Source organism: Bacteroides sp. 3_2_5 (assembly GCF_000159855.2).
In the GTDB taxonomy this organism is placed as follows: domain Bacteria; phylum Bacteroidota; class Bacteroidia; order Bacteroidales; family Bacteroidaceae; genus Bacteroides; species Bacteroides fragilis.
Map to the genome: position 1 here is coordinate 1,295,763 of NZ_JH636044.1, position 115,343 is coordinate 1,411,105.

The 115,343-nt window shown below is 41.9% G+C and carries 86 protein-coding genes and 1 other RNA gene (2 of these 87 cut by a window edge); 62 read left to right on the forward strand and 25 right to left on the reverse strand.

Features of this window, described 5'->3' with window-relative positions:
* Together BSHG_RS12725 and BSHG_RS12720 are read left to right on the forward strand one after the other, a co-directional pair.
* Positions 1-1,379 carry the 3' portion of a valine--tRNA ligase gene (locus BSHG_RS12725; RefSeq protein ID WP_008658853.1) on the forward strand. It extends 1,252 nt beyond the left edge of the window, so the window shows 1,379 of its 2,631 coding nt (coding positions 1,253-2,631); its start codon lies off the left edge, out of view; the stop codon is at positions 1,377-1,379.
* Between the two features lie 118 nt (positions 1,380-1,497).
* Positions 1,498-3,399: an ATP-binding protein gene (locus BSHG_RS12720; protein ID WP_008658855.1), complete on the forward strand. Its 1,902-nt coding sequence runs from the start codon at positions 1,498-1,500 to the stop codon at positions 3,397-3,399.
* On the opposite strand, the gene BSHG_RS12715 is transcribed toward BSHG_RS12720, so the two are convergent.
* Complete coding sequence (locus BSHG_RS12715; protein ID WP_005795912.1) at positions 3,365-3,793, reverse strand: HU family DNA-binding protein; 429 nt, start codon at positions 3,791-3,793, stop codon at positions 3,365-3,367. The genes BSHG_RS12720 and BSHG_RS12715 overlap by 35 nt on opposite strands.
* A gap of 209 nt (positions 3,794-4,002) precedes the next feature.
* Positions 4,003-4,584 carry an RNA polymerase sigma-70 factor gene (locus BSHG_RS12710; protein ID WP_008768015.1) on the reverse strand — a complete coding sequence of 194 codons (582 nt, stop codon included), beginning with the start codon at positions 4,582-4,584 and terminating at the stop codon, positions 4,003-4,005.
* A gap of 104 nt (positions 4,585-4,688) precedes the next feature.
* Between BSHG_RS12710 and BSHG_RS12705 the strand changes: the two genes are divergently transcribed.
* The 5 genes from BSHG_RS12705 (at position 4,689) to BSHG_RS12685 (ending at position 13,073) form a co-directional block, all read left to right on the forward strand.
* Entirely contained in the window at positions 4,689-5,714 is a 1,026-nt protein-coding gene (locus tag BSHG_RS12705) for a FecR family protein (RefSeq protein ID WP_005785419.1), read from the forward strand.
* Between the two features lie 257 nt (positions 5,715-5,971).
* Complete coding sequence (locus BSHG_RS12700) at positions 5,972-9,274, forward strand: SusC/RagA family TonB-linked outer membrane protein (RefSeq protein WP_008658858.1); 3,303 nt, start codon at positions 5,972-5,974, stop codon at positions 9,272-9,274.
* Between the two features lie 13 nt (positions 9,275-9,287).
* Positions 9,288-10,808: a SusD/RagB family nutrient-binding outer membrane lipoprotein gene (locus BSHG_RS12695; RefSeq protein ID WP_005785422.1), complete on the forward strand. Its 1,521-nt coding sequence runs from the start codon at positions 9,288-9,290 to the stop codon at positions 10,806-10,808.
* 78 nt (positions 10,809-10,886) lie between these two features.
* The gene (locus BSHG_RS12690; RefSeq protein ID WP_005785424.1) at positions 10,887-11,915 is read left to right on the forward strand and encodes an endonuclease/exonuclease/phosphatase family protein; all 1,029 of its coding nucleotides are present in this window, start codon (positions 10,887-10,889) and stop codon (positions 11,913-11,915) included.
* 84 nt (positions 11,916-11,999) lie between these two features.
* Positions 12,000-13,073, forward strand: coding sequence for a metallophosphoesterase (locus BSHG_RS12685; RefSeq protein WP_005785425.1), 1,074 nt, complete (start codon positions 12,000-12,002; stop codon positions 13,071-13,073).
* Positions 13,074-13,274: 201 nt separating this feature from the next.
* Here the strand turns inward: BSHG_RS12685 and BSHG_RS12680 are convergent, their stop codons facing one another.
* Positions 13,275-13,850 (reverse strand): RNA polymerase sigma-70 factor, encoded by a 576-nt coding sequence (locus BSHG_RS12680; RefSeq protein WP_005785427.1) that lies wholly within the window; start codon positions 13,848-13,850, stop codon positions 13,275-13,277.
* Positions 13,851-13,985: 135 nt separating this feature from the next.
* Between BSHG_RS12680 and BSHG_RS12675 the strand changes: the two genes are divergently transcribed.
* From BSHG_RS12675 to BSHG_RS12655, 5 genes are all read left to right on the forward strand, one after another.
* Complete coding sequence (locus BSHG_RS12675; protein ID WP_008658861.1) at positions 13,986-14,993, forward strand: FecR family protein; 1,008 nt, start codon at positions 13,986-13,988, stop codon at positions 14,991-14,993.
* A 168-nt stretch (positions 14,994-15,161) separates the two neighbouring features.
* On the forward strand, positions 15,162-18,542 hold the full coding sequence (locus BSHG_RS12670) for a TonB-dependent receptor (RefSeq protein WP_005785431.1): 3,381 nt from the start codon (positions 15,162-15,164) through the stop codon (positions 18,540-18,542).
* A 6-nt stretch (positions 18,543-18,548) separates the two neighbouring features.
* The gene (locus BSHG_RS12665; RefSeq protein ID WP_005785433.1) at positions 18,549-20,189 is read left to right on the forward strand and encodes a RagB/SusD family nutrient uptake outer membrane protein; all 1,641 of its coding nucleotides are present in this window, start codon (positions 18,549-18,551) and stop codon (positions 20,187-20,189) included.
* 16 nt (positions 20,190-20,205) lie between these two features.
* Positions 20,206-21,771, forward strand: a complete 1,566-nt coding sequence (locus tag BSHG_RS12660) for a sulfatase family protein (RefSeq protein ID WP_005795907.1) — start codon at positions 20,206-20,208, stop codon at positions 21,769-21,771.
* A 175-nt stretch (positions 21,772-21,946) separates the two neighbouring features.
* Positions 21,947-23,503 carry a sulfatase-like hydrolase/transferase gene (locus BSHG_RS12655; protein WP_008658864.1) on the forward strand — a complete coding sequence of 519 codons (1,557 nt, stop codon included), beginning with the start codon at positions 21,947-21,949 and terminating at the stop codon, positions 23,501-23,503.
* A 79-nt stretch (positions 23,504-23,582) separates the two neighbouring features.
* Here the strand turns inward: BSHG_RS12655 and BSHG_RS12650 are convergent, their stop codons facing one another.
* From BSHG_RS12650 to BSHG_RS12630, 5 genes are all read right to left on the reverse strand, one after another.
* Positions 23,583-24,029, reverse strand: coding sequence for a hypothetical protein (locus BSHG_RS12650; protein ID WP_005785439.1), 447 nt, complete (start codon positions 24,027-24,029; stop codon positions 23,583-23,585).
* A gap of 64 nt (positions 24,030-24,093) precedes the next feature.
* On the reverse strand, positions 24,094-25,194 hold the full coding sequence (locus tag BSHG_RS12645) for a DUF6340 family protein (protein WP_005785441.1): 1,101 nt from the start codon (positions 25,192-25,194) through the stop codon (positions 24,094-24,096).
* Positions 25,195-25,313: 119 nt separating this feature from the next.
* Positions 25,314-28,643: a preprotein translocase subunit SecA gene (secA, locus tag BSHG_RS12640; protein WP_005785443.1), complete on the reverse strand. Its 3,330-nt coding sequence runs from the start codon at positions 28,641-28,643 to the stop codon at positions 25,314-25,316.
* 107 nt (positions 28,644-28,750) lie between these two features.
* Complete coding sequence (locus BSHG_RS12635; protein ID WP_008658865.1) at positions 28,751-30,325, reverse strand: alkaline phosphatase family protein; 1,575 nt, start codon at positions 30,323-30,325, stop codon at positions 28,751-28,753.
* Positions 30,322-31,548, reverse strand: coding sequence for a DUF4105 domain-containing protein (locus BSHG_RS12630; RefSeq protein ID WP_008658866.1), 1,227 nt, complete (start codon positions 31,546-31,548; stop codon positions 30,322-30,324). The genes BSHG_RS12635 and BSHG_RS12630 overlap by 4 nt, the downstream gene beginning before the upstream one ends.
* 573 nt (positions 31,549-32,121) lie before the next feature.
* Here BSHG_RS12630 and BSHG_RS12625 point away from each other — a divergent pair.
* The 15 genes from BSHG_RS12625 to BSHG_RS12555 all read left to right on the forward strand — a co-directional run bounded on the left by BSHG_RS12625 (position 32,122) and on the right by BSHG_RS12555 (position 47,883).
* A complete protein-coding gene (locus BSHG_RS12625; protein WP_005785449.1) occupies positions 32,122-32,853 on the forward strand; it encodes a type III pantothenate kinase in 732 nt (243 codons plus the stop codon).
* Positions 32,840-34,114: a membrane protein gene (locus BSHG_RS12620; protein ID WP_005785451.1), complete on the forward strand. Its 1,275-nt coding sequence runs from the start codon at positions 32,840-32,842 to the stop codon at positions 34,112-34,114. Before BSHG_RS12625 ends, BSHG_RS12620 begins: the two co-directional genes overlap by 14 nt.
* A 45-nt stretch (positions 34,115-34,159) precedes the next feature.
* On the forward strand, positions 34,160-35,485 hold the full coding sequence (locus BSHG_RS12615) for a hypothetical protein (RefSeq protein ID WP_005785453.1): 1,326 nt from the start codon (positions 34,160-34,162) through the stop codon (positions 35,483-35,485).
* A gap of 4 nt (positions 35,486-35,489) precedes the next feature.
* Entirely contained in the window at positions 35,490-36,107 is a 618-nt protein-coding gene (gene lptC, locus BSHG_RS12610) for an LPS export ABC transporter periplasmic protein LptC (protein ID WP_005813036.1), read from the forward strand.
* Between the two features lie 2 nt (positions 36,108-36,109).
* Positions 36,110-37,366, forward strand: a complete 1,257-nt coding sequence (locus tag BSHG_RS12605; protein WP_005795896.1) for a hemolysin family protein — start codon at positions 36,110-36,112, stop codon at positions 37,364-37,366.
* A gap of 120 nt (positions 37,367-37,486) precedes the next feature.
* A complete protein-coding gene (locus tag BSHG_RS12600; RefSeq protein ID WP_008658876.1) occupies positions 37,487-39,625 on the forward strand; it encodes a peptidylprolyl isomerase in 2,139 nt (712 codons plus the stop codon).
* A gap of 176 nt (positions 39,626-39,801) precedes the next feature.
* A complete protein-coding gene (rlmN, locus tag BSHG_RS12595; protein ID WP_005785461.1) occupies positions 39,802-40,836 on the forward strand; it encodes a 23S rRNA (adenine(2503)-C(2))-methyltransferase RlmN in 1,035 nt (344 codons plus the stop codon).
* 74 nt (positions 40,837-40,910) lie between these two features.
* Positions 40,911-41,957 (forward strand): DUF4837 family protein, encoded by a 1,047-nt coding sequence (locus BSHG_RS12590; RefSeq protein ID WP_005785463.1) that lies wholly within the window; start codon positions 40,911-40,913, stop codon positions 41,955-41,957.
* A 4-nt stretch (positions 41,958-41,961) separates the two neighbouring features.
* Positions 41,962-43,059, forward strand: coding sequence for a 4-hydroxythreonine-4-phosphate dehydrogenase PdxA (pdxA, locus tag BSHG_RS12585; protein ID WP_005785465.1), 1,098 nt, complete (start codon positions 41,962-41,964; stop codon positions 43,057-43,059).
* A gap of 24 nt (positions 43,060-43,083) precedes the next feature.
* Positions 43,084-44,310 (forward strand): sigma-54 interaction domain-containing protein, encoded by a 1,227-nt coding sequence (locus BSHG_RS12580; RefSeq protein WP_005813030.1) that lies wholly within the window; start codon positions 43,084-43,086, stop codon positions 44,308-44,310.
* Complete coding sequence (gene lptE / locus BSHG_RS12575; RefSeq protein WP_008658877.1) at positions 44,297-44,818, forward strand: LptE family protein; 522 nt, start codon at positions 44,297-44,299, stop codon at positions 44,816-44,818. Before BSHG_RS12580 ends, lptE begins: the two co-directional genes overlap by 14 nt.
* 5 nt (positions 44,819-44,823) lie before the next feature.
* Positions 44,824-45,579: a hypothetical protein gene (locus BSHG_RS12570; protein WP_008658878.1), complete on the forward strand. Its 756-nt coding sequence runs from the start codon at positions 44,824-44,826 to the stop codon at positions 45,577-45,579.
* A gap of 4 nt (positions 45,580-45,583) precedes the next feature.
* The gene (secG, locus tag BSHG_RS12565; protein WP_005785472.1) at positions 45,584-45,964 is read left to right on the forward strand and encodes a preprotein translocase subunit SecG; all 381 of its coding nucleotides are present in this window, start codon (positions 45,584-45,586) and stop codon (positions 45,962-45,964) included.
* 170 nt (positions 45,965-46,134) lie between these two features.
* Positions 46,135-47,523 (forward strand): MFS transporter, encoded by a 1,389-nt coding sequence (locus BSHG_RS12560; protein ID WP_005785475.1) that lies wholly within the window; start codon positions 46,135-46,137, stop codon positions 47,521-47,523.
* A gap of 6 nt (positions 47,524-47,529) precedes the next feature.
* A complete protein-coding gene (locus tag BSHG_RS12555) occupies positions 47,530-47,883 on the forward strand; it encodes a PqqD family protein (protein ID WP_005795891.1) in 354 nt (117 codons plus the stop codon).
* 133 nt (positions 47,884-48,016) lie between these two features.
* On the opposite strand, the gene BSHG_RS12550 is transcribed toward BSHG_RS12555, so the two are convergent.
* The 3 genes from BSHG_RS12550 to BSHG_RS12540 all read right to left on the reverse strand — a co-directional run bounded on the left by BSHG_RS12550 (position 48,017) and on the right by BSHG_RS12540 (position 52,040).
* Complete coding sequence (locus tag BSHG_RS12550; RefSeq protein WP_005801184.1) at positions 48,017-49,072, reverse strand: DUF4831 family protein; 1,056 nt, start codon at positions 49,070-49,072, stop codon at positions 48,017-48,019.
* Between the two features lie 72 nt (positions 49,073-49,144).
* The gene (locus tag BSHG_RS12545) at positions 49,145-50,656 is read right to left on the reverse strand and encodes a bifunctional ADP-dependent NAD(P)H-hydrate dehydratase/NAD(P)H-hydrate epimerase (RefSeq protein WP_008658897.1); all 1,512 of its coding nucleotides are present in this window, start codon (positions 50,654-50,656) and stop codon (positions 49,145-49,147) included.
* A 43-nt stretch (positions 50,657-50,699) separates the two neighbouring features.
* Positions 50,700-52,040, reverse strand: a complete 1,341-nt coding sequence (locus BSHG_RS12540) for a DUF5690 family protein (RefSeq protein WP_008658899.1) — start codon at positions 52,038-52,040, stop codon at positions 50,700-50,702.
* A gap of 305 nt (positions 52,041-52,345) precedes the next feature.
* Here BSHG_RS12540 and BSHG_RS12535 point away from each other — a divergent pair, with 305 nt between their 5' ends.
* The 19 genes from BSHG_RS12535 (at position 52,346) to BSHG_RS12445 (ending at position 70,179) form a co-directional block, all read left to right on the forward strand.
* A complete protein-coding gene (locus tag BSHG_RS12535; protein WP_008658900.1) occupies positions 52,346-52,981 on the forward strand; it encodes a class I SAM-dependent methyltransferase in 636 nt (211 codons plus the stop codon).
* A gap of 713 nt (positions 52,982-53,694) precedes the next feature.
* Positions 53,695-54,213, forward strand: coding sequence for a capsular polysaccharide transcription antiterminator UpcY (gene upcY / locus BSHG_RS12530; RefSeq protein ID WP_008658901.1), 519 nt, complete (start codon positions 53,695-53,697; stop codon positions 54,211-54,213).
* Between the two features lie 182 nt (positions 54,214-54,395).
* A complete protein-coding gene (locus BSHG_RS12525) occupies positions 54,396-54,788 on the forward strand; it encodes a UpxZ family transcription anti-terminator antagonist (RefSeq protein ID WP_005785489.1) in 393 nt (130 codons plus the stop codon).
* Between the two features lie 2 nt (positions 54,789-54,790).
* Positions 54,791-55,678 (forward strand): glucose-1-phosphate thymidylyltransferase RfbA, encoded by an 888-nt coding sequence (gene rfbA / locus BSHG_RS12520; protein ID WP_008658902.1) that lies wholly within the window; start codon positions 54,791-54,793, stop codon positions 55,676-55,678.
* A 15-nt stretch (positions 55,679-55,693) separates the two neighbouring features.
* The gene (gene rfbC / locus BSHG_RS12515) at positions 55,694-56,242 is read left to right on the forward strand and encodes a dTDP-4-dehydrorhamnose 3,5-epimerase (RefSeq protein WP_008658903.1); all 549 of its coding nucleotides are present in this window, start codon (positions 55,694-55,696) and stop codon (positions 56,240-56,242) included.
* 18 nt (positions 56,243-56,260) lie between these two features.
* Entirely contained in the window at positions 56,261-56,782 is a 522-nt protein-coding gene (locus tag BSHG_RS12510) for an acyltransferase (protein WP_005813015.1), read from the forward strand.
* Positions 56,775-58,310 carry a lipopolysaccharide biosynthesis protein gene (locus BSHG_RS12505; RefSeq protein WP_005813013.1) on the forward strand — a complete coding sequence of 512 codons (1,536 nt, stop codon included), beginning with the start codon at positions 56,775-56,777 and terminating at the stop codon, positions 58,308-58,310. The genes BSHG_RS12510 and BSHG_RS12505 overlap by 8 nt, the downstream gene beginning before the upstream one ends.
* Before the next feature lie 162 nt (positions 58,311-58,472).
* Complete coding sequence (locus tag BSHG_RS12500; protein ID WP_224223180.1) at positions 58,473-59,177, forward strand: alpha-1,2-fucosyltransferase; 705 nt, start codon at positions 58,473-58,475, stop codon at positions 59,175-59,177.
* The gene (locus tag BSHG_RS12495; protein WP_005813008.1) at positions 59,153-60,313 is read left to right on the forward strand and encodes a glycosyltransferase; all 1,161 of its coding nucleotides are present in this window, start codon (positions 59,153-59,155) and stop codon (positions 60,311-60,313) included. Before BSHG_RS12500 ends, BSHG_RS12495 begins: the two co-directional genes overlap by 25 nt.
* Before the next feature lie 59 nt (positions 60,314-60,372).
* Positions 60,373-60,987: an acyltransferase gene (locus BSHG_RS12490; RefSeq protein ID WP_225550691.1), complete on the forward strand. Its 615-nt coding sequence runs from the start codon at positions 60,373-60,375 to the stop codon at positions 60,985-60,987.
* On the forward strand, positions 60,988-62,094 hold the full coding sequence (locus BSHG_RS12485; RefSeq protein ID WP_008658911.1) for an EpsG family protein: 1,107 nt from the start codon (positions 60,988-60,990) through the stop codon (positions 62,092-62,094). It abuts the gene before it with no gap.
* Positions 62,091-62,966, forward strand: coding sequence for a glycosyltransferase (locus BSHG_RS12480; protein WP_008658912.1), 876 nt, complete (start codon positions 62,091-62,093; stop codon positions 62,964-62,966). The genes BSHG_RS12485 and BSHG_RS12480 overlap by 4 nt, the downstream gene beginning before the upstream one ends.
* Before the next feature lie 8 nt (positions 62,967-62,974).
* Positions 62,975-64,252: a nucleotide sugar dehydrogenase gene (locus BSHG_RS12475; RefSeq protein ID WP_005813001.1), complete on the forward strand. Its 1,278-nt coding sequence runs from the start codon at positions 62,975-62,977 to the stop codon at positions 64,250-64,252.
* The gene (locus tag BSHG_RS12470; protein WP_008658913.1) at positions 64,239-65,372 is read left to right on the forward strand and encodes a glycosyltransferase; all 1,134 of its coding nucleotides are present in this window, start codon (positions 64,239-64,241) and stop codon (positions 65,370-65,372) included. The genes BSHG_RS12475 and BSHG_RS12470 overlap by 14 nt, the downstream gene beginning before the upstream one ends.
* Entirely contained in the window at positions 65,365-66,144 is a 780-nt protein-coding gene (locus BSHG_RS12465; protein WP_008658914.1) for a polysaccharide deacetylase family protein, read from the forward strand. The genes BSHG_RS12470 and BSHG_RS12465 overlap by 8 nt, the downstream gene beginning before the upstream one ends.
* Positions 66,145-66,198: 54 nt before the next feature.
* Positions 66,199-67,422 carry a glycosyltransferase family 4 protein gene (locus BSHG_RS12460; RefSeq protein ID WP_008658915.1) on the forward strand — a complete coding sequence of 408 codons (1,224 nt, stop codon included), beginning with the start codon at positions 66,199-66,201 and terminating at the stop codon, positions 67,420-67,422.
* Positions 67,423-67,438: 16 nt separating this feature from the next.
* Positions 67,439-68,203 carry a glycosyltransferase family 2 protein gene (locus BSHG_RS12455; RefSeq protein WP_005785513.1) on the forward strand — a complete coding sequence of 255 codons (765 nt, stop codon included), beginning with the start codon at positions 67,439-67,441 and terminating at the stop codon, positions 68,201-68,203.
* A complete protein-coding gene (locus BSHG_RS12450; RefSeq protein ID WP_008658916.1) occupies positions 68,200-69,219 on the forward strand; it encodes an NAD-dependent epimerase/dehydratase family protein in 1,020 nt (339 codons plus the stop codon). Before BSHG_RS12455 ends, BSHG_RS12450 begins: the two co-directional genes overlap by 4 nt.
* Before the next feature lie 3 nt (positions 69,220-69,222).
* Positions 69,223-70,179, forward strand: a complete 957-nt coding sequence (locus BSHG_RS12445; protein ID WP_005801155.1) for an MraY family glycosyltransferase — start codon at positions 69,223-69,225, stop codon at positions 70,177-70,179.
* Between the two features lie 100 nt (positions 70,180-70,279).
* Here the strand turns inward: BSHG_RS12445 and BSHG_RS12440 are convergent, their stop codons facing one another.
* Genes BSHG_RS12440 through BSHG_RS12430 form a run of 3 tightly spaced genes read right to left on the reverse strand, consistent with a single transcriptional unit; the run spans position 70,280 to position 74,532 of the window.
* Positions 70,280-71,794, reverse strand: a complete 1,515-nt coding sequence (locus tag BSHG_RS12440; RefSeq protein WP_005795828.1) for a PepSY-associated TM helix domain-containing protein — start codon at positions 71,792-71,794, stop codon at positions 70,280-70,282.
* A 13-nt stretch (positions 71,795-71,807) separates the two neighbouring features.
* The gene (locus tag BSHG_RS12435) at positions 71,808-72,452 is read right to left on the reverse strand and encodes an HmuY family protein (RefSeq protein WP_005785524.1); all 645 of its coding nucleotides are present in this window, start codon (positions 72,450-72,452) and stop codon (positions 71,808-71,810) included.
* Positions 72,453-72,468: 16 nt separating this feature from the next.
* On the reverse strand, positions 72,469-74,532 hold the full coding sequence (locus BSHG_RS12430) for a TonB-dependent receptor plug domain-containing protein (RefSeq protein WP_005793172.1): 2,064 nt from the start codon (positions 74,530-74,532) through the stop codon (positions 72,469-72,471).
* 247 nt (positions 74,533-74,779) lie between these two features.
* On the opposite strand from BSHG_RS12430, the gene hpt reads away from it, so the two are divergent.
* From hpt to BSHG_RS12400, 6 genes are all read left to right on the forward strand, one after another.
* Positions 74,780-75,316 (forward strand): hypoxanthine phosphoribosyltransferase, encoded by a 537-nt coding sequence (gene hpt, locus BSHG_RS12425; RefSeq protein WP_005785529.1) that lies wholly within the window; start codon positions 74,780-74,782, stop codon positions 75,314-75,316.
* A 55-nt stretch (positions 75,317-75,371) separates the two neighbouring features.
* A complete protein-coding gene (locus BSHG_RS12420; RefSeq protein WP_005785533.1) occupies positions 75,372-75,941 on the forward strand; it encodes an adenylate kinase in 570 nt (189 codons plus the stop codon).
* Positions 75,942-76,030: 89 nt separating this feature from the next.
* Positions 76,031-77,191 carry a GTPase ObgE gene (gene obgE, locus BSHG_RS12415; protein WP_005785536.1) on the forward strand — a complete coding sequence of 387 codons (1,161 nt, stop codon included), beginning with the start codon at positions 76,031-76,033 and terminating at the stop codon, positions 77,189-77,191.
* Positions 77,188-78,000, forward strand: coding sequence for a peptidoglycan editing factor PgeF (gene pgeF, locus BSHG_RS12410; protein WP_008658924.1), 813 nt, complete (start codon positions 77,188-77,190; stop codon positions 77,998-78,000). The genes obgE and pgeF overlap by 4 nt, the downstream gene beginning before the upstream one ends.
* A 21-nt stretch (positions 78,001-78,021) precedes the next feature.
* Positions 78,022-78,687, forward strand: a complete 666-nt coding sequence (locus BSHG_RS12405) for a B3/4 domain-containing protein (protein WP_005785542.1) — start codon at positions 78,022-78,024, stop codon at positions 78,685-78,687.
* An 11-nt stretch (positions 78,688-78,698) separates the two neighbouring features.
* Positions 78,699-79,430 carry a M23 family metallopeptidase gene (locus tag BSHG_RS12400; RefSeq protein ID WP_005785544.1) on the forward strand — a complete coding sequence of 244 codons (732 nt, stop codon included), beginning with the start codon at positions 78,699-78,701 and terminating at the stop codon, positions 79,428-79,430.
* Here the strand turns inward: BSHG_RS12400 and BSHG_RS12395 are convergent.
* Both BSHG_RS12395 and BSHG_RS12390 read right to left on the reverse strand, forming a co-directional pair.
* Entirely contained in the window at positions 79,369-80,553 is a 1,185-nt protein-coding gene (locus BSHG_RS12395; protein ID WP_005785545.1) for an OprO/OprP family phosphate-selective porin, read from the reverse strand. The two genes, BSHG_RS12400 and BSHG_RS12395, sit on opposite strands and share 62 nt — an antisense overlap.
* Positions 80,554-80,671: 118 nt before the next feature.
* The gene (locus BSHG_RS12390) at positions 80,672-81,826 is read right to left on the reverse strand and encodes a lactonase family protein (protein ID WP_005785546.1); all 1,155 of its coding nucleotides are present in this window, start codon (positions 81,824-81,826) and stop codon (positions 80,672-80,674) included.
* A 193-nt stretch (positions 81,827-82,019) separates the two neighbouring features.
* Here BSHG_RS12390 and ssrA point away from each other — a divergent pair.
* From ssrA to BSHG_RS12365, 5 genes are all read left to right on the forward strand, one after another.
* Positions 82,020-82,417: a transfer-messenger RNA gene (gene ssrA / locus BSHG_RS21675) on the forward strand.
* Positions 82,418-83,058: 641 nt separating this feature from the next.
* Positions 83,059-85,743, forward strand: coding sequence for a two-component regulator propeller domain-containing protein (locus tag BSHG_RS12380; RefSeq protein ID WP_008658928.1), 2,685 nt, complete (start codon positions 83,059-83,061; stop codon positions 85,741-85,743).
* A gap of 38 nt (positions 85,744-85,781) precedes the next feature.
* Positions 85,782-86,798, forward strand: coding sequence for a DNA-binding response regulator (locus tag BSHG_RS12375; RefSeq protein ID WP_008658929.1), 1,017 nt, complete (start codon positions 85,782-85,784; stop codon positions 86,796-86,798).
* Positions 86,799-86,931: 133 nt separating this feature from the next.
* Positions 86,932-88,026, forward strand: a complete 1,095-nt coding sequence (gene dinB, locus BSHG_RS12370) for a DNA polymerase IV (protein WP_008768057.1) — start codon at positions 86,932-86,934, stop codon at positions 88,024-88,026.
* 111 nt (positions 88,027-88,137) lie between these two features.
* The gene (locus tag BSHG_RS12365; protein ID WP_005785554.1) at positions 88,138-88,566 is read left to right on the forward strand and encodes a hypothetical protein; all 429 of its coding nucleotides are present in this window, start codon (positions 88,138-88,140) and stop codon (positions 88,564-88,566) included.
* A gap of 122 nt (positions 88,567-88,688) precedes the next feature.
* Here the strand turns inward: BSHG_RS12365 and BSHG_RS12360 are convergent, their stop codons facing one another.
* Both BSHG_RS12360 and BSHG_RS12355 read right to left on the reverse strand, forming a co-directional pair.
* Entirely contained in the window at positions 88,689-91,367 is a 2,679-nt protein-coding gene (locus BSHG_RS12360; protein ID WP_032497451.1) for a transglutaminase domain-containing protein, read from the reverse strand.
* Positions 91,368-91,606: 239 nt separating this feature from the next.
* Positions 91,607-93,202: a YfcC family protein gene (locus BSHG_RS12355; protein WP_008658934.1), complete on the reverse strand. Its 1,596-nt coding sequence runs from the start codon at positions 93,200-93,202 to the stop codon at positions 91,607-91,609.
* Positions 93,203-93,421: 219 nt separating this feature from the next.
* Between BSHG_RS12355 and BSHG_RS23635 the strand changes: the two genes are divergently transcribed.
* The 4 genes from BSHG_RS23635 to BSHG_RS12340 all read left to right on the forward strand — a co-directional run bounded on the left by BSHG_RS23635 (position 93,422) and on the right by BSHG_RS12340 (position 95,911).
* The gene (locus tag BSHG_RS23635; RefSeq protein WP_005775876.1) at positions 93,422-93,556 is read left to right on the forward strand and encodes a hypothetical protein; all 135 of its coding nucleotides are present in this window, start codon (positions 93,422-93,424) and stop codon (positions 93,554-93,556) included.
* Between the two features lie 164 nt (positions 93,557-93,720).
* Complete coding sequence (locus BSHG_RS12350) at positions 93,721-94,104, forward strand: hypothetical protein (protein WP_005795790.1); 384 nt, start codon at positions 93,721-93,723, stop codon at positions 94,102-94,104.
* 143 nt (positions 94,105-94,247) lie between these two features.
* Positions 94,248-94,685, forward strand: a complete 438-nt coding sequence (locus BSHG_RS12345) for a LapA family protein (RefSeq protein WP_005785562.1) — start codon at positions 94,248-94,250, stop codon at positions 94,683-94,685.
* Between the two features lie 11 nt (positions 94,686-94,696).
* Positions 94,697-95,911, forward strand: coding sequence for a sodium ion-translocating decarboxylase subunit beta (locus BSHG_RS12340; RefSeq protein WP_008658937.1), 1,215 nt, complete (start codon positions 94,697-94,699; stop codon positions 95,909-95,911).
* Positions 95,912-96,345: 434 nt separating this feature from the next.
* On the opposite strand, the gene BSHG_RS12335 is transcribed toward BSHG_RS12340, so the two are convergent.
* Genes BSHG_RS12335 through BSHG_RS12315 form a run of 5 tightly spaced genes read right to left on the reverse strand, consistent with a single transcriptional unit; the run spans position 96,346 to position 106,856 of the window.
* Positions 96,346-99,204: a TolB family protein gene (locus BSHG_RS12335; RefSeq protein ID WP_008658938.1), complete on the reverse strand. Its 2,859-nt coding sequence runs from the start codon at positions 99,202-99,204 to the stop codon at positions 96,346-96,348.
* A gap of 58 nt (positions 99,205-99,262) precedes the next feature.
* Positions 99,263-100,162, reverse strand: a complete 900-nt coding sequence (locus BSHG_RS21680; RefSeq protein ID WP_008658939.1) for a GNAT family N-acetyltransferase — start codon at positions 100,160-100,162, stop codon at positions 99,263-99,265.
* A 10-nt stretch (positions 100,163-100,172) separates the two neighbouring features.
* The gene (locus BSHG_RS12325) at positions 100,173-101,792 is read right to left on the reverse strand and encodes an RluA family pseudouridine synthase (RefSeq protein WP_005785571.1); all 1,620 of its coding nucleotides are present in this window, start codon (positions 101,790-101,792) and stop codon (positions 100,173-100,175) included.
* 15 nt (positions 101,793-101,807) lie between these two features.
* The gene (locus BSHG_RS12320; protein ID WP_008658941.1) at positions 101,808-104,840 is read right to left on the reverse strand and encodes a type III restriction-modification system endonuclease; all 3,033 of its coding nucleotides are present in this window, start codon (positions 104,838-104,840) and stop codon (positions 101,808-101,810) included.
* 21 nt (positions 104,841-104,861) lie between these two features.
* Positions 104,862-106,856: a site-specific DNA-methyltransferase gene (locus BSHG_RS12315; protein WP_008658943.1), complete on the reverse strand. Its 1,995-nt coding sequence runs from the start codon at positions 106,854-106,856 to the stop codon at positions 104,862-104,864.
* 456 nt (positions 106,857-107,312) lie between these two features.
* On the opposite strand from BSHG_RS12315, the gene BSHG_RS12310 reads away from it, so the two are divergent.
* A complete protein-coding gene (locus tag BSHG_RS12310; protein WP_005785577.1) occupies positions 107,313-111,179 on the forward strand; it encodes a TIM-barrel domain-containing protein in 3,867 nt (1,288 codons plus the stop codon).
* Positions 111,180-111,388: 209 nt separating this feature from the next.
* On the opposite strand, the gene BSHG_RS12305 is transcribed toward BSHG_RS12310, so the two are convergent.
* Both BSHG_RS12305 and BSHG_RS12295 read right to left on the reverse strand, forming a co-directional pair.
* Positions 111,389-112,273, reverse strand: coding sequence for an SDR family NAD(P)-dependent oxidoreductase (locus BSHG_RS12305; RefSeq protein WP_032497369.1), 885 nt, complete (start codon positions 112,271-112,273; stop codon positions 111,389-111,391).
* Between the two features lie 734 nt (positions 112,274-113,007).
* Positions 113,008-115,343, reverse strand: the 3' portion of a protein-coding gene (locus BSHG_RS12295; protein WP_005795771.1) for an SIR2 family protein. It continues 118 nt past the right edge of the window; only the last 2,336 of its 2,454 coding nucleotides appear in the window; its start codon lies beyond the right edge, outside the window — the gene reads right to left on this strand; it ends in the stop codon at positions 113,008-113,010.

A 115,343-nucleotide genomic window follows, 5' to 3' on the forward strand; every position in this document is an offset into this window, starting at 1 on the left:
AAGGCGGATATGTGGTAGCTGTGACGGATGAGGAAGCCTTGAAGCTGGCTCGGGAAAAGACTGGCAATCCTAACTTGAAGATGACCGATCTTCGTCAGGATGAAGACTGCCTGGACACTTGGTTCTCTTCCTGGTTATGGCCTATCTCTCTGTTTGACGGCATCAATAATCCGGGTAATGAAGAAATCAATTATTACTATCCGACAAGCGATCTGGTGACCGGACCGGATATCATCTTCTTCTGGGTAGCCCGTATGATTATGGCCGGTTACGAATATGAAGGAAAAATGCCGTTCAAGAATGTATATTTCACGGGTATCGTTCGCGATAAACTGGGACGTAAAATGTCTAAGTCACTCGGTAACTCGCCCGATCCGTTGGAATTGATTGAAAAGTACGGAGCAGATGGTGTACGTATGGGCATGATGCTCTCGGCTCCTGCCGGAAATGACATTCTCTTTGATGACGCGCTTTGCGAGCAGGGACGAAATTTCTGCAATAAGATATGGAATGCTTTCCGATTGGTGAAAGGTTGGGAGAACGGAATGGGAACAATCGATATTCCGGCAGATGCTCACCTGGCTGTACAGTGGTTTGACCAGAGACTGGATGCCGCTGCTGTCGAAGTTGCCGATTTGTTTAGCAAATATCGTCTGAGCGAAGCATTGATGTTGATTTATAAACTCTTCTGGGACGAATTCTCTTCATGGTTGCTCGAGATTGTGAAGCCGGCTTACGGACAGCCCGTTAACGGATTCATTTACTCGATGACGTTAAGTGCTTTCGAACGTCTGCTGGCTATGCTCCATCCTTTCATGCCGTTTATTACGGAAGAGTTGTGGCAGCAGTTGCGCGAGCGTGAACCGGGTGCAAGCCTGATGGTACAGCCTTTGGGAGAACCGGGAGAGGTAAACGAAGAATTTCTCCAGCAGTTCGAAACAGCCAAAGAAATCATCAGCAGTGTACGTACCATTCGTTTGCAGAAGAATATCGCATTGAAAGAACCGCTTGAATTGCAGGTAGTCGGAGCCAATCCGGTAGAAAAGATGAATCCTGTCATTCGTAAAATGTGTAATCTGTCTGCCATCGAGGTAGTGGACGCAAAGGCCGACGGAGCTTCTTCGTTCATGATAGGAACCACTGAATTTGCGGTGCCCTTGGGCAATATGATCGATGTCGATGCCGAGATAGCACGCATGGAAGCCGAGCTGAAACACAAAGAAGGTTTCTTGCAGGGAGTTTTAAAGAAATTGAGCAATGAAAAGTTTGTAAATAACGCTCCGGCAGCCGTTATCGAGATGGAGCGCAAGAAACAGGCGGATGCCGAAAGCATCATCCAGTCGCTCAAGGAAAGTATTGCTTCCCTGAAAAATGTATAAGATCCACTTCTTACGAAGATAAAAACAGAAAGGTACTCTAAAAATAACAGAGTACCTTTTTTCGTATACGGAGAAATAGTCATACCTTTGTTTCCGCTCAAAAGAAACGAACATACAAATGAAACAGACACCATTCAGATGCCTTTGCCTCCTTCTTATATTGTTGGGAGCTGTTCATTCCCGGCTATCTGCCCATGCAGATAAAACAAGGGAAGACGTATTGTTTCTAAATTCTATCAATTTCAACCTTCCATGGGCAAAGGATGTGTTCTGGTATACGCACCAAGCCCTGCAAAAGAAGAATATCTCCGTAAAGGCCGAGTCCCTTTCGGTGCCCGCTTTGTGTAACCGTAAAGAAGCAGCAGCCGTAGTAGAGCAGTTACGGCGGAAATACGATGTGCCTCCCCGACTGATCGTCTTTATCGGCGATCCGGGATGGATTGTTTGCCGTGAACTTTTTGATGATGTCTGGAAAGATGTACCGGTCATCATTACCAACACCCGCGACCGTCTGCCGGCTACACTCGACATCTTACTTTCACACGAAGAGCTGACCGAATCGAATACTGTCCCCGCTTATGAATGGCGGAAAGGATATAACGTGACTACTCTGGGGCAAGTATATTATGTGAAAGAAACCATCGGACTGATGCGGCAGCTGATGCCGGATATGAAGCGTCTGGCTTTCATCTCAGACGACAGATACATCAGTGAGGCAGTTCGCGGAGATGTAGAGCAGGCAATGACCGGATCTTTTCCGGAGTTGGCCTTTGAACAGCTGTCCACCAGGAATATTTCTACCGAGATGTTACTCGATACCTTGAAGAGTTATGATAAAACCACGGGACTCATTTATTATTCCTGGTTCGAGACTCATAACCAGGATGATAACAATTATCTGTTCGATCATATTCAGGAGATTATTACTCGCTTCGTACATTCCCCTCTGTTTTTGTTGGCTCCCGAGGATCTGTCCAACAATACTTTCGCCGGAGGATATTATGTTTCAGTGGAGTCCTTCGGCGATTCATTGTTACAGCTGATTCATCGTGTCCTGGAAGGTGAGTTTCCGCGAGACATTCCTCCCGCTCTCGGAGGAAAACCTGCTGCTTACCTCTGTTATCCGGCTTTGCAGTCGTATGACATACCGGTTTCCCTTTATCCGAAAGAGGCTGTGTACATCAATCTGCCTGTCAGCTTCTTCGAGCAGTATAAGAAGGAGATTCTGATGACTGTTGTCTTGCTGCTGGTGGTGGTCAGTGCCGTAGGCTATTATATTCATATTCTTAAAAGAGCCCATCAGCGAATGAAAGAAGCGCAGCTGAAAGCCGAGGAAGCCAATCAGCTTAAATCGGCCTTTCTGGCTAATATGAGTCATGAGATACGTACTCCTCTCAATGCCATTGTCGGTTTCTCGAATCTGCTTTCTATGGTAGAAGATAAAGAAGAAATGCTGGAGTATGCCGGTATTATCGAAACCAATACCGAACTTTTGCTTCAACTGATTAACGATATTCTGGATATGTCGAAGATAGAATCCGGAATGTATGACTTTCATGTGACTCAGGTGGATGCCAATCAGTTGATGTCGGAAGTCGAACAGGTAGCCCGTTTGCGTATCAGGACAGACGAAGTCTCCCTCTCGTTTGCCGAACGTTTACCCCAATGTGTTTTCCATACTGATAAGAACCGCTTGATACAGGTTCTTACCAATTTGGTTGTCAATGCCATAAAGTTCACTTCGCAGGGAGAGATTCAGATCGGGTATCGGTTGCAAGATGCCCATACGTTATACTTCTATGTATCCGATACCGGTTGTGGTATGTCCGTCGAGCAATGCGAACATGTTTTTGAGCGCTTTGTCAAATACAACACTTTTATACAAGGCACCGGATTGGGACTGTCTATCTGCAAAATGATTATTGAGAAGTTGGGGGGCGAGATCGGGGTTCAGTCCGAGTCCGGAAAAGGTTCTGTCTTTTGGTTCACTCTTCCTTACCGGGCTTCGGCCTCTTTGTAAATCGCAGTTGCATGCTTTCGAATTCGCAATGTTTCACGTCGTAGGTGAACGCAGTATCGGCCCGGAAGCAAATGCGTGTCAATCTGACTTTGTTGGGCGTACATTCTTCGGGAGTTTCGCAGCCCTCGCTGCTTAAGGCCGGGTAGAAAGTTCCCAATCCGCGGATAGTGACGGTTCTTCCTTCTTTCATATGTCGTGCGATGGCTTTCGGGAGTTGTTCGAGTACAGACAGTACGTCGCCTGCCGAGAGTGAACTGTTGTCGTGCAGGTCCTCCGCTAATTGTTTTTCACTGACTCCTTTGTTCTGAATGGCACTGGGCACGGCATAGTAGAGCTCTTTAACTTCATTACCGCTCTGATCTTTTTTCTTCCTGACTACATAGTTTATAGGCATATACTTTTATCTTTAAGGTTAGTTATCGTTTTCTCTGTACTCTCTGTACGGGAAGCATAGACTTTAGGAGTGCTGACATGGGGGTGTCGCAGTGTGTGACACCCCCATGTCAGACTATTCGACACCCGGGTGTCAGATATCGTATGCTACTGCCAAATGTACGTAAAGATAAGGAGATCTGCAACGAAACTAAGAACTGTTTCGTCCTTTCAATGCAGGAGGAAAGGAAGTAATAAGGGGAGATACTCCTTCAGGTCGATGCGCAACTGTTTTAAGGCCTGTTGAATCCGGTAATCGATTGTTTTGGGAGACACTCCCAGTCGTTCGGCTATTTCATTGTATGTCAGATTCTGAAAGCGGTTGAGTTCGAATGCTTCGCGTACATTCTCGGGAAGTCGTGCCAGAGCTTCTTCTATTTTTTCGGTTAACTCCTGTATAGCGTAGAAGTCGGGATCATCATACTGCGATTGGAGATTATCGAATATCATTTTTTCGATCCGTTGTTTCACTTCGTTCCGGTTGATGAGAGTCAGGCAGCGGTTTTTAACAGCCTTGAACAAATAACTTTTTAAGGAACTCTCGAATGCCTGCATTTCTTTATTTTCCCAAAGCCAGACCATGACGTCCGATACGATCTCCTGGCCGTCATCCGGTTCGACAAAGAGCCGGGCATAGGCACAAAGAGCCGGGTAATGCCTGAGAAACAATGCTTCGAATGCGCCTTCGTTTCCCTGCTGAACCTGGAAGAACAGAGTTTCATCGCTTACTGTGCGCGAGGTGTCGTTATACATGTAGACCTTCGTTTTGGGCAAAAATAATATTATTTTCAAAAAAAATACGTTTTTTGGTTAGGAGATTTCTATTTTGGTTCGTCTTATCTATAAAAGCACGAATTATGGATGAATCCTGTTACATTAATGAGTCGGTTCTTTTAAATTATTTTGCGGGGGAGCTCCCAGCCGATCGCCGGAAAGAGGTGGAGGAATGGATAGCGGCTTCGGAAGATAACGAGAAGATGGCACGAGATATTTTCCGGCTCTACCGCGCGGCAGACACACTGGACTATATGAATCGGGTGGATGCTTCCGCAGCCTTACAGCAGGTGAAGGGCAGAATACACAAACATCGACATAGAATCTCCTGGATGGTTTGGGGGCAGCGTATTGCTGCTTGTATGGCGTTACCGCTGCTTGCCACCACCCTTTATTTAATTCTGAAAAATCCGCCGCAAGAATATGTGGAGATACGGACCAATCCCGGTATGGTGGCTGAGGCAAATTTACCGGACGGTACCAAAGTCTGGCTTAACTCCGGATCTTCACTGAAACATCCTGTTAAGTTTACAGGGGATACGCGTACGGTGGAACTTGACGGGGAGGCTTACTTCTCTGTCCGTAAAGACAGGAGTAAACGGTTTGTGGTCAATACTCCTTTCAATATACAGACCGAAGTATTGGGTACGGAGTTCAATATGGAAGCATACCGGACGGATAGTGTAGTCAGGACAACGTTGGTATCGGGATCGGTCAGGTTGTCATTTTTGGGGAAAGGCGATACAAAAGAAACATTCGTCATGAAGCCCGATGAAGAATTTGTATATAATACGGCGACACACGAGGCACGGGCCGAAAAATCGTATGTGGAGATCTATACAGCCTGGAAGAACGGTCAGGTAGTGCTTAAAAACACATCATTGGCCGAAACGCTGAAGATACTCAGCAAGAGGTTTAATGTAGAGTTTATCGTGAAAGATTCCACACTATATGCCAATTCTTTCACCGGTGTGTTCAGCAGGCAGTATTTGCCGTTGATCCTTGAACACTTCAGATATGCATCCGGAATACAGTATAAATACCTTGATCTGGAGTATGATGCCACACACAAGGCAATACAGGAAAAAACAAAGATAGAATTATATTAACCGTTTGAGTATGAAACTTTAAAATCATTTTTATTACTACTATGACAGCACGCTCTCCCTAAAACAAAAAAACATACAGGAAGATATTGGCGTATCTACCTGTATGAAAGTCCACCGTCAGTTTGTTTGGCGACAAACTGTGCGGCAAATAGAATTTTTTAAATCAAAATCACTACAAATCTATGACAATTTACTTAAACTTCCAATTTTTCGGGAGGCAGAATACATTTTCGCTCTTGAAAAAAATACCTTTGTGTATGAAACTATCAGCAATAATGTTGTTTGTCTTTGCCAGCATGGCATTTGCGGCTAAAGGTTATAGCCAGTCAGTACGTGTGACTTTAAATGTCAACAACAGTAGTCTTCAGAAAGTGCTGGATGAAATAGAAAAGCAGTCGGAGTTTCACTTCTTCTATAACAACAAGCAAGTGGATATCTCCCGGAATGTGACAATCAAAAGTAACCAGAAAGAGATCAGTCAGGTTCTGAACCAATTGTTTGCCGGAACGAATATCGGGTATAAGATATTGGAGAACAGCATAATCCTGTCTCCAAAACAGATTTTGGAAACAACCGCTGCACAACAGCAGACCACTAAAAAGATAAAGGGGCTGGTGACTGATGAAACCGGGTCGCCCGTTATCGGAGCCAATATTAAGGAGAAAGAAACCGGAAACGGAACGATTACCGACATCAACGGTAATTTCAGCCTTTCTGTAGGAACTAAGAGTACGATTATCATTTCATATATCGGATATATCACTAAAGAAGTTCCGGTAGGTAATAATACCTCACTTACTGTTCAGTTGGCCGAAAATACGAAACAACTCGACGAAGTTGTGGTGACGGCCTTGGGTATCAAGCGCGAGGAAAAAGCTCTGGGCTATGCCGTGCAAAAGGTAGACGGTGACAAACTGGCTGCTGTCAAGACCGTAAATGTAGCTACATCGCTGACCGGTAAGATTGCCGGATTGAATGTAAAAAACAGTACGGAGTTCAATACTTCACCTTCACTTTCGTTGCGTGCATCTGCTCCTTTGCTGGTTATCGACGGAGTGCCTTATGGTAACGTAGGATTAAATGATATAGCTGCTGATGATATCGAGTCGGTCGATGTCTTGAAAGGAGCTACGGCTTCGGCCCTATATGGTGCACGTGGAGGAGCCGGTGCGGTGATGATTACTACCAAAAAAGGAAAAGAAGAGGGACTGAATGTGACTGTGAATAGCAGTACGATGTTTGCGGCCGGATATCTGAGAAAGCCGGAAGTGCAAACGTCATACAGTTCCGGATCACAGGGTACCTATTCTACCGGAGGATATGTATGGGGAGATAAGCTGGACATCGGGCGTACGGCATTGCAGTATGATCCGTATACGCACGAATGGGTAGACATGCCTTTGGTATCGAAAGGCAAAAACAATCTGAAGAACTTCCAGGAGTTGAGTATGGTGACAAACAACAACGTAAGTGTCTCTCAGAAAGGTAAATATGGAAGTGTACGCACTTCATTGACCCATGTGTATAATAAAGGACAGTATCCGAACCAGAAACTGAATAAGATCACTTATTCGGTGTCGGGTGATATGAAGTGGAAGAAATTCTCTTTTGACGGAGGATTGACTTATAATAAGCGCTTTTATCCCAATGACATGGGAGCCGGATACGGTGGTAGCGGATTCCTTTATAACCTGTTGGTGTGGTCGGGTGCCGAATATGATATACGCGACTATAAGAACTACTGGATCAAGCAGGACGAACAGCAGAACTGGATGGATACCAAGTGGTATGACAACCCTTATTTCATAGCAAATGAAATTGTCCGTTCGAGTGATTACGATTTGATTAACGGATATCTTTCTGCCAACTATGATTTTACTCCCTGGTTGAACCTGTCGCTGCGTTCGGGTCTGGATTCATACTCGCAGAAGAAAGAGTGGCGGAATGCCGTCAGTGCCGTAGGTGGCTGGCATAAACAAGGTTATTACGGGCTGCAACGTTTAGGAGGATACAGCTTAAACAATGACCTGATCTTGTCTGCCGATCACAAATTCGGTGATTTTAATGTCGATGGTTTTATTGGTGGAAACGTTTATTATTGGAAGAGTGACAATATCCTGGGCGAAACGCAGAATGGGTTGAAAATTCCGGGGTATTATTCATTGAAGTCATCGATTGATCCGGTGAAGACAACCAGCGGTATTACCAAAAAACTGGTGACCAGTGTATATGCCAAAGCCTCTGTTTCCTGGAAAAGTACACTGTTTCTGGATGTGACAGGACGTAATGACTGGTCTTCTTCATTGCCGTCGGAGACACGTTCTTATTTCTATCCTTCTGTAGCTGGTAGTGTGGTTCTTTCACAGTTCATCCCAATGCCCGAAGTGATTGACTTCTGGAAAGTGAGGGGGGCATGGACGCAGACCAAGAGTGACTTGGGAGTATACGATACCAACAATACTTACAGTGTTTCTACCGATTTGTGGAACGGTGAGAGCGCCGCATATTATCCGACATCTATCCGTGGTGTAGCGGTGAAACCCTCGGCCACGCGTTCTTATGAAATCGGTACGGCAATTCACATGTTTAAGAATCGCCTGAAACTGGATTTTACATATTATAATAAACTCTATTACAACTTGACCCGCAGTGCAGGTATCAGTAACTCTTCCGGATTTACGTCTACATTGATCAATATCGATGAAGAATATGTGGGACGGGGAGTAGAGTTGACTTTATCGGGCGATATTATCAGGACGAGAGACCTGAAATGGGAGTCGTCCTTCAACTGGTCGCGTGACCGTTGGTATTATACCAAAATAGACCCGGTGTATTCTACACAAAAACCTTGGGTAGCCGTCGGGAAACGTTGGGACTGGTACGGTATTTACGATTGGGAGCGTGATTCACAGGGAAATTTAGTTAATTATAATGGTTATCCCAAACAGAGCGACTACCAGTCGGTTATCGGCTATGAATATCCCGATTGGATATGGGGCTGGACCAATACGGTAACCTATAAGAACTTTACTCTTTCTTTTACACTTGACGGACGAGTAGGAGGTATGGCACATTCGAAGACCAATCAGGCCATGTGGAATTCGGGAGCACATATCGACTCGGACAACCAGTGGCGGTATGACGAGGTAGTGAACAAGAAGACCAACTTTGTGGGCAGTGGAGTAAAAGTAGTTTCGGGAAGTGTAGATTATGACTCGAATGGAAAAATCATCCATGACAACCGTGTGTTTGCTCCGAATGATGTACAGGTATCCTACGAATCGTATATGAAGAGTACCAATCCATATATAGGCACCGTCACCCGTCAGAATGTATTTGATGAAACTTTCTTTAAATTGCGTGACCTCTCACTGAGCTATCAAATGCCTAAATCGGTTTGTGACAAGCTTCGTATGAAAGGGCTGACACTGGCTTTTGTCGGACAAAACCTGTTTGTCTGGACCAAAGAGTTCCGTTTTACCGATCCCGACAGTGACTCGGATAACCTGAGCTCTCCTTCCACCCGTTATTTAGGTTTTAATGTAAAATTGGATTTTTAAAAGATAGAATAATATGAAACGAATTAATAAATACATATCGCTGTTGCTGGCAACCGCTTTGTTGGCGTCTTGTGATAAGTTCGATGAAATCAATACAGATCCCGATGCAACCACTAAGGTGACCTCTTCATTGCTGGCAACCGGATTACTGCTGGACATTACCTCTTCCAGTGCCAGTAAATCCTTTATATACGACGAATTGCTTGCCAAGCAGATGGCATGGGGTGAAAGTATGGAAGATTACCAGTATAATGTCTTCGGGCGTTCCGGTTTTGGCGGGTATACTACCCTGATCAATGCCCAGAAGATGGTCGAATCCGTTTCGGACGATAACGTAAATGCATACGACGGACTGGCACATTTCATCAAGGCCTATAAGATATTTTATATGTCGATGGAGATGGGAGATCTTCCTTATGAAGAAGCTTTGCAAGGCGAATTAGGGTTGGTACGTCCTAAGTACAATACCCAGAAGGAAGTGATGAACTTTATTCTGAGCGATCTGGAAACAGCTTATGAACTGTTTTCGACAGCTAAAGATTTTGATGGCGATCCGATCCTGGGAGGAAGTATCAGCAAGTGGAAGAAAGCGACTACGGCTTTTCAACTGAAAGTGCTGATGCACCTCTCGAAGAAAGAGAGCGATGCCGACCTGAAGGTGAAGGAACGTTTTGCACGGATCGTAGCATCGGGCAGCCTGATGGAATCGAATGAAGATAATCTGCAGATGAAATATGCGGATAAAGCGAATACAGTGTATCCTTTCCATAACACGAATACCAAGCATGCGGGTTATGCCATGCTGTCTACCATGCTGATTGATAAATTCAAGGCGACAGGAGATATTCGCATGTTCTATTATGCAAAGCCGGCAAAGGCCAAACTTAATGAAGGGGTGACAGCCGACAGTTGGGATGCTTATATCGGTACAGACCCTTCACTGCCTTTCGAGCAGATAGAAAAAGCTTATGCAACTGAACAATACTCCGGATTTAATGCACGTTATACCGATTATCCTTCCGGAGAACCGGTCGTTCGATTAGGATATGCCGAGCAGAATTTTATTCTGGCCGAAGCAGCCGTGCGGGGATGGATTTCGGGAGATGCGTCTGCTTACTATAAAAAGGCGATCAGAGCCCATATGGAGTTTATAGCTTCCAATACTCCGGATGAAGAGGTATATCATCATGGACATCCGATTACAGAGGAAGCGATTGCAGCTTTCCTTGAAACACCCGCTATCCAATTGAGTGGTGAGAAAGAAGCGGATATTGAGAAGATATTGACGCAACGTTATCTGGCTTCGTTCATGCAGCATCCATATGATGTTTATTATGATTATCGACGTACAGGTTATCCGGTGTTGCCGATTAATCCTGCAACCAACCGTAATACGATGAATGACAGGTTGCCGATGCGCTGGATGTATCCCAAATCAGAGTCCGATTATAACCTGGAACATCAGAACGAGGCTCTTGAACGTCAGTTCGGAGGAGTGGACGATGTAAATAAACTGATGTGGATTTTGCAATAAAATAAAAATAGGAGAGGTGAGTGCAGAATGGAGAGAAACGCTCCCTGTTCTCACCTCTGTTGATTAGAATATATTGATATGTTAAGATATAGTTTATTAAATATAACTTTATGGCTGTTTGCCGTAATGGCCTATGGCAAAGGGAGCGAACTCAAAGTGCTCCAAATGAATATCTGGCAGGAGGGCACCATGGTGAAAGGGGGCTTTGAAGCCATAGCGGATGAAGTGGCCCGCCTGGAACCGGATATTGTGTTGTTCAGTGAGGTGAGAAATTATCATGGGAAACAATTCATTTCGCGTATATTGCAGGCTTTGGAAGAGCGTGGAAAGAAGTATTATGGTGAAAACAGTAAGTTGGATGTAGGTATTTTATCAAAATATAAAATTGAAGAACAAGCCCCTAATTGCCCTTTGGAAGATGATGCCGGTTCGGTGCTGAAAGCCCGTATTCGTATTAATGGAAGAGATGTGGTTGTTTATTCTGCCCATCTGGATTATACGCATTATGCTTGTTATTTGCCGAGAGGCTATAGCGGGGTTACCTGGAAAAAACTGGATGCTCCGGTGCTGGATGCGGTAGCCATTGAAAAGGCTAATAATGAATCTATGCGTGATGAAGCTATTTGCCATGTCATAGAAGATGCCCGAAAGGAAAAAGGAAATATCATTTTGCTGGGAGGTGATTTCAACGAACCTTCACATCTGGATTGGAAAGAAAATACAAAGAATTTGTGGGATCATAATGGGACGGTAGTTCGGTGGGATTGCTCCGTATTACTTGAAAATGCCGGATTTAAAGATGCTTACCGGACGAAATACCCTAATCCGGTTACACATCCGGGCTTTACATTCCCGTCTGATAATGAAGGAGTGCCGGTGCAGAAACTGTCGTGGGCACCCGATGCTGACGAACGGGATCGTATCGACTTTATTTATTTCATGCCGGACAGGAAATTGAAATTAAAAGATGTATCGGTGGTAGGTCCTTCAAAATCGATCGTCCGTAGTGAACGTGTGGAGGAGAGTGGTAAAGATTCGTTTATAACTCCGCTAGGCGTATGGCCGACAGACCATAAAGCCGTAATGGCTACTTTTTCCCTGAAATAATTCGGAGAATACAGGGGCTGTTGCCGACAAGTATTTATATCTTTGCTACTTAATTTTTATTTGAGATATTTAAATGTAATACTTATGAACAGGAAAAACTACTTATTAGCTTTCATTCTTTGTGTGCAGACGCTGTTTGTTTCTGCGCAAGTCTATCCGGTCCGCGCAAAGTTGACCGATGAAAAGTCTTTTTCAATGATTCTTTTACCCGATCCGCAGAGTTATACAAAGTTCGATGCCAATCAGCCACTTTTTGAGTTACAGACAGCATGGGTAGCCAATAGCATTGAATCTCTGAATATAAAAGGTGTGCTTTGTACCGGTGATTTGGTGGAGCAAAATGAAATTCGCATTCCGGATGGAGTGAACGGCAACCAGACAAGTGAGGAGCAATGGCGTGCTGCTTCGCGTGCGTTTGAGCGACTGGATGGAAAATTGCCTTATGTGATTTGTACCGGTAATCATGATTATGGATATCAGAAAGCGGAAAATCGTTTGTGTCATTTCCCTGATTACTTTCCTGCGGAGAGAAACTCCTGTTGGCGCAAGAGCCTGGTTGCCGTAGGCAACAATTATCAGGGTATACCGACACTGGAAAATGCTGCCTATGAATTTATAACCGATACCTGGGGTAAAATTCTGGTTGTTTCTCTGGAATTTGCTCCACGTGATGAGGCTTTGGCGTGGGCTAAGAAAGTGGTCGATGCTCCCCGCTATAAAGACCATAAAGTGATATTGCTGACACATTCATATCTGGCATGGACAGGAAAAGTCATTGAAAGCGAGAACTACAAAGTGACTCCTGCCAATTATGGAAAAGCTATTTGGGATAAGTTGGTCTATCCGGCAAAGAATATTTGTATGGTGATTTGCGGTCACGAATGTGAGATTGCCGATTATAAGGATAATGTCAGTTTCCGGATTGATAAAAATGCTTCAGGCAAGAATGTTCCTCAGATGATGTTTAATGCGCAGACTGCCGATAAGCAATGGTTCGGTAACGGTGGAGACGGATGGTTGAGGATTATGGAATTCATGCCTGATGGAAAAACGATTAAAATCAAAACATTCTCTCCTCTCTTTGCACTTTCTCCTCTTACTTGTGACAAATCGTGGAGAACAGATTCTTATGATCAGTTCGACATTACGATAGAGTAAGTCCGGTATATATTATAGAGGGGATACATCAAAAGTCGTCTTCACCGCAGATTACACAGATAGATATTATTAGTTATCAATAGATTAAGCTCACTCTGTGGCCTCTATGTAATTCTGTGGTGAAGACGTTTTTTAATGTATCTTCTCTTTTTTGGTCCCTCCCCACTGCTTATATTTATTCTCCACATACTTCCCTGCATATTACGCTGCCAGAAATATCAAAGCGAACGACAGGAACTCTTTGAGTTCTTTACGTAATAATTTTAGTGCCTGTTGTATGCGGTAATCTACTGTTTTGGTAGAGGTGTTAAGAGTTTGTGCGATTTCTTTGTAGCTCATATCTCTGAACCGGTGCATGATAAACGCTTCCCGGTAAGATTCCGGTAACTCCGCTATCGCGGTGTGAATCCGTTTGGTCAACTCCTCAATCTGATAGAAATCCACGTCATAAATCATTGCCTGGCTTTTCTCATAAAATAATGTATCGGCACGATACTTTACCTCCTTTTGTGCGATGCGGTTTAATGAACGGTGATATATCATTTTCAACAGGTATTGACTAAGGGATGATTCTATCAATAAGATTTCTCGATTCTCCCATAACCACAACATTACATCCTGAACTATTTCTTCCGCATCTTCCAAGTCTACAAAACGGTGGGCATAAGCGCATAATATCGGATAATACCTTCTGAACAAAGTATTGAAGGCTTTTTTATCTCCTTGCTGAAGTTGGGAAAGCAGTAAAATGTCTTCTTTTGTCCGATTCGGCTTCATAGATTTAGAAATTTAATTTATATACAAAGATAGTCTTTTCTTATTAAAACAAAGATTTCTATAAAAAAAATGGATTTAAGTTTAGGAATCTTATTTTTCCACCTGTCTTATTAATAAAAGGGTTGAATTACAAATATGAACTACGAAGATATAGACCATTTACTGCCTCGATATTGTGAAGGACTGGCTACGGAAGAAGAATGCCGGCAGGTGGAAAGCTGGATGGAAGAATCGGAAGATAACCGAAAGATAGTGGATCAAATCAACACTCTTTATATAGCTGTAGATACGGTCAACGTAATGCGTAAAGTGGATACGGAAAAAGCTCTGAAAAAGGTCAGTAGCAGAATGATCGTCAGGAAAACAACTTGGTGGGAGTGGATGCAGCGTGTCGCTGCTATCTTATTTATCCCGTTGTCCGTTGCTTTTCTGGTGCAATATATGCACAATGGGAAATCTGCTGTGTGCCAGATGATGGAAATAAAAACCAACCCGGGGATGACAACCTCGGTGGTATTGCCCGATAGTACGGTTGTCTATCTCAATTCGGAGTCTTCTTTATGTTATCCTTCTGTTTTTGAAGGCGATATACGAAATGTCGAATTAAAGGGAGAAGCTTATTTTGCGGTAGCAAAGGATTTGAAAAAGAAGTTTGTAGTTTCCGCCCCGCATTCATCGCAGATAGAAGTGCTGGGTACACACTTCAATGTGGAGGCTTATGAAGACGAGCCGGATGTTTCGACAACATTGGTGGAAGGGCAGGTCTGCTTTCATTTTAGTGATAAAGACTATCTAGCCAAGAAAGTGGTTATGAAACCCGGACAAAGGTTGGTCTACAGTTCGACCAATGGTGATGTACAGTTGTACGCAACATCCTGCCTGTCCGAAACCGCCTGGAAAGATGGTAAGATTATATTTAATAACACTCCGTTGGATGTAGCACTGAGGATGCTCGAGAAGCGCTTTAATGTAACATTTAAACTAAAGAATGCCCGTTTGAAGACTAATGCCTTTACAGGCACATTTACTGAACAGCGGTTGGAACGTATTCTGGAGTATTTTAAAATCTCGTCCAAGATACAGTGGAGATATTTGGAAAGTCCTGATATTCGGGATGAACGAAGTATAATAGAAGTTTATTGATTAACCTTTAAAATGAAATGCTTATGAAAGACAAACCTCCTTAAAATGCCAAAAACGTATGGAAAGATATTGGCGTATCTAATCCATACGTAAAAGAGTAAACCTTGTGAGCTTGTTTGGCGACAAGCTGAGATAAACTATTTTTTAACTTTAAGTCAATACAAAATTATGCAAAATTATTTTAGCATCCAATTGTTACGGGTGGTAAAGTCTTCGCTTTGGCTGACCTCGAAAAAAATTCCAAGAACTATGCGACTATTCATCCTATTCCTAATTTGCTCTATGAGTTTTGTGCATGCAACAGACAGCTTCGCACAAAAGGTGGAAATCAGTATTGATGCACAGAATCAAACTGTAGAGAAAGTTCTGAAAGAAATAGAAAAGCAATCGGGCTTTGGCTTTTTCTTTAATAACAAACATGTCAATCTGAAAAGAGTTGTTTCTGTTTCGGTTGATAAAAGTAATATATTTAAAGTACTGGATAAAATCTTTGAAGGGACTGACGTGAAATACTCCGTTTTGGACAAAAAGATTATTTTGTCTACTGAAATGACATCGAAGCAACAACAAGCGGTGAAAATCTCGGGAAAAGTAGTCGATGTCAACGGAGAACCGGTGATTGGTGCCAGTATCGTTGAGAAAGGGACCACCAATGGTACGGTTACCAATTTGCAGGGTGATTTCTCTCTATCGGTCAGTTCAGATAAGGCAGTGATTGAGATTTCCTACATCGGATACCAGCCTCAGGAACTGAAGGTCATTGCAGGAAAACCATTGAATGTGACAATGAAAGAAGATGCCCAGGCTTTGGAAGAAGTTGTTGTGGTAGGTTACGGTTCACAGAAGAAGGTGAACGTGATTGGTTCAATTGCTGCTGTGGATAGCAAAAAACTTGAATCCAGAACTGCACCCAGTGTTTCGAATATGCTGACCGGACAACTCTCCGGAGTGACGATCACACAGTCGAGCGGTAATCCGGGACAAGACCAGGGTACGATTCGGGTACGTGGTGTAGGCTCTTTCGGAGCGACTCCCGATCCTTTGGTACTGGTCGATGGACTTCCCGGTAGTCTGAATGATTTGAACCCGGCAGATATTGAAAGTATCTCTATATTGAAAGATGCCTCGTCGGCCGCCATTTATGGTTCGCGTGCTGCGAATGGGGTTGTACTGGTAAAAACAAAAGGTGGCCAGAAAGGTAAAGTTACCGTAAGTTATAACGGATATGTAGGCTTCAATCAAGCTACCGAACTACCGGAAATGTGCGATTCCTGGGAATATGCGGAATTATATAATAAGGCTATGGGTAAGGAAGTCTATTCGGCGGAGGAGATTCAGAAGTATAAGGATGGATCAGATCCGTATAATTATCCTAATGAACATTATCTGGATAAACTTCTGGGCAACAAAGGACTGCAAACCGGTCATGAACTGACCGTGAACGGAGGAAATGATAAGACACAGTATATGGTTTCTTTCGGCTATGTAAAACAGAATGGTCTGATGGAACACAATCACTACGACCGTTACAACGGCAGAGTGAATCTGACTACAGAGTTGGCTAAAAACCTGACACTGACTACCCGTTTGGGTGGAGTCGTTTCTAAACGGAGCGAACCTTCTACTCCGGGTGGAATGGACTCTGCCGGATTTAAAGCTTTCTCAAGTAATGCACTTCGTTTTCCCGGATTATGGGCAACTAAATTGGAAGACGGATCTTACGGCTTAGGACCGAAGGTACTCGGAACACCATTGGCATGGCTGGACAGCGGCTCTTTTTATGATGAAAACTTCGATAAGTTCCGTTCTAATGTCGAGTTGGCATTCACACCTGTGAAAGGCTTAACGCTGAAAGCTATCGGAGGATATAACTATACCGGTCAGCAGATTCGTCACTATCGTTCGGCAATGGAGATTACGGGCGGCAAGAAGCTGGGACCTTCTTCTCTGTCGGATACCATGTACAAAACGGTCTATAAGACATTCCAGGCATTGGCCGATTATAACGTGAAGTTCAGCAAAAATGATTTGTCTGTGTTGGTCGGTTATACTTGGGAAGACGAATCACAGAGAACTGTAGGGGGAAGCCGCTTGAACTTTCCTTCGGATGAAGTTCCTTATCTGAATGCAGGAGGAGCCGATGGCCAGACTAACTCCGGCGGAGGTTACGATTGGGCTATTATGTCTGTCTTCGGACGTTTGACCTATAACTATGACCAACGCTACCTGTTTGAAACCACTATGCGTTATGATGGTTCTTCCCGTTTCCCGACCGATAATAAATTCGGTTTCTTCCCATCTGTTGCTGTAGGATGGCGTCTGTCGGAAGAGCAGTTCTTCAAAGAAGCAGAGTCACTGAGTTTTATTGATAACTTGAAACTGAAAGCATCATACGGTATCCTGGGTAACAATAATATTGGTAACTACCCTTATCAGTCCACTTACGCACTTGGAAAGGCGATGAACTATGTATTCGGAGGTGTGTATACACAAGGAGCCGCAGTGACCACTTATGTCGATCCTACACTGAAATGGGAAAAGACCCGTACCACCGATGTCGGTATTGAAACAGCTTTCTGGAACAATAAATTGACATTCAACGCTGCTTACTTCTATCGTAAAACGACAGATATTCTCTATAAACCGAGTGCAAGTTACTCTTCTATCTTTGGTCTGGGACTTTCGCAGGTCAATACAGGAAGCCTTGAGAACAAAGGATGGGAGTTTGAGATCGGTCATCAGAACAAGATTGGTGAGTTTAGTTATCATGTGAATGGAAACTTCTCGATAATTAAAAACAAGGTGATCAGCCTGGGTGTAGGAGATGTGGAACAGAAAAGCGGAATGATAGGTAACGGTAGCGACCTGTTCCTGGGTTATCCGATGAATATGTTTTATGGCTATAAGACGGATGGCGTATTCCTGACCGATGACGAAGTAAAAGAATGGCACGATCAGAGCAAGATTGCTCCTAACTCCAAAGCCGGTGATTTACGCTATGTGGACATCTCCGGTGACGGAAAGGTGGACGAATCCGATAAAACTTATTTAGGATCAAAGATACCTCAGTATACGTTTGGCTTAGGACTGGGTGCGGAGTATAAGGGATTTGATTTCAATATATTGCTTCAGGGAGTGGCCAAGGTAAAAGGCCAGTTGACCAATTATGCCGGTTATGCTTTCTTCCAGGAAGGCAATATTCAGAAATGGCAGGCAGAAGAAACCTGGACGAATAATCAGTCGAACCGATATCCTAAATATCCTCGTCTCGAAGTGATGTCGAATGCAGGTAGCAACAATACGCTGGGTTCTGACTTCTGGATTTTGGATGCCTCTTATCTCAAAGTGAGAAATATCCAGTTAGGATATACATTGCCCAAACGTATAACTCAGAAGTTCGGTTCTTCCAACCTTCGTTTTTATATATCACTTGATAATCCATTCTCCATCAGCGGATATCGTAAAGGCTGGGATCCGGAAATTAATACAGACGGTAGTTATTATCCTATTCTGTCAACTTATACATTTGGTTTAACCTTAAAATTTTGATGTAAGATGAAGAGTTTAAAATATATAGTAGCATTGGCATTGGCGGCAGGACTGTTTCAAGCTTGTGATTTAGAGCGCTATCCACTGACAGACTTGTCCGAAGAGACTTTTTGGAATAGCGAATCGAATGCGGAATTGGCATTGACTTCTCTGTATAGAGGAAGCCTGACAGACGGCGTAGAGTATAACCCTTCGGATTGGTGGTCCTATCACGGAATGATTATGATGGAGCATCTTTCGGATAACGCTTTTGACCGTCGGGGAGAGAACAATCCTTTCTTTAAGATTTCGAGTGGAAACCTGACTGCAGACAATGCTTTTATTAAAAGGTATTGGGAGACGTCTTATAAGCGGATCGGTTATTGTAACCGTTTCTTGGTCGGTATCCAGAATAGCTCGGAATCGGAAAAGAAAACACGGATGATTGCGGAAGCCCGTTTCCTGCGTGCGACACAGTATTTTTACCTTGCCAGCTATTTCAAAAATGTTCCTTTGGTAGAGAATGTGCTGACGGGTGAAGAAGCCAACAATGTGACAAAGACCTCACAGGCCGATATCCTGAAATGGTGTGTAACCGAATTTACAGCAGCTGCGGCCGATTTACCCCGTTTCTCCGCCATTCCGGCGGGAGAAGCCGGACGTGCTTGTAAGCAGGCGGCTCTTGCTTTTCTCGGACGTACCTGCATGTTGCAGAAAGACTGGAAAAGTGGAGCAAAGGCTTTCCACGATATTATGGAATTGGGAGATAATGCGATAAACGCCAACTATCAGGAGCTGTTTTATCCTTCTACCGGAACTTCGAACAAGGAGAATATTTTCTACATCCAGTATTTGGAAAACTATCTGGGTACCGGTCTGCCGCAGCATGCACTTTCTGCTAAAGACGGGGGATGGAGCCTGGTCAATCCGGCTGCTGATTTATACGAATCGTATGAATTTAAGGATGGAACTCCTTTCAGCTATGATGATCCGAGATATGACCCGTCTAATTTAGGAAAGGATCGCGATCCGCGTCTGGATTATACAATTTACTATAACGGTGCCATCTTTATGGGTACAGAGTATAAGATGAGTCCTGACTACAGTGCAGCCAAGAAGGAGAAGCTCGATTATACGAGCGAGGCTTCCAGAACTGGCTTTATGATGAGGAAATATTTTGAAGAATCGACACCTATAAACGATGTACAGAGCGCAAACGGACTGACTCCGGTTATTCGTTATGCCGAAGTGTTGTTGGGCTATCTGGAATGCCTGGTTGAAGATAATCAAACGATCACTCAAGGAATATTGGACGAGACTATCAATGCAGTGAGAGGACGTGCAAGTGTGAACATGCCTCCGGTAACCGAGGTAACTCCTGCGAAGCTTCGTGAAATCGTGCGTCACGAACGCCGCATCGAGTTGGCTATGGAAGGTATCCGTTACTGGGATATCATGAGATGGGGAATTGCACACGAAGTATTGTCCCAGAAAATTTGGGGTGCGCCTTACCCGGGTTCGACTCAGTATGCGACTACGACCAAAGAGGTTGACCCGACAGGAAACTACCGCTGGTATGTGGGCAAACGTGCTTTCCGTAATCCGACGGATTATACATGGCCGATCCCTCAGTCCGAGCAAAATATTAACCCGAATTTACGTGACTAATTTAATAGTTTAAAAAATGAGACAATATGTATTATTGGCTTGTCTCTCTCCGGTAGCATGCCTGATGGCTGCTACCGGTCAGAAGGGAGGAAAAGCCAAGCAAAAAATCAATGATCGGCAACTTCCTAATGTCGTGTTTATCTATGCCGACGACCTCGGTTATGGCGACTTGGAGTGTTATGGTGCAAAGAATGTGCAGACTCCGAATGTAAACCGTTTGGCAGCTGAAGGTATTCGCTTTAACAATGCGCATGCTACGGCTGCTACCAGTACTCCTTCGCGTTACTCTATGCTTACCGGAGAATATGCCTGGCGTCGTCCGGGCACTGATATTGCGGCAGGCAATGCAGGGATGATTATCCGTCCCGAACGCTATACGATGGCTGATATGTTTAAGAATGCCGGTTACGCTACGGCGGCCATCGGCAAATGGCATTTGGGGTTGGGCGATAAGGATGGAGAACAGGATTGGAATGCTCCTCTGCCGACTGCTTTAGGAGATATAGGTTTTGATTATTCTTATATAATGGCTGCAACAGCCGATCGTGTTCCGTGTGTCTTTATAGAAAATGGTAAAGTGGCCAATTATGACCCTTCTGCTCCGATTGAAGTCAGCTATCGTAAGCCGATCGAGGGGGAACCGTTGGGAAAAGATCACCCGGAATTGCTGTTCAATCTGAAATCGAGCCATGGACACGACATGGCCATCGTCAATGGTATCGGCCGTATCGGATATATGAAAGGGGGCGGCAAGGCTTTGTGGAAAGATGAAAATATTGCCGATTCAATCACTTCACATGCCATCGGCTTTATCCGTGAGCATAAAGACGAACCTTTCTTTATGTATTTTGCTACAAACGATGTACATGTTCCCCGTTTCCCGCACGACCGTTTTCGTGGAAAGAACCCGATGGGATTGCGTGGAGATGCCATCGTGCAGTTCGACTGGAGTGTAGGCCAGATCATGGAAACCCTTGATAAACTGGGACTGTCAGAAAATACGCTAATTATTCTGTCCAGTGACAATGGTCCGGTTGTCGATGACGGCTATCAGGATCGTGCGGAAGAATTGCTGAACGGTCATAGTCCCGCAGGACCGTTGCGTGGTAATAAGTACAGTGCTTTTGAAGGGGGAACTCGTATTCCTGCCATTGTAAGATGGCCGAAGGGAGCTGCTTCATCACAGGTTTCCAACGCTTTGGTCTCGCAGATCGACTGGTTTGCCTCTTTGGCTTCATTGGTAGGAGCCGGGCTGCCGAAGGGAGCGGCACCCGATAGCTTTAACTACCTCGATACTTGGTTGGGCAAAAACCAGTCCGACCGTTCCTGGGTGATAGAGCAGGCTTCCAATCATACATTGTCAGTCCGCACCAAGGACTGGAAGTACATTGAGCCCAATGACGGACCGGCCATGATTACCTGGGGACCGAAGATAGAAACCGGAAATCTGAGTACACCGCAGTTATATCACGTGGTAGACGATGTGGCAGAACAGAAGAATGTAGCTTCTCTCCATCCGGATCTGGTTTTTGAACTCCAGAATATATTGAGACATGTCCGGATGAAAAACCTGAAGCCCTAAACAAAATAGCCGCTGAGGTATTGAAGAGGGTGTGTCTCGTGAGGCACACTCTCGTTTTTTAAGGGATATCATTTCGATTTAATCTCACTATTTTCGTATCTGAATAAGATTGTTGGCTATCTTTGTATCCGGATCTGACAGACCTTATTGGAAATTACTCATGAACAAAATTGATATGACAAACGAACGAATGAAATTGCTGAACTGCACATTGGGATTAGTGGCAGGGGTGTCTTTGCCGGTAAGTGCCTTGGCCGTACCTCAGCCTGCCCAGGAACAAACAGAGAAACAACCCAACATCATCCTGATTGTCGCCGATGACTTGGGATACGGAGATTTAAGTTGTTATGGCGCACACCGGATTCAAACTCCGGGTATGGATCGTATAGCCAACGAAGGTATTCGGTTTACGCAGGGATTTTGTACTGCGGCCACATCTACCCCCAGCCGTTATTCGGTGATGACCGGGAAATATCCCTGGAGCAATGTGGATGCTAAAATCTTACCGGGTAACGCCGCATTGATTATCGATACTCAAAAAATAACGTTGCCTAAACTTATGAAGCAGGCGGGATATACTACCGGTTCTGTCGGTAAATGGCACATCGGCCTAGGAGATGGGCATGTGGACTGGAATAAGGAGGTGCATCCCGGAGCCGCTGAGATCGGTTACGACTATTCGTTTATTCAGGCAGCAACCAATGATCGCGTTCCTTGCGTCTTTCTGGAAAATGGAAGAGTCGTCGGATTGGATCCGAATGACCCTCTTTATGTGGATTACCGGAAAAACTTCCCCGGCGAACCTACCGGTAAAGAGAACCCCGAATTGCTGCGCATGCATCCCAGTGTGGGACATGCAGGCTCTATTGTGAATGGAGTTCCCCGCATTGGTTTCCAGAAAGGTGGGAAGGCTGCACAATGGAAAGATGAAGAAATGGCAGGATTATTCCTGGACAAGGCCAGGCAGTTTGTAGATGACAATAAAGACAAGCCTTTCTTCCTTTATTACGGACTTCACCAACCGCATGTACCTCGTGTTCCCAACGAACGTTTTGTAGGAAAGTCAGGCATGGGACCCCGTGGTGATGTGATTCTGGAGGCAGACTGGTGTGTTGATCAGTTCCTGAAAGAGTTGGATAAGTTGGGATTGGCGGAGAATACCATTGTGATCCTGACGAGTGACAATGGTCCGGTGCTCGATGATGGTTATCAAGATGATGCGGTAGAGTTGGTGGGTGATCACAAAATAGCCGGTCCGCTGAGAGGGGGTAAAACAAGTATGTTCGACGGAGGTACCCGTATACCGTTCATGCTTCGTTGGCCTGCAAAGGTGAAACCTCAGGTGTCAGATGTATTTGTCTGTCAGATGGACCTATTGGCCTCGTTTGCTTTTCTTTTGGGACAGACTTATCCGGACAAGGTAGATAGCGAAAACACACTCGATGCTTTTCTGGGCAAGAGTAAAAAGGGGCGTAAAAAGTTGGTTATTGAGGGAATGTTCAATTATGCCTATCGTCAGGGAGATTGGGCGCTGATTCCTCCATATTACAATCCTTATAGCAAGGAAGACGGTGACTTCATCGGTTTGGGTTACGGTTATAAGTTGTATAATTTGAAGTCAGACATCGGTCAACAAAAGAATCTGGCCGAGAAGTATCCTAAAAAGTTGGGTGAACTGATCAATCGTTTTGAGTATCTGAAAGCTCACTCCGACAAAGTGACGAGATTTTGATTATACAAACTGTATATCAAAAAGAGGCTATCCGAATCATTCGGATGGCCTCTTTTACTATATAATGAAAAAAAGAGGATTATTTCTCCAACAGGTCTTTCAGGAAGTCGTCCAATTCTTTGTCCAGTCCCTTCAATAGTTCATCGTTCACCAACAGTGTGTCGTCATCTACGAGCAGAAGCTCTGAGATCGTCTCTTTGTCTTCATCTACCAACACAAAGGAGTAGGGTTTGAGGATGGTTAACTTATCGAAGCTCCCGTTCTCTTTCATGCGGCAAAGCACGGTACGGAAAATTCTTTCAGCATCTTCGTAAAAGTCGTCCCCTTCGTAGGCTGTCCATTCATCGATGGTTACACTGGATAGTTCTTCATCTTCATCGTCATAGATAAAGAGTTCACCGGAATTCTGATTCGGTTGAATATGGATATCTGTGACGATGGTCTGTTCGCATCCACAGGTATATTTGTTGATAGCTTTTTGAATCGCAGATTCGATAATGGCTTGTGATTGCTGACTAAGTTTCATATCTTTTAGCTCTTTTTATTTAGCTCAAAGGTATAAAAAAAATAAGAACCCTTGCATGATTTCTTTAAAAATCCTCATTAAATCTACTCATTTGGCCTTTTAATTTGCCCAATCCGTTGCTCCTTTCCTTTAATTCATTCACATAAAGGCTGGTCAGGTAGTAGTTGGGGATTTCGCTCAAGTCTATATCGTTTCTCTTCAACGTGTCGATTTTGTCTATTTTACGGGCCAGTTCCTGTGCAGTGACAGCCCATTTGTGTGCTTCTTCCACACTGTCTTTCATCTCGTAATATAGAGCCAGGTTGAAGGCTGCACGCATTTTCTTTTTGTCGTTCTTGGCTGCTTTAAAAGCCTGTTCCCACAGTTTAGATGCTTTCTCCCATTCGTTTTCTTTCACATAAACGGCAGCATCGCGCATAGCTACGGAGCCATTGATGAAATAATATCGATTGGCCGTTTTCCAGTAAGGTAATATTCTGTTTACCGGCACGGAACCGGCAAATTCAGAAGCTTCGCGTATCATTTGTCTTTCATCCGGCAGGCGTGAGCGGACAAACCCTTCGGTATTTCCATATTCTTCCCAAAAAATACTGTCATGGGTATTGATGGTTACCATCGGGCTTTTTCGTCCCGGCAGATAGATTTTCAGCGTTGGGTAAACCTTCGTATCCAGTGTGCCGTAATAAGTGTTCCATTCGGGGATGTAACTGAGAACCCGTGTCGATTTCATCTGCAGGTTTTCCAGTGAGATGATGCAATCCACGTCCAGAAACTGTGCCAAGGTCTGAACTTCCTCTTGGCTGAGAGTCGATTCACGGGGTGTGAAATCACGTGCACGCAGGGCCGAATCGCAGATTACGACTTCATTGAAATAGTTCTGTTCGGCAATAGCTTTGGCCAATGCTTCGGTAGTGAGTGCGGGTTGTCCCTCGTGATAGGCTACTGCACGGCTGAGTTCATTTTTATTTTTTATTGTATTATCCTTGGGTGGTAAGGTGTTATCCGGAGTGTCGCTCACATTGTTTACGACTGCCACTCGTTTCAGTTCGTTAGGAAAACTGATCTCTGCGGGGAGCATATAATCGATGGAAAGTTGCTCAACAGTCTGGCAGGAACTGAAAGACGCGAGGAGCAATACGAACAGTATATACGGATATTTTGTCATAGCCTGTTTTTTTACTTTTCTAAAAGAACAAAAATACGATTTTGGTTGAATATAGAAAAGCCTCGAACAGTTTTTAACCGTTCGAGGCTTTTATTAAGGAGTTGTAAGTTCTTTGTTACTTAACTGTTCCGTCCGTGGCAGTTTTTGTACTTCTTTCCACTTCCGCACGGACAAGGATCATTGCGACCCACTGTCTTTTCAGCGCGGATCGGTTCGCGTTTTACGGCTTCGCGAGTATCCTGCTGGGCAGCGGCCTGCTGATTCGGATCATTCAGGTCTTGTTTTTGTTCGCGATATTTGCTCATGTCCTGGCGTTGCTCAGGAGCTGCCTGACGTACTTCTACGCGTCTGGCTGCTTCTTGCTGTTCCTCTGTAGGCTCGGCTACGGGAATCTGGCCGCGCATCAGGATAGACACTGTCTGGTTATTGATCTTGTTTACCATGTTGTCAAACAGAGTCACAGATTCCAGTTTGTAGATCAACAGCGGGTCTTTCTGTTCATAACTTGCGTTCTGCACCGAGTGTTTCAGTTCATCCAGTTCGCGTAAATTTTCTTTCCAGGATTCGTCAATGACATGAAGAAGAATTGATTTTTCAAATGATTTCACTACTTCTTTCGATTCACTTTCGTAAGCCGCTTTCAGGTTGCAAGAGATGTTATACATGCGTTTTCCGTCTGTAATCGGAATCAGGATGTTTTCGTACATATGCCCTTGATTCTCGTACACCTGTTTGATGACAGGGTTGGCTATTTGTGCCAGACGTTCTGTCTTGCGCTTGAAGTTAGCCATTGCCACATCGAATGTTTTGTCTGCCAGCTTGTCCTTTTTCTCGTTGCGGAACTCCTCTTCTGTGAAAGGGGCCTCCATTGCGAGTGTTTGGAGCAAGTCCAGTTTACATTCTTCGTAGTCTGCATTGTTTTCGATTGCGGCCGCGCAACGGTCCCAGATCATATTGACGATATCCATTCCGATACGCTCACCCATAAGGGCGTGGCGGCGTTTGGTGTAAACCACCGTACGCTGTTTGTTCATCACATCGTCATATTCCAACAGACGTTTACGGATACCGAAGTTGTTTTCTTCTACTTTCTTCTGTGCACGTTCGATGGAGTTTGAAATCATTTTATGTTCGATCATTTCACCTTCCTGGAATCCCAGTTTATCCATCACGCTGGCGATGCGGTCAGAAGAGAAGAGACGCATCAGGTCATCTTCCAGTGAAACGAAGAATACAGATGAACCCGGGTCACCCTGACGTCCTGCACGGCCACGCAACTGACGGTCTACACGACGTGACTCGTGACGTTCGGTACCGATGATTGCCAAACCGCCTGCCGCTTTTACTTCAGGGCTCAGCTTGATGTCCGTTCCACGGCCCGCCATGTTGGTAGCAATAGTAACTGTACCGCTCAAACCGGCCTTGGCAACAATGTCTGCTTCCTTCTGGTGCAGTTTTGCATTCAGTACGTTGTGTTCGATCTTGCGCATTGTCAGCATTTTGCTCAGCATTTCGGAAATTTCTACCGAAGTAGTACCCACCAATACCGGGCGTCCTGCTTGAACCAACTGTTCAATCTCTTCGATTACGGCTTTATATTTTTCACGTTTCGTCTTGTAAACGCGGTCGTTCATATCCTTACGGGCTATCGGGCGGTTGGTCGGAATCACTACTACATCCAGTTTGTAGATGTCCCACAACTCACCGGCTTCTGTTTCGGCCGTACCGGTCATACCTGAGAGTTTGTGGTACATGCGGAAGTAGTTCTGCAGCGTGATGGTAGCAAATGTCTGTGTGGCAGCTTCCACTTTCACACCTTCTTTGGCTTCGATGGCTTGGTGCAGTCCGTCCGAGTAACGGCGGCCTTCCATGATACGTCCTGTTTGCTCGTCAACAATCTTCACCTGTCCGTCGATCACTACATATTCATCGTCTTTCTCAAACATGGTATATGCCTTCAACAACTGGTTGATGGTGTGTACGCGTTCTGACTTGATAGCATAATTGGTCAATAAGGCATCTTTCTTTTCAAGCTTTTGTTCGTCGCTCAATCCATGTTCATTTTCCAGTTCGGAAAGTTGGGCGGCAATGTCCGGCAAAACGAATAGAGTCGGATCTTCCGAGTTGCCTGTGATCAGATCAACACCTTTGTCTGTCAGGTCTACGCTGTTCAGCTTTTCATCAATAACGAAGTACAATGGATCTGTTGCTTCGTGCATGCGCTTGTTGTTTTGTTCCATATAGACCTCTTCCGTCTTCAGCATACCGGCTTTGATACCCTGTTCACTGAGGAATTTAATCAACGCCTTGTTTTTAGGCAGTGCCTTGTGGCTGCGGAACAACGCAAGGAATCCTTCTTCCACCTCTTTCTTATCGTCCGAGTTGATAAGTTTCTTGGCTTCTGAGAGGTATTTGGTTGCTAATACTTTTTGTGCTTCCACGAGTCGCTCTACCAATGGGCGGAGTTGATCAAAAAGTTGGTCTTCGCCTTTAGGCACCGGACCAGAGATAATCAACGGAGTACGGGCATCATCGATCAATACTGAGTCCACCTCGTCGACAATAGCATAATTGTGCTGGCGCTGTACCAGGTCCTTCGGGCTGATGGCCATGTTATCACGCAAGTAGTCGAAACCGAATTCATTGTTCGTTCCGAATGTGATATCTGCCAGATAGGCCTGGCGGCGTGCGTCGGAATTAGGCTGATGACGGTCGATGCAGTCTACGCTGAGTCCGTGGAACATGTAAAGCGGTCCCATCCATTCAGAGTCACGTTTTGCCAGGTAGTCGTTCACGGTTACTACGTGTACGCCGTTTCCGGTCAGTGCATTCAGGAATACGGGGAGGGTAGCCACCAGGGTTTTACCTTCACCTGTTGCCATTTCGGCAATTTTACCTTTGTGCAGTACCACGCCACCGAACAACTGTACGTCATAGTGAACCATGTTCCACACTGTGTCGTTGCCGCCGGCGTTCCAATGGTTTTGCCAGATGGCTTTGTCACCTTCGATACGGACAAAGTCCTTGGTTGCTGCCAATGTGCGGTCAAAGTCAGTGGCCGTCACCACTATTTCTTCGTTTTCAGAGAAACGCTTGGCCGATTCTTTTACAATAGAGAAAGCAACCGGTAATACTTCATCGAGTGCTTTTTCATATATTTCCAATATTTCTTTTTCGATTTTGTCGATCTGAGCAAATACCTCTTCGCGGTCTTCCAGCTCTACATTTTCGATGCCGGCTCTGAGTTCATCGGCCTTGGCGCGTTCTTTACTTGCCGAGTTACGGATGTATTCTTTAAGTTCCTCTGTTTTTGCACGGAGGCCGTCATTGTCAAGCTTAGCAACCTCCGGGTAAGCGGCTTTGATCTTGTCTACCCAGGGTTGGATTTCTTTCATGTCTCGTGTGGATTTGTTTCCGAAAATCGAGCTTAAAAATTCATTAAATCCCATTATCTATTATTTATGTTTATTATTTACTAAATTGATTTAATTGCGCAAAGTTACATTAAAATGCTGATTTATTTGCGCTTTGCACCTTGTTTTTTGTGCGGAAAGTATTACCGGATGTCGGTAATCGGAGTTGCCGAACAGGCATTGGGAGATCGTATTCTCAATATGTGAGCTACGGTGGGAGCTATGTGGTCAATGGTTACGGGCGTGTTGATTACGGCTGGTTTTACGCCGCTGCCCATAAAAATAAGGGGAGACGGAATATGCGCTTTCCGCACCACCTTATGGTCGGATGTATTTTCGTTAACGATGCTCCAGCCCGGCAATACATCGATCAGCAGGTCGCCCGAGCGTTTACGGTGGAAACTGTTGCGTATCATCGAGATGTCCGGTGTCCAGGACCCCAATAACAGGCGTTTGCCGGAGTATACTTCATTCACTCCGCTGAACTGGATCAGAAATTCGGCGGCTTTTTCCTGTATATCCGCCAGATTCAGTTGTTTTTCTTCGATCAGTTTGTGATTCAGATAAATCTGCTGATCGTAGTATGCTTCCACATACTGTCCCTGCCCGTAGGTAGCCATCAGATACATGTTCAGCAAGGCTGCGCAGCGGTTCAGGTGAAATTCGCCGGTCGGAACCCGGTAGAGTCCCAGGTCGGGTGATTCGGTGTCGGTATATCCGGTGGAGGTAATAAAGAAAACAACATTCTGCAGACCCACTTTCTTGTCAATGATGTCCAATAAAGAGGCGATGCTCCGATCGAGTCGTACGTATGTATCCTGCATCTCCATGGCACATTCCTGTACGCTCTTATGGGCGTAGTTGCCTGCATAGTAGGTCAGTGCCAGCATGTCGGGGACATGATCTTTGCCCATTATGCTCTTATCCAGCAGTTCTTCTGTCAGCGTATTGATTTCATCGTTGATAAAAGGGCTTGTAATCAGTCGTTTGTATTTATTGACACGATCGTCGTCAAATTTGTATTTAAAAGCAGCATCTCTCCATTCGGGAAGGAAACTGTAGCTTTGTACCGGATGGACAGGAGTCCATGTCATATCGGCAATGCGGAAGTCGATGGCATTCCGGTCGTTATACTGGCTTACCCACCATGGAAACTCGCTATAATAGGTCGTTCCACACCATTTTCCGGTTGTGTTGTTGAGCCAGAATGCGCCATTTCCGGCATGTCCTGCTGCAAGAATGGCAGCGTCGCGGAATGGAGCGATGGCATATACCAATCCCTCGTTACGGGTGGCTATCTTCAGCTCATCGGCTATCGTAGAGGTCAGGAGATGGGAAGGCGAAGAGCTTTCGTTTGTATAATTGCCCATGAAAGCGGGGTCGTCGACACAACTCACAGTACGCAGTGTCGATACATCCATCCATCGTTTGCCGATAATGCCGTTGACCGAAGGAGTGGTGCCTGTATAAATAGCGGCTATGGCTGATGCGCGGTCCGTGCCGCTGAAAGTATATTCGGCATTCCGGAACACACGTCCTTCTTTCCAGAGCCTTCTGAATCCCCTGTCTCCATACAGTGTTGAAAAAGCTTCGAGGTAGTCCGTACGTAACTGGTCTATGGTGAGACCTACCACTAATTTCGGGGTAGATGGAAGTGGCTGGGCTTGCAGTCCGGTAAAGGTAAGTACGGTCAGTATGGAGGTTAATAGTCCTTTCATTTAGCTTTTTTGTATGTCAGAATAAGATTGCTTGCAGAACGTATCAGCAAACAGAGTGCCAAAGGTAATACTGCTAAGTCGAAATTTTGTGGTATTACCGGAAAAAGCACTATAAAAAGTGTTAAAACAATGCAGTTCAGCAGATGATACCTGCTTTTGCGTCGCTTTCGTTCATCGTTTATAAAGAAAGGGAGGCAGAGCAGATGCCCCGGATGGAAGACAAACAGCAAGTAATTGGAGCCTACCGTGGGGTGTTCGGAGAAAAGAGCAAGGAAAGCGACGATGCATCCTGCGATGCCCGCTGCCGCAAACACTGCGATATCCAGTCCCCAAAGACTCTTTTTCTTGCGTAGACCATAGGCGGTAGCCATTCCGATTGCGATAAACACAAGAAGGGACAATCGGATGGGGGTTAGCATATTCCAGATATCATTTTCTGCGGAGCCGGATACATCCGGTTCACAGTCAATAATTTTTTTTGTGGTGGTCACTAATGGTCTGTTTTCGGATGCGTTAACGATGCGTGCTTTGTCAAAAGCATCCATCAGATAGAATGGTGAGAACATCATTTGTCTTTCGCTGATGGGGCGGTCGGCCTGGCTGCCGATGCAGAAATCGATTCCGAATTGTGCCCAGGGATGTCCTTTCGTGTATTGGTGGACAATATCCCGATAAGATTTAGTCTCGTTATTTTCAGTATATGTATTGCTGAAGAGCAGTTGGCTGCCACTTTTTTGCAGACTCTCTTCCACTTTGTCTCGTGGTCGGGTAGCACAGTTATCGTAGAAAAAATTATAGCGATATATCCGGTTTTCCGGGCGGTAATTTTCTTCCAGAAGGGTGATTAACTGTTGTTGTTCTTCGGCTGTCAGATTGAGCGTCTGCTGCCATACACTGCGTCCGAAGTATTCATATTCGACGGCGAAATGGCGGTAATCTTCCACTCCCAACCGGTAGTCGGCATTGCCGAGTGCAAAACGTAGCGTAAAGTTAGGAGTGTTGAAACTGAACAAGCCATAATTGTATACCCGGTCGATGCCTCGTGCCGGTTCTTCGTAACGGATAGCCGTGTGCCCGAAGAGCGAATAGATTTCTTCACCCGGAGCGCATGTCAACAGGCTGATCCGGATGGAATCAGCGGTGGACGGACTTTCCGTTCCCCATGTCAGAATCGGGAAGATTGAAAAAACAATCAGGAGTAAATGTCGCAATTTTGAGTTCATGTGGCAAAGATACTGCTTTTGTGGGAATAAAATGGCCGGTTCAATGAATTTATTTGTCTCTTTTCGTCAATCGCGGGGCAATTTGTTCCTGAGCGCAGGGCTGTACTTCCCCGAGCGTCGGGCTGCAGGTCTTCGGCTGCCGGGCTGCGGTTTGTGAATAGCCGGACTTCGATTTGTTCGTGACGCGTTTCCTCGGGGTGCGTTTTGGGGAGACTGTCGTCAGCGGCAGCAACAGTTTTTTGAGCTTCCGTCCATTCTTCTTGTTATATTCTGTTTTGTTTTGTATTGTAGGCTATTGGGGGATATTCTGTTTTTTTTGTCTCTATATGCTTATTAATCAGTAATGACAACTCGTTGCTGGTTTTTGGATTTTCTGCTTGTCTTTGTTTATGCCTTCCGGCTTCCTTTTCCGCACTTTTCCAGCGAAGATTTCGGGAGAGGAAAGTAGTTTTACCGAATCGGCTGTCGGGACGTTTTTTTTATTTTTCTCTCTATGCCGCTGCTTTTTTATTCGCTATTTCGGTATTTGAATAAATTTTATCTCTTATCTTTGCGCCCTCAAACAGAGAGAAAGTGAACTTAATTATCGATATTGGAAATACAGTAGCCAAAGTAGCGCTTTTCGACCGGACTTCTATGGTAGAAGTTGTTTACGACTCTAATCAGTCCCTGGATTCCTTGGAGGCTGTTTGTAATAAGTATGATGTTCGGAAAGCAATTGTTGCTACGGTTATAGACTTAAACGAGTGTGTGCTGGCTCAGTTGAACAAGCTTCCTGTCCCCGTCTTATGGTTAGACAGCCATACGCCGCTTCCGGTAATAAACTTGTATGAAACCCCCGAAACTCTCGGTTATGACCGGATGGCTGCCGTGGTGGCGGCCCATGATCAGTTCCCGGGTAAAGACATTTTGGTGATTGATGCGGGTACTTGCATCACTTACGAATTTGTTGATTCTTTGGGACAGTATCATGGGGGCAATATTTCGCCCGGACTCTGGATGCGGCTGAAAGCACTCCATCAATTTACCGGACGTTTGCCGTTGGTTCATGCCGAAGGACGCATGCCGGATATGGGAAAAGATACTGAAACTGCTATTCGTGCAGGTGTAAAGAAAGGGATAGAATACGAAATTGCAGGGTATATTACGGCTATGAAGCATAAATATCCTGAACTTTTGGTTTTTTTAACGGGCGGAGATGATTTTTCTTTTGATACGAAATTAAAAAGTGTCATCTTTGCAGATAGATTTTTAGTGTTGAAAGGATTAAATAGAATATTAAACTATAATAATGGTAGGATATAAACAGACACTTTGTGCGCTTCTGCTCACGATATTATTACCCGGAGTGGCAATCGCTCAAAATAATACAAACTCTCCTTATACACGATATGGCTATGGTCAGTTGGCTGATCAGTCATTTGCAAACAGTAAAGCAATGGGAGGGATCGCTTACGGATTGCGCGATGGATCACATATTAATCCGTTGAATCCTGCTTCTTATACGGCTATTGATTCGTTGACCTTTCTTTTTGACGGAGGGTTTTCGATGCAAAATACAAACTTTAGTAGTGAAGGCACCAAGTTGAATGCGAAAAATTCAAGTTTTGACTACATAGCGATGCAGTTTCGTCTACACCAGCGCGTGGCCATGAGTATCGGTCTGCTGCCCTATTCGAGTGTAGGCTATAATATGGCCAAGGCGAACAACGACGTTGCGTCGGAAGAAGCGCGGAGCGTCACTTCATTTGCCGGAGACGGAGGCTTGCATCAGCTTTACGTAGGTTTGGGAGTGAAGGTGCTGAAAAACCTTTCAGTCGGCGCCAACGTATCGTACTTTTGGGGGGAGATCACGCGTCAGGCGCGTATTACTTTTCCTTATAATGACAACGCTTTTGCTTTTCAGCATGTAGACTATTTGTCCGTGCGCGATTATAAGCTGGACTTCGGCGCGCAATACACACAGCAGCTGGGTAGGAAGCATGCGGTTACATTAGGTGTAGTGTTCTCGCCTAAAAAAGATTTGCATAACGAAGCTTATGTACAAAGATCGACGCTTACGAACTCCAACAGCACGCAGGCCGTCACTACGAATACGGTCGATACGGTGGCTACCTTTGGAATGCCCAATAGCTTTGGGGTGGGACTTACGTACGAGTATGACAAACGTCTGATCGTGGGAGCTGATTTTAATTTGCAGAAGTGGGGCGACGTGACCTATATGAATCAGCCGAATGCTTTTTGTGATGCGATGAAAATTTCAGTGGGTGCCGAGTATATGCCGAGTCGTTTTTCGCGTAGTTATCTGGCGCATATCAAATACCGCGTCGGAGGATATTATTCGGAACCTTATTATAAAATAGGAGGGGAGAGAGCCTCTCGTGAGTATGGAGTAACGGCCGGTTTGGGATTACCTCTTCCGGGTTCACGCTCGCTAATCAACGTTTCGGCTCAATATATTAAAGTACATGGTCTGAAAGCCGGTATGGTAGATGAAAATACATTGCGTTTGAGCATCGGAATCACGTTCAATGAAGGCTGGTTCTTCAAACGTAAAGTTAAATAATAGAGAGAATAGACGGTATTATATAACAACTAAAATTTAGATACAATGAAAATTAAAACGCTTGTGGCTGTGTTGTTTCTTTCGGCGGGAGCAACAACTGTGGTAGCACAGGACGACGCTAATTGTAATTCGAACAGTAGTATTTCTCACGAAGCAGTGAAAGCTGGTAACTTTAAAGATGCTTATACTCCGTGGAAAGCTGTTTTGGAGAACTGCCCGACTCTTCGTTTCTATACCTTCACAGACGGTTATAAAATTCTGAAAGGGTTGCTGGGGCAGATCAAAGACAGAAACTCTGCAGAATACAAAAAGTATTTTGATGAGTTGATGAATACGCACGATTTGCGTATGAAGTATACTCAGGAATTCTTGGGAAAAGGTGTAAAAGTATCGTCGGAAGATGAAGCACTGGGCATTAAAGCTGTCGATTATATTGCATTTGCTCCGAAGGTGGATGTAAATCAAGCTTATGATTGGTTGAAAAAATCGGTGGACGCTGCGAAAGCTGAGTCTGCAGCTGCTACATTGTTCTATTTCTTGCAGATGTCTCACGATAAACTGAAGGAAGATCCGGCTCACAAAGAGCAGTTTATTCAGGACTATCTGGCTGCATCCGAATATGCAGACGATGCTATAGCTGCTGCTGATAAAGAGAGTGTGAAGAAAGCTTTCGGAGGTATCAAAGATAATCTGGTAGCTCTGTTCATTAACAGCGGTACTGCCGATTGCGAATCACTGCAAGGTATCTATGGACCTAAGGTAGAAACGAATCAGACTGATTTGAATTATTTGAAGAAAGTCATCAGCATTATGAAGATGATGAAGTGTACGGATAGCGACGCTTATCAGCAGGCTTCATTCTATGTATACAAGATTGAGCCTTCGGCTGAGGCTGCTACCGGATGTGCATACCAGGCCTATAAGAAAGGGGATATCGATGGTTCTGTGAAGTTCTTTGACGAAGCGATCAACCTTGAGACAGACAATGCAAAGAAAGCAGAAAAGGCTTATGCTGCTGCCAGTGTTTTGACTACTGCCAAGAAATTGTCTCAGGCAAGATCTTATGCTCAGAAAGCAATCAGCTTCAATGAAAACTATGGTGCTCCTTATATCCTTATCGCCAACTTGTATGCTATGAGTCCTAACTGGAGTGATGAATCGGCTTTGAACAAGTGTACTTATTTTGCTGTTATCGACAAATTGCAGAAAGCTAAATCTGTAGATCCGAGTGTAACAGAAGAAGTTAACAAAATGATCAGCAGATATTCCGCTTATACTCCGCAGGCTAAAGACTTGTTTATGTTGGGCTACAAAGCCGGCGACCGCATCACTATCGGTGGTTGGATTGGAGAGTCTACAACGATCAGATAAATCTATGTTGCGACAACAAAGTAACAGTTTATTAAATAAAAGTTTGAGCATAACAATTGTCTTCGGGGCAATTGTTATGCTTCTTTTATTTTCTTCCTGTGGCGGGAGAAATAAGGCGATGGCCGATGCCATTACCGAGCGGGATTCACTGCCTGTTATGGATACACGGGGGGTAACGACCCTTATATCCGATTCCGGTGTCACACGTTACCGGGTCAACACTGAAGAATGGTTGATTTTTGATAAGAAGAAACCCTCGTATTGGGCTTTTGAGAAGGGCATTTATCTGGAACAGTTCGATTCGCTATTTCATATAGATGCGAGTATAAAGGCGGATACGGCTTATTATTATGATCGTGACCGGCTTTGGAAACTTATTGGAAATGTAGATATTAAGAGTCTGAAGGGCGATCATGTGACCACCGAGTTGTTATATTGGAATGAAGCCACCAAGAAAGTGTATACCGATAAGTTTGTCCGGATGGAAAAACCGGATCAGATTATGACCGGATATGGCTTTGAGTCAGACGATCAGTTTATGAAGCCGGTTGTTCATAACATATCCGGTATAGTATATATCGATGAAGATGCCGAAAAGGCAAAAACAGATTCTGTAAACTAACTATGAGCATCATTATTTACCTGTTGATTACGATGGCATTTTCTGCTTTCTTTTCGGGAATGGAGATTGCTTTTGTTTCGGTAGACAAACTTCGTTTTGAAATGGACCGGAAAGGAGGGGTATCATCGCGTATCCTTTCGCTATTCTTCCGGAATCCCAATGATTTTATTTCGACCATGCTGGTCGGGAATAACATCGCTCTGGTTATCTATGGTATATTGATGGCACAGATTATCGGCGACAATTTGCTGGCCGGATGGATCACCAATCATTTTGTAATGGTATTGGTACAGACCGTGATCTCCACACTGATCATCTTGGTGACAGGAGAGTTTCTGCCCAAAACGCTTTTTAAGATCAATCCCAATCTGGCCCTGAATGTCTGTGCAGTTCCTCTTTTCATCTGTTATGTTGTTCTCTATCCTATATCTAAATTTTCGTCGGGAGTCTCTTACCTCTTTCTTCGCCTGTTTGGGATGAAAGTGAACAAGGAAGCCTCTGCGAAAGCCTTTGGTAAGGTAGATCTGGATTATTTTGTCCAGTCGAGTATAGACAATGCCGAAAGTGAGGAAACTCTGGACACGGAAGTGAAAATCTTTCAGAATGCACTCGACTTCTCGGCGGTCAAGATACGCGACTGCATCGTTCCACGGACAGAAGTGGTAGCAGTTGCGCTGGATACATCCCTTGAAGAACTTAAAGGCCGGTTTGTTGAGTCCGGTATATCAAAAATAATTGTCTATGATGGTAATATAGACAATGTGGTGGGATACATTCATTCGTCCGAAATGTTTCGTAGCCCGAAAGATTGGCGCGATCATGTGAAAGAAGTTCCCATTGTGCCTGAAACGATGGCGGCCCATAAACTGATGAAGCTGTTTATGCAGCAGAAAAAGACCATTGCCGTGGTAGTGGATGAATTTGGAGGAACTTCGGGCATTGTCAGCCTTGAAGACCTTGTTGAAGAAATTTTCGGTGATATCGAAGACGAACACGACAACACTTCCTATATTTGTAAGCAGATCGGTGAGCATGAATACGTGCTTTCGGCCCGTTTGGAAATAGAAAAAGTAAACGAAACTTTTAATTTGGAGCTTCCCGAATCCGATGACTATCTAACGGTGGGAGGATTAATCTTGAATCAATACCAGAGCTTTCCGAAATTGCACGAATTGGTCTCTGTCGGTAAATATCAGTTTAAGATAATTAAGGTTACAGCAACGAAAATCGAACTTGTCCGACTGAAAGTAATGGAATAATGATCGATAGCTGTAATTTTTTAGCTAATAAATAGATGCATATTAGCATTTTTTGTATCTTCGTGCGCTAAAACCAAAGATGAAGAAAATAATAATAACAAATAAATCGTATTAATCAAAATGGCAACATTACAAAACATTAGATCCAAAGGACCCCTGTTGGTGATCGTTATTGGTTTGGCTTTGTTTGCTTTCATTGCGGGCGATGCCTGGAAAGTTCTCCAGCCACACCAATCGCATGATGTAGGCGAAGTCAATGGAGAAACTCTTTCTGCTCAGGACTACCAGAACATGGTAGAAGAATATACCGAGGTTATCAAGTTCTCAAGCGGAATGAGTTCATTGAATGATGAACAGACCAATCAAGTGAAAGACGAAGTATGGCGTAGCTATGTGAACAATAAACTGATTGAAAAAGAAGCGAAGAAGCTCGGTATTACTGTTTCGAAGGCTGAAATTCAATCAATCATTAACGAAGGTGTGAATCCGTTGCTGCAGCAGACTCCGTTCCGCAATCCTCAAACGGGCGCTTTCGATAAAGATATGTTGAAGAAATTCTTGGCTGACTACTCTAAAATGGACAAGACCAAGATGCCGTCTCAATATGTGGAATACTATGAAGGAATGCACAAACTTTGGTCATTTGTAGAAAAGACACTGATCCAGAGCCGTTTGGCGGAAAAATACCAGGCACTGGTGACTAAAGCTCTTTTCTCTAATCCGGTTGAGGCACAGGATGCATTCGACGCAAGAGTAAACCAGTCGGATGTTCTGTTGGCTGCTGTTCCTTATTCTTCTATTGTAGACTCTACTATCACAGTTAAAGAGTCTGAACTGAAAGATCTCTATAACAAGAAGAAAGAACAGTTCAAACAATATGTTGAAACACGCAACATCAAATACATCGATGTACAGGTGACAGCCAGTGCAGAAGACAGAGCTGCTATCCAGCAAGAAGTGACTGATTATACAAACCAACTGGCTACTGCCAATGGTGATTATACTACTTTCATCCGTTCTACCGGATCGGAATATCCGTATGTTGATTTGTACTATACCAAGAAAGCTTTCCCGTCAGATGTAGTTGCACGCATGGATTCAGCTTCGATTGGACAAGTATATGGCCCTTACTACAATGCAGGCGACAATACTATCAATTCGTTCAAGGTGTTGTCTAAAGTGGCTGCTGCCGATTCTGTACAGTTCCGTCAGATTCAGGTTTACACAGAAGACGCTGCTAAAACAAAGGCTTTGGCTGACAGCATCTATACTGCTATTAAGGGTGGAGCCGACTTTACAGCTTTGGCTAAGAAGTACGGACAAACAGGTGAATCCAACTGGATTTCGTCTGCTAACTACGAAAATGCACAGGTTGATGGCGATAACTTGAAATTTATCAGCACTATCAACAATCTGGGAGTAAACGAACTCTCTAACGTAGCATTGGGACAAGGTAATATCATTTTGCAGGTGACTGATAAGAAAGCTGTGAAAGATAAATATAAAGTTGCCGTTATCAAGCGTGCGGTTGAGTTCAGCAAAGAAACTTATAATAAAGCTTATAATGAATTCAGCCAGTTTATTGCAGCTAACCCGACAGTAGACAAGGTTGCGGCCAATGCTGAAGAATCAGGCTATAAATTGCTCGAAAGAAATGATCTGTATAGCTCAGAACACGGAATCGGTGGTATCAGAGGGACTAAAGAAGCACTGAAATGGGCCTTTGCTGCAAAACCGGGTGAAGTTTCCGGCTTATATGAATGTGGCGAAAGCGACCGCATGTTGGTTGTTGGTCTGGTTAGCGTGATCGAAGAAGGTTATCGTCCTTTGGCCCAGGTTCAGGATCAGTTGAGAGCTGAAATCATTCGTGATAAGAAAGCTGAGAAGATCATGGCCGACATGAAGGCTGCCAATGCAACTACAATTGCCCAGTACACATCGATGGCCAATGCAGTAAGTGATTCTGTAAAACACGTAACATTTGCAGCGCCTGCTTATGTAGCCGCTTTGCGTAGTAGTGAGCCGCTGGTAGGCGCATACGCTTCGGTTTCGGATATCAATAAGCTGAGCGCTCCTATCAAGGGTAATGGCGGTGTATTTGTGTTGCAGGTATATGCCAAAGATAAGCTGAACGAAACATTCGATGCCCAATCAGAAGAGGCTACATTGGAAAACATGCATGCCCGTCTGGCAAGTCGTTTTATGAACGATCTTTATCTGAAAGGCGATGTAAAAGATAAACGATACCTGTTCTTCTAAAAACGGATTTGTTTTTTAGATAACATCGTTTTAATATACGAAAGGCTGTTCCGCACGGAACAGCCTTTCTTTTTGCTATCTCTTTCCCTCTTCCCATTAACTTTTGTCCCTTCTCTTTTTTAAAATCGACTTTTATTCCTTACATTTGCATGAATAAATAAATATTTGTAGTAAATATGCCCAAATATCCGCTTTTAGGAATGACCCTTACCGAATTGCAATCTGTCACCAAAGATTTGGGGATGCCTGCTTTTGCAGCCAAACAGATCGCTTCCTGGTTATACGATAAAAAAGTGACTTCTATTGATGAAATGACCAATCTGTCGTTGAAGCATAGAGAGTTGCTCAAGGGAGAGTATGATTTGGGGATATCCGCGCCTGTTGATGAGATGCGTTCCGTAGATGGTACGGTGAAGTATCTTTATCAGGTAAGTGACAATCATTTTGTTGAAGCTGTGTATATTCCGGACGAGGATCGGGCGACATTGTGCGTGTCTTCTCAGGTAGGCTGTAAAATGAACTGTAAGTTCTGCATGACGGGTAAACAAGGATTTACCGCAAGTCTGACAGCCAATCAGATCTTGAATCAAATCGCAGCATTGCCGGAGCGGGATAAGTTGACTAATGTCGTGATGATGGGGATGGGCGAGCCTCTCGATAATTTGGATGAAGTATTAAAAGCGCTGCATATCCTGACTGCTTCGTATGGATACGGATGGAGCCCTAAGCGCATTACTTTGTCGTCTGTAGGATTGCGGAAAGGGCTTCAACGCTTTATTGAAGAAAGCGAATGCCATCTGGCTATCAGCCTGCATTCTCCTTTTCCTTCACAACGTTCTGAGCTGATGCCGGCCGAAAGGGCTTTCTCGATTAAAGAAATGGTCGATCTGTTAAAAAACTATGATTTTAGTAAACAGCGCAGACTTTCGTTTGAATACATTGTTTTTAAGGGCGTCAATGATTCGCTGATTTATGCTAAGGAGCTGTTGAAATTGCTGCGTGGGCTTGACTGCCGGGTGAACTTAATCCGGTTTCATGCCATTCCCGGGGTAGACCTCGAGGGTGCCGGTATGGAGACTATGACGTCATTTCGTGACTACCTGACCTCACATGGACTGTTCACTACCATTCGAGCTTCCCGGGGAGAAGATATTTTTGCCGCTTGCGGGATGTTATCGACGGCTAAACAGGAGGAGAGTAACAAGAATTAATATAAATTATCAGCACATTGGATGAAAGTATACGACCATTTCGTAGATTTGTGAAAACATTAAAATTGATGCATATGAAAAAGTACCTGTTTTACCTCAGTATGGCTCTTGTAGCAGTAGTGTTGTTTTCTTGTAAAAGCGGCAAGAAAAGTGTGTTTACTCCAACTTCCAGCGGACGTGCTTATGAAGTCCTCGTTGTGGTTGAGAAGCCTGTGTGGGAGCGTCCTGCCGGTAGAGCTTTGTACAATGTGCTCGATACAGATGTGCCCGGACTTCCGCAATCGGAACGTTCGTTTAGGATCATGTCTACTTCTCCCAAAGATTTTGATGCCATCCTGAAGTTGGTGCGCAACATTATTATCGTAGATATACAGGACATTTATACCCAACCTAAATTCAAGTATGCCAAGGATGTATATGCATCTCCCCAGATGATTTTGACTATCCAGGCTCCGGACGAGGCATCGTTTGAGAAGTTTGTCGAAGAGAACAAACAGCCGATTATAGACTTCTTTACCCGTGCCGAAATGAACCGTCAGATCTCTTTCCTGGAGAAAAATCATAATGACTATATTTCAACGAAAGTAGGTAGCATGTTCAACAGTGATATCTGGCTTCCGGCTGAACTGAGCAGTTCGAAGACAGGAGAAGACTTTTTCTGGGCAGGTACTAATGCCGCTACCGGAGACCAGAACTTTGTAATCTACTCTTACCCGTATACAGATAAGGATACCTTTACGAAAGAGTTCTTTATCCATAAGCGCGATTCAGTGATGAAGGCTAATATTCCGGGTGCCAAAGAGGGTATGTACATGGCGACTGATTCGTCTACCGTAGAGGTTCGTCCGATTGATATTCATGGAGATTACACAATGGAAGCACGCGGACTGTGGCGCATAAAGGGCGATTTCATGGGTGGCCCGTTTGTTTCGCACACCCGTCTGGATAAAGCCAGCCACCGTATTATCACTACAGAAGTATTTATTTACTCACCCGATAAAATGAAACGTGACCTGATGCGCCGATTGGAAGCATCTCTGTATACTTTGCAACTTCCTACCGAGAAGGCGCAGGAACAGATTCCGATGGGCATAGAGCAGGAGGAGAAAACTAACAAATAACAAAATGGAAGATAACAAAATAAAAATTGGCATCACTCAGGGAGACATAAATGGGGTAGGATACGAAGTCATTTTAAAAACGTTTGCCGACCCCGTCATGTTGGAACTCTGTACACCGGTCATTTACGGCTCTCCGAAAGTGGCTGCATATCACCGCAAGTCGCTTGATTTGCCTACTAACTTCAGTATTGTCAATACCGCTGCAGAAGCTGCCCACAATCGCCTGAGCGTGGTCAACTGTACGGATGACGAGGTGAAAGTAGAGTTCTCAAAACCCGATCCGGAAGCCGGTAAAGCAGCTTTGGGAGCACTTGAGAAGGCGATAGAGGAGTTCAGGGAAGGCTTGATCGATGTCATAGTGACGGCTCCTATCAATAAGCATACGATTCAGTCCGAAGGATTTGCTTTTCCCGGACATACGGAATACATCGAACAACGTCTGGGGAATGGTTCAAAATCACTGATGATCCTGATGAAAGAGGATTTCCGGGTAGCTTTGGTAACAGGACATATTCCGGTTCGCGAGATAGCCTCTTCAATAACCAAGGAACTGATTCAGGAGAAACTTGCCATATTCAACCGGTCGTTGAAACAGGATTTCGGGATTGGTGCACCGCGCATCGCAGTGTTGGCACTGAATCCGCATGCCGGAGACGACGGATTGCTCGGTACAGAAGAACAGGAAATCATTTCTCCTGCTATTCAGGAAATGGCTGCCAAGGGAATCTTGTGCTATGGCCCTTATCCGGCTGACGGATTTATGGGATCGGGCAATTTCACCCATTTTGACGGAGTACTGGCCATGTATCACGATCAGGGATTGGCTCCTTTCAAGGCATTGGCCATGGATGAAGGTGTGAACTACACGGCGGGTTTGCCGGTGATACGCACTTCTCCCGCGCATGGCACAGCCTATGATATTGCAGGAAAAGGCGTTGCTTGCGAAGATTCATTCCGTCAGGCTATTTATGTAGCGATCGACGTATTCCGTAACCGTCAACGTGAGAAGGAAGCACATGCCAATCCGTTACGTAAACAGTATTACGAGAAACGAGACGACAGTGATAAACTGAAGCTCGATACAGTAGATGATGATATTTAATCAGGAAGGGAGTTTAGTGCGAATATGACAAAAGCGGAAATACAACAGGTAAAACTAAGGTTCGGTATTATTGGTAACACTGAAGCTTTGACGCGTGCGATAGATGTTGCCATACAGGTGGCACCTACCGATTTGTCCGTGCTAATAACCGGAGAGAGTGGTGTCGGTAAGGAAAGTTTTCCTCAGATCATTCACCAATACAGTCGCCGAAAGCATGGACAGTATATTGCTGTCAACTGTGGTGCTATTCCTGAAGGAACCATCGATTCGGAACTGTTCGGTCATGAAAAAGGGGCTTTTACGGGAGCCATCGGTGAGCGAAAGGGCTATTTTGGTGAAGCCGACGGCGGAACTATTTTTCTGGATGAAGTCGGAGAATTGCCTTTGCCCACGCAGGCACGTTTGCTTCGTGTACTCGAGAGTGGGGAGTTTATAAAAGTAGGCTCCTCCAAAGTACAGAAAACGGATGTCCGCATTGTGGCTGCTACCAATGTCAATTTGACCCAGGCCATTGCAGAGGGACGTTTCCGTGAGGATTTATACTATCGTCTCAACACGGTGCCCATCCAGATCCCTCCTTTGCGGGAGCGTGGAGAAGATGTGCTGTTACTGTTCCGTAAGTTTGCAAGTGACTTTGCAGAGAAGTATCGTATGCCCGCCATACAGCTGACCGAAGATGCCAAACGGGTTTTGCTGTCTTATTCCTGGCCGGGTAATGTGCGTCAGTTGAAGAATATCACGGAGCAAATCTCTATAATTGAGACCAATCGTGAGATTAATGCCCCTATCTTGCAATCTTATCTGCCTGCCCAGAGTACGCAGCGATTGCCTGCCCTGTTCGGTGTAAAGACAGGGAAGAGCTTCGAAAGTGAACGTGAAATCTTATATCAGGTCCTTTTTGACATGCGACAAGATGTGACCGAACTGAAAAAGCTTGTACACGAAATCATGTCCGAGCGCGGAGCGGTAACCTCTAATGTCGGTACGTTTTATACGCCGGCTCCGGTAGTAACCCCTACACCCTCAGTGCCTGCCATCATTCATCCGGTCAAGCCCAATTGTCCCGATGACGATGACATACAAGATACCGAAGAGTATGTGGAAGAGTCGCTTTCGTTGGACGAAGTCGAGAAAGAAATGATACGCAAAGCCCTTGAAAAGCATCATGGCAAGCGAAAAAGCGCGGCAAAGGATCTTAATATATCCGAGCGTACCCTTTACCGAAAAATAAAAGAATATGGATTGGAATAAAAAGATAATGCGAATTTCACTGCTGGTTTTCACACTGGTAGTAGGAATTTCGTGTACTGTTTCTTATAAGTTTAATGGTGGTAATATCAATTACGATAAGGTAAAGACTATCTCTATTGCCGACTTTCCTATTAAGTCGGACTATGTTTATGCACCGTTAGGCACTAAGTTCAACGAGGACCTGAAAGACATTTTCCTTCGTCAGACCCGTCTGAAACTGGTGAATAACAATGCCGACCTCGAGATTGATGGAGAGATTACCGGATACAACCAGTATAACCAGGCTGTTTCGGCCGACGGATACTCTTCTGAAACCAAGTTGACCATCACAGTGAATGTTCGTTTTGTGAACAATACGAATCATGAACAGGACTTCGAGCAACAGTTCTCGGCCTTCCGTGTCTATGATTCGAGGGAGTTGCTGACAGCCGTTCAGGACGGACTGATTGCGGAGATGACCAAAGAGATTACAGATCAAATATTTAACGCAACGGTAGCAAACTGGTAATTAGAATGATTTCTGCTAACTTACAACAATGGATTCAGCATCCGGAAACGCTGAATAAAGATACTTTGTACGAGTTGCGAACGCTTGTCACACGCTATCCTTATTTTCAGTCACTGCGATTACTCTATCTTAAAAATCTATATTTGTTGCACGATATCTCTTTCGGTGCCGAGCTTCGTAAAGCCATATTGCATGTGGCTGATCGCCGGAAGCTGTTTTATCTGATTGAGGGTGAACGATATATTTTGAAACCTCGGAAAAAGAACGCACTTCCCGAAACAGAAGTTTTAGAGGAAGAGCCCAGCCTCGATCGTACGCTTTCCCTGATCGATGCTTTTCTGGCCACCGTTCCCGAAGAGGTTTCAGCCCAGACAAGCCTGGACTATGCAACGGACTATACCACCTATTTGCTGCAAGAAGACGATACACCGGAACTGGAAGAAACTCCCAAACTTCGCGGTCATGAATTGATTGACGGCTTTATCGAAAGAAGTGAAGAAGAAACATCTATCCGTTTGCAACCGGCAGATGAAAATAAAGCTATCTCCGAAGAGGAACAGAGCGAGACGCATCATGAAGAAGATGAAGATGATAGCTGTTTCACCGAAACATTGGCCAAAATATACGTCAAACAGCATCGATATTCCAAGGCGCTTGAAATTATTAAAAAATTAAGTTTGAAATATCCAAAAAAAAATGCTTACTTTGCAGACCAAATCAGATTTTTAGAGAAATTGATTATTAACGCTAAATCAAAATAACAAAATGTACTTATTATTAGTTATCTTAATGGTTATTGCAGCCATACTGATGTGCTTCATTGTGTTGATTCAGAACTCAAAAGGCGGTGGTCTTGCTTCAGGGTTCTCATCATCTAACCAGATTATGGGTGTACGCAAAACTACAGACTTTCTGGAAAAAGCAACTTGGGGCTTAGCTGCATTTATGGTTGTGATGAGCATTGCTACTGCGTATGTCGTTCCGACTTCTTCTTCTAAAACACAAGATGTCATTATGGAACAGGCACAGCAGGAAGAGCAGACCAACCCTTATAACCTGCCCGTAGGTACTACTGCACCGAAGACAGACGCTGCTGCTCCGGTTGAAGCACCTGCCACAGAAACTCCGGCTACTCCGGCAAACTAACAACAGATTCTTTTTAAGAAACGATAAGCGAAGCTGCAATTTCAAACCGAAACTTGCAGCTTCGCTTATTTTTTGCCGTAAAATGCATCTTTTTGTTAGGCATACAAGGCAGATTTAGTTACCTTTGTTCGCAATAACACTTTTACTAATTTCTGAGTTTAAATATTACAATGACAGAACAATTGAAAAACAAATTGAGTGACTCCAAAACACTTCGTTGGAGTGTGCTCGCTCTGGTCGCGTTTACTATGCTTTGCGGCTATTTCCTCACCGATGTAATGTCCCCTTTAAAGCCTATGCTCGAGAAAGAGCTTCTCTGGGATAGTTTGGACTACGGATTCTTTACCAGTGCTTACGGATGGTTCAATGTATTCCTGCTCATGTTGATTTTCGGTGGTATTATTCTCGATAAGATGGGAGTTCGTTTCACCGGTATGGGAGCTTGTATACTGATGGTGTTGGGTTGTGGACTAAAATATTATGCTATCTCTACTACTTTTCCTGAGGGAGCTTTGATTATGGGTTTCAAGACTCAGGTCTTTCTGGCGGCTTTAGGATACGCTATCTTTGGTGTCGGCGTAGAGATCGCCGGTATCACCGTCTCTAAGATTATCGTGAAATGGTTTAAAGGTAAAGAGATGGCTTTGGCTATGGGACTTGAGATGGCAACCGCACGTATCGGTACCACTTTGGCTATGGTGCTTACCGTTCCCATTGCCGATTATTTCGGCTATACGGATGAAAGCGGCAGTTTCCATACCAATATTCCGATGCCTATTTTGTTGTGCCTGATCATGCTGTGCATCGGTACTATCGCCTTTTTCATTTATACCTTTTATGATAAGAAACTTGACGCTTCTTTAGATGCTCAGGGAGAAGAACCGGAAGAACCGTTCCGTATGAAGGACGTTATGCTGATTGTCACCAATAAAGGCTTCTGGCTGATTGCTTTATTGTGTGTACTATTCTATTCTGCTGTTTTCCCCTTTATTAAATATGCAACCGACTTGATGGTGCAGAAGTATAACGTAGACCCTAAGCTGGCCGGAAATATTCCGGGATTACTACCGATAGGTACCATCTTCCTGACTCCGTTGTTTGGTACTCTTTATGATCGTATCGGTAAGGGAGCGACGTTGATGATTATCGGTGCCGTCATGCTGATTGGTGTGCATACTTTGTTTGCGCTTCCCATTCTGAACGTATGGTGGTTTGCCACTGTGATTATGATTGTTCTGGGTATTGCTTTTTCACTGGTGCCTTCGGCCATGTGGCCTTCTGTTCCGAAAATTATTCCGGAGAAACAACTGGGTACTGCCTATGCTTTGATTTTCTGGGTGCAGAACTGGGGATTGATGGGGGTACCTCTGTTGATCGGATGGGTGTTGAATACCTATTGCAAAGGTCCTGTTGTGGATGGAGCGCAGACTTATGACTATACTTTGCCTATGGCTATCTTTGCTTGTTTCGGTGTTTTGGCTCTGATTGTAGCTTTAATGTTGAAAGCGGAAGACAAGAAGAAGGGATACGGACTGCAGGAAGCAAATATCAAAAAATAACAGTATATGGCAGACGTGAAAGAGAAAATAAATCTTTTGGATGTAATTCCTTTCCGTAGTGAAAATATTACGGCCGAAAAGGGAAGCGATGGTACCGTTACCATTGCTTTCCCCCGGTTTAAATACGAGTGGATGCGGCGATTCTTGTTGCCTAAAGGAATGTCTACGGATATTCATGTCCGGCTGGAAGATCATGGCACTGCCGTATGGGAGTTGATTGACGGAAAGAGAACCGTACGCCGGATTATTGAAGAGCTGGCAGAACACTTCAATTATGAAGAAAATTACGAATCACGTATTACGGCTTATATCACTCAGTTGCAGAAAGACGGATTTGTGAAATTAGTGATTGAGAACTGATTGCATTACGATATACTATCGGAATATAATAAAGAGACTCCGGCTGATTTAAAAATGAAGTGCACCCTAAAAGTTAAACATGAACTTTTGGGGTGCACTTCATTTAAGATCGGCCGGAGTTTTTGATTATGTTTTATTCTCCTTCTTCTCTATCTACCTTGATCAAGCCTCCTGTATCCGGGTTGAAAGTAACCTGAACAGTCGATTTCTTATTGAAAAGCGCCGGAGCCAGATATTCGATGGTACCGAATTGTGTGACAGGAAGTTCTCCGTTAAACCATTGCTTTTTCCCCTCCGTTAGTGTTACTTGTGCTTTGCCGGGCACATTATAGGCAATGCCGTCCACCTTCTTTTTGCCATCGTCTTCCGGTACGTTGACGGTTTTCAGATTCTTCAGCGTGATATAAACCGGCTCTCCTGCAAGATCGTTATTAGCAACTATGCCCAGCTTCTTCGAAAAGCGGAAGGCTACTTCGTTGTCCATTTCCTTATCCGGAGTGAGGCGGATGTTGAATATCTTTTCGTCTTTATTCAAGGTACCCGAGAACATTTCGGTCATGGCAGCCTCTTGCTCTTCCAGGTTGGCAAGCATAATCTTCAGTTGCTCCCCATCTTTGGGCATGTTGTCTGCCTGTCCGCGTACCAGGGCATTTTTACTTTCACGAATGTTATAAATCTCTTTGGCAACCAACTCCGCCATTTTAGCTGTAGAACCTGCCATCAGAATCTCTTCGGTCAGAAAATCACGTGGATTTATCTTCTTTTTCTGTGTCGTGGCGGGTTGCATCGGAGCCGATTTTTTAGGAGATAGCGGTACGTTGATTGATTTTACGATACCATCTTCGGTCAATTCTATTAGCGGAGCTACTGTTTTATCTTTCAGCTTGACAAAATAGGTATGTTCGCTATCGGGGATACCGACAGATTTTGCTTTGACGCTGACCAGTTCCCAATATTCCTGAGGCTCACCCGACACATCGGTCAACCGGAGATAACGGTCGGCATACTTGCTGAATTCTCCCGGAGTATATGTCACTTTATTGACTTTGACTTCAATATTGATTGCTGTTTTAGGAAGTGCATAGGTTACACCGTAATCTTTTCCCCGGGTAACTCCCGCTGTAACTTCGGTCTGGGCATAAGCCGAGGTAGAGAGTAACAGCCCTGTCAGTATAATTAGCTTTTTCATTTCCGGTTTATTTTAACTGGTTTAAAAAACAAAGTTAATGAAGTTATTTGGAAAATCATAAGTTGTTAACTTTTATTCGCTTACCAGACGCCAAGCCAATGGCAGATTACTGATAATGTCTCCTGCCGTCATGCTGATAACGCCTTGCTTTTTGCGTGCGAAATCACCTGCCAGGCCATGTACATAAGTACCGATTTTGGCAGCTTCTTCAGCCGGATATCCCTGTGCGAGCAAAGCCAGCACGACACCTGTCAATACATCTCCGCTTCCGGCTGTTGCCATACCCGGATTACCCGTAGAGTTGAAATAGCACTTGCCCGAGGGGGTGATAATTGCCGAATAGGCCCCTTTTAATATGATATGTACTTTGGCGGTTCGGGCCAGTTCACAGGCCTTCATCAGTCGTTCGTATGAGTTCTGGCATTTGCCCACCATGCGTTCCAGTTCTTTGGGATGGGGAGTCAGAATAGAGCCTTTGGGCAATGTGGTCAGTGCGTGGCGGTGGTTGGCCAATATGTTTAGTGCATCGGCATCCAGTACCAGAGGTGTCTGGCAACCACTGAGTTGTTCAAGCAGTGCAGCTTCGGTCTCTTCCGAGCGTCCGATGCCCGGACCGATTCCTACAGCCTGATAGTCATCCGTATCTGTAGGGCAGGCAAAGTAGGTATCGCTGGCATCCGATTCGATAATTGCCTCCGGAACCGAAATCTGCAGGATATCATTGTTGCGTATAGGTGCATGGACTGTCAGTAAGCCTACACCCGAACGCATACAGGCGCGGGCTGCCAGTATCGACGCGCCTGCCATGCCGTACGAACCGGCAATCAGCAGAGCATGCCCAAAGTTTCCTTTGTGTGAGAAAGTGTTACGGGGTTTGATCAGAGCGTGTATTTCTTCCGCTTCCAATAAGGCATAATTGCTTTCCGTCTCCTCAATCGCTTCACGACTGAGGTTGATATCCAACAGTTTCCATTCGCCTACGAATTCGGAATTCTCGGCAAAGAGGAAAGCCAGTTTCGGCAATTGCAGGCTCAATGTCAATTGGGCACGGATGATATTGGCTTTTACATTAAATGTGTTCTCTTCCCCCATCAGTCCCGAGGGGATATCGATGGCGACTACGGTGGCAGGCGATGCATTGATATATTTCACTACTGCCGCAAAACCGCCACTTAGCGGCTTATTAAGTCCCGAACCAAAAAGTCCGTCCACTACCAGATGATCCATTGTCAGGGCAGGAGGTACAAACTGTGTGCTTACTTCGCTGAACTTCACATTATCCATCATCTCTACCAGCTCCTTGTTGGTCTGGCAGTCGGCAGACAGTTCCCCTTTCGGGTTAAACAGATAGGCTTCGACCTTGTATTCCTTTTCCGCCAACATTCGGACCACGGCAAGGGCATCTCCGCCATTGTTGCCCGGTCCGGCAAATACCGTGACGGGAGTTGTGATGTCCCAGCGTTCGGTGATGGCTTTGGTCAGTGCCTGTGCGGCCCGCTCCATCAGGTCGATCGATGCAATCGGTTCATGTTCTATGGTGTAAGCATCCAGTTTCTTGATGCTGCTACTTGGAAAAATCTTCATGGTGAACTTTCATTTTAAGTTTTTTGACCCACAAAGATAGCAATTAATATACGAAATCGGGAACTTCTTTTTCTTCTTCTTTTTTTCTGAATACCCCTGTCTTTCCGTAATTCTCCCTGCGGTAGCGTTGGTGCAGGTAGATGAAAGAGCATACAAAAGCAACGAAACAGATTATTCCCACATATCCTGCCATCAGATTGTAGAAAGCTGTCCAGTTAATGTCCGGTGAAAAGAATTCTTTGACAGCCAATACTATGACTGTTCCCGTATAGCCCAGAAAATCATTCATAGCAATGAAGAAACCCACGTTACCTCGAATTTTGAAGCAAGCGATAAAACGGTCGAAGAAGATAGTCTGGAAAGTGAGAAAAGCCAGATAGAGACACAGGCTCTGGATGAATAGCCAGGCGATGGCGTTCAGCTGCAATTGTTCGTAACCAAACGAAACGACTGCCATCACTACCATGCTGGCAATGATCAATCCCAGTAATATCGACAGTGCTTTCAAGTTGCTTCTGACGAATACCATTAATCCGAAAATTATCAGAATAATGAGGGTTACTACGCTGTCTACCTGTGCAAACATCCACGAAGAGTATTGAGAGACATCGATAATTTTTACCAGGAAGTCCTCCTTTATATCTCTCAAGATAGTCAGTACCACATTGGCTATAAAGAGCAGAGTGAGGAAAGGCATGAAATTCTTAAATAGCTCCCATCGTTGCTTGCCGTTCAGTGTTTCCCGTTTCGATTTCATGGCAATGTCTTCGGCTGTTGGCTGTGGAAGCCGGTTGAGTGCATATCCCAACAAGGCAAGTAGAGGAAGGGCAACTCCGCCTATCAGGGCAGGCATCCAGAATTCGCTGATGTTCAAAGTGTCCATGACATACAAACCGGCCGACTTGGCGGTACCCGAGCTGATGACCATACTGACTCCGAGTAAGCTGGCAAGAATGTCCGTCATTCGTCTTCCCTCGATAAAGCTAAAAATGATTCCCCACATACATCCCAGTGAAAGTCCGTTCAGAAACATGGCTACTATATTATAAGGTGCGGGCAACAGTCCGAACAATATTAACGAAGCTTCAGCCAGAATTATGGAGATCAGAATAAACTTCATCCGGTTTTCCCGTTTTAATTCGGAGATTAATTTAATTCCGATGAATTTAGAAAGTACATATCCTAATATTTGCGCGATGGTAACTACCACTTTGTAGTCCATTCCAAACGCTTCAAGTCCGTCAAATCCGGCTGCTGTATAAGGCTTTCTCAGTGCATATACCAATGAATAGGAGAGCAGCGCTGCTCCGCCTGCCCAAAGAATGAAAAGGAAATCAGAAATTTTTCTCTGCGAATAAGTTTTTACTTGCTGTACATTGTTCATAACATCTGCTTGTTGTTTTCCGGTGCAAAAATAGGAGGGTAGTGTTACAGACCTGTTACTGAATATATGAATGTTTATTATTAATAGATATTGATAATGAATCTGTTATGTTGTAATGTTTATGTAATATTTATGAAACGGAAACGAAAAGAGCATCGCACCTCCGGGCATCTGTTCGTCATAATTTTAACGGGAAGCAGATGCATACCTGCAAATATCTTTTAGGAAACAAATTCCCTATTTCTGGGTATTGCCTGTTTGGGCAGAAACTGTACTTTTGCCTGAAATATTAAATCAGCAGACAAATGAATAAGAGAGGCTTTGTAAGCAGGATCTTACAGAATTTCCGGAAGCCTGAAGGTTTTTTCGGAAGAATGATACTTTGGGGGATGAATACAGGACATGCATCATTGGCGCAATGGGGAATGTCATGTTTGCAATGGCAACCGGAATGGAGTGTACTCGATATCGGTTGCGGTGGTGGTGCCAATTTGCTACAGATATTGCAACGTTGCCCGCAAGGGAAAGCGTATGGCATAGATATTTCATCGGAGAGTGTCACCTTTGCGCGTAAAAAAAATAAAAAGTATCTCGGTACACGCTGCTTTATCGAGCAGGGAGGAGTCCACCGACTTCCCTATCCTGATTATGCGTTCGATGCGGTCACTGCTTTCGAGACTGTCTACTTCTGGGGTAACCTGCAGCATGCTTTTACGGAAGTGGCGCGTGTGTTAAAGCCCGGTGGATCTTTTCTTATCTGTTGTGAGATAAGCGATCCTGCCAATAAGGCTTGGACGGGACTTGTTGAAGGGATGGAGATTCATTCCTGTGATGAACTGAAGGCGATTCTTTCCAAAAGTGGTTTTACCGATACGGCCATATTCCGGACGAAGAAAGAAGAACTGTGCCTGGTAAGCCATCGGCAAACTGTGCGGTTGTAACCAATGCCGGGACGCTCTTACCAACGAATACGTTAACAATGTTAATGCCCGTAAAAGTGCTTTCCCTCCTTATCAATAGCTTATTAACTTCGTATCTCTAAAGAATTAATATCTTGCAATTACGAAGTTAATATTAACGTACTGTTAATGTTAACTTCCTACAGTTCTCTTATTAAGATATTATTGTTTGATAATCAATTGCTTATATTCTGGATGCATTCTGTCGTAAAATTCTTTTCTTACGTTCAAGATGTGCGTAGTTGTCTGTTTATCAAGTTACCGTTAAGACTCTCCATAGCCTGCCTCTCCACTTATTTCCACATTCTTTTATCAGCCACATTAGTATTATGTATATTGCTGCTTTCCTTATTTGCAAAGAGATAAATTATATCTTTGATATTCAGTCATATAACTTCCTATGATGAAAATAACCTGTGAAAAGTTTTGGAGACTCAAAAGAAGGTTTTACCTTTGCACCCGTAAATATATAGGCGGACAAATATACTTTTCTTTATGTCCGATATATGTTTAAAATAAAATAATTCAACGTATCGGATAGTATTCAAATCCGGTGCGAATACTTTTTCTGTACCCGATTATCATAAAACTTAATTTGTAAATTGCTGAAAATAAGGCATGTTTTTTGAATATTCCTGTTTTTAACAAATTTTCATCCTTAGTCATTACTGAAACTTTTTCTTACGAACGTAGTCTTGGAGACAACAGATAGCGATAAACATTGGTATGTCGTACTGACACGAACTAACTCAGAACGTAAAGTTCGGGATTATTTTCAATTGCAGGAGGTAGATACCTTTCTTCCTGTACAAAACCGTGTCATAGAGCGTGAAGGAAAACGCATTGAGCGTGAGCGCCTTTTGTTGCCCCGTATGGTTTTCGTTCATATCTCCCGTCAGGAAATGGCTGCCGTCCGAAGTACACTGAATGTATACGATTTCCTTCGTGATCGTTCCACCGGGGCTCCTACCTGTATCCCTGATGCGCAAATGGCTGATTTTCGCTATATGCTCGATTACTCCCAGGATCAGGTGATCCTGACAGGAGAGTCCATTCCCAAAGGTACTCGTGTAGTAGTTGCCAAGGGCGATTTACAAGGCTTGCGAGGAGAATTGGTCCGCTATAATAATAAATATCATATTTTAGTACGTATCGATATGTTCGGTAGCGCTATGGTTACAATTCCGGCTAGCTACGTCCGGAAAGAGAAATAAAAAGTATATATGTAAAGAAAATACCATTATATGTAATGGCGATAACAATATATGTAACGGGTGATAACAATATATGTAATGCCCCGTTACGTCGTTAGATACAATTCTATTGGATATTATTACTCTTCTATACAAATAAAAACCGAAAAGAATCGACGAATCATAATTCATTCCTTTTTAAAATGAAAAATTCTCTGTGTAATTCTGTGTCCTCCGTAGTGAAGAAACTCTTGGAGTATGGCGAGGACGGTACTCCTGTCTATGTGAATGAACTTACTGCGTTAAATCAAGAACTCCGTAACTTGTGTGCCGATCTTCTTCTTCAGAAAGGAGAATCTCCCGAAGAAGAGGCTGAAATACTTGTTACTTTGTTCAAAGGTTACGATACCATGCTGTTTAATTTCTCCTCTGAGAATGAACAGGTTATTCAAGAATTATTGGATCGTTCAATGACTGTTTTAGAAAAACTACCAGCTTCTGTATTGAAATGTCAGTTGCTGCTGGAGTGCTTTGAGCAGACGGGAGATGAGGAGCTGATAAGAGAAGCTAAGAAAAACATAGAGAGAGTTATCTGACAATGAAAGGTATTGTTTTAGCAGGTGGGTCGGGGACACGGTTATATCCTATAACTAAAGGAGTGAGTAAGCAGTTGCTTCCTATCTTTGATAAACCTATGATTTATTATCCTATTTCTGTACTAATGTTGGCAGGTATACGGGAAATTCTCATTATTTCTACTCCAGATGACTTGCCGGGATTTCAACGTTTATTGGGTGACGGATCTGATTTTGGGGTGAGGTTTGAGTATGCAGAGCAACCTTCACCTGATGGTTTGGCACAAGCTTTTATCATAGGAGAAAAATTTATAGGGGATGATTCTGTCTGTTTGGTTTTAGGTGATAATATTTTTTATGGCCAAGGATTTACGCGAATGTTAAATGAGGCTGTTCGTATTGCAGAATCAGAAAGTAAAGCAACCGTTTTTGGGTATTGGGTAAGTGATCCCGAACGCTACGGTGTAGCGGAGTTTGATGAGAACGGGAATGTTTTCAGCATAGAGGAAAAACCTCAGAAGCCAAAATCTAATTATGCCGTTGTAGGATTATATTTTTATCCTAATAAGGTGGTTGAAGTCGCTAAGAGTATTAGACCCTCTTCTCGTGGTGAGTTAGAAATAACGACTGTCAATCAGAACTTTTTATCAGATAAGGAGTTGAGGGTTCAATTATTAGGTCGGGGATTTGCTTGGCTTGATACAGGTACACATGATTCTTTATCCGAAGCAAGTACTTTTATTGAAGTTATTGAGAAGCGTCAAGGCTTAAAAGTTGCGTGTTTAGAGGGGATTGCTTTAAGAAAAGGCTGGATTTCTCCGGAAAAGATGAAAGCATTGGCACAGCCAATGCTTAAGAATCAATATGGACAATATCTGTTGAAGGTTATAGATGAATTGTATGTAAAATAAAACTACTTTCTTCCAATGAATATAATAAAAACAGCTATTGAAGGACTTGTGATCCTTGAGCCACAACTCTTCAAAGATGATCGTGGGTATTTCTTTGAATCTTTCAATCAGAGAGAATTCGAAGAAAAAGTCTGTAAAACTACTTTTGTACAGGATAATGAATCTAAGTCAAGCTATGGCGTTATTCGTGGTTTACATTTTCAGAAACCCCCTTTTGCCCAGAGCAAGTTAGTGCGGGTGATTAAGGGAGCTGTTCTTGATGTAGCTGTTGATATTCGTAAGGGTTCACCTACATTTGGAAAACATGTATCTGTAGAGCTTACAGAAGATAACCACCGTCAGTTCTTTATCCCACGTGGCTTTGCGCATGGTTTTAGTGTGCTGAGCGAAGAAGTAATTTTTCAGTATAAGTGTGATAACTTTTATCATCCGGAAGCAGAAGGAGCTATTGCTTGGAATGATCCGGATTTAGGAATCGAATGGAGAGTTCCTTGTAAAAGTATAATTCTTTCTAAGAAGGATAGGGTACATCCGTTATTGAAATACATTATATTGTTTAAATAATATTTTTGGAGTATATCTATGAAAAAGTTAGTTTATGATGTACGAAAAGATATAATTCCATGGAATTCTCGTATTACTAGAATTTTATTTTTTTTGAATAAAATACCGTATTTGAGACTTTTTTCGAAACCTTTGTTGAGGAAACAGTTTAATTTATCAAATACAGTTCAATTTAATTCGGGATTTTTTTGTCATGCTCCGAAATTGAAGTGTGGAAATTATGTAGGATTATCTGATACTTTTATTTTGGCTTATGCAGACGTCGTTATTGGTAACAACGTATCTTTCTCTTTTAGGAATATGTTAATTACGTCAACACATGATGTTAATGATTTTAATAAAATAATAGCTTCCTCAATTGTTATAGGCAATAATGTTTGGATAACATCAAATGTAATAATACTGGCTGGTGTTAAAATAGGAGATAATACAATAATAGGAGCAGGGAGTGTTGTTACACATGATATTCCCGCAAATGTATTTGCGGCAGGTAATCCATGTCGTGTAATAAAAAGTATAAGATTTAATAAGAATGAATAATTCTAGAACTGCTAAAGGATTAAAAAATGCACAAGTAGCTTTATTGTTCTATTTTATAAATCTTATCTTGAGTTTTCTTTCTCGTAAGGCATTTATAGAACATTTGGGAGCAGAGGTACTTGGTTTAAATACAACATTAACTAATATACTTGTCTATTTAAATTTAGCAGAACTTGGCATTGGCTATGCAATAAGTTATGCTTTATATAAGCCTTTGTATGAGGGAGATAAACAAGCTGTTAACGAAATTATTTCTATTCAGGGGTGGCTGTATAAAAGAATTGCGATAATTGTGATTATAATGTCTGGAGTCATATTATTGTTTTTTCCTTTATTTTTTGCTAAGATAGAAATTCCTATATGGTATGTATATGCGACATTTTTAGTTTTATTATCTAGTTCTATTTTTAGTTATTTTTTTAATTACAAGCAGTTTGTACTTACTGCTGATCAAAAAGAATATAAGTTGATCACTAATGTGCAGGGATTTAAGGTGGTAAAAACTATTTTACAGATTGTTGTAATAGTATATTTTTGTAATGGATATGTTTGGTGGCTGCTACTTGAATTGTTAATGGGTGTTATTACGGTATTCGTATTGAATTCTATTGTAAGAAAAGAATATCCTTGGCTTCAAACTTCACCTAAGATAGGAAAAGATGTTAAAGATAAGTATCCCTATATAATAAAAAAAACGAAACAACTTTTTTTTCATAAAATAGCAAATGTTGTTTTGAATCAAACAAGTCCTATTATTATTTATTCATATACTAATTTGACAATGGTAGCAGTATATGGAAATTATATGCTCATAATATCTGGAATTTCTTTATTGATAAATTCAGTTTTCAGTAGTATTGGTGCTGGTATTGGTAATTTAGTTGCAGAAGGAAATCAAGCAAAGATTATACAAGTTTTTAATGAGTTGCTTTCTTCAAGAATTTGGATTGTTTCAATTTTGTGTTTTGGTGTTTATCAAATGTCTAGACCGTTTATTGTACTTTGGGTAGGTGATCGTTTCGTGTTAGATGATTTTTATTTATTGTTGATGCTTTTAATTGCCTTTATTTCTTTGACTCGTTTAGTTGATCTATTTATTGCAGCTTATGGACTCTATCAAGATGTATGGGCTGCTATATTGGAAGCCTTCTTGAATTTAGGACTTTCAATTTTATTTGGTTATTACTGGGGACTTTCTGGGATTCTAGGGGGAGTAATAGTTAGTTTGGTAATAATTGCTTTATTATGGAAACCATTTTTTTTATTTAAATATGGGTTTAATAAAAATTGCTTGAATTTTTATTTTGTTTACATGAAATGCGTTGCTTTTGCTTTGATAACATTTTATTTTTCTATCAGAGTTATTGATTATATTGGGATTGGTATGTGTACTGATTATAGCAGTTGGATACTAATTTCAATGTTGAATATTTTTGTTTATACTATAATTAGTTTCCCTATTTTCTTCTTTTTTTCTGATGGTACTAATAGATTTATTAAGCGAGTTATAAATATAGTCTTTAATTGATATATGTTATATGTAATTTTACGTGGACGATTAGGTAATAATCTTTTTCAGATAGCAACTGCCGCTTCGTTGACTCAGAATTTTATATTTTGTACAGTAAATAAGGACCAAGAGAGACAGGTCCTTTTGTATAAGGATTCTTTTTTTAAAAATATAAAAGTTATGAAGGGGGTTCCTGATGGCATACCATATTACAAAGAACCATTCCATGAATTTAGCAGAATTCCTTATGAAGAAGGAAAGGATCTCATTATTGATGGATATTTCCAATCAGAAAAGTACTTTAAAAGAAGTGTCGTATTAGATCTTTATAGAATAACTGATGAGCTAAGGAAGAAAATATGGAATATTTGTGGAAATATTTTAGAAAAGGGAGAAACTGTGAGTATTCATGTTAGAAGAGGTGATTACTTGAAGCTGCCACATGCATTACCATTTTGTGGAAAGTCATACTATAAGAATGCTATTCAATATATTGGTGAGGATAAAATATTCATTATTTGTAGTGATGATATCGATTGGTGTAAAAAAAACTTTATAGGAAAAAGATATTACTTCATAGAGAACACTACTCCTTTACTAGATTTATATATCCAATCCTTGTGCACTCACAATATTATAAGTAATAGCTCTTTTAGTTGGTGGGGAGCATGGCTTAATGAAAATAGTAATAAAATTGTTATTGCACCTCAAATGTGGTTTGGCATTTCTGTGAAGTTGGGTGTTAGTGATTTATTGCCTGTCAGTTGGGTTCGACTTCCTAATAATTATACTTTAGGAAGATATTGTTTTGCTCTATATAAAGTAGTTGAGGACTATTTATTAAATATTCTGCGATTAATATGGAAAAGAAAGAAGAATATGTGAAAAAGAAAATGACTCTTATTGTGAATCATCCATGGAATGATGTTTTTGAGGGTAAAGATGTTTTTTTAGTTCCATGTTACATTGGTAAAATTTATCATTATGATGTTAAGATTGTTTTTCCTTCGAATTATTTGTATGAAGCAAAAACAATAAGAGATGTTGAACTTGTTCCTGTATCATATATTAAAAAACTTCGTCCTTTTTCTTTTGTGTTTGGTTTTAAACTAATGAGATATTTGTTTTGTAACGCTAGAAAAATAGATTTATTTATGCGCTTTCATGTTACAATTACAACTGCTATTATGATTATTATTTATAAAATGCTAAATAGAAATGGAATAGCATATATAAAACTAGATAGTAATGGGGTTATGAATTTTGAATATAAAAATAATTTAAAAAGTCTATTCAGGAAATTATTGTATAGGAGGATGTTTGAATTGGTGGATTTTGTATCATATGAAACAAAAATGGGACTCGAAAATATTACCCAGCAAACAATAGGAATTGATATCAGTTCAAAGCTATTCTATATGCCTAATGGCTTTGATGAAGATATGATAAAACACTTGGATATTAATGTGAAAGAATACTCTGATAAAGAGAATGTAATGATTACGGTTGGGCGTTTAGGAACAAATCAAAAAAACACAGAATTATTTTTAAAGGCTGTGGAAAACATCGACTTGAAAGATTGGGTAATTTATTTGATTGGAGATATTGATCCTCAGAATATTACTTTTTTAGAGTTTGTTTCAAACTTCTTTTCTAATCATCCTGAGAAAAAAAAGTCTGTAATTTTTACAGGAGCAATAAGTGATAAAAGGCATTTATGGGAATATTACAATAAATCTAAAGTGTTTGTATTGACTTCTCGGTGTGAAAGCTATGGTTTAGTATTGAATGAAGCAAAACGATTTCGAAACTTTATAGTTTCTACTAATGTAGGAGCTTTTGAAGACTTAGTTGAGTCTGGCAAATATGGATGTGAGATTCCTCAAGATAATACGGACTATTTGGCTTGTATTTTAGAAAAAATAATTCTCGGTCAGTTAGATATAGATGTATATAATGATTTTTCTCCTGAATCTCTCTCCTATTATTACCAAGTAAAAAGAATGAAATTAAATAATTAGTTGTTATTATCATTGGAATGATTTATTATCTATTTAGGCCTTGTTTATATGTTTGTAAAATGTTTTTAAATTATTTCGTTTATTTTACTTCTAAAATTTGTACAGAGAATCGTTATAACTATTTTAAAAGAATAAAGCCTTTTCTTTTTTCTCGAATAGTTCGTACATGGTTTGGACATGTAGGTGATAAAATATCTATTGTCCCTCCTTTTTATATACGAGGGGGAAAGTATATTCAATTAGGTACTAATTTTAGGGCATTAAGCGGGCTTCGTTTGGAAGCAATTGATTTTTATAATAATAGTTCTTATCATCCAAGTATAGTAATTGGGGATAATGTTGTTTTTAATAATAGTTGTCATATTGGAGCTACTAATAGAATTATTATTGGTAACGATGTAGTGGTGGCAAGTCGAGTTTTCATAACAGATCATTTTCATGGTAATACAACGTACAATGATTTACAAATTCCAGTAAGAAACAGACTACTATATTCTAAAGGTCCTGTTGTTATAGGTAATAATGTATGGATTGGAGAAGGAGCTTCAATTTTGCCAAATGTTACAATTGGAGATAATTCGATAGTGGCTGCACATGCTGTTGTTACAAAAAATATTCCTGCCAATTCAATTGCAGTTGGGTGTCCTGCAAGAATTATTCGAACCATAAACTAAGTGAATTTATTTGTCCTACTTTTTGTTTTTGTATTTGGTATTATTGGATCTTATTCCTCTAAATTTTCTGAGAAGAATCTGTTTTGGCTTTTTGTAATAGTTTTGGCTATTATAATAGGAGGTCGTAGTATATCTGTACCTGATACGGACCAATATTTAGAATTTTATCAGCTAACACTTTCCTCTTCTATCTTAGATATTCCTTTATACTCTTATGAAATAGGATTTCAATTATTGACTAAGATATTAAAGCTGATAACGAATGGTTCTTCTTTCTTTTATTTTGGAATAATTGTTCTTATAAATTCATATTTTCTTTTTAAATCTTTCAGCTGTTTTACAGATCAGTCTTACCCCTCAAAAAAATCTTCTGGTACTCTAATTAATCAAATTAATTTACAAGAGTTCCTTCTGTTATACTTTTCATATTGGGGATTGTATTATACAGGTATCGTTTTAAGGGCAGGAATTGCTATGTCTATTCTAATTTATCTATCAACTTTATTGTGTTCCCCTTATATCTCTTTAAAAAAATGGTCAGCGATATTTTTATTAGCAATTATATCTTGTTCTTTCCATATTACTGCCCTTTTAGGAATTATTGCTCTTATTATTTTTTATATATCAAAGAAAATGACAATGAGATCGTATTTGTTACTTTTCTTGTTGATCTGTATAATTTTATTTGGAAAGGTAAGCTTTTGGATTGTAGATATGTTAGATAGGAATATGCCCATGATATTTTCATTGATAGAGGATACTGATTTTGCTAAATTGCAAGCATACAGTAATATTGATGCTTCTATTAAAATTTCATTTCGTTTTTTATTTTGTTTGCTTATAGGCTTGTTTTTTATAATATGTAAAAGGATGCCGCTATATTATTATAAATATTTGAACGTTTATATTGTTGGTTTATTTTTGGGGGCACTTTTTAGTGCTATTGAAGCGTTCTCTAGAATAATGGACTTTTTTGTTATATATTCTTTTATCCTTATTTCAATGCGTTTGTCTACTATAAATAGTTTTAAAATACGCTTTAGTATAATGTTTTCTATTGTATTAATACAATTATTGTTTGTCTATAGAATTATTATTGGTTTATGAATAATCATATTAAGAGGAAAGCTGTATCAGTTGTTATAGTTACTTTTAATTCGGAAAATTTAATAATGGATTGTCTGGATTCAATTTTTAAGTATAATGATATTTCTGATGATTTGGAAGTAGTGCTAGTTGATAATTGTAGTAAAAATTATTTGTCTATGTTTGGCTCTATTGAAGAAAAGTATGGCAATAAAGTTGTTCTTATAAATAATAAAGTTAATGGTGGTTATGGGCAAGGCAATAATTTAGGGGTAGAGGTTGCAAAAGCACCAATAATTCTAATAATGAATCCTGATGTTAGATTGGTTAAGCCTATTTTTAAAAGAATTTTGTCTTTATTTGAAAGGAGGAATATTGCAATAGCTGGTATGCAACAATATGAATCATTGTTGAAAAGAAGCCAATCATTTTTAATGTTGAGAGAGGATTTGTGTAGCTTATTTTTATATGCGGTATACACTAAGATAAATAAGTTTAATGAAAAATATTTTTGTATATCTGGTGCTTGTTTTGCTGTTAGAAAATCTGTTTTTACTAAAGTAGGAATGTTTGATGAACAAATGTTTCTTTATGGTGAGGAGCGAATGTTACATTATAAAATTTTACGTTTAGGAAATTATCATATTGTATATGATAGTACAATTGGATATTTACATCCTAAGGAGAATCGGGAATTTTCTTCTAAAAATTTCTTGCTTGGTTATCATTCATTTATATATACATGTGATAAATTAGGATTAGACCTGCATAGATCTCGTAATAAGATGTTAAACATGTATAGATTCCTTGAATTTTATTCATGGGCTAGAGGGGATAAGTTAAAGGTTAAGTATTATAAAGAAATAATTAAGTTGATAAAAAATAATATATAGAAATTGAAATGGAAGAATTAAAGATTGCCGTAATAGGTCTTGGTTATGTTGGGCTACCTTTGGCTCGATTGTTTTCGACAAAATATGAATGTATTGGTTTTGATCTGAACCAGTCTCGTGTTGATGCTTTAAATTCCGGTCATGATATGACTTTAGAGGTTTCTGATGACTTACTTCGGAAAGCGTTAGAAAATGGTTTCAAATGTACCAGTAATATTGACGAAATAAGTAATTGTAACTTTTATGTTGTAGCTGTACCAACCCCTGTGGATTTGAATAATCGCCCCGATCTTACACCTTTGATTGGTGCGAGTACAACAGTCGGAAAAGTTATTTCAAAAGGGGATATTGTTGTGTATGAATCTACTGTATATCCGGGAGTAACAGAGGAAGAATGTCTTCCGGTAGTCGAAGAGGTGTCTGGGTTAACATACAATGTAGATTTTTATGCAGGTTATTCACCAGAACGTATAAACCCGGGTGATAAAGAGCATACTGTTGAAAAGATTAAGAAAGTAACTTCCGGTTCGACTCCTGAGATTGCTGACATTGTTGATTCTGTTTATAATTCAGTGTTGGTTAACGGTACTCATAAAGCCCCTTCTATCAAAGTGGCTGAAGCTTCCAAAATAATAGAGAACTCCCAGCGCGATGTGAATATTGCCTTCATGAATGAACTCTCAAAGATCTTCAATGCAATGGGCATTGATACCAATGATGTTATTGAGGCTGCATCTTCCAAATGGAATTTTATCAAGTTGAAACCTGGCTTGGTCGGTGGTCACTGTATTAGTGTTGATCCTTATTATCTTATTCAGAAGGCCCAGGTTTATGGGGTACTCCCACGAATCATGTCTGCAGCAAGGCGCTTGAATGATGGTATGGGAGACTATGTCGCTAATCAGGTGATTAGATTAATGAATAAAAAAGGTATTCTTGTCAAAGATTCAAAGATTCTGCTTCTGGGTTTTACTTTTAAAGAAGATTGCCCTGATATTCGAAATACCAAGGTGATAGACATTTATTCTACCTTACATGAGTATACTTCTGACATTACCGTTTATGATGCTTGGGCTAATTCGGCTAAAGTGGCACATGAATATGGTATATCGATCCTGACTGCTGGTCTTGATAATTTGGTTGGACAATTTGATGCGGTGGTGTTGTGTGTTGGACATAAAGAGTTCCGGCATATGAATATTCGCGGCTTTCTCCGTTCTGATATGGGTGTTGTTTATGATGTTAAAGCTGTATTGAGTAAAGATATAATAGATGGCAGATTATAATTCTTCTATTTGTTGTATTTTTAATATAGGGACTCACTATCGCAATCCTATATATTCAAAAATGTCTTCGGAGCTTCCCTGCGATTTTTATTTTGGCGATCGTTTATTGACACCAATAAAGAAAATGGATTATATCCAATTGAACCATTTTCGCTCAGAATTGCATAACAAATATTTATTTTCTCAGTTTTATTGGCAATCTAAATCTGTCCGGTTAGTCTTTAAACCCTATACTTATTATGTATTGGATGGAGAACCTTATTGTTTGTCTTCATGGGTTATCCTTTTCTGGGCAAAACTTTTAAATAAGAGAACAGTAGCTTGGACTCATGGTTGGTATGGCAGAGAAAGTATTGTAAAGAAGGTTATAAAAAAGTTGTTTTATTCTTTGTTTTCTGAGTTGATGGTTTATGGCGAATATGCTATTTCCCTGATGTCAAAAGAAGGCTTTGATAAATCAAAGATGGTTTGTATTGCAAACTCTTTGGATTATGATAATCAGTTGAAAATTAGACTCAATTTATCGCCTTCTTCTATTTATTCTACTCATTTTTCCAACTCCTATCCTGTATTATTCTATATCGGGCGTGTGCAAAAATCGAAGAAGTTGGAATATATAATCCAAGCTATGGATATCTTGAAACAGAAAGGGTTTCCGGTAAATCTTGTTGTTGTCGGTAAAGATGTGGATGGGGTTCATCTTGATTGTGAAATAGCTAAATATAATCTTGGCTCTCATGTCTGGTTATATGGACCTTGTTATGACGAGATGCGCATAGGAGAGATGTTCTATAATGCGGATGTCTGTGTGTCTCCAGGGAATGTTGGCTTGACTGCTATCCATTCTCTGACTTATGGTTGTCCTGTTATAACCCATAATAATTTTCCTTTTCAGGGTCCTGAATTTGAGTCTATAATTCAGGGGAAAACCGGTGATTTTTTTCAGGAAAATGATGTAAATAGTCTGGCTGATACTATTCAGAAATGGTTAAGTCAGAATTTGCATAGTCGAGAGGCTATTCGGCAGTTTGCCTATCAGACAATTGATACCAAATGGAACTTGTATTACCAGATGAATATTCTCAAACAAGTTTTTCTTAAACAAGCTAAGGATGAATGACTTTCGGAGTTTAATAAGGAATAGTGTTTTGGATATTTTAGGGATATTTTCCCGTCCTCAAAATGGTATTCATATATTGAATGGACATATGATATGTCGTGGAGTGGCTAATGATCAAGCAAAATATTATTTTTCTTATCAATTAAAAGAACTTTCCCGACATGTACGTTTCATAAGGGTGGAGGAGGCCACTTCTCTAATTCTCAATAATGAAAGTGTCGATGAACCTTTGGTTGCCTTTACATTTGACGATGGTTTTATGGAATGTCATTCAATGATAGCACCTGTTTTGGAACAGTTTGGGGTGAATGCGGCTTTTTTTATCAATCCCAATTTTGCGAATGGGGATGATGTGTATATTCAAAATTTTACAAATAACATAGTTCTCACTCCCGGTAAAACTCCAATGCGGTGGAAAGAGATAAGGGATTTGCATGAGAGGGGACATATTATTGGTGCACATACAATGGATCATTATATGATTAATGATAGTAATTGGGTGGAATTAGACAAGCAAATAGGTTGTTGTAAATCGGTAATAGAACAGGAACTCTCTACTTCTTGTGAATACTTTGCCTTTCCATATGGACGCTTGGAACACGCTAATCAATCTTCGATTGATATTGCATGTAAGTATTACAAATATGTGTTTTCTCAATCGGACTATAAACATTACTTTTCTTTTGGCGGTCGCGTAATTAACAGACGGCATTTTGAGCCTTTTTGGCCCGTGAAACATGTTTCTTATTTTTTGAGTTGCCATAAAAAATAGGGGACTTTAATTAGTCTTTTCGATCTTGTTCTCTTCTATTTGATCACTACGATAGTGAAAACTCTCTTTCAAATAAATGTTGTTGCTAACTCTGGTTCCACCGGCCATATTGCAGAGGAGTTAGGGCGTTTGGTTATTGCTTCTGGCTGGAAAAGTTATATTGCTTACGGTCGTTGGGCCTGTCCCAGCCAATCTATGTTGATTCGGGTTGGAACTAGATTTGATCTCTTTGTCCATGGCTTGAAATCCATGTTTTTTGACAGGCATGGTTTTGGTTCACGGAGAGCTACCTTGCACTTAATCTCAAAAATAGAGAAAATAAAACCGGACATAATCCATTTGCATAATCTTCATGGCTATTATTTAAACTGTGAGGTTTTATTTGACTATCTATCTACAGCTAAAATACCTGTTGTTTGGACTTTGCATGATTGTTGGAGTTTCACGGGACATTGTGTCCATTTTCAGAATATCGGGTGTGAGAAGTGGAAGACAGGTTGTTTTGCATGTCCCAATATACGAGATTATCCCAAAGCTTTAGGTTGTGATAACTCTCGTATGAACTTTATAGAAAAGAAGAGATTGTTTACTTCGGTTGAACGTATGATGATTGTACCTGTTTGCAATTGGCTAAGTGATATGTTGAGTAAGTCATATCTTTCTCAAATAAAACGGCAGACTATTGTTAACGGGATTGATTTGGAAATGTTTACTCCCAAAGGTAATCGTGATGTGATAAAAAGTAATTTAGGGGTAGGGACACGATATATGATTTTAGCAGTCGCTACGGTTTGGGGGATTACGAAAGGGTTTGATGATCTTATATACCTCAACTCTTTATTACCAGATAAGAGTGTAATTGTAGTGGTGGGGGTAACCACGAAACAGATAAAAAAATTACCTGGTAATATGATTGGTATAGAGAGAACGGAAAATACTAGTCAATTGGTTGAAATATATTCTGCTGCAGATATTTTTATAAACCCGACATATCAAGATACATTACCTACAGTCAATATTGAAGCGCTTGCTTGTGGTACTCCTGTTATAACTTATGATACCGGAGGCAGTGCTGATATTGTAGATTCTGATACGGGAATGGTTTTAAAACGTGGGGATATTCATACGTTATTAGAAAAGATTTTAGAAATAAGAGAAAGAGGTAAAGAGTCTTATATAATAAAATGTCGTCAGAGAGCATTGCAATTTTTTGATAAGTCAAAGCAGTTGAGTTACTACTTGTCTCTTTATGATCAATTACTAAATAAAGAAAGATAGTTTTTCTTTCATAGTTATGAAAATATCCCTTGTTACTGTCACTTTTAATAGTGCTAAGACGCTTTGTGATACGATTCATTCTGTCCTTTCACAGTCTTATACTAATATAGAATATATAATAGTGGATGGTTTGTCTAATGATGAAACCGTTACACTTATTAAAGAATATGAGCCTCTGTTTCAAGGTCGTTTGAAATGGATAAGTGAGAAAGACAAGGGACTCTATGATGCTATGAATAAAGGAATTCGAATGTCTACCGGGGATATTGTCGGGATTATTAATTCGGATGATTTTTATCATAGAGGAGACGTTTTAGAAAAAGTTGCTGAGTCGTTTGAAGCTGGTGAGACAGAGGCTATTTATGGAGATGTACGTTTTGTAAATCCTGATAATTTGGATAGGACAGTTCGCTATTATTCCTCTAAAAGGTTTGTCCCATCCTTGTTTCGATTTGGATTTATGCCTGCTCATCCAACTTTTTTTACTTATCGAAAATATTTTGATCAGTTTGGCTATTATAAAACAAATTATAAAATAGCTGCTGATTATGAGTTGCTTGTTCGTTTTTTATATGTACACCGGTTAAAGAGTAAATATTTACCTTTGGATTTTATGAAAATGAGGACAGGAGGTGCGAGTACGGCTTCTATTAAAAGTAATATCCTATTGAATAAAGAGATAGTCAGAGCCTGTAAGGAGAATGGAATATGGACTTGTTATCCTTTGCTTCTATTAAAATATTTAGTAAAAGTATTTGAACTGATTTTTATAAAAAAATGAATATACTTATTTCTGGAATTCATGGTTTTGTAGGCTCTAATTTTATTAGGGCTTTGAAAGATAAACATACTTTGTATGGGCTTGATATTGTTTCTCCTGCTAAAGAGGGAGTCGTAACTACTTTTTCTTGGCAAGACTTCGAACCCACATCTTTTCCTTTTCAAACTCTTCCCCAATTCGATGCCATTATTCATCTTGCCGGAAAGGCCCATGATACGAAAAACCAATCAGCCGCTCAGTCCTATTTTGACATCAATACCGGTCTGACTCAAAAGATATTCGACTTCTTTTTGGAGTCTTCTGCCAAGAAATTCATTTTCTTTAGTTCGGTGAAAGCTGCTGCCGATAGTGTAGTAGGAGACGTGCTTACTGAAGACGTGATTCCTACTCCGGTTGGTCCTTATGGGGAGAGTAAGATTAAGGCGGAAGAATATATAAAAAATCATTTTATGTTTCCAACTTCTTCTATTAGTGAGGATCGGTCTTTGCGGTTGGAAAAAGAGAAGGGGAGGATACCCAAGAATAAACAGGTGTATATTCTTCGTCCCTGCATGATTCACGGACCGGGAAATAAAGGGAATCTGAATTTATTATATAATGTAGTGAAAAAAGGAATCCCTTGGCCTCTTGGCGATTTTGATAATCGCCGTTCGTTTACTTCAATCGATAACCTTTGTTATGTGATTGAGGGGCTTTTGAATCAGGATGTGCCTACGGGCATCTACCATATGGGAGATGATGAAGCTCTTTCAACGAATGAACTGATTGGCATCATGTGTGAAGCAATGGGAAAAAAGCCGCATATCTGGAAAATGAACAAAAGGGTTATGGAAGGATGTGCCGGCCTGGGTACTTTGATGCATTTACCTTTGAATACGGAAAGACTTCGTAAACTGACGGAAAATTATGTGGTAAGCAACGCTAAGATCAAGGCCGCTTTGGGCATTGATAAATTACCTGTAACGGCTAAAGAAGGATTGATGAAGACCATTCGTTCATTTGAAGAAACTAAATAACTTATGTACTATCTAATAATCTTAGTTCTGCTATTCCTGGCAGAACTTTTTTATTTCCGTATTGCGGATAAGTGTAACATTATCGATAAGCCTAACGAACGTAGTTCACATACCCGGATTACACTGCGTGGTGGAGGGATCATCTTTTATTTTGGGGCGTTGGCTTATTTTCTGACAAACCACTTTGAATATCCATGGTTTATGCTGGCTTTGAGTCTGATAACCTTTATCAGTTTTATAGATGACATCCGTTCTACTTCGCAAGGACTTCGTCTGGTCTTTCATTTTACGGCAATGGCTTTGATGTTTTATCAATGGGGGCTGTTTAGCTTGCCTTGGTGGACGATCCTTGTTGCCCTGATCATTTGTACTGGGATTATCAATGCTTACAACTTTATGGATGGCATTAATGGCATAACAGGCGGATATTCATTGATCATTCTGATAGCATTGGCCTACATAAATAGGATATATGTCCCATTTGTTGAACCGGACCTTATTTATACTATGCTTTGCGCAGTATTGGTCTTTAATTTTTTTAATTTCCGCAAACAAGCGAGATGTTTTGCCGGTGATGTCGGTTCGGTCAGTATAGCTTTTGTAATCCTGTTCCTGATCGGAAGTTTAATTATCAAAACAGAGAATTTTGGCTGGCTTATATTGCTTGCTGTATATGGAGTAGATAGTGTGTTGACGATCGTTCATCGATTGATGCTTCACGAAAATATTGGTTTGCCTCACCGGAAACATTTATATCAGATAATGGCTAATGAACTGAGAATACCGCACGTAGTAGTATCGTTGGTGTATATGATTGCGCAAATTATAATTATCATCGGATATTTATATTGCCGGAATTATGGTTATTGGTATTTATTGGGCTGTATCCTCTTGCTGAGTGGAATATATATTGTTTTTATGCACAAATATTTTCACTTGCATCTTTTATCTAAAAGATAATTATTGTATCTATAATAATTTTAGTTATGACCGTTATTAATTCCTTCTAAAAACTATAACTAGCTTTTGGGGGTTCTATAAGCAAAAAAATAAGGATGCATTAATGCATCCTTATTTTTTTGCTTCGTTTATGGTGTCTTTTATATACGATATATCCCGAAATGAGGATTAGCGTTAGCAGAAGTCCGGAAATAAAAACGAATAGATCTGAAAAAACACCTAAGAACGGAGAATAACAACGACCGACATGAAGTTCCAAACAGAAATTCCATAACGACATGGGTTGCTGTTTTATAAGGTCCGGCATTGCCGGTAATACTAAATTGTTCTCTTTATTGCGTGCTCCGTTGTCGTATTCGAAGATTACTTCACGGGTAACTAAATCGTCAGTGAATCCGTTGACGAGACTGCCGCCGAGTGGTCGTCCGTGAACGGCTGCAGGAGGTTGTCCCGTATAATAATCGAGGACGGTGCCGGTGGAAGGATTCCAGACGAAGAGGCCACTGAAAGATCCGATCAGCCATTCGTCCGGACTTTGGGGATGAAATACATTTACTCCCATAGGGCTTACCGGTGGAGTTTGTTTTAACTTAACCGGTGGAAGTTGTAAATCGTTTATCCGGTAGAATCCCATTGACGAAGATAACAGCCAGACATTCCGGGATGCGTCCCAACGAATACTGCGAAGCTTGTCGTGCCAGGGATTATCCGAATCGAGTGTACTCCCAGGGACAGGCCGGGTATTGACCAGAACAAAAGGTATCATTAATGGAGGTCGCAGACACATGCCTGTGACAGATAGCAATAGGGTCAGTCCGATCAACCATGTACCCAATTTATTGTGCCAGTTCAGTGAAGTTTTCAGAGCCTTTGCCTGTGTCTTGACAGGAAGCCTTTTTCTGTGTCTCCGGCGAATGAATGGGGGAAGAAGGGTGTATATGATTCCTGTAGCACTGAGAACGATTAATACTACTCCCAGAAAATCGACTGCCAGTTTGCCGGGGGTACCGAATAACTCTCCGCTATGCAGCAGCCAGATGGTCCGGAACAAAGAGGTCTTTGGGGAATAGTTTTCCGGTGTTTTCAATTCTGTTTTCCGGAATTCGTCATAAGGAGAAACACTCGTATAAAGATAAGAGCGTGTCAATATGACTAAGGTATCCCCACGTTGAGTGATATCTGAGATTCGTTCGTCATTGCCGGCTATCGGATATTCTTTCCAACTGTCATGGTTCAGGAGATAGATAGAATATAATCCGGCACACCAGATATCGTTATTGGCTACACGGACGATATTACTTATTTTACGATTGTCGATTCCTTCGGCCAGACCTCGGTTGAAATCGGCAAATGTAGCAAAGCAGGAGTCTGTTTTCCAGACTCCTGCATTACCATATGCCAGAATTTTCCCATCGGGTAGGCGTAGTGTTCCCTTTATGATTCCATTATTCCAATTTTTGTAGTGATAGCTTTCCGGCATCCAGTTTCTGCTGACTTCAGCTTTTGAAAAGAGTGTACGATGATTGAGTACAATACCGGAAAAGCAGAACATCAGGATAAAAAAGCTAAAGAATAAACCTACCCATTTATGGTATTTCTTCCAGAAATTTTTCATTAGAGATTTTTGCTTAGTTTAAATTTGTACTGCCATCCGGCTGAATGGCATATTCAAATGAATAAATACCGCTTTTGCCTTCGTCATCATAAAAACTCTTGGCTTTCAACTTGGCATATTTCCCACTGGCTGTGCGAACGATAAATACGTAATCGCTTGGGGTGTAAGTGGGAGGAGGGCCGGCAAAAGTGATTGCTTTACAGAGAACCTCATTAGCGGTGGACTCCATGGTAGGAGGAGGGAAACCTGTGCCGGGAGCAGTGATGGTATAGGCTGCGTCGACAGTAAATGTTCCCTGCGGAACTGTCGTACAGGCTGCCAAATCTTTAATGTTAGTGAGTAATGCTCCACCTTTTCCTTTGCCGGATGCACCGCTGTTGGTACGCACATTGTAACGATTGAATGCGATGTCCCAGTCTGTATTTTCGGCATGGGATTCTTCACTGACGCTTACTTCTTTTCCTTTTTCAAGTGAATAATAGATCCAGTCGTTTCCGTATGCTGTTTTCCGACTCAGGCTTACTTGTTTTACCGGCAACGTGTTTTCTCCTTGTGAAGGATCGTCGGGACTATTGTTGTCTGAGCAAGCGGTGATGATAAACGCTGAAAGTACGCCAAATAATAGAATGGCGAATCTGAATTTGTTTTTGTTGTTCATTATTGTTTTAGTTTAATTAAAGTGTATAATTACATGCGATAAAATAGTTTCTTCCCGGTGAAGTGGAAGTATTGAAAGTCACTCGATCTGAAGTATAATCGAATAAATTGGTTATTCCTGCTGTGATTCTCAGATTCTGCATGATATATTGAGATACTGTCAGATCCCAAAGACAATAAGGGTTTACTTTAGCCTGATAGTAGGCTTCTACCTTCTTTCCGTCTATTTCCAGTTCATCCAACACATCGAATTTCTTTTTCCCCATAATATTGCCGGACAGGTTGACAACGGTGGCATAGCGTGGGATGCGTGTGTTATATTCAGCACGAATATTACCGGAATGTGGACTGGAAGAGCTCAACCGGACTCCATCAGCATCTTTGCTTGTGTACAGATAATTGTATGCTCCATGCACATTGATATGTCTGTTTATTTGTATTTTGCACATGGTCTCTACTCCTGCCAGGCGGCTTTTTCCTATATTGATATAATGGAGTTCCGTTTGGTCATTGCTCCACATTCCTTCTATTTTGTTTCGGAACCAGTTGCTATAAACGTTGGCATTGATATTGATCCAACTGTTCACATATTCTCCCGAAAGAGAGATATAATTGTTGGTTTCGGGTTTCAGTTTACTGTTGCCATATATCCAGAACATGCCCAGATGGTCCCAGTTCATGTACAACTCTTTAATGCTGGGTGAACGGTAGCCGCGTGCATAGTTAAAGCGGACAGTGAATGGAAAGATCTTATACATCACGGAAGCTTTGGGAGTGAGGTTGGTACCGTATTTCTCGTGATAGTCGCAGCGGAGTCCCGCTATTACGGAGAATTGCTTGTTGATGCTCCAGTCATCCTGGAGGAAAGCGGTGGCATACCATTGACTTTTGTTTTCTTTCACACCGGTTTCAAATTTATCACTGAATAATGATTCTCTGTAATATTCCAATCCTCCCGTAATGGTCTGTTTATCGAGCGCCGTAGTGCTATATACGATACGGGGCTGGATAATATTGTTTTTATATTCGAGACGACGACCGCTCTTCAGTTCGTATTTATCATATCGGTTGTAGTGATCGGTATGAACAGAGGCTACCAAAGAGGATTTGTCGGAAATCGTGTAATCTATGCTTCCGCCATAGGTATAGTCCTCTGATTTCTCGAATATATTATCTGCTTGAAAATCATATTTGTTCAGCATATAATAGCTTCCTTTTAACTGGACTTTGAGTCGTTTGCTGAAACGATAGTCCATTTTATGGGCTACTTGTACGTCTTCGTATCCCGATATACTGGTCGGGGTTTTACTGAGTTCTTCGGTAATTGTGGTGTTATAGGCCGGAAAATATTTCACGAGAGGTTTTTTATCGAATAATTGGTATCCATCGAAACTTTTGTAAAGTACGTCGGTGTTCATGGTGAACTTGCCTAGGTTCAATCCAAGAGACAGATTGGTGTTCAGATTGGGTTTATCCAGATGAATCCGATATTTGTATTGCGAATGATCTTTGGGAGTATCTTTATAGTTTTGCTGGTTTCTTCCTGCATAGCGTATGCCTGCGGAAGCCTCGAATTTCTTTTTGGCTTTACGCGTAATGATGTTGATAACTCCGCCCATCGCTTGAGAACCATAGAGGGCCGAAGAAGCTCCTTTGACTATTTCGATATGGTCGATATTATAAAGATTGATTCGCGAATAGTCGATGTTGCCACCGTTTTCGCCCGCTATACGTTCGCCGTCTATCAGGAAAAGGATGTGTTTGGAACCTAATCCCTGTATATCGATGCTGGTTCCATAGCCAACCTCCTGAAAGTTAAGTCCGGGAACCTCTTGAGTCAGAAGGTCCTGAATGTTACCGGTTCCTCTTTCTTCTATTTGCTTAGAGGTGATTATCTGAGTGATGACCGGTGTGTTCTTAATCTTCTTTTCTGTTCGGGTTGCCGTAACCACAATTTGTTCAAGATTGAAAGGATCATCGTTCATATAAGAGACTGTGTCCTGTTCTTGCCGTACATTCTGTGCTGCTAAAGGAAGTGTTCCTATAAGAGTAAGTAGTAATGCTAATTTTACTTTCATCATAATCTTTGTTTTTGAGACAGCAAAGATAGAGGGTCCTTAAAGAGTGTGAAATACCTAAAAATAGGTAAAAGACGGATGCCGGTTGGTACTAATTCCATTAAAATTATTAGTTCAACTTCCGAATGGCTTTTCACACCTTGCATATCGGAGGGATTCTGTAACTTCTCTTAAAGAATTTGCAGGAGATGGTGTAAGGAGTGGAATAAAAATCGTATTTTTGCAACCAACTTTTTTAAAATAACCGGTTATGGATACCATTCAGATAAAAGATAAACTATTCACTGTTTCTATCAGGGAACAAGAGATTCAGAAAGAAGTGATTCGCGTGGCGAACGAAATTAATCGTGATTTGGCAGGTAAGAACCCGTTGTTCCTCAGTGTGTTGAATGGCTCGTTTATGTTTACTGCCGACTTGCTGAAACACATTACGATCCCTTGCGAGATCTCTTTTGTGAAGCTGGCTTCTTATCAGGGAGTATCATCTACCGGTTCCATTAAGGAAGTGATCGGTATTAATGAAGACATAGCGGGACGTACGATCGTTATTGTAGAAGATATTGTGGATACGGGACTGACTATGCAGCGTCTGCTGGAAACATTGGGAACACGCGGACCAAAAGAAATTCATATTGCTTCGTTGCTGGTGAAACCGGATAAACTGAAGGTGGACTTGAATATTGAATATGTGGCAATGAATATTCCCAATGATTTCATTGTAGGATATGGTCTCGATTATGATGGTTTCGGCCGTAACTATCCGGATATTTATACAGTTGTAGACTAACATAAAATAATAGGTATACCAGTAATGGTAAAATGTAGAATTATAAATTAACAAGATGCTGAACATTGTAATTTTCGGTGCTCCCGGTTCAGGAAAGGGAACACAAAGCGAACGTATTGTTGAGAAATACGGAATTAATCACATTTCAACAGGAGATGTATTGCGTGCAGAAATTAAAAACGGCACAGAACTGGGTAAAACAGCTAAAGGCTACATTGATCAGGGACAGTTGATTCCGGATGAATTGATGGTAGACATTCTGGCAAGTGTGTTTGATAGTTTCAAAGATAGCAAAGGGGTTATTTTTGACGGTTTCCCAAGAACTATTCCACAGGCTGAGGCGTTGAAAGTGATGTTGAAAGAACGTGGTCAGGACATCTCTGTGATGTTGGATCTGGATGTTCCGGAAGAAGAACTGATGACTCGTCTGATTAAACGTGGTAAGGAATCGGGCCGTGCAGATGATAATGAAGAGACCATCAAAAAACGTTTGGTTGTATATAATACACAGACTTCACCGTTGAAAGAATATTATAAAGGCGAAGGCAAATACCAGCATATCAATGGTCTTGGAACCATGGAAGGTATCTTCGAAGATATTTGTAAAGCGGTGGATACATTATAATTATAAAATATGTGTGCTGATATGCTCCATGCGCTATTTATAGCCAATGGACATATTGGCACATGATTACATCGAAAAAATAATTGGTTATGGCTGAATCGAATTTTGTTGATTACGTAAAGATATACTGCCGCTCGGGTAAAGGCGGAAGAGGCTCTACGCACATGAGGCGAGAAAAATATACTCCTAACGGTGGACCTGATGGAGGAGATGGCGGAAGAGGAGGCCATGTTATCCTGCGTGGTAACCGGAATTACTGGACATTGCTTCACTTGAGATATGATCGTCATGCAATGGCTGGTCATGGGGAGTCGGGCAGTAAGAACCGTAGTTTCGGTAAAGACGGAGCGGATAAGATTATTGAAGTTCCCTGTGGTACGGTGGTTTACAATGCCGAAACAGGTGAATATGTATGTGATGTAACAGAACACGGACAAGAGGTCATTCTCTTAAAAGGCGGACGTGGCGGATTGGGAAACTGGCACTTCAAGACGGCTACCCGTCAGGCTCCCCGTTTTGCCCAGCCGGGCGAACCGATGCAGGAGATGACTGTAATCCTTGAATTGAAGTTGCTGGCTGATGTAGGTCTGGTAGGTTTCCCAAATGCAGGTAAGTCTACCTTGTTATCTGCTATTTCTGCTGCAAAACCAAAGATTGCCGATTATCCGTTTACAACATTGGAGCCTAACCTGGGTATTGTATCTTATCGTGACGGACAGTCGTTTGTGATGGCTGATATTCCGGGAATTATCGAAGGTGCCAGTGAAGGTAAGGGATTGGGATTGCGTTTCTTGCGTCACATTGAGCGCAACTCTTTGTTACTTTTCATGATACCGGCGGATAGCGATGATATCCGTAAAGATTATGAAGTGCTGCTAAACGAACTGAAAACATTTAATCCTGAAATGCTGGATAAACAACGGGTACTTGCCATCACTAAGAGTGATATGCTGGATCAGGAGCTGATGGATGAAATAGAACCGACATTGCCGGAGGGAATTCCTCATGTATTCATTTCATCTGTATCCGGTTTGGGCATCTCGGTGCTGAAGGACATTTTATGGACGGAGTTGAATAAGGAAAGCAATAAAATAGAAGCTATTGTGCATCGTCCGAAGGATGTCAGCCGATTGCAGCAGGAACTCAAAGATATGGGTGAGGATGAAGAACTCGACTATGAATATGAGGATGATGGTGATGAGGACGATTTGGATTACGAATACGAAGAAGAGGATTGGGAAGATAAATGATTTCACTCACTGACGATAGAAAAATGTTGGGGTATGGGCTGTTGGGCGCATACCCCAACATTTCTCATTTTGTAACGACCCGTCACGGCGGTTATAGTGAGGGGGCGTATGCTTCTTTTAATTGTTCACCTTTTTCGGGAGATGAACTTGAAAGGGTAGAGAAGAATCAGACGTTGTTGTTTCAATCACTATCGCAAGCTCCTAGGCATTTGATTATTTCTTTTCAGACACACGGAACGAAAATACTTCCGGTCGATGAAAAATTTCTTGGAGCTTCTGGGCAGCAGCAACAGGAAATGCTAAACGGGATTGATGCGTTGATTACCACTGAGCCGGGATGCTGCATTTGTATTTCCACGGCAGACTGTATTCCGGTATTGTTGTATGATAGAGTACATCATGCTGTAGCGGCTGTGCATGCCGGGTGGAGGGGGACAGTGGAGTATATTGTTGGACATACGCTTGAGAAGATGCGGGCTGTTTTTGGAACGGAAGGACAAGATGTAATCGCATGTATCGGTCCGGGTATCTCTCTGCAATCATTCGAGGTGGGGGATGAAGTTTATGAAACTTTTCGTTTGAATGGTTTTGATATGTCGCGTATCTCTTTCAGGCATTCGGTTACACATAAGTACCATATTGACTTATGGGAAGCCAACCGGCAACAGCTTTTGGATTTTGGAGTACCGGGAGTACAAATTGAAATAGCGGATATTTGTACTTACATCCGGCATGAGGATTTCTTTTCAGCGCGAAGATTGGGCATAAAGTCCGGACGTATTTTGTCGGGCATTATGATAAATAGCTGATAGATAAAATTTTGATTTATTATGTATACCATTATTGTATCGAAAGAGTTAAAAGAAGCATGTCCTGTTTTTGCAGGGGTTGCTATATATGCTGAAGTGAAAAACACTTCTTATTGTGAAGGGCTTTGGGAGGAGATTCAATCTTTCACAGAAATGCTCACTGCAACAACCCGGTTGGAAGATATTAAGAAACAACCTGTGATAGCTGCCACACGTGAAGCCTACAAACGCTGCGGGAAAGATCCTGGGAGATATCGGCCGTCGGCCGAAGCGTTACGTCGCAGATTGATGCGGGGGATTGCTTTGTATCAGATTGATACTTTGGTCGATTTGATTAACCTGGTTTCTCTCCGGACCGGACATTCGATAGGTGGTTTTGATGCTGATAAGATAGCGGGCACTGGTCTGGAACTGGGGATCGGTAAGATGAACGAGCCTTTCGAAGGGATCGGGCGTGGTGTGCTGAATATCGAAGGGCTGCCGGTGTACCGGGATGCTGTGGGGGGAATAGGGACTCCGACCAGTGATAACGAACGGACAAAGATGGGGCTGGAAACAACACATATATTGGCTATCGTTAATGGCTATAATGGTAAAGAAGGACTGCAGGAAGCTGCCGAAATGATACAAACTTTATTGAAAAAATACGCTGACTCGGACGGAGGAACAATTACTTACTTTGAATAACGGATATCCCCATGAAAAACATATTCACTTTACTGATTTTATCTGTATGCTTTTTGTGTGCCAACATATCGGGTAGGGCACAGAACAAATTTTCGGATATGGAGGTCAATCATGTCCGGGTGGCTACACCGGGACTTTTTTCCAAGGAGAATTGTGTCATGCTGGATCTGAAGTCCCTGTCACGGAATTACTCTTTCCCTTTGCCGGGAGGCAAAGTCATTTCGGGCTATGGAACACGTGGAGGCCATAGCGGTGACGACATAAAAACTTGTGCCCGCGATACGATTCGTGCAGCTTTTGACGGGGTGGTACGTATGGCTAAACCTTATGGTGCGTATGGCAATGTGATTGTGATACGACATCCCAATGGACTGGAGACGGTATACAGTCATAATGTGAAGAATCTGGTAAAGAGTGGGGATGTGGTGAAAGCCGGAATGGCTATTGGCCTGACCGGACGTACCGGACGGGCTACTACCGAGCATCTGCATTTTGAGACGCGGATTAACGGACAACACTTTAATCCCGGTCTTATTTTTGATATGAAGAAGGGAACCTTGCGTACTGATTATTTGCAATGTACGAAGAAAGGTAAGGGAATTGTTGTTAAAGCTTTGAAAAGCGAAAAAGTCCTTCCTAAATATAAAACTCTTTCGCCTTTCCTATATGAGCTGCCCGGGATTAAAAAACCGGTATGGAATATACCAGCCCTAGCGAGATCCGCTGCGTATTCGGGTCTATAGCATCTAAATTGCGGGCGGGTTTCAATAGTTTATTCCGTTTGTATTGATAGTGCAAGAAGATCAATAGTTCGCTGTTCCTCATTGGATAGTATTCCACACAAACTTGTCCGCACCATGTCCGGCGATAGGTACCTTTTTCAAAGATACCGTTAGCTTTATAAATTTTTCCGGATTCGTAAATACCTTTCAGGTAAGCATTCCAATTAGGGTGGAAGCGGTAGTCTACATTGGCAATCGTGGTAAAATACTCGGTATGTTGGGCTGTCTGCGGGTTTTCCAAGTCTATGCGAGGTAAGGCGCTGATAATGCCTTTATTATCGATTCCTTGTCGGGAGTACATGAAATCCATATAAGCGATCCATGGACCTTTTTCGTAAACATTGCCTGCGGTAAGATACATTATATTTCTTCCTTTGGCCTGCTGTCCCCATGAAGCGGCGTATCTCAACTGAATGGCTTTGTCCAGATAATAACTGTTCCAGTTAATGGTCGATATCAGAGGTACTTTGGTAGCTTCGACATCTGTCGGCAGGCCGTGAAGGTAAGTATCTGCGTCTCCACCGTTACGGTTGTTGACTATCTGAAAATTGAGTTCTTGAGTCGGAGTCACATTCCAAGTGGCAGATACTCCCGCCAGAAAGCAGTTTACATAATTATTAAACTCGCTGAATTCACGTACTTTAATCGGATTGACGTAGTACTCATAGCCTCCCAGCATAAGAAATTGCTTTCCGGCCGTGATGGAAAAGCGATCGGAAAGGTGATAGGTCAGATAAGCATACTCTACGGAAGAGGACAGATTATCCAGAGCAAAGGGGTTGCTGTATTTATTAAAAGATTGCCGGAAATGGTAAGAGAACTTCCGGTTGATATTTCCTATGATTTCCAGCTTAAACCGGTTTAACTTGAAAGCAACTTCATCTAACTCATTTTCAGTAAAAGAGGCAGCACATGAAGTATATAATTGGAGATTCATGTGAGCGGAAAATCCTTTGTTCTCTTTTCCGGTGACGCGTTCGATCACAGAGGGGATAGAGTCTTTGGGGGAAATAATTGGTTGTTGTTGAGCTGCAACAGTGCTCATGGTAAACAAGGTTACCAAAAGGAAGACGTGTCTTTTCATATTTGTGAAATCTCTTAGGGTTAATAAAGTGATGCAAAAATAATAAAAAAACGTCTTCCTTTCGGTTATTCTAGGGTAAAACTAAAACTGTTTGTTTCTCCTTTACCTTCTTTTTCTATCAGTCTACAAATTTCAGGCAAACAGGTTTATCTACTTTTATATCTTTCTTGATATCAGTTAATAATCCGGTAGCCTGATCTCTTTCAAATATTTGAATGACATTGGTGTCGCGGCAAGCTACCAATAAGTATTTGCCGTTGGGAGTGATGATAAAGTTGCGTGGATGGATTCCCGTTAACTGATAACCTACCTTGGTTAGGGTACCGTTGGTCTCATCAACTTTAAAGATAGCTACTCCGTCTGCTTTCAAGCGGTTGCTGGCATAGAGATATTTTCCGTCCGGGCTAAGGTGGATGTCACCGCTTCCCTGTGCGTTTACAGTGTCAGCCGCAACAGTTTGAATTTCGTCCAACATTCCGTCAGCATATCGAAAAGCGATTACCGTCCCTCCGATTTCATTAATAAGGTAGGCAAACTTACCGTCTGAATTGAATATCAGATGCCGGGGGCCGGAACCGGGAGCAACTTTAAAAGCTTCCGGGGTACCTTTTGTGAGGAATTTCTCTTTGTTATCGGCATTGGCATTAGGGTTGATATTGAATTTATGTATCTGATCGGTACCTAAGTCGTCTGCCAGTAAATATTTACCGTCGGGGGTAATACGTACACAGTGTAGGTGAGGCATTGTCTGCCGTTCTTTGTCCGGACCGGAACCTTTAAATTCGATTACGTCTGAGGCGGGTAGCAATGCTCCGTCTTGTCCGATAGGAAAGACGGTAATACTTCCACCGCTATAATTGGCTGTGACGATGTTCTTTCCGTTGGTGGTCAGATAGCACGGATCGGCTCCCATTGTTTTTTGTGTATTCAATAAGTGTAGAGTTCCTTTTTCTTTGTCGAAGGCAAAGGCGCTGACTGCGGCCTGGTCTTTGCTAAATTCATTGACGGAGTAGACAAACTTTCCGTCCGCTGATGGAATGAGGTATGAAGGGTTTGCTACTTCCGCATCACTCAGTGGGAGCGATTCTCCGGTTTCTTCGTTGAATCGGAAAGTATAGATGCCTTTGCTGTTGCCGGAAGTGTAAGTTCCGACCAGCATTGTTAATTCACTGTCAGTGGTTGACGGATCTGTCGGCTGAGCTGTTGTCTTTTTGGGGGAGCAACTGGCTACAATCATACCGGCAGCACAGATACTAATGATTTTCTTGACCATAATGAATAGATGTTGTTTTGAGATTTTGTTGGTTGTCTTTGTTACATTCTGAAAATACAAAGTTAGTATAATCTCCTGTGTTTCTTTCCGGAATGAATAAAATATCTAAAATCCACCCTCTTTTTCTTTCTATATGACGAATATTATCTATCTTTGCACCTACATAAGTGGTTACCACTTCCTCATTTCAAAAGGGGTTGACTGGTTTTGACAGCGGGCAGAAATGGTGGGTAAGCATGCAGTGCGTCGGTGATTTGCACTTTAATCTCAGTTATCAAAATTTTATCTGGCGAAACTAATTACGCTCTTGCTGCTTAATCGAATCATAGTAGATTAGCTTAATCCAGGCACCAGGTGCCAGGACGAGACATCACTCGGAAGCTGTTGCTCCGAAGCATTCCGGTTCAGTGGTGCAGTTACATCGGGGATAGTCAGAAGTGGCCTTGCGCTTCTGATGAAACTTTAAAGGATAAGGCAGGAATTGATGGCTTTGGTTCTGCTCCTGCACGAAAAACTTAGGCAAAGATAAGCATGTAGAAAGCTTATGATTTCCTCGTTTGGACGAGGGTTCGAATCCCTCCAGCTCCACTTTATGACAAAAAGGTCCTCCTGAACTTATAAATTCAGGGGGACTTTTTGGGTTAATAAGATCCCAATTGTCCGGGTTATAAAGTTCTTCTCTAACGTAAGTTGTTGAAATATATTGGATTAACTTCATTTTATCCCCAATTATTTGTCCGGGTAATTTATTTTGTTTTTTAAAATAAACACTCTACATTTGGCTTCGGAGTAATTTGTCATAGAGAATCGACAAATGAAAAACAATCTGATTCCAAGTCTGGTTAAGGAAATTATTGTCTACCCATATTTGTTCCTAATTCATATTCTGGAAAATGCCCCGTTAATCTGTCTTTTTTTATTAGAAACCATATTTGGAAAACAAATTGAATATTATCCCGTTCTAATGTAGATCAGATTGATTTTTCATGTAAGTCACCTCTCTCAATGTCTTGTTACTAATAAATAAACTATGTGAACATCTCATTGCTGTTATTTTGTTAATATCCACTACGATAACTGAGAGGGATTTAAAGCGTGTAGGAGCGCTACAAATCCGATCACCTCCTTACGTGACGTGAAGAAGGTAGTATTTCTTTTCCCCCCCTCGCTACCTCTTGTTTGATTCTTGCTTTTTATAAACTACTCCATTTAAATTATAACAAACAAATAGAATGAAATATATTATATACTTCATGATGATGTTGTATGGTTCATTATGTCATGCCATCGTTTGCAAACACATTGTAGAAAGAAGTGAAACGAATACTCGTAAAGTGTATCAGATCCAAAGGGATGCTCTGGGTTATATGTGGTTTATGAACCATGCCGGAATCAGTCGGTTTGATGGGACCAAGCTAAAACACTATAAACTGCCGGCCGAAGGGCGAACCATGGATTATTATATGGGCAATTGCCGGTTGCTTACAGATAATCGGAATGGGTTGTGGGTAGTCACCCGTAATGGATATTTATGGATGTACAATCCATCATTGGATAAATTCGAATGCAGGAATCATCTGGTTATTCCGAATGATGTTTCCCTTCATTTTCTCTGCGTAGATAACAGTAGTCATATCTGGTTTTCTGTCGGAAACCGGTTGATAGCCTATCAAATACTATCCAATACTTTTCATCGGGTGGATCATAGCCTGGCAACGATTTCCTGTATGGTAGAGGTGGCTCCGGGAGAGTATTTTGTAGGTTCGGATGAAGGGCTGTTCGGAATTACAATAAAGAATTATGCCGTCGACAGGCAAACCGGAGAATTGTCCGGTAAAAGATGTAGCCGGATACATGAAATACTTTTTCATCCTTATACCCAAAGATTGGTTGTGTTTGATTATTCGGAAGGATTAGGGGTATGGGATATGAAGTCGGAGCAATTGGTTGGTACTTGGAACCGATTGTTGAATAGTCGGGTCAGTGGTCTGAGGATATGGGATGACCGGACTGTTTTGGTAGCTACAGATGGTGAGGGAATATTTCGTATGGATATCGTTAATCCGGATATTACATCTTTTATACAAACTGATTTTGAGAATGATAATTCAATTCGTACCAACCGGATTGCTGACGTGTTTGTAGATGATCAGAAACTTATCTGGGTGGCGGATTATCCGGAAGGCGTATCAATGATCGATGTGGAATCTCCTGATGATTATAAATGGTACAGGGCACGGTCCGGGGACAGTCATTCACTGACCAACAATCGGGTAAATGCGGTCCTGCATGATTCGGATGGGGATGTCTGGTTTGCAACGGATCACGGTATCAGTTGTTTTCATCCGTCGACAGGCTTATGGAACCGGATTGTTACGCCTCTTCCTTGTCAGATGTATACTGCATTGTGTGAAGTAAAGCCAGGAGAGATATGTGCCGGGAACTATGTACACGGTTTGTTCTTCATCCGAAAGCAAAGTAATTATTCGGTTACACCGTATGTACGTATTTCGGGAGTAAACGCATTGTGTCGTAAGGATAAAGACGGTTTTTGGATTGGAACGGATGAAGGGGTGTTTTTTTATTGTCCGGAAAACGATAGTATCGTGGAGGTAAAACGCTTGTCCGGTTTACACATTCATGCTTTGCATCAGTCCGATGATTGTCTTTATATTGGGACTGAAGGAAACGGATTAATGGTCTATCATCCGGAGCATGAGCAGATGGATACGGTTGCTGCTTTAGGAACCGGTAATGTATATGCTGTTTGGTCGGATGATAGCAGGCGGTTAATGGGAAGCAGTGATGGGTTTGCTTTCTCGCTCGATCTTGTACAACATTCATATTACAGGTTTCTGAGTAAAGGAATTCGGATTACATCGGGTACTTTCTTAGGTAATGGAAGATACATTTTGGGCACCTATCAAGGCGCAATTGAGTATGATAAACAAGAGGCTCGACCGCTGCGTAAAGCTTGTTTGGGATTTTACTTGGACGAACTTCGGGTTTTGGACAAAGAGGTGACCGTCGAAACGGAGAATTCTCCATTGAAGAAAGCTCTGAACTGTACAGCTACGTTACAGTTGGAGCACAATGAAAATACTTTTTCGTTTACGGCTACTGCCATTCGCTATACTGAAAAGCAGGACATAGCTTACAGTTGGAAACTTGATCATACGGATTGGAGTACTCCGTCTGTAGATAATAGAATTCGTTTTTCGAACCTTCCTCCGGGTGAATATATCTTTTCTGTGCGGGCGTTATCCATTGATAACGGTCGGCCGTTTGCGCAAAGAAATATGCACATCATCATTCGTCAACCCCTTTGGAAGACAGGTGGAGCTTTCTTTTGTTACGGTCTTTTGGCACTTATATTGGGCTCTCTGGCCGTACGTTCATGGTTCGTATGGCAAGACAGAAACCTTTCAAGAGAACAAGTACGGTTGTTTGTGAATACGACACGTAACCTTTGTCTGCCACTTACACTGATAAAAGTTCCTTTGGAATATCTTTATGAAAAGTCATCTTCCGAACTTGTTAGTAACGTATTGCAACAGATAAAGGGAGTGAACAATTTATTGGCTGAGCTGGAAAATATCAGTCGTGTTTCTGCTGCTCCGGGGCGTCTGTCGCTTGCCGACTATGAGTTATCCATATTCTTGAAAGAGACAGTAGCCCGAATTAGAGATTATATCAGCGAGAAGGACATTATGCTCCGTTGGACGGAAGAGCCTGCCTTTGCTACCGTATGCCTCGATAAGGATAAGATGTCTGCCATTCTTAGAAACCTGTTAATGGCTTTTACAGACAGTATGGATCGAGGTGGCGAAATTCTTCTGAGTACTTCGTGTAACAATCAAAAGTGGGAGTTGAGGCTGGAATCTGAGGATAACGGGTTTCTTAAAAAAAAATTCTAAATTATAAAGGGTTCGTTTCGGGAGGTTCTTCCGAGACAATGAGTTGGTTATTTATACGTAAATTAATCTGTTTGCATAAAGGTAAAATCAAATTTGCTTATAAAGAAGAACAAAAACTGGTGCTTATTTTAATTTTTCCTATTGTCATCCGGCAATCGGAAAGAGTTTCTGAATTCTCTGGGATATTATCCGTACCGGAGGTCTCCACAGGGAATAGTGAGTTGTTGTCGGTTACCGGAATGCTGCCGGCAGTGAAAACTTCTGAGCAGAAACGTCCGGATAAGAAAAAAGAGAAACATTCTCTGGTATTGGTTGAAAGGAATAAGGATTTGTGCAATTATCTTGTGCAAATCCTGATGAAGGAGTATAAGATTGTGTCTGTTTGTGATGCGGAGGCGGCCTTTGAGACTGTGTGTGAACAATGTCCGGATGCAGTACTGGCTTCTTCTGTTCTTACCCGTATTTCGGGTGAGGAACTTGCCGTTCGGATTAAATCGGATGACAGAGTAGCACATATTCCGGTAATATTGTTAGTGAAACCGGGAGAAGATGACCGGTACATTCAACGGAATGCCGATCTTTATGTGTGGATGCCTTTTGCCATATCATCTTTAAAGACTGAGATTGCAGCTTTGATTGCTAACCGGGAAATGATCCGTAAGAGGTATATTCGTTTGGCCTTGGGGGGTGAGGCCTCGGACCCTATCGATAAAGAGGTAGAGTCATCAGAAGGTGATCGGGAGTTTATCCGTCAGGTGAGAAGTCTGATTGAAGAGAGGATGACCGATTCCGGATTTAAGATTGGTGAACTGAGCGACTGCATGAATATGAGTCGTTCGAGTTTTTATAATAAGATTAAGGAGATAACCGGGCATGCTCCTGCGGACTATGTGCGTAATGTGCGGCTCAACAGAGCATTGGTTTTGTTAATGAGCAGAAAGTATACGGTGGCTGAGGTTGCGGATATGACGGGTTTCAGTGATCCTAAATACTTCGGGATCGTGTTTAAGAAATATTATGGGGGCTCACCGACGAAGTATATAAACAATTTATAGACCGACAGAAGACCGGTAAGGGAGCCACCTTACCGGTCTTCATTTTATTAACTAATCCGGTCGACTGGATTGAGAGAATTACTCTTATCTTTGCTATCCGAAAGGAGAACTGCGATGCAGAAGGATTGCAGAGATGAATGAACGTAAAATTATACATATCGATATGGATGCCTTTTATGCTTCTGTGGAGCAAAGGGATCATCCTGAATTGCGTGGTAAACCGCTTGCCGTGGGGCATGCCGAGGAGCGGGGAGTAGTAGCGGCAGCAAGTTATGAAGCTCGTCGTTATGGAGTTCGTTCGGCTATGTCGTCACAAAAGGCGAAACGTCTGTGTCCGCAATTGATTTTTGTTCCCGGACGGATGGAAGTGTATAAATCCGTTTCCCGTCAGGTACACGAAATATTTCATGAGTATACCGATCTGATTGAACCTCTGTCATTGGATGAAGCGTTTCTTGATGTGACGGAGAATAAGCAGGGGATCTTGCTGGCTGTGGATATAGCTAAAGCTATCAAGCAACGTATCCGTGAAGAACTGAGCCTGGTGGCATCGGCAGGCGTGTCGTATAATAAATTTCTGGCTAAAATAGCTTCGGACTTTCGTAAACCCGACGGACTTTGTACTATTCATCCTGATCAGGCAATCGATTTCATTGCCCGTTTGCCTATTGAGTCATTTTGGGGAGTAGGGCCGGTGACTGCCCGGAAGATGCATTTACTGGGGATACACAATGGACTTCAGTTACGGGAGTGTTCGTCTGAAATGCTGGTACGTCAGTTTGGTAAAGTGGGACTGCTTTATTATGATTTTGCACGTGGAGTCGATCTTCGACCGGTAGAAGCAGTGAGAATACGTAAATCAATCGGATGTGAGCATACATTGGAGAAAGACATCCATGTAAGATCGTCTGTGATTATAGAGCTTTATCACGTAGCTACGGAGCTTGTAGAGCGATTGCAGCAGAAAGAGTTCCGGGGAAATACACTAACTCTGAAGATCAAGTTTCATGATTTTAGCCAGATAACACGAAGCATGACACAGGCACAGGAACTTACGAATCTTGAGAGAATCTTGCCCCTTGCCAAACAATTGCTGAAAGAGGTGGAGTATGAGCAGCATCCCATTCGCTTGATCGGGCTTTCGGTATCGAATCCGAGAGAAGAAGCGGATGAACATCGGGGAGTATGGGAACAACTGAGTTTTGAATTTAGTGATTGGGGAAAATAGTTAAAGGTGGAATCCTAAGAAAAAAATAGTTGCATGATCGTATTTGTCCGGCATTATTTTTATATATTTGGAAGTAATATCATATTGAGAACTAATAAATTATAAGGAACTATGAGCTTGCATAAATATTCGATTGTTTTATTGGCATTATTGGCGTTACTCTGCAGTTGCCATGATGAAGATAAAGGAGATATCCCACAGTCCGATGAGCGAACCGCAGATTTTATTGTGAAATATAAGGATGATTTCGGAATACATACGGATTATAAAGCTAAGGTATATATCTATTATGGAATATATTCAATGGATATTGTAGGCTTTCATTATCTTCCGGACGGGGTGCTGGATCATGAAGGGAAAGAAATAACTCCTGACATCCGTCTATCTGCTGATGGAAAAGAAGATATAACCTTGTTATTGGATAATGCTGAAAAGGTAACGGTTATTGTTGAAAGCTCCTATTATGAGGGAAGAGTGGGAATAACAAGTTACTCTCCGGGCGACACACCTATAAAAGGGATATTTACGTTTGGGGAATAGTGAACGGTATGGAGGGAATCTTTGATGTCTGTTTCTATTTCATGATATATTAAAAAAGGAAGAAGTCTGAACTTCTTCCTTTTTTAATGGAGGATATGTTTCAGGCAAGTGCCCGTTTTATTCTATAATCCATGGATTACTTTCATTAACTGTTCGCCCAATCCGATGGTATAACCTTGTGACACGAAGACTACCCGGTTGAATGTATCACCGATAATAAACATGGGCAGGATGGTGCTGTTTGGCAACTTCATCGATTCGGCAATTTGTTTCTGGATCGCTCCATCTACGTCGATACCATAGGTAATGGTTGAAGGCAATCCGGGGAATTCTGACGGGCGGAACTTTTTGTACTGTTCTTCACTAGGGAAGAGCAACACCATTTTGCGTCCCCATTTTTCAAATTCACCGCTTAAAGCTGCAATATCCCGAAGGGCATGGTTAGTGGGTTCTTGTCCGGCTCCCAGCACTGCTACAACGTAGTATCCCCGGCCACAAGTCTGAAGAATACTTTGCGGTTCGGAGGTTCCTATAGGCAGATAAGTCGATTCGGAATTAAAATTACCAATTACTTGTACCTGGTCTTTGCTTTCGCGCATGACCAGATCGACAGTTGTTGTCTTTCCCTCTTCAATGGTGAAGAAAGTCACATTAGCCAATACAGCTCCGCTTGCCATGCGAGTACCGGTTACCATCATATAGTATCCTGTGTCCAGGCGTGTACCATTCTTCAGCAAGTTCGACCAGGTGGCTCCTCCACCCATATCTACGTCACCTTCGTCGTAGTTGAGGAGTTGGAAGGTTCCATTGCGGAACTTTGAGAGGGTGAAGTGTGAATAGTATTTTGGATCACTCAACGAAGGGATCGGCCGGTAGCGGGCTACGAGCGTTCCGGTTGGTGCCTGCGTTTGCTGTGCGGCTTCAAAATCGACATCATAGACCTTGCCGTTCTTGAGGTTGTTGTCATTGAAAGTCCGATATTGAATCTTGCCGGTCACTTCATCTATCCAGGCAGGAATACCCAGGCTACGGGCCATGGATACAAAGAAAATGTTACGGGATTTCTCGTCTGCTACCCGGGCTTTCCATACACCCATTGGTGACATTGGTATACGTTGTGAGTTTAATTCGTTATTGATTGTGATCTCTTTTTTACACCATTCTACCAAAGCTTGTGGATTTTTGCGGAAGGCTTCTGCTTCACTTGCCGGAATCTCTTTCCGGAAGAATGCTTTGTAAGGAGTGATCATTTCATTGGCTACACGCGGGTTCAGTACGTTGCTACAGAAATCTTCAGAAGCGGGCAGGCCGGAGTTATTCAGATGGTCGTTCAATACTTCCGGGCTTACGTCTCTCAGGTCTTTGGCCGAGATTACTTTCAACAGGCTGATAGCCTGACCGGCCTTATCGGCTTTTACAGCATCAGAAAGGAAATCGGTTAAAGTCTGGTGGTTACCTCTGGAAGCTATCAGTAAGCGTACTGTTTCGGTTTCATCCAGCTTATTTTCTTTGGCAAAAGTCCGAGCTTGCTCTTCGGTAATGAAAGTGGCTACGTATGCGTTGCGGATAGAATCTTCCTGTGCCATGCGCCGATCATTTTCAGTACGTTGTTCCGGAGTCACTTCGGGCAGGTTGGCGCCTTCGGCAGGAGGAACGATGTCCAGTGGAAGAGAATAGGTTTCACCGGCGTTTTTGTCCAGTGTGATCTTCAGTTCATTGTCTTTGCCGAATGATAGTTTAGAATAACCGAACCGTCCGTCTTTGGAGGCCCATACCAACATATCACCCTTGCCGGCAGTCAATGATGCATGCCCGCTCTGGTCTGTATGTTTGGTGGCCACCGTATAAAATTCAGCGTAGTTATAGACCTTGAACTCTACGGTAGCATCGGCTACCGGCTGACCTTCGGCATCTGTCACGAGTACGGAACCTTTGGCAGTCGGAGCATAATTGTCAATCACGTTGATCTCTGTATAATTCGGAGTTTCGTACATGATTTCTTCTTGTCCGGTATAGCGTCCGAATACCTTTGTATGCATCAGCATACCACGACTGGCGGGAGCATTAAACCAACCCAGGTTCAAAACCGGTTCCGGTTCACAGGCACCAAAGAAATACCATTTGCCATCTACCCAGGCTTCTACCCATGCATGGTTGTCGTCGGTATGTGCCCAACGCGGAGTATATACCTGTCGTGCCGGAATACCTACCGAGCGAAGAGCTGCTACGGTGAAGGTGGATTCTTCACCACAGCGACCATAAGCGGTTTTTACGGAAGCGAGTGGAGAACTCGTACGGGCATCACTTGGGGTGTAGATTACCTTTTCGTGGCACCAGTGGTTTACCTCGAGTACAGCGTCGTGCAATGACAGATTCTTCACACGGTCTTTCAGTTCATTGTAAAACACCCGGCGTGAGTCATCCAGGTTTTCATTGTTTACCCGAATGGGGAGCACAAAATGACGGAATACGTCATCGGGGATTTCTTTTCCCCAAGGCATTTCCTGACGTGCCTGATCGGAGAGTCTGACATTTTCCAGATAGTAGTCGCCTGTATAATCCGTTACGTCACCTGTAGGCATGTAGGCATAGAGGAACATTAAAGCCTCTTGTTCGGGAATGGTGAGCTTTTCATTAAACACTGCAAACAATTCTCCATTGGGAAGTTGCTGCTTCTTCATTTCAAAATCTTGCGTCACTTGGTTTCGGTAAGCCACATCTTTCAGGAAATGGGACTCACTGCATGAAAAGAACGCAACCGACAACATCGGAATGATTAGAAAGCGGGTTAGGGTTTTCATACAATTTGTTGTTAAGTAAGGCCTCACCCCCGTTCCTCTCTTAAGGAGAGGGGGGAGTGAATGCTTTTGGTTCATATATTTAGTTTTGATTTCTTTCTCTTTTTGTTTCATCTTTCCGGAATTACTGTTTTCTACTTTAATCTTTCGGTATCTTTATGGTCATTTATGAAAATTCTGGTTTACATTCTTCGGAGTCCGGCTCTTTTCCATTTTCCGGGTGAAGGAAAGAGAACGGAACTCTAAAATCCATTCAATGGGAAAAGTACCGTGGGAATCAGTAGTACCATTCCTAGGATAATGAATAAAAGAAGTATCTTCCAGAACCATTTTACCCAAATCTCATAAGGTATGCGGGCAATGCCTAAGGCACCCATCAATACAGCAGAAGTAGGGGTGATCATATTGGTAAATCCGTCACCAAACTGATAAGCCATTACCGTAGCTTGCCGCGAAAGTCCGATGACATCGGAAAAGGGTGCCATGATAGGCATGGTTAACGCTGCTTTGGCGGACCCGGAAGGGATAATCAGGTTAATGAGTGTCTGTATCAGATACATCACCCCCAAAGATACTATTTTTCCAGCTTCTCCCATCAGTGAAGCCAAAGAATGTAAAATGGGGTCGATGATATGTCCGTCTTGCAGTATTTGAATAATCCCTCCGGCCAGTCCCACAACTATGGCGGCCGACAACATGTCTTTGGCTCCATCCATGAATTGCTTGATGATAGCATCTGCATGTTCACTATTGGCAAACCCCGAAAGAATGCCCATTGCCAGAAAGATGGCGGATATTTCCGGTAAATACCAGCCATGACCCATGACACCGATAATCAGGAAAAGAATAGTGAATGCGAGTAAGGTCAATATAAAGAACTGGTTGGATTTGCGTAAACCCAGCCAACCGAAAACTGCAAACAAGATAGATAAGGTGGGAACTGCATAGCAGGTGACTGATGCTTCACCTACTGAAAAAGTACTGATCGGGTAGATGATGGAGAACAACCCCAAGGACACGAGTAACAATAGGTATACGATCCATGCTTGGCGAGTCGTTACATGGGATATCTCTCCACAGCTTTCTTTTTCCCGTTTCCGCCAATAAGCGTCAGCATGATACATAGGTGATTTTTCCGGATGCTTTTTGACGACAGCGGCATATCTGAGTACGCAAACAATCAGGGCGGTGGTCAGTACCAGCCAACAAAACATACGGTATTCAAATCCGGAGAACAACGGGAGATCAGACAAACCTTGCGCAATGCCGATCGTAAAAGGATTCAGTACTGCACCGGAAAAGCCGATATGGGCAGCTACGTATACCATACACAGCCCGGTGATGGAGTCATATCCCATTGATATGGCAAGTGGGACAATGATGATGACGAAGGCCAGTGTCTCTTCACTCATACCGAATACGGAACCGAAAAGGCTGAAAAGGATGATGACTAAGGATATCACTACATTGTTTACTCCCAGTATTTTGATCAGTCGGTGTTTTTCAAGTCCTTTCGTGAAATTCAGAAATGAAAAAATGCCGGTATCAATAGCACGGCTGCTATTCATTATTTGAAAGGCACCTCCCATAATCAGTAAGAAAGCTATAATCCCTGCCTGACGTTCGAAGCCTTCAAGAAGGGAGCTGAACACTTGCCAGGTCTGGGGCGTCTGTTCTACCCGGTGGAAAGAATGGTCTACAATGACAGTGCGGGAAATACCGTTTACGTCGATTGTCTCTCGCATATATTCTCCGGCAGGAATGATCCAGGAAAGCACTGCACAGAGTAGAATGACCGAAGAAATGATGGTGTATGTGTGGGGTATCCGTTTGAGCATAGTCGTTTTTCTTGATAAAGCGCAAAGTTATGCAATATATTTGTAATATACACTTGCCAAATCAGGCCTTATAAAAAGAAAAATCAACTAACGATACACTTTTCTTATGTTTTAGAACATATTTTCGAAAACATTTCGTATCTTTGCAGTGTTAATAAAGAAAACAAGATGTAAAACCGCTCTTCAAAACGTGGAGAGCAAAAAAAGAGGACCAAAATTATGAAAAAGAATGCAAATGAAATTATGATGTTGCAGTATCGTATCAAACGTTACCAAGCAATGGGAAATGGAACAATGTGCCAGCTGTTAAATGGCAAACTTCAAAAACTGCTTGCAAAGCAGGTTACCATGTAATTAAACACAATCTATATTATATGAATAAGAAGCGGGGAATCGGATGATTCTCCGCTTTTTTTGTCATTTATCCGTTTATATCCGGAACAATCATTATAAAATATTCGTTAATTAGACAACGAATTCTATTTTTTCTCAAATTTATTGCTACGTTTGCAACTACTATGATAAAGTACATATTCTGCATATTGATAGGTATCTTTTTTGTGTATGGAGCCGGTTATACCGCTTCTATAGAAGAAGCTGCAGAACTTCCCGCCGAAGTTACTGCCACCTTTGTATCACAATATGCCGGAGACCATTCTTTATTTAATGATGAGACGGCTGAATCCAAAGTGTGTGATGCTATTCTTCCCCATAGTTCTTTTTCACGGGAACTAAGTTCTTCCAAAATTTTGAAACTCAAATTGCAGACTGCTATCCGGCTGCTCAATGCCTCACTTTTCCATCAATCGGAGAGGGGAGATACTTATCCGGACTTCAATCATAACTTCATTAAATATTCCAGCGGGTATTATGTATACTCGTTAGAGCATATCCTGATTTAGCTTTCCGATTCTACACTTCTGTATTGAAGTGATTGGGTAACCCCATTTATCCATTCCGATAAATGCCGGGAAGGTGCGTCTTGTATTTTCCGGCGGTCGGTATACATTGCATTTTATTTTTCAATCTAAAATCATACTGTGTTATGTTTAGCTTATTGTTATCCACTTTTGCCATGATGGGGCTTACCTTCGTCATTGGTTTTTTCGTTGCCGGGGTGATAAAGTTGATTGCCTCTGCAGCTGATTCGTTGGCTTTTTATAGTTCGCACCAGGAAGAATTGGCCCGGCTGAAGCGTATTCGGAAACTGCATCAGAAAGTAGCTACGTTAATAACTGAAAGTGCTCTGAGTGATGAGGAGTATGGCAGTGATGGGCGTGAAGACTTCAGCAGGGGGGTCACAAAACATCCCGGAGATAATCGTGGGTTTTATCATGGTGTCAGTCCCGGTGAATCGGAGAGAGGTTTAATGGATTATTTTTATCCGGAAGACACAAGAACGATGTTTCTTCGGAAAGAAGAACAGATGTTACAGCATGATAAAAAAAATAATAAGACATCCTCAACCAATAAAAAACAATAAATCTTGATAGTATGGAAAGTATAGACTTTGGAACCCTGTTTCAGGGATTTGGAACAATGATAGCCAGCGGATGGTTTCTGGCCAGTGCCCGTATGTTTTTAATAGCTTTGGGGTTTCTGCTCATTTATTTAGGCTGGAAAGGGGTACTCGAGCCAATGGTGATGATTCCGATGGGCCTGGGAATGGTAGCTATTAATTGTGGAACACTGATTATGCCCGACGGAACATTGGGGAATCTTTTTTTAGATCCGATGCTGTCGGATACCGACGCATTGATGAACACGATGCAGATTGACTTTCTGCAACCGGTATACACATTGACCTTTAGTAACGGATTGATAGCCTGCTTTGTATTTATGGGAATCGGTACATTGCTTGATGTGGGATTCCTATTGCAGAAACCGTTTGCCAGCATTTTTCTTGCTTTATGTGCTGAATTGGGTACATTCTTGACAGTGCCTATTGCTTCCGGTCTGGGACTGTCTTTAAAAGAAAGTGCTTCAGTGGCAATGGTAGGCGGAGCTGATGGTCCGATGGTTTTGTTTACATCGCTTGCTTTGGCCAAACACCTGTTTGTACCTATTACGGTGGTGGCTTATCTTTATCTGGGATTGACTTACGGGGGATATCCTTATTTGGTGAAATTACTGATTCCTAAATGTCTGCGTGCTATCAAGATGGTAGAAAAGAAAGCTCCTAAAAATTATGATGCGAAAGTGAAGCTGGCTTTTTCTGCAATCCTGTGTGCAGTATTGTGTTTCTTGTTTCCGGTTGCTTCACCATTGTTCTTTTCGCTATTCCTGGGAGTGGCAGTACGTGAATCCGGTATGAAGCATATATATGATTTTGTGAGCGGTCCGTTGCTCTATGGTTCTACTTTTATGTTAGGATTATTATTGGGTGTACTTTGCGACGCACATTTGTTACTCGATCCGAAGATTCTTAAACTGTTAGTATTAGGTATGCTTGCTTTGTTACTGTCGGGTATCGGAGGCATCATGGGAGGGTACATTATGTATTTCATTAAGAAAGGGAACTATAATCCGGTGATCGGCATTGCAGCCGTAAGCTGTGTACCCACTACGGCAAAAGTGGCTCAAAAGTTGGTAAGTAAAGATAATCCGAATTCTTTTATTTTGGGTGATGCATTAGGAGCCAACATTTCAGGAGTAATCACTTCGGCCATTATTACAGGCATTTATATAACGATTATACCTTATTTATAAATCGAAACTCACCACAAAGGACACAGAGTAACACGTAGGCGATTTTTAAGTTGATGATTATCATTGAAAAAAAGAATCTGTTATACTCTGTGTGCCGTGGTAAGAAGAGTGATGACACACCTTCTTGATAGGTAGATAGAGAACCTTCTATGCAAAGTGGCGGAGCGATGGGAGTAAACTTGCTTTTGACGGTTTTCATTCTTTGTCTTAGCGGTCTAGATACAAATCTTGCGTGCCAGGCTTTGTATCTCGGCTACCGAGATGTAAAGCCCGCGGTTGAAGATTGTATCCTGAGTTTAACCGTTTTAACCGGAAAGCCGGGCAAGAATGGTCAGGGCGTGAACGGAGTTTTATGTGTTTGTTTGACTGGATCCAGGCAAGTATACATGATATCTGTTGGGAAAATCAGTGCACAGACCATCTTGCACCCAATGTCAGAAACTGATTGAAAACAGTGCCTCTACTTGAAATTTGCCATAATCGATCGGCTGTATCAAGCGTATGCCTGTTGTAAGCGGATAACTCATTCGTAGTATATTCCAGTCGAAAATCAGATCGCCTCCGTATGAACTTTGGTTACTCCACCTACTTTTAGAACTGGCTTGATTGCGCGATAGATCATAAAAGAGGTTTGCACGCAACCGACGGATGTAAATAAGTGAGCCGATGCTCCAATCGGGTGACAGCAGGGGTAAAGCATAATCTGCTTTGAAGGCCCATTGTTGGCGGGTTTGATACTGGAAATGGTATCCTCGGGGTTTTTCCAAAAGATGTTTGGGAAGGTATAATGCTTTGTTGTCAAGATCCTGATACTGATAGCCGACACGGATCATCAGCCCATGATTCCTGATGATTCCCGGCCAGTAAGTAGTCAGGCGGGCGGCATACAGGCTTCCGTAATTTTCAGAATTGAATGGAGTCTTCAGGTATTGCAAACGTAATTGATAGCCTGTGCGGGGGAGAATGTCTCGCTGAGCTTTTCGTCTGTAATCATAGAATAGAATTTCCGGTAGGATATATTGGAAGTTATGGAATTTCCGACTGTGATATTCCTGATATTTATTATTGGTAAAATAATAAGTTAGAGCCGGTTGTATGCCTCGTATTCGTTGGTTGTGTGTTAAGTTAAAAGGGAGATAGACACGTGCTTCTGCTTCCACCAGATTTCGTTGGGTATAATGGCCCTGTGTAATGTCTTGCCCTTTGTCATTCTGTGTCCAGTCTACATTGAAAGCTTTATCACCATAGTCTACCGACAGGTTGATAACGGGGAACCAGCCTTGATAGATAAATGACAGTTTACCATGATGATAGCCTTTGTCTATATACCATCCGGCCTGCATGATGGCTGTGTTCAGGGTATTTTGGGACATCAGGGTTGCTCCGGGTTTTACTATTGTACTCAGATCACTGGCACCTGAGTTCATTGCCTCAGCCACATCATAATAGAAAGGGGCCCAGCTGTGAATTTTGAACGTATGTTCCGCTTTTCTATAACGTTTCGGATTGAAATCGACTGATGTCAGACGTGCCGAGTCCAGGTTGAATTGCTCTTGAGCGGCAAGTGTTTCAACAAATGGCATGGAAGCCGGCCGGTTGAGATCTGCCTTTTCAAAGAGCATACTGTCAGTCGGGAGTGAGGCAATGCGATATCCATCGGCTTGGTAATCAGAGAAGAACAAACGTCCGTCTGACGATCCAAAAGAAGGATCGAAAGCTCCGAAGCGGGCAGCTGTCATTCGGCGGACTTGTCCGTCTGCCGGATTGAGGCTGTAGATGTTGTTGGTGCCGTTGGCTCCCGATTCGAAAAAGATTTTTCCATCTTTCCAAACAGGAGAAGTGATATTGGCGGAAGCTGTTTTTAGCAGTTCTTTCCATATTCCGTTTCCGAAGTTGAATTGTAACAGGCGGATACCGGAATCTGCGACAGCTATCGAGATAATTGTGTCGCCTCCTGCAAATGTCAGTTCTTTGATAAATGCATTATCGGGAACGTCGAAAGCAGCGAGTTCATTACCTTTTTCTGCTTGTATCAGCACGAGTTGGTTTTTACCTTCGACTGTAGGACGTGAAACGGCAATGTGCTGTCCTTGCTCGTCAATGGCCGGGGATAAATAACGTTGTCGGGGAGTGAGGGTTTTTATGTTTTTCTTATCCAGATCATAGTACTTTATAATTGAGTAATTCTGGTGTGTCCAACGTAGTCCGGGTACTAGTTCGCTCCAGTAAACCCGGCCGTTTCGATAGCTCAAACGGCTATTAATACTACCTATATAGTCCAGATGTTTTTCTCTGCCATTATTGATGATCACTAAAGAGTTGATATCTTTCAATTCCGACTTTACGGCAATCACTATAGAATCGTTGATGGGTTGTGGGTATCGATAGGAGGTATAAGTCTCTTTTGCAGGTGATAGATATTGCGGGGACTGTGTACAAGTATCCTGTTTCTCCCACTCTGCACGCAGGAAGTCGAACGTATCATGTTGGAGACGCTTAAAACTACTGCCCGTATAATGCTTAAATGAACCTTCGAACAGTAGGTTCCGAATGTATCTACTGGTGCTTTTATCCCAAATATCGGCTCCGTAGCGTTGACGAGCATAAGAGGTCATATCAAACCCCAGTGCATAGTAGGTACCGGTATAGTTTTTGTAAGATCCCATTAGCCACTTGTCGAAGGAATAGTTCTTTTTTCCTCCTAACATTTGGGCACGGTAAACCATGTTAAATTCCGGTAGTCGTCCACGACCACCGTTAGACATGGCAGTCTCCGTACTTACGGCATCTCCTTCAAGAAACCATACCGGCAAGAAAAAAGAGGCTACTCCGGCTGCCTGTTCACCTATTATATAATAGAGCGGTTTGAAAATGCCGTGCATTACCTTTCCTGTCTGGAAAACATGGCGTGACTCGTGCAGTACCAGATGCTTATCCCAACTTTGGTTATTCAGATCCGAAGAAGGCGTTGTAATAAGTTCCATTCGTCGGGGAGCCCAGGATACCATTCCGTTGGATTGCATGTTGCCCGGATGAAGAATGACCGGAAACTTAGCTTTGATCGGTTTTCCAATGGTCTTTGACATGTGTGGATAAACATTCTCGAGAAAGAGGGCATAACGGTAAGCCATGGAATCGTTTCCTTGCGGATAAACCAGATTGTAGTGGGGTAATCTCGCGATATTCCATTTGAATTTAGCAGGATCCGAGCCGTAATCCATAAATTGAGCATGGAGTCGGAACGATGTCAGCAGGCAAATAAGTGAAAGAAACAGGTATTTTGATTTTAACATGAGCTGATTTTAAATGGTAATCTATCGCAAAGCTATAAAAAAATCTCAGTTCGTTCTGTTAAATTCGTTTATACATCAAGAAATTAGTCATTTCTATGTCACCAACAGATACTGTTTGTTCTTTTTCGATACTATAGCCGTGTTTCTCAAAAAATGGGCGTGCAGTGATGCTCACTTCCGAATAGACAGATACGCCTTGACGGATACGGACATACTCTTCTGCTTTTAGCAATAGGCGCGAAGCTATTCCCTGGCGTTGATAGTCGGGATGTACGAACATGCTATGCAGATATCCTTTAGAGTTGACAGATGTGAATCCTGCCACTTGAGACTTTCTGCTGTCTTCTGCCAACAGAAAGTATAGGTCGCTTTGAAACAGTTCATGCCAACGTTGTAGAGTTCCCCGTCCGGTCCATGCTTGGATTTGTAACCTGTTATAGTCAGCCGAACAGGTATTCTGCACGCTTTGTGTAAATAGGGCTCTAAGCAGATCTATATCTTCAAGAGTTGCTTTTCGGAGTCGGATGGGAGGAATTTGCAGGTGTAAAATGGGGAATGGCTTACCTGTTGCATCCAATGCATCGCGACTGGCAGTCTCAAATCCCATATGTAAATAGAATCCCAGTGCTGCTGCATTTTGTTCGTTTACGTCTACTTTATAGATTCGTTTTTTCCGAATGGCAAATTCAACCAGCCGACTACCGTAGCCATGTCCATGGGCATTCGGACGGACAAACAACATTTCTATGCAATCATTACTTAATCCCATGAAGGCTGCAATAGTTCCTGAATCTTCGCGAATGATGTACAATCGGACTGCGGCAAGATATTCATGTCGGATCAGCGGCTTATAAAATTGTATGTCTGCTTCGGTCAGGAAATGGTGTGTGCTTCGGACAGCTTCTTCCCAGATGGAAAGAAGTTCATCATATACTTTTGGGGAAGGTTGTTCTATCATGACTTATCAATTAAAATTCAGCTTTCTTTTCGATGACCATTCTTTGCCCGGATACGGGGTGGATGAATTCCAGATATTCGGCATGCAGATAAAGGCGTTCTGCCTTCCGTCCATAAAGCTCGTCTCCTACGATAGGGCAGTTTAATCCCAACGGATGAGCTGCATGTACACGCAACTGATGTGTCCGTCCCGTCAGCGGGAAGAAAGCAATACGGGTCTGTCCGTTTTTCCGATCCATCACCCGATATCGGGTGATAGCTGTTTTTCCTAGCTCTTCGTTCACCATTTGTCTGGGTCTGTCAAGATAATCCGGACAGATGGGAAGATCGATAACTCCTTCTTCTTCCGGAAGGATACCATCCAATAGGGCTATATATCGTTTTTTGATGCTTCGGTTTTCAAACTGGGCCTGTAGGTGCCGGTGTACTTCTTGGGTCTTGGCAGCCAGCAGTAATCCTGAAGTGGCCATATCCAATCGATGTACAACGAGGGGACCTGTCGCTTCAGGATAGCGGGCTCTAAGCAGACTGTAGATCGATTGTTCTTCTGACTTTCCGGGTACGGAGAGTACTCCTTCGGGTTTATGAAGAACTAAAAGCCATTGGTCTTCGAAAAGAATCTCCGGCATATTTTGTGACAAAGAGTATCTTTCTGAAGGTGCTGGCTCTACATTGAGACCTTGCAACATGTGTCGCAAAATGGGTTCGCATTTTCCTCTGCAAGACGGATAATAATAACCGTGGTGTCTGATCTCTGTCTTAGGAGATTCCCCCCACCAGAATTCGGCCATGGCAATGGGGCTTAATCCGCTTAGATAAGCATATTGCAATAGTTTCGGGGCAGCACATTCACCTGCTCCGGCTGGTGGTGTTTTTTGAACGGTTTCTTCGAAGATAGCACACAAATTTTTAGTTTCCCCCTTGGCATTCAGGAAGTTGAACTGTTGGAATAGCTTTTGTTGCAATGCTGCCGAACGATTTCTGCGTTCGGCTTTGAGAGCCTCTATCTGTGACGAGAAACTTTCCAGTTCTGTCTTTATTTCGGAAATTTGTTCTTTCCAGTATCTTTCCAAACGCTTGAATTCTGCTTTCTGGTATTGGCTTTCGCGAATCATGGCAGCTTGTTCATTTTCGTTCGGTCGGTGAAGTCTGCGCTGTTCCCGTTTTTCTTTTGCTGCTTTCAGAACTTTTCTGGCCTCTGACAATGCCTGCTGTGAGGAAGCTGTTTCTCTCTCCATCTTTTGTTGGAGTTCCAGATATCGGTCACAGTTTTGTAACTGTCCGATTTGGTGATTGATAGCCGAGATTTGTTCTTCTTCTATCTTGAAGAAACCATCCGGTTTCAACAGATCGTATACCGGCGGTACAAAGAAAGAGTGTGAATTGCTTCCGCACAAATTACCCGAAAAAGCAGCCAAATATCCCGTTTGTCCGTTAGAAGTACGGACTATCAATACGCCGAACATTTTTCCTTTGTCCAATTCTTCTTTCCATCTTGTCTGCTTATTTATGTAAGCCTGTACTTCTCCTGCTGCCATTACACATAACGGATGAGGAGTGTAATGGAAGGGATAAGTAAACAAGCGGGGCAATTCGATGCCGGCAATGGAGGTCTGGAAGGAATGAAACATGCTACTTTATTGGATTTAAACGGATTCTTGTGTGACGATTTTCAAGAGTTCTTCGAAGGAGCTTACTTTATTATATTTAAGCTTCCCACCGTTTGTCTTCGCAAAATGTTTTTTGGCACATTCGATCTTTGCCTCTTCTATTCTCCGATCTTGTAGGGAGGAATCGCTGGCTTTGGTTTCGGCAATAAAATAAGGATACTTCGATAACTTTTGTTTGAAGACGATGGCCCAGTCCGGATGGTATTTTCCCATCGGAGTAGGGATATAGAAATTGGCGGGTAGTTTTACATAAGCTTCTATTTCGTCATTTTCTTCCAGTCTTTCCATGAATGTTTTTTCATTTTGGGAGTCGAATCTCACATGATCGTACAGATGTTTATCTGCTTTTATTGTGTTTACTCCCAAACGCCCCTGAATAGTTGCCCGGGTAAAGACCGATACATCATAGTACTGGTCGATTGGGGTATATTCGATATGTTTTACTATCAGACATGCTTTTTCTTCGTTAATCAGTTCCGAAGCCTTGATAATAAAATCCTCGGGATTGTTTTTGAATTGGCCGAATACATTCGGTTTTATCCGGGAGAGAATCTGAGCAACTGCCTGTCGGGTCAGATTGGTGGCGTCTGTGAGTTTACCGAGCAAGTCATATTTTACTTGATCGTTTGCCATGGCATCTATCTTTTCATAGTGCGCCTGATTGGCATCTACCTTAAATGCCTCTCCCGAAATTAAAGCTGCTTTGGACTTGATTTTTTCCATTTGGCCCGTAATGACAGAAAGATAGAGCTGGGATACTCTTAACTTTTCATTTAAACTTTCGATCGCTCTCTCTACCAATTCTTTTTCGTCAAACTTTACGGTGTAGGTTGACTTACTGCATAACAGCTTTAACAGTTCCTGAAGTTTGCTGTTTTCAAGTTTATCTTTTGACAACCGAAGATTTATCTTACTTTTCCTTGCATCGTTCGGCTGCATCTCTCTTGGATTATAGATAGAGGCCAGGATGGTCATGATAGACGCCTTATAATCGGTGAGCTCGTCGTCGAAAATCACTTCTCCCTGTTTACGGTCTTCATAGAATTTGTCTGTCAGTTCTCCTTTCTTGATGTACTTGTTTTCAAGTAAAGAGTCGTAGATACTTTGTGCTATATCTTCGGTGGCTATGATGGTTTCACCGTTAGGTAATCGGAGCGACTGGTCCTTGAATAATTGGATGGTTACTTTCTGTGGACGGTCGGCTATGGCTTCCGCCATTTCTGTCTGTAAGCCTTTGGCAAACGATTCGTACGATTCACTGGCTATCACGGTCAGTAGGTTGACACGATGCACTTCTACGCCTAAAACGTTGGCGTCCATGCGATCTCCCTGTCCGTTTACACAGAGGCGCAGCCCTCGTCCCACTTCCTGACGCTTGCGTACCTCTGCCGAACTTTGTTTCAGGGTACAGATCTGAAAGACATTCGGGTTGTCCCATCCTTCCCGCAGAGCGGAATGTGAGAAAATAAAGCGGATCGGCTCTTTCCGGTCAAGCAGACGTTCTTTATTCTTCATAATCAAATCGTAAGCATCTTCATCTGCCGATTCTTTGGTTCCCCGCTCGGTTTTACTGTCAATCAGTTTTCCTTTTTTATCTTTGGAGAAGTATCCTTTGTGAGCTTTCGATGCCACAGTCGATTTCAGGTAATCGATATATTCCGGCTGATTGAATAACGAAGGATCCAGGTGTTTTATGATATCGGTATATTCCTGTTCGAAAATCTCGGCATATTCTCCCTTTCCGTCCGGGTTATACCGGCGGTATTTGGCTACTTCATCGATGAAGAAAAGGGAGAGAACTTTGATGTCTTTCTCAAACAGTTCCTGTTCTTTTTCTATGTGTGACAAGATGGTTTCCCGTATCTGGATACGTCGTAGTTGGGTTTCGTTGACGCTACCCGCTACGTCACCTGCATAAAGTTTGATGCCGTTCCGGAAGGTGACGGAGTCTTCAACGCCGTTGATATCTGTAATTACATAGTCGTTCCGGTATTCTTCCAGATGGTTTGATTTAGCATACAAGTCATCATTTATCTTCAGAGCTCGTACTACCTGATTCACTGCTTTGGTTCTTTTTACTTCGAATCCGATATTGGCAGTCGGGTTTTTGTCCGGATACAGGTTCAAACCTTCCAGATAAACGAATCCTTCAGTAGCTGTTGTCCCACTGATAGAGATACCCTTGACAGCGATCTTCTTAACCAGTTGCAGGTTGTAAGCTTCCATTGCGTCCAGGCGATAGACCAGATTATAGAGTTCGCGGTGTGTAGCCGAATAACGCAGTGTGAACAGGGGATTGAATCGTTTCAATCCCTCTTTTGTTTTGGCTCCTTCTACTGACTGAGGTTCGTCGATAATCAGTATCGGATTCATCTGCGCAATCACATCGATGGGACAGTTTCCGCCAAAATCATCCAGCTTCATGTAGATGCGGCGGGCATCTTTGTTCGTTGCATTGAACTTCTGTGAATTGATGATCATTACATGGATTTTGCTGTCTGTGACAAATGCGTTCAATTCACCCAACTGTTTGGAGTCGTAGATGAAATAAGACAGAGGGGTGCTGTAATCCGAGGCAAAGTGTTCCTTCATAATCTCCAGGCTTTTGTGGACTCCTTCGCGGATGGCAACACTGGGTACGACAATGATGAACTTGCACCAACCGTAGCGTTTGTTCAGTTCAAAGATGGTTTTGATGTAGGTATACGTTTTACCTACACCCGTCTCCATTTCGATGGTGAGATTGTATTTCCCTTCCAGCGCTTCCGACGGTTTGATTTGTTGGGCACGCTGGATATCCCGGATGTGTTTCAGAACGATCTCATCTGTGAGTTGAGGTACGATAGGGTGGTTACGGAATCCTGTAAACTTTTCAAAGCTGGTCTGTCCGTCTTTCTTCCGGGTCTCTACTTGATAGTCGAATATCTTGTATGGCTGCCCGCCAAAGACATCACATACCGCTTTTGCTGCGTCTTCCTGAAACTTCTGATGTTTGAATTTTAATTTCATTTCTGTATCTTCCTTCTCTGTTTAAAGAATCTCGATCGTAGTACCGGGAGATAATGTTTTGAATATCTCGTCTATATTGATACGATCGGAACTGTCACGGAATGAGGCGTCCCGGAAGACAACCCGGCGTGGTTGCCTGCCGGCTATTTCACGGAAGACTTTTTCGGGAATCTGTTCTGCGAAACATGCCATTAATTCGGTCTTGTCGACAGAATAAACCGTATATCCATGTATATCCTCTTCATCATGTGGTAGAGACAGGGATAGTCCCAGGTTGGTCAGGCAACCATAAAGCAGATCGAGTCCGGTACGGTCTTCTTTGATATTATCAGTGAAATAGAATAAATCACTCTGTGAATATTCCTTTGCACTGTAGTACACGTCCTTCATATTGCTGTCGGCAATCCGAAAAACACGGAAACCGATGTCCGGGAGGTCCTTTGATTTACGCTGGTTGCATTCCGCCTCAATTGTGTCTCCGGCACGTCGAATACGTTCTTTGGACAGTTCGCAGATGTTCAATGCTTTATGGTTTTCCGTAAGGAAGTCGATTGCATTCTGCATAATCTCTTTTTCACTGGGAGTTTTGGCCTTTTTTATTGTTTCAGTCACATCTTCCGGCAGTTGCACGAGGATGTATTTCACCTTGTTTTTACGTGGTTTCATGTTCATCCGCATAACTGCTTCGGCGGTCGTACCGCTTCCTGAGAAAAAATCCATCACGATGCAATCTTTGTTTTTGGTGTCGATAAACTCACATAAATATTGGATCAGGCTGACAGGTTTCGGAAAGTTGAACACTTTCTTATCAAAGAACTGTAGTTGATGGTTACCGGCCTGTTCATTGGTTTCGACTCCTACTTTGTAATTGATCAGGTTGGGCGGAACTTCCGGATCATATTCCAGCTTTTCGTATGAAGGACTTAACTTGAGAGTCGGTATTTTGATTGTTGTTCCTTTTTGTATCTCTTTGTCCAGATTCGCCTGGCTCCATTTGAATTTGGCTTTCAGTTTGACGGGGGCTGTAAACAGTCCGCCACGTACGGTGGTGTCTTCCAGTAATTCCACATCATAAGCATCTGTTCCGTACATGCCTGCTTTGATCACTCCGTCGGGGATGGAAGTGACTACTTTGTTGGCGGGGAAGGTCAGGATACCGACGGAATTCGGTTGATTCAACAAACCGTTCGAACTGACCGATTCCTTCTTCAGACCCTGGAATTTCATGTCGTTTTTCTTCTTCTGATAGCAGACGATGTATTCGATGATTTGCTTACTTTTTTTTGAGAGATTTTCCGGAGTTTCCGTCTTGGCCCAATTAAATACATCGATGAAATTAGAAGCATTGAATACTTCATTTCCTATTTTGATCAGATTTGCCAATTCGTGATCATCAATGGAAATGAAAATGATGCCATTATCATTTAACAGAGTGCGGGCAAGCATCAGTCGGGCATACATCATGCTACACCAATCGGAGTGAAACTTTCCGTTAGCCTCCGTATTCTGAAACAATCGTTGCCCTTCTTCATTATATCTTCCCTGTTTCTCGTCGGACTCTTCCTGTGAAAGAGCGAATGTATCATTGAAGATAAAGTCTTTACCCGTGTTGTAAGGCGGATCGATATAGATAACGTCTACCTTTCCTGCGTAACTCTTTTTCAGGAGTTTCATTGCGTCCAGATTGTCTCCCTCGATGTATAGGTTTTGGGTCTGTTCCCAATTCCTGCTCTCTTCCGGGCAGGGACGCAATGTTTTTCGGATAGGATGCGCCACCTCTCTTATCGCCTGCTTCTTGCCCACCCATGTTAATTCGTAACGTTCGTCGTCATCATATACCACTCCCATTTCTGCTTGGTTGGCTGTAAGCAGGAATTTCAGTTTATCAAAGTCGATAGCTTTATGTAGTTGTCCGTCCTTACCCATCGATTCAGTGACTACGTTTGGGAAGAGTTCGGCTATTTTATTCAGGCTGTCCTCTGCGATGCTCACAGATTCCATTTTTAGCTTTTCCATATATGATTTCATTTTTGTTCTGCAAAGTTAAGATTTTCATTCTGATTGGCTAATTTCCTCTATAAATAATGTGTGTTTAAGGAAGTAGTCTACCGATATCACGAACCGGTTGTTAGCTTACGTAACAAGGCAAGTGCTTTATCTTGCTGACCGGATAGTCTTATGTTCTAATGCCACATAGGAAAACATGGGGATGTTTACTATCAAAACATGGGGATGTTTAGGTGGACAACATGGGGATGTTTAGTATAAGAACATCCCCATGTTTTGAGATTGATGATTAGGAGGAAAGAGGCATAAGGTGCGAAAGTACTTCCTGAATTATAGGAAGCAAGCGTATTTACTTGTATTTATTTTCATAAAATATGTCTTTTATGAATACTTTTGCCTATTTTTGCGTATTCAATCTATTGACAGAATGGAGTAATATTTAGTTGAAATTTTATAGTAAAAATCATGAAAAACGCAATTGGTAATTGTAGGCAGCGAAAAGCAGTGCTGTTCGCCCTCGCTTTGCCTCTGATGTTTTCCGGTTCGCCTGCGCAGGCAATGCACAGGTCCGAAATCGTTAGAGAAGTGACACAACAAAACTTGAAGATCGTTAGTGCAAAGAAAATCAATCCGACAACGATTGAAGTATTATTCTCTAATAATCAGAGAATGACATTCGATTTCTACGGGGAAAACATCTTCAGAGTATTTCAGGACAATGCCGGAGGAATCATCCGTGATCCGGAAGCAAAACCTGAAGCACAAATTCTGGTAAACAATCCCAGAAACACAGTTTCTACACTCAACTTGAATGATGGCAGCAATCTCATCTCTATCACTACGGGGAAAATCAAAGTGGAAATCGACAAGAATACTTCTTTGATGAAAGTGATTGACTTGGAAAAGAATACTGTTGCCTTTGAAGAGGTAGAACCCGTACTGTTCGATAAGGGAAAAGTGACTGTAACCCTGAAAGAAAATCCCAATGAATATTTTTATGGTGGCGGTGTGCAGAACGGACGTTTTTCACACAAAGGAAAAGCCATTAATATTGTAAACGAGAATAGTTGGACTGACGGTGGAGTAGCTTCTCCTGCGCCATTCTATTGGTCGACCAATGGCTATGGTATGATGTGGTATACCTTCAAACCGGGTAAATATGATTTCGGTGCAGACGAGAAGGGAAAAGTGAAACTTACACATGATTCTCCATATCTCGATCTCTTTTATATGGTTAGCGACGGAGCTGTGGGCGTGTTGAATGATTTCTATCAGTTGACCGGTAATCCGGTGTTGCTGCCCAAGTTCGGTTTCTATCAGGGACATTTGAATGCTTACAATCGCGACTATTGGAAAGAAGACGAAAAAGGAATCTTGTTCGAAGATGGAAAGCGTTATAAAGAAAGTCAGAAAGATAATGGCGGAATCAAAGAATCATTGAACGGTGAAAAGAATAATTATCAGTTCTCGGCCCGTGCAGTGATTGACCGTTACAAGAATCACGATATGCCGTTGGGCTGGCTCCTGCCGAATGATGGATATGGTGCCGGATACGGACAGACGGAGACACTCGACGGAAACATTCAGAATCTGAAAAGTCTGGGTGACTATGCCCGTAAGAATGGCGTTGAAATTGGATTGTGGACACAATCGGATTTACATCCGAAAGAAGGCGTCAGTGCATTGCTGCAAAGAGATATCGTGAAAGAAGTTAGAGATGCCGGTGTGCGTGTGTTGAAAACAGACGTAGCATGGGTCGGGTGGGGATATTCGTTCGGATTGAATGGAGTGGCAGATGTGGGTCACATTATGCCTTATTACGGTAACGATGCACGTCCGTTCATTATTTCACTTGACGGTTGGGCCGGTACGCAACGATATGCCGGAATCTGGTCGGGTGACCAGACAGGCGGTGTATGGGAGTACATCCGTTTCCATATCCCGACTTATATCGGTTCAGGCCTGTCAGGCCAACCTAATATTTCTTCGGATATGGATGGCATCTTTGGCGGCAAGAATATGATTGTCAACACCAGAGACTTCCAGTGGAAAACTTTCACTCCGATGCAGTTGAATATGGACGGATGGGGATCTAATGAAAAGTATCCTCACGCTCTGGGCGAACCTGCCACTTCTATCAATCGCTGGTATCTGAAACTGAAATCGGAATTACTGCCTTACACTTATAGTTTTGCAAAAGAGGCTGTAACCGGTATGCCGCTTATCCGTGCCATGTTCCTGGAATATCCGAATGCTTACACCTTGGGAACAGCTACGCAGTATCAGTTTATGTATGGTACCGATTTTTTAGTAGCCCCCATTTACAAAGCTACCAAAGCAGATGCTGAAGGCAATGATATCCGTGATGGCATTTATTTGCCCGAAGGAGAGTGGATCGATTATTTTACCGGAGAGAAATATCAGGGTAACTGTGTTCTCAACAATTTTGCCGCTCCTCTCTGGAAGCTTCCGGTATTCGTAAAGAACGGAGCTATCATCCCGATGACCAATCCTAATAATAACGTTGCTGAAATTAATAAGGGACTTCGTATCTACGAAATCTATCCGTATAAGCACATGATGACCGTTGAATATGACGATGACGGTATATCTGAAGCATATAAAGAGGGTAAAGGAACCACTACTTTCATTGAATCGAATGTTGATTCAAAGAATAATGTGAAGATTTCTATTCGTCCTACACAGGGTGATTTCGACGGCTTTGTAAAAGAGAAAGCCACAGAATTCAGAGTAAATGTTACTGCTAAGCCGAAGAAGGTTTCTGCTCAGATAGGTAAAGGCAAAGTGAAGTTGACCGAAGTGTCTTCTATGGATGATTTCCGGAAAGGTGAAAACGTATACTTCTATGACGCTGCTCCTAATTTGAATAAGTTTGCTACAAAGGGCAGTGAATTTGAGAAGAAGGTTATTACTAAGAATCCTCAAGTTCTTGTGAAACTCGCCGCTACCGATATTACTAAAAATCAAGTTGTAATGGATATCGAAGGCTTCCAATATGCACCTGCCGATAATTACAGAGTAACCTCCGGTTCGTTGACCGCTCCTGCTGCCCGAATTGCTGCCGAAGATATTGAGGCTTATACCTTGAAGCCGACATGGAACAAAGTGCCGAATGCTGATTTCTATGAAATAGAATTCAATGGCATGCTGTATACAACAATAAAGGATACTGAGTTGCTGTTTGACGGACTGGCTGCTGAAACAGACTATACATTTAAGATTCGTGCCGTAAACAAGGATGGCTATTCGGATTGGGCTGAATTCGGTGCTAAGACAAAAGCTAATCCGCTGGAATTTGCTCTTCACGGAATCAAGGGTGAAACAACTGCGAAGAATCAGGAAGGATTTGATATCGATCGTTTGTTCGACTTTGCCGAGCTGGGTGATATGTGGCATACGAAGTATGGAGCAAAAGCACTGCCTTATGATATGATTATCGATCTGAGAACAGTGAACCAGCTGGATAAATTCGAATACCTACCACGTACCGATGGTGGTAACGGAACGATCCTGAAAGGTACTGTATATTATAGTATGGATAAGGAAAACTGGACCGAGGCCGGAGCAATCGACTGGAAACGTAATGGTGATGTGAAAGTATTTACATTTACTGAACGTCCGACTGCACGCTATATCAAACTGGCTGTAACAGAAGGTGTAAACAACTATGGTTCGGGTAGGGAATTGTATGTATTTAAAGTTCCCGGAACCGAGAGCCGTTTGCAGGGTGATATCAATAACGATGGTAAGATCGACAATAACGATTTAACCTCGTATACCAACTATACCGGTCTGAGAAAAGGTGATTCCGACTATGAAGGCTATATCAGTGTAGGCGACATTGATCAGAATGGTTTGATTGACGCTTATGATATTTCTGTAGTGGCAACACAATTGGAAGATGGTGTAAGTGAAGAGCCGATTGAGAAACTGGATGGTACCATTGAAATCAGTACTGCTAAACGGAATTACAGTAAGGGTGATGTTGTTGAAGTGCTTGTAAAAGGTGTCAACCTCCGCTCTGTAAATGCGTTGAGTTTTGCGTTGCCATACAATCAGCAGGATTATGAATTCGTGGGTGTAGAACCTCTGAACCTCAAAGCTATGGAAAATCTGACTTATGACAGACTCCATACCAATGGTACAAAAGCACTCTATCCTACATTTGTTAACCTCGGAGCTAAAGAAGCCCTCGAAGGAACAAACGATCTGTTTATTCTGAAGCTGAAAGCGAAACGCGCTGTGAAGTTTGATCTGAAAGCTATTGATGGCGTTTTGGTCGACAAGAACCTGAACACACGTAAGTTTTAAACTTCTGTAAAAGAATACTCCGTTGTTTGAACGGAGGCAAATAAAAAGCTGCCCGGAAATTTTCCGGGCAGCTTTTTATTTGGAGTATCATTTAAATAGAAACAAGGACTTTAAAGTAAAATGTATCATGGAGTGGAAAAGTGGAGATGGTTTTAGTACGTTATAATACCATATTCCATTTACTTCTGTATGTTTGGTTCGGAACTATATTATTCCGTGTAAATCATCTTTTTAGTCATCCCTCCGTCAATCGTGATGTTTTCACCGTTGATAAAGTCATTTCCTTCTTCACAAAGGAATCTACACATGCGGGCTATATCTTCCGGTTTACCGACTCTTCTTGAAGGGTGTTGCGCATGGTCCTCCGGACGGAGACGATCGTAGTCATGGGTTTGTATCCAGCCCGGCGCAATAGAATTGACTGTGATATGGAATTGGGCAAGTGACAAGGCTAACGCGTGTGTCAGTGAATAGATTCCCCCTTTAGAAGCTGCATATCCCTCGCTGCCGGATTCACTCATTAAATACCTGGTAGAGCAGATATTGATGATTCTTCCGTACGGATTGGATGTTGTTTGCGATTGACGGTGGATAGCTATGAAGCGTGAAGTAATAAATACCGGGCGTAGATTAATGGATAGAATCCTGTCGAAATCTTCTATGCTTGTTTCAGTGATAGGAGAGAAGTCACTGATACCTGCGTTATTGATTAAAATATCAATGTCATCCCATTCCTCAATGATGGATTGCATGCAGTGTTCAAGCATATCCTTGTCGCTTATGTCAACTTGATGAAAAATGGCTCCTGTTTCTTCTGCAGTACGTTTTCCTGCTATTTCGTCTTTGTCGCAAAATGCCACCCGATACCCACTTTTACAGAATATTTCTACAATGGCTTTACCAATTCCATTGGCTCCTCCCGTAACAAATACTCTTTTATAATGATGGGGCTCTGTTGTCGTTTGGCCCGGTTGTTCTGTTCTAGCAGGGTGAGTGATCCCCGTTTTCTTTTTGCCATATTTGCGTGCTTTTTCCCAAGCCGCTTTTCTGGTTTCATATTGCTCGTATTGTCTTTCGATATAATTGTCTGCCATACTTTCTATTTTATCTGTAATCCTCGGATGCAAATCTAAGGTAATATTTAGGTATTCAAATTGGGTATAAGGCAATGAATCTTAGGTTGTTTACTTGCCGATGCAGCATATTTACATCACTGATTATCAGCGACTATTCATTTTAATCGGTACAACCTCTGTTTTGACAAATACAAAGAATGTGTGGACAAATGCAAACCATTGTATTTCATGGTTTTGCATATACGTGTTGTACCGCCTCTTCTCAGCTCTTTTGTGGAATGTCCGCTATCAGATTCAATGTATTGGATGATAGGGCATTTCCGCAGGTATGTTCCAGAACGCTTGTTAAATGCAAAGGTAGTGGTTTTCTTGGGATTTCTGTGGTTTACGGTTGATTTTTATTCTTTGAAGGGTGTTGGATGGTGGAAAATTGGTCATAAGACCGGCTATCTTTTGTGGAATATTTATGATTCGCTTGAAAAAATGTGGGGAAATAGGTGAATTCGTTGGAAAAAGTGTAACAGATCTGATTTGTTCACATGAAAAAGTGTTGAATTATATATGTGGTAGTATCTCTTAAGGTACAGATAAATTATACCTTTTCTAATATAATATCATGTCTTACGAGGGGTGGCAAAATCCCTTTTTGAAAAAATACCCCTGTCACAGTTATCTGTACAGGGGTAAATCTTATTATCAGGACATTATGACAAGTTTTAAATCTACTAATAGAAAATATCTTATAATCTTATTCATTTGGTTTCATAAGTAATATTTAATTCTTTGAATATTCGCAGTAAATTTTTCTCGGATTTCTTTACGTCTGTACGATCAGAAGCTGTTGTCGTAGTTTCTAAATATGACTTTAATCGTTTTAATATCTCAAAGCATGACTGTATAAATATTTCTTGTTCTTTATGACTTAATTCTTTATAAAAGCGCTCATAGAATGGATAATAATTTTGTGCTACACGATAGGGGTAGTATCTAACTTCTGTTTTATGTTTAGGATCCATTAGTATAGAATGTGCATAACTAAATGCTTGCATGCATGTTGCTTTTGTTCCAAACTTTATTTCATTTTCTATAATAAAACGAGCATAGTGATTATCTATTTGATAGGTATCAAAATTCTCTATTTTTTTAGCAAAAGAATATGCTGTATCAAAATATATTTGTGCTTGTTCATAATCATATTCAGATAATTTTACAATGGCATATTGAAGCCAAAAATGTGGATTCTTATTGCACGAAGAAAGTGGCTTGATGTTTTCATAATACCTCAATATATTATGTTTATAGTTTGCATCATCTTTGTTTATGGTTTGTTGTATGTTGGTAAACATCATCATATTTTTTAAAATTCTTTTTATTTTTTCGTCATGACGATGTGCATTAAGATTACGGAAGATAGATAGCATAACATCCACAACGATTGTTGAATCAAATATTTGTTGTAATAAGACTTGGGATATTATTGAAGATTTTGATTTTATTGAATAGGTGTTAAAATCAACAAATTCTCTGACATGAGGATCTTTTTGAAAACTTGGACTATTTAATTGAGACATATTTAGACTGTATGCTAAATCCTCTAAATCAAGATCTAATTTTGATACCCTAGCAATTAGTATAAAAAGTATGGCTTCATAATAGCCATTTCGTTTTCTTATTGACGTGATTAATTTCTGAAAACTCTCTAAGATAGTTTTTGAATTGAGTAATTTAAGAATGATATTTTTAATTTGCCCTTTACATACTGTTTTAATATAATCCTCTTTTCTATCAATTCGTTCAGCGGAGAATTTATTCCAAAATCCATAATGGTCTAATATGTTTACAAATTGCTTAATTTCATTAGAGTCAAGTCTATTAAGGTCTATATTGTGAAAGTCTCCAAATAAATCACACAGACTGTTGTAATAAATATCATTCATTGCGCTGCGTTCTGAAAGAATCAAAATTTGATTTGTTCTATGTATTTTTAATTCTTTCAAACAGTCTATGTATGACATATAGTCATCAAAAACAAGTATATGTTGGCCTTCCTTTTGGCAAATTTGTTCTATTTCACGATTGTATGTGGTATAATATTTATTGAATCTCAATACATTGTATCCTTCTTTAGATAAGAAAGCGGTTAATGTTGTCATGAAAATACTTTTCCCATTACCTAGGTCCGAATGTATAAGAATATTATGCTCTCCTGTTTTGATTAAATTAATAACTTCTTCATGTTTGCTTCTATGTATGGAATATACAAAATCAGTTGGATTGATAGTTGAATAATACAGATTATCAATGTTGTATTCCCCACGAACTAATAAGTTAAACTCATCTATGTCCAATATTGAAGAAGGAAAATCTTTTATTTTAGGTTTACTAAAGCATAGATAGCTATCTGGCAATTTTGTTATATGTACATGATTTTTCTTGATTTCATTTATATGTTCTGTGAGTTTTTTAATGCCAATAGGAAACGGCATCCCAAATGTTTTGATAAGCGCTTGCTCAGTTTTTGATGCTTGCTCGCTTATTATAAAAAAAGTTTTATCTATTAACTTCGGGGTTAAATATACTATACGTTGTAAATCCAAATCATACTGCATAGAATATCCAATGAAAATTATTGATTTTGCAGTTTGTAAATCGCTTCTAAAAAGGGTTAACCATTCGCTTTTATTAAAGTCTTCAGTTAAATAACTGACATTTGTTAATTTGAATTCGCTATTAAGCTTTTCTTGGGTAAGTCTTTTAATGTCTCCATTTATGTGTATACAGAGATTTGACTTGTTTTTAAAATCATTTGGTCTATCAGATAATGTGACAGATTGTATTTTCTTTTTGTTCTTCTCACAGGCTAATTCAAAAACATTATCATAATTAGTTGTATAGATGCGTTGCCAATTAATTTGTGCTATAATTTCCTGTTCAGGAGTAACATCTATTGCTGTATATTCTTTACGCAAAAACTCGATTAAATCGATTTCGCTTTTAGCGCTTTGATAAATTCGTGAAGCTATTCCTAAATCATTTGTGAAATCTTTTTCTTCAAAATCGCATTCCGCTAATAATTTATGTGCAAGTG

What these genes read in the sequence shown, in the direction of transcription:
- BSHG_RS12345 (WP_005785562.1), top strand. Translation starts at nt 94,248, where the DNA reads ATGTTTAGCTTATTGTTATCCACTTTTGCCATGATGGGGCTTACCTTC.
- BSHG_RS12305 (WP_032497369.1), bottom strand. Translation starts at nt 112,273, where the DNA reads ATGGCAGACAATTATATCGAAAGACAATACGAGCAATATGAAACCAGA.
- BSHG_RS12670 (WP_005785431.1), top strand. Translation starts at nt 15,162, where the DNA reads ATGCAAAATTATTTTAGCATCCAATTGTTACGGGTGGTAAAGTCTTCG.
- BSHG_RS12650 (WP_005785439.1), bottom strand. Translation starts at nt 24,029, where the DNA reads ATGAAACTTAGTCAGCAATCACAAGCCATTATCGAATCTGCGATTCAA.
- BSHG_RS12495 (WP_005813008.1), top strand. Translation starts at nt 59,153, where the DNA reads ATGGAAAAGAAAGAAGAATATGTGAAAAAGAAAATGACTCTTATTGTG.
- BSHG_RS12445 (WP_005801155.1), top strand. Translation starts at nt 69,223, where the DNA reads ATGTACTATCTAATAATCTTAGTTCTGCTATTCCTGGCAGAACTTTTT.
- BSHG_RS12500 (WP_224223180.1), top strand. Translation starts at nt 58,473, where the DNA reads ATGAAGGGGGTTCCTGATGGCATACCATATTACAAAGAACCATTCCAT.
- pdxA (WP_005785465.1), top strand. Translation starts at nt 41,962, where the DNA reads ATGGAAGATAACAAAATAAAAATTGGCATCACTCAGGGAGACATAAAT.
- BSHG_RS12475 (WP_005813001.1), top strand. Translation starts at nt 62,975, where the DNA reads ATGGAAGAATTAAAGATTGCCGTAATAGGTCTTGGTTATGTTGGGCTA.
- dinB (WP_008768057.1), top strand. Translation starts at nt 86,932, where the DNA reads ATGAATGAACGTAAAATTATACATATCGATATGGATGCCTTTTATGCT.
- BSHG_RS12505 (WP_005813013.1), top strand. Translation starts at nt 56,775, where the DNA reads ATGAATAATTCTAGAACTGCTAAAGGATTAAAAAATGCACAAGTAGCT.
- BSHG_RS12580 (WP_005813030.1), top strand. Translation starts at nt 43,084, where the DNA reads ATGACAAAAGCGGAAATACAACAGGTAAAACTAAGGTTCGGTATTATT.
- BSHG_RS12560 (WP_005785475.1), top strand. Translation starts at nt 46,135, where the DNA reads ATGACAGAACAATTGAAAAACAAATTGAGTGACTCCAAAACACTTCGT.
- BSHG_RS12430 (WP_005793172.1), bottom strand. Translation starts at nt 74,532, where the DNA reads ATGATGAAAGTAAAATTAGCATTACTACTTACTCTTATAGGAACACTT.
- BSHG_RS12660 (WP_005795907.1), top strand. Translation starts at nt 20,206, where the DNA reads ATGAGACAATATGTATTATTGGCTTGTCTCTCTCCGGTAGCATGCCTG.
- BSHG_RS12465 (WP_008658914.1), top strand. Translation starts at nt 65,365, where the DNA reads ATGAATGACTTTCGGAGTTTAATAAGGAATAGTGTTTTGGATATTTTA.
- BSHG_RS12400 (WP_005785544.1), top strand. Translation starts at nt 78,699, where the DNA reads ATGAAAAACATATTCACTTTACTGATTTTATCTGTATGCTTTTTGTGT.
- BSHG_RS12630 (WP_008658866.1), bottom strand. Translation starts at nt 31,548, where the DNA reads ATGAACTCAAAATTGCGACATTTACTCCTGATTGTTTTTTCAATCTTC.
- BSHG_RS12555 (WP_005795891.1), top strand. Translation starts at nt 47,530, where the DNA reads ATGGCAGACGTGAAAGAGAAAATAAATCTTTTGGATGTAATTCCTTTC.
- hpt (WP_005785529.1), top strand. Translation starts at nt 74,780, where the DNA reads ATGGATACCATTCAGATAAAAGATAAACTATTCACTGTTTCTATCAGG.
- BSHG_RS12615 (WP_005785453.1), top strand. Translation starts at nt 34,160, where the DNA reads ATGAAAATTAAAACGCTTGTGGCTGTGTTGTTTCTTTCGGCGGGAGCA.
- obgE (WP_005785536.1), top strand. Translation starts at nt 76,031, where the DNA reads ATGGCTGAATCGAATTTTGTTGATTACGTAAAGATATACTGCCGCTCG.
- BSHG_RS12635 (WP_008658865.1), bottom strand. Translation starts at nt 30,325, where the DNA reads ATGAAAGGACTATTAACCTCCATACTGACCGTACTTACCTTTACCGGA.
- BSHG_RS12695 (WP_005785422.1), top strand. Translation starts at nt 9,288, where the DNA reads ATGAAACGAATTAATAAATACATATCGCTGTTGCTGGCAACCGCTTTG.
- BSHG_RS12480 (WP_008658912.1), top strand. Translation starts at nt 62,091, where the DNA reads ATGAATAATCATATTAAGAGGAAAGCTGTATCAGTTGTTATAGTTACT.
- secA (WP_005785443.1), bottom strand. Translation starts at nt 28,643, where the DNA reads ATGGGATTTAATGAATTTTTAAGCTCGATTTTCGGAAACAAATCCACA.
- BSHG_RS12545 (WP_008658897.1), bottom strand. Translation starts at nt 50,656, where the DNA reads ATGAAGATTTTTCCAAGTAGCAGCATCAAGAAACTGGATGCTTACACC.
- BSHG_RS12715 (WP_005795912.1), bottom strand. Translation starts at nt 3,793, where the DNA reads ATGCCTATAAACTATGTAGTCAGGAAGAAAAAAGATCAGAGCGGTAAT.
- BSHG_RS12350 (WP_005795790.1), top strand. Translation starts at nt 93,721, where the DNA reads ATGATAAAGTACATATTCTGCATATTGATAGGTATCTTTTTTGTGTAT.
- BSHG_RS12320 (WP_008658941.1), bottom strand. Translation starts at nt 104,840, where the DNA reads ATGAAATTAAAATTCAAACATCAGAAGTTTCAGGAAGACGCAGCAAAA.
- BSHG_RS12340 (WP_008658937.1), top strand. Translation starts at nt 94,697, where the DNA reads ATGGAAAGTATAGACTTTGGAACCCTGTTTCAGGGATTTGGAACAATG.
- BSHG_RS12655 (WP_008658864.1), top strand. Translation starts at nt 21,947, where the DNA reads ATGACAAACGAACGAATGAAATTGCTGAACTGCACATTGGGATTAGTG.
- BSHG_RS12590 (WP_005785463.1), top strand. Translation starts at nt 40,911, where the DNA reads ATGAAAAAGTACCTGTTTTACCTCAGTATGGCTCTTGTAGCAGTAGTG.
- BSHG_RS12540 (WP_008658899.1), bottom strand. Translation starts at nt 52,040, where the DNA reads ATGAACAATGTACAGCAAGTAAAAACTTATTCGCAGAGAAAAATTTCT.
- BSHG_RS12440 (WP_005795828.1), bottom strand. Translation starts at nt 71,794, where the DNA reads ATGAAAAATTTCTGGAAGAAATACCATAAATGGGTAGGTTTATTCTTT.
- BSHG_RS21680 (WP_008658939.1), bottom strand. Translation starts at nt 100,162, where the DNA reads ATGATAGAACAACCTTCCCCAAAAGTATATGATGAACTTCTTTCCATC.
- BSHG_RS12470 (WP_008658913.1), top strand. Translation starts at nt 64,239, where the DNA reads ATGGCAGATTATAATTCTTCTATTTGTTGTATTTTTAATATAGGGACT.
- BSHG_RS12675 (WP_008658861.1), top strand. Translation starts at nt 13,986, where the DNA reads ATGAACTACGAAGATATAGACCATTTACTGCCTCGATATTGTGAAGGA.
- BSHG_RS12685 (WP_005785425.1), top strand. Translation starts at nt 12,000, where the DNA reads ATGAACAGGAAAAACTACTTATTAGCTTTCATTCTTTGTGTGCAGACG.
- BSHG_RS12690 (WP_005785424.1), top strand. Translation starts at nt 10,887, where the DNA reads ATGTTAAGATATAGTTTATTAAATATAACTTTATGGCTGTTTGCCGTA.
- BSHG_RS12390 (WP_005785546.1), bottom strand. Translation starts at nt 81,826, where the DNA reads ATGGTCAAGAAAATCATTAGTATCTGTGCTGCCGGTATGATTGTAGCC.
- BSHG_RS12490 (WP_225550691.1), top strand. Translation starts at nt 60,373, where the DNA reads ATGTTTTTAAATTATTTCGTTTATTTTACTTCTAAAATTTGTACAGAG.
- BSHG_RS12525 (WP_005785489.1), top strand. Translation starts at nt 54,396, where the DNA reads ATGAAAAATTCTCTGTGTAATTCTGTGTCCTCCGTAGTGAAGAAACTC.
- BSHG_RS23635 (WP_005775876.1), top strand. Translation starts at nt 93,422, where the DNA reads ATGAAAAAGAATGCAAATGAAATTATGATGTTGCAGTATCGTATCAAA.
- BSHG_RS12375 (WP_008658929.1), top strand. Translation starts at nt 85,782, where the DNA reads ATGAGTTGGTTATTTATACGTAAATTAATCTGTTTGCATAAAGGTAAA.
- lptE (WP_008658877.1), top strand. Translation starts at nt 44,297, where the DNA reads ATGGATTGGAATAAAAAGATAATGCGAATTTCACTGCTGGTTTTCACA.
- BSHG_RS12645 (WP_005785441.1), bottom strand. Translation starts at nt 25,194, where the DNA reads ATGACAAAATATCCGTATATACTGTTCGTATTGCTCCTCGCGTCTTTC.
- BSHG_RS12700 (WP_008658858.1), top strand. Translation starts at nt 5,972, where the DNA reads ATGAAACTATCAGCAATAATGTTGTTTGTCTTTGCCAGCATGGCATTT.
- BSHG_RS12325 (WP_005785571.1), bottom strand. Translation starts at nt 101,792, where the DNA reads ATGTTTCATTCCTTCCAGACCTCCATTGCCGGCATCGAATTGCCCCGC.
- BSHG_RS12335 (WP_008658938.1), bottom strand. Translation starts at nt 99,204, where the DNA reads ATGTTAAAATCAAAATACCTGTTTCTTTCACTTATTTGCCTGCTGACA.
- rlmN (WP_005785461.1), top strand. Translation starts at nt 39,802, where the DNA reads ATGCCCAAATATCCGCTTTTAGGAATGACCCTTACCGAATTGCAATCT.
- BSHG_RS12510 (WP_005813015.1), top strand. Translation starts at nt 56,261, where the DNA reads ATGAAAAAGTTAGTTTATGATGTACGAAAAGATATAATTCCATGGAAT.
- BSHG_RS12365 (WP_005785554.1), top strand. Translation starts at nt 88,138, where the DNA reads ATGAGCTTGCATAAATATTCGATTGTTTTATTGGCATTATTGGCGTTA.
- BSHG_RS12315 (WP_008658943.1), bottom strand. Translation starts at nt 106,856, where the DNA reads ATGGAAAAGCTAAAAATGGAATCTGTGAGCATCGCAGAGGACAGCCTG.
- BSHG_RS12405 (WP_005785542.1), top strand. Translation starts at nt 78,022, where the DNA reads ATGTATACCATTATTGTATCGAAAGAGTTAAAAGAAGCATGTCCTGTT.
- BSHG_RS12605 (WP_005795896.1), top strand. Translation starts at nt 36,110, where the DNA reads ATGAGCATCATTATTTACCTGTTGATTACGATGGCATTTTCTGCTTTC.
- BSHG_RS12535 (WP_008658900.1), top strand. Translation starts at nt 52,346, where the DNA reads ATGAATAAGAGAGGCTTTGTAAGCAGGATCTTACAGAATTTCCGGAAG.
- BSHG_RS12355 (WP_008658934.1), bottom strand. Translation starts at nt 93,202, where the DNA reads ATGCTCAAACGGATACCCCACACATACACCATCATTTCTTCGGTCATT.
- BSHG_RS12620 (WP_005785451.1), top strand. Translation starts at nt 32,840, where the DNA reads ATGGTAGGATATAAACAGACACTTTGTGCGCTTCTGCTCACGATATTA.
- BSHG_RS12680 (WP_005785427.1), bottom strand. Translation starts at nt 13,850, where the DNA reads ATGAAGCCGAATCGGACAAAAGAAGACATTTTACTGCTTTCCCAACTT.
- BSHG_RS12720 (WP_008658855.1), top strand. Translation starts at nt 1,498, where the DNA reads ATGAAACAGACACCATTCAGATGCCTTTGCCTCCTTCTTATATTGTTG.
- BSHG_RS12450 (WP_008658916.1), top strand. Translation starts at nt 68,200, where the DNA reads ATGAATATACTTATTTCTGGAATTCATGGTTTTGTAGGCTCTAATTTT.
- BSHG_RS12420 (WP_005785533.1), top strand. Translation starts at nt 75,372, where the DNA reads ATGCTGAACATTGTAATTTTCGGTGCTCCCGGTTCAGGAAAGGGAACA.
- BSHG_RS12380 (WP_008658928.1), top strand. Translation starts at nt 83,059, where the DNA reads ATGAAATATATTATATACTTCATGATGATGTTGTATGGTTCATTATGT.
- BSHG_RS12550 (WP_005801184.1), bottom strand. Translation starts at nt 49,072, where the DNA reads ATGAAAAAGCTAATTATACTGACAGGGCTGTTACTCTCTACCTCGGCT.
- BSHG_RS12455 (WP_005785513.1), top strand. Translation starts at nt 67,439, where the DNA reads ATGAAAATATCCCTTGTTACTGTCACTTTTAATAGTGCTAAGACGCTT.
- BSHG_RS12360 (WP_032497451.1), bottom strand. Translation starts at nt 91,367, where the DNA reads ATGAAAACCCTAACCCGCTTTCTAATCATTCCGATGTTGTCGGTTGCG.
- pgeF (WP_008658924.1), top strand. Translation starts at nt 77,188, where the DNA reads ATGATTTCACTCACTGACGATAGAAAAATGTTGGGGTATGGGCTGTTG.
- BSHG_RS12705 (WP_005785419.1), top strand. Translation starts at nt 4,689, where the DNA reads ATGGATGAATCCTGTTACATTAATGAGTCGGTTCTTTTAAATTATTTT.
- BSHG_RS12395 (WP_005785545.1), bottom strand. Translation starts at nt 80,553, where the DNA reads ATGAAAAGACACGTCTTCCTTTTGGTAACCTTGTTTACCATGAGCACT.
- lptC (WP_005813036.1), top strand. Translation starts at nt 35,490, where the DNA reads ATGTTGCGACAACAAAGTAACAGTTTATTAAATAAAAGTTTGAGCATA.
- BSHG_RS12570 (WP_008658878.1), top strand. Translation starts at nt 44,824, where the DNA reads ATGATTTCTGCTAACTTACAACAATGGATTCAGCATCCGGAAACGCTG.
- BSHG_RS12310 (WP_005785577.1), top strand. Translation starts at nt 107,313, where the DNA reads ATGAAAAACGCAATTGGTAATTGTAGGCAGCGAAAAGCAGTGCTGTTC.
- rfbC (WP_008658903.1), top strand. Translation starts at nt 55,694, where the DNA reads ATGAATATAATAAAAACAGCTATTGAAGGACTTGTGATCCTTGAGCCA.
- BSHG_RS12665 (WP_005785433.1), top strand. Translation starts at nt 18,549, where the DNA reads ATGAAGAGTTTAAAATATATAGTAGCATTGGCATTGGCGGCAGGACTG.
- BSHG_RS12600 (WP_008658876.1), top strand. Translation starts at nt 37,487, where the DNA reads ATGGCAACATTACAAAACATTAGATCCAAAGGACCCCTGTTGGTGATC.
- rfbA (WP_008658902.1), top strand. Translation starts at nt 54,791, where the DNA reads ATGAAAGGTATTGTTTTAGCAGGTGGGTCGGGGACACGGTTATATCCT.
- secG (WP_005785472.1), top strand. Translation starts at nt 45,584, where the DNA reads ATGTACTTATTATTAGTTATCTTAATGGTTATTGCAGCCATACTGATG.
- BSHG_RS12710 (WP_008768015.1), bottom strand. Translation starts at nt 4,584, where the DNA reads ATGTATAACGACACCTCGCGCACAGTAAGCGATGAAACTCTGTTCTTC.
- BSHG_RS12435 (WP_005785524.1), bottom strand. Translation starts at nt 72,452, where the DNA reads ATGAACAACAAAAACAAATTCAGATTCGCCATTCTATTATTTGGCGTA.